This is a genomic window from Lachnospiraceae bacterium JLR.KK008 (genome assembly GCA_037015955.1).
In the GTDB taxonomy this organism is placed as follows: domain Bacteria; phylum Bacillota; class Clostridia; order Lachnospirales; family Lachnospiraceae; genus VSOB01.
Map to the genome: position 1 here is coordinate 2107305 of CP143548.1, position 115343 is coordinate 2222647.

At 48.3% G+C, this 115343-nt stretch carries 109 protein-coding genes, 3 tRNA genes and 1 pseudogene (2 of these 113 cut by a window edge); 21 read left to right on the forward strand and 92 right to left on the reverse strand.

Going from position 1 to position 115343, the window contains the following annotated elements; translation table 11 throughout:
- The 11 genes from V1224_10595 to V1224_10645 all read right to left on the reverse strand — a co-directional run.
- Window positions 1–580, reverse strand: the 5' portion of a protein-coding gene (locus tag V1224_10595; protein WWR14939.1) for an ABC transporter ATP-binding protein. It extends 179 nt beyond the left edge of the window; the window shows 580 of its 759 coding nt (coding positions 1–580); its start codon is at window positions 578–580; its stop codon lies off the left edge, out of view.
- A gap of 3 nt (window positions 581–583) precedes the next feature.
- Entirely contained in the window at window positions 584–1636 is a 1053-nt protein-coding gene (locus V1224_10600) for a branched-chain amino acid ABC transporter permease (protein WWR14940.1), read from the reverse strand.
- Window positions 1637–1645: 9 nt separating this feature from the next.
- Entirely contained in the window at window positions 1646–2530 is an 885-nt protein-coding gene (locus tag V1224_10605; GenBank protein WWR14941.1) for a branched-chain amino acid ABC transporter permease, read from the reverse strand.
- A gap of 189 nt (window positions 2531–2719) precedes the next feature.
- Window positions 2720–3946, reverse strand: coding sequence for an ABC transporter substrate-binding protein (locus tag V1224_10610; protein WWR14942.1), 1227 nt, complete (start codon window positions 3944–3946; stop codon window positions 2720–2722).
- Between the two features lie 111 nt (window positions 3947–4057).
- Window positions 4058–4723, reverse strand: coding sequence for a TrkA family potassium uptake protein (locus V1224_10615; protein ID WWR14943.1), 666 nt, complete (start codon window positions 4721–4723; stop codon window positions 4058–4060).
- An 81-nt stretch (window positions 4724–4804) separates the two neighbouring features.
- Window positions 4805–6148 carry a TrkH family potassium uptake protein gene (locus tag V1224_10620; protein ID WWR14944.1) on the reverse strand — a complete coding sequence of 448 codons (1344 nt, stop codon included), beginning with the start codon at window positions 6146–6148 and terminating at the stop codon, window positions 4805–4807.
- A 10-nt stretch (window positions 6149–6158) separates the two neighbouring features.
- Window positions 6159–6698 carry an N-acetylmuramoyl-L-alanine amidase gene (locus V1224_10625; protein ID WWR14945.1) on the reverse strand — a complete coding sequence of 180 codons (540 nt, stop codon included), beginning with the start codon at window positions 6696–6698 and terminating at the stop codon, window positions 6159–6161.
- Between the two features lie 129 nt (window positions 6699–6827).
- Entirely contained in the window at window positions 6828–7607 is a 780-nt protein-coding gene (locus V1224_10630; protein WWR14946.1) for a 4'-phosphopantetheinyl transferase superfamily protein, read from the reverse strand.
- Window positions 7607–9406, reverse strand: coding sequence for an aspartate--tRNA ligase (gene aspS, locus V1224_10635; protein WWR14947.1), 1800 nt, complete (start codon window positions 9404–9406; stop codon window positions 7607–7609). Before aspS ends, V1224_10630 begins: the two co-directional genes overlap by 1 nt.
- 20 nt (window positions 9407–9426) lie before the next feature.
- Window positions 9427–10701, reverse strand: coding sequence for a histidine--tRNA ligase (gene hisS, locus V1224_10640; GenBank protein ID WWR14948.1), 1275 nt, complete (start codon window positions 10699–10701; stop codon window positions 9427–9429).
- 158 nt (window positions 10702–10859) lie between these two features.
- The gene (locus tag V1224_10645) at window positions 10860–11228 is read right to left on the reverse strand and encodes a hypothetical protein (GenBank protein WWR14949.1); all 369 of its coding nucleotides are present in this window, start codon (window positions 11226–11228) and stop codon (window positions 10860–10862) included.
- A gap of 434 nt (window positions 11229–11662) precedes the next feature.
- Here V1224_10645 and V1224_10650 point away from each other — a divergent pair, with 434 nt between their 5' ends.
- Both V1224_10650 and coaBC read left to right on the forward strand, forming a co-directional pair.
- The gene (locus V1224_10650; protein ID WWR17465.1) at window positions 11663–12259 is read left to right on the forward strand and encodes an ECF transporter S component; all 597 of its coding nucleotides are present in this window, start codon (window positions 11663–11665) and stop codon (window positions 12257–12259) included.
- A gap of 42 nt (window positions 12260–12301) precedes the next feature.
- Window positions 12302–13495, forward strand: coding sequence for a bifunctional phosphopantothenoylcysteine decarboxylase/phosphopantothenate--cysteine ligase CoaBC (coaBC, locus tag V1224_10655; GenBank protein WWR14950.1), 1194 nt, complete (start codon window positions 12302–12304; stop codon window positions 13493–13495).
- Between the two features lie 124 nt (window positions 13496–13619).
- Here the strand turns inward: coaBC and V1224_10660 are convergent, their stop codons facing one another.
- The 9 genes from V1224_10660 to gap all read right to left on the reverse strand — a co-directional run bounded on the left by V1224_10660 (window position 13620) and on the right by gap (window position 24681).
- Window positions 13620–14888, reverse strand: a complete 1269-nt coding sequence (locus tag V1224_10660) for a DUF6070 family protein (protein WWR17466.1) — start codon at window positions 14886–14888, stop codon at window positions 13620–13622.
- Window positions 14889–15176: 288 nt separating this feature from the next.
- Entirely contained in the window at window positions 15177–16652 is a 1476-nt protein-coding gene (gene hemZ, locus V1224_10665) for a coproporphyrinogen dehydrogenase HemZ (protein ID WWR14951.1), read from the reverse strand.
- Between the two features lie 40 nt (window positions 16653–16692).
- Entirely contained in the window at window positions 16693–17325 is a 633-nt protein-coding gene (locus V1224_10670; GenBank protein WWR14952.1) for an MBL fold metallo-hydrolase, read from the reverse strand.
- 1 nt (window position 17326) lies between these two features.
- On the reverse strand, window positions 17327–19636 hold the full coding sequence (locus V1224_10675) for a bifunctional (p)ppGpp synthetase/guanosine-3',5'-bis(diphosphate) 3'-pyrophosphohydrolase (GenBank protein ID WWR14953.1): 2310 nt from the start codon (window positions 19634–19636) through the stop codon (window positions 17327–17329).
- A 36-nt stretch (window positions 19637–19672) separates the two neighbouring features.
- The gene (locus V1224_10680) at window positions 19673–20197 is read right to left on the reverse strand and encodes an adenine phosphoribosyltransferase (protein WWR14954.1); all 525 of its coding nucleotides are present in this window, start codon (window positions 20195–20197) and stop codon (window positions 19673–19675) included.
- A gap of 71 nt (window positions 20198–20268) precedes the next feature.
- On the reverse strand, window positions 20269–21183 hold the full coding sequence (locus V1224_10685; GenBank protein WWR14955.1) for a hypothetical protein: 915 nt from the start codon (window positions 21181–21183) through the stop codon (window positions 20269–20271).
- 276 nt (window positions 21184–21459) lie between these two features.
- Window positions 21460–22209, reverse strand: coding sequence for a triose-phosphate isomerase (gene tpiA / locus V1224_10690; GenBank protein ID WWR14956.1), 750 nt, complete (start codon window positions 22207–22209; stop codon window positions 21460–21462).
- 113 nt (window positions 22210–22322) lie between these two features.
- Window positions 22323–23546 carry a phosphoglycerate kinase gene (locus tag V1224_10695; GenBank protein ID WWR14957.1) on the reverse strand — a complete coding sequence of 408 codons (1224 nt, stop codon included), beginning with the start codon at window positions 23544–23546 and terminating at the stop codon, window positions 22323–22325.
- A gap of 106 nt (window positions 23547–23652) precedes the next feature.
- Complete coding sequence (gap, locus tag V1224_10700) at window positions 23653–24681, reverse strand: type I glyceraldehyde-3-phosphate dehydrogenase (protein WWR14958.1); 1029 nt, start codon at window positions 24679–24681, stop codon at window positions 23653–23655.
- 252 nt (window positions 24682–24933) lie between these two features.
- Between gap and V1224_10705 the strand changes: the two genes are divergently transcribed.
- On the forward strand, window positions 24934–25752 hold the full coding sequence (locus V1224_10705) for a histidinol-phosphatase HisJ family protein (protein WWR14959.1): 819 nt from the start codon (window positions 24934–24936) through the stop codon (window positions 25750–25752).
- A 116-nt stretch (window positions 25753–25868) separates the two neighbouring features.
- On the opposite strand, the gene V1224_10710 is transcribed toward V1224_10705, so the two are convergent.
- The 7 genes from V1224_10710 to nifS form a co-directional block, all read right to left on the reverse strand.
- Window positions 25869–28451, reverse strand: coding sequence for an FAD-dependent oxidoreductase (locus tag V1224_10710; protein ID WWR14960.1), 2583 nt, complete (start codon window positions 28449–28451; stop codon window positions 25869–25871).
- A gap of 79 nt (window positions 28452–28530) precedes the next feature.
- Entirely contained in the window at window positions 28531–29160 is a 630-nt protein-coding gene (locus tag V1224_10715; protein ID WWR14961.1) for a hypothetical protein, read from the reverse strand.
- 22 nt (window positions 29161–29182) lie between these two features.
- Window positions 29183–30010 carry a hypothetical protein gene (locus V1224_10720; GenBank protein WWR14962.1) on the reverse strand — a complete coding sequence of 276 codons (828 nt, stop codon included), beginning with the start codon at window positions 30008–30010 and terminating at the stop codon, window positions 29183–29185.
- On the reverse strand, window positions 29979–30560 hold the full coding sequence (locus V1224_10725) for an RNA polymerase sigma factor (protein ID WWR14963.1): 582 nt from the start codon (window positions 30558–30560) through the stop codon (window positions 29979–29981). Before V1224_10725 ends, V1224_10720 begins: the two co-directional genes overlap by 32 nt.
- A 103-nt stretch (window positions 30561–30663) precedes the next feature.
- Window positions 30664–31755: a tRNA 2-thiouridine(34) synthase MnmA gene (mnmA, locus tag V1224_10730; GenBank protein ID WWR14964.1), complete on the reverse strand. Its 1092-nt coding sequence runs from the start codon at window positions 31753–31755 to the stop codon at window positions 30664–30666.
- Between the two features lie 36 nt (window positions 31756–31791).
- Window positions 31792–32232 carry a Fe-S cluster assembly scaffold protein NifU gene (gene nifU / locus V1224_10735; GenBank protein ID WWR14965.1) on the reverse strand — a complete coding sequence of 147 codons (441 nt, stop codon included), beginning with the start codon at window positions 32230–32232 and terminating at the stop codon, window positions 31792–31794.
- 83 nt (window positions 32233–32315) lie between these two features.
- A complete protein-coding gene (gene nifS, locus V1224_10740; GenBank protein ID WWR14966.1) occupies window positions 32316–33497 on the reverse strand; it encodes a cysteine desulfurase NifS in 1182 nt (393 codons plus the stop codon).
- A 360-nt stretch (window positions 33498–33857) separates the two neighbouring features.
- On the opposite strand from nifS, the gene V1224_10745 reads away from it, so the two are divergent.
- Window positions 33858–35183, forward strand: coding sequence for a polysaccharide biosynthesis protein (locus V1224_10745; protein ID WWR14967.1), 1326 nt, complete (start codon window positions 33858–33860; stop codon window positions 35181–35183).
- A 119-nt stretch (window positions 35184–35302) separates the two neighbouring features.
- Entirely contained in the window at window positions 35303–36331 is a 1029-nt protein-coding gene (locus tag V1224_10750) for a 3-deoxy-7-phosphoheptulonate synthase (protein ID WWR14968.1), read from the forward strand.
- Between the two features lie 85 nt (window positions 36332–36416).
- Here V1224_10750 and V1224_10755 read toward each other — a convergent pair whose 3' ends face one another.
- The 17 genes from V1224_10755 to V1224_10835 form a co-directional block, all read right to left on the reverse strand.
- Entirely contained in the window at window positions 36417–37028 is a 612-nt protein-coding gene (locus V1224_10755) for a stage II sporulation protein M (GenBank protein ID WWR14969.1), read from the reverse strand.
- 28 nt (window positions 37029–37056) lie between these two features.
- The gene (locus V1224_10760) at window positions 37057–37593 is read right to left on the reverse strand and encodes an NUDIX hydrolase (GenBank protein ID WWR14970.1); all 537 of its coding nucleotides are present in this window, start codon (window positions 37591–37593) and stop codon (window positions 37057–37059) included.
- A gap of 33 nt (window positions 37594–37626) precedes the next feature.
- Entirely contained in the window at window positions 37627–38913 is a 1287-nt protein-coding gene (locus V1224_10765; GenBank protein ID WWR14971.1) for an aminotransferase class I/II-fold pyridoxal phosphate-dependent enzyme, read from the reverse strand.
- Window positions 38914–39288: 375 nt separating this feature from the next.
- Window positions 39289–40836, reverse strand: coding sequence for a ribonuclease Y (rny, locus tag V1224_10770; protein WWR14972.1), 1548 nt, complete (start codon window positions 40834–40836; stop codon window positions 39289–39291).
- 142 nt (window positions 40837–40978) lie between these two features.
- Window positions 40979–41602: a regulatory protein RecX gene (locus V1224_10775; GenBank protein ID WWR14973.1), complete on the reverse strand. Its 624-nt coding sequence runs from the start codon at window positions 41600–41602 to the stop codon at window positions 40979–40981.
- Entirely contained in the window at window positions 41599–42744 is a 1146-nt protein-coding gene (gene recA, locus V1224_10780; GenBank protein WWR14974.1) for a recombinase RecA, read from the reverse strand. Before recA ends, V1224_10775 begins: the two co-directional genes overlap by 4 nt.
- Before the next feature lie 169 nt (window positions 42745–42913).
- Complete coding sequence (locus V1224_10785; protein ID WWR14975.1) at window positions 42914–44317, reverse strand: proline-rich domain-containing protein; 1404 nt, start codon at window positions 44315–44317, stop codon at window positions 42914–42916.
- A gap of 18 nt (window positions 44318–44335) precedes the next feature.
- A complete protein-coding gene (locus V1224_10790; protein ID WWR14976.1) occupies window positions 44336–45595 on the reverse strand; it encodes a competence/damage-inducible protein A in 1260 nt (419 codons plus the stop codon).
- Entirely contained in the window at window positions 45596–46132 is a 537-nt protein-coding gene (gene pgsA / locus V1224_10795) for a CDP-diacylglycerol--glycerol-3-phosphate 3-phosphatidyltransferase (GenBank protein ID WWR17467.1), read from the reverse strand.
- Window positions 46116–47462 carry a 30S ribosomal protein S12 methylthiotransferase RimO gene (gene rimO / locus V1224_10800; GenBank protein ID WWR17468.1) on the reverse strand — a complete coding sequence of 449 codons (1347 nt, stop codon included), beginning with the start codon at window positions 47460–47462 and terminating at the stop codon, window positions 46116–46118. The genes pgsA and rimO overlap by 17 nt, the downstream gene beginning before the upstream one ends.
- A 4-nt stretch (window positions 47463–47466) precedes the next feature.
- Entirely contained in the window at window positions 47467–47700 is a 234-nt protein-coding gene (rpoZ, locus tag V1224_10805) for a DNA-directed RNA polymerase subunit omega (protein ID WWR14977.1), read from the reverse strand.
- Window positions 47700–48335, reverse strand: a complete 636-nt coding sequence (gene gmk, locus V1224_10810) for a guanylate kinase (GenBank protein WWR14978.1) — start codon at window positions 48333–48335, stop codon at window positions 47700–47702. Before gmk ends, rpoZ begins: the two co-directional genes overlap by 1 nt.
- Window positions 48332–48586: a DUF370 domain-containing protein gene (locus V1224_10815; GenBank protein ID WWR14979.1), complete on the reverse strand. Its 255-nt coding sequence runs from the start codon at window positions 48584–48586 to the stop codon at window positions 48332–48334. The genes gmk and V1224_10815 overlap by 4 nt, the downstream gene beginning before the upstream one ends.
- A 13-nt stretch (window positions 48587–48599) precedes the next feature.
- Window positions 48600–49478, reverse strand: coding sequence for a YicC/YloC family endoribonuclease (locus tag V1224_10820; GenBank protein ID WWR14980.1), 879 nt, complete (start codon window positions 49476–49478; stop codon window positions 48600–48602).
- A 108-nt stretch (window positions 49479–49586) separates the two neighbouring features.
- Complete coding sequence (locus V1224_10825) at window positions 49587–50936, reverse strand: MATE family efflux transporter (GenBank protein ID WWR14981.1); 1350 nt, start codon at window positions 50934–50936, stop codon at window positions 49587–49589.
- Entirely contained in the window at window positions 50908–51429 is a 522-nt protein-coding gene (locus tag V1224_10830; GenBank protein WWR14982.1) for a MarR family transcriptional regulator, read from the reverse strand. Before V1224_10830 ends, V1224_10825 begins: the two co-directional genes overlap by 29 nt.
- Before the next feature lie 640 nt (window positions 51430–52069).
- Window positions 52070–53275, reverse strand: a complete 1206-nt coding sequence (locus tag V1224_10835; protein WWR14983.1) for a hypothetical protein — start codon at window positions 53273–53275, stop codon at window positions 52070–52072.
- A gap of 346 nt (window positions 53276–53621) precedes the next feature.
- Here V1224_10835 and V1224_10840 point away from each other — a divergent pair, with 346 nt between their 5' ends.
- Both V1224_10840 and V1224_10845 read left to right on the forward strand, forming a co-directional pair.
- Complete coding sequence (locus V1224_10840) at window positions 53622–54326, forward strand: LytTR family DNA-binding domain-containing protein (GenBank protein WWR17469.1); 705 nt, start codon at window positions 53622–53624, stop codon at window positions 54324–54326.
- A gap of 284 nt (window positions 54327–54610) precedes the next feature.
- Entirely contained in the window at window positions 54611–55645 is a 1035-nt protein-coding gene (locus V1224_10845) for a GHKL domain-containing protein (protein WWR14984.1), read from the forward strand.
- A gap of 179 nt (window positions 55646–55824) precedes the next feature.
- Here the strand turns inward: V1224_10845 and V1224_10850 are convergent, their stop codons facing one another.
- Window positions 55825–56940 (reverse strand): hypothetical protein, encoded by a 1116-nt coding sequence (locus V1224_10850; protein WWR14985.1) that lies wholly within the window; start codon window positions 56938–56940, stop codon window positions 55825–55827.
- A gap of 313 nt (window positions 56941–57253) precedes the next feature.
- Window positions 57254–57889: a hypothetical protein gene (locus tag V1224_10855; GenBank protein ID WWR14986.1), complete on the reverse strand. Its 636-nt coding sequence runs from the start codon at window positions 57887–57889 to the stop codon at window positions 57254–57256.
- A 251-nt stretch (window positions 57890–58140) separates the two neighbouring features.
- On the opposite strand from V1224_10855, the gene V1224_10860 reads away from it, so the two are divergent.
- Window positions 58141–59340: a GDSL-type esterase/lipase family protein gene (locus V1224_10860; GenBank protein ID WWR14987.1), complete on the forward strand. Its 1200-nt coding sequence runs from the start codon at window positions 58141–58143 to the stop codon at window positions 59338–59340.
- A 133-nt stretch (window positions 59341–59473) separates the two neighbouring features.
- Here the strand turns inward: V1224_10860 and V1224_10865 are convergent, their stop codons facing one another.
- Window positions 59474–61462, reverse strand: coding sequence for a leucine-rich repeat domain-containing protein (locus tag V1224_10865; protein ID WWR14988.1), 1989 nt, complete (start codon window positions 61460–61462; stop codon window positions 59474–59476).
- A 300-nt stretch (window positions 61463–61762) separates the two neighbouring features.
- Here V1224_10865 and V1224_10870 point away from each other — a divergent pair, with 300 nt between their 5' ends.
- Together V1224_10870 and V1224_10875 are read left to right on the forward strand one after the other, a co-directional pair.
- A complete protein-coding gene (locus tag V1224_10870) occupies window positions 61763–61975 on the forward strand; it encodes a 4Fe-4S binding protein (protein ID WWR14989.1) in 213 nt (70 codons plus the stop codon).
- A complete protein-coding gene (locus V1224_10875; GenBank protein ID WWR14990.1) occupies window positions 61975–62568 on the forward strand; it encodes a 4Fe-4S binding protein in 594 nt (197 codons plus the stop codon). The genes V1224_10870 and V1224_10875 overlap by 1 nt, the downstream gene beginning before the upstream one ends.
- A gap of 21 nt (window positions 62569–62589) precedes the next feature.
- Here the strand turns inward: V1224_10875 and V1224_10880 are convergent, their stop codons facing one another.
- Both V1224_10880 and V1224_10885 read right to left on the reverse strand, forming a co-directional pair.
- The gene (locus V1224_10880) at window positions 62590–63114 is read right to left on the reverse strand and encodes a phosphatase PAP2 family protein (protein WWR14991.1); all 525 of its coding nucleotides are present in this window, start codon (window positions 63112–63114) and stop codon (window positions 62590–62592) included.
- A 295-nt stretch (window positions 63115–63409) separates the two neighbouring features.
- On the reverse strand, window positions 63410–63889 hold the full coding sequence (locus V1224_10885; GenBank protein ID WWR14992.1) for a dihydrofolate reductase family protein: 480 nt from the start codon (window positions 63887–63889) through the stop codon (window positions 63410–63412).
- A gap of 264 nt (window positions 63890–64153) precedes the next feature.
- Here V1224_10885 and V1224_10890 point away from each other — a divergent pair.
- Window positions 64154–64226 (forward strand) — tRNA-Val (locus tag V1224_10890).
- Between the two features lie 21 nt (window positions 64227–64247).
- Window positions 64248–64321 (forward strand) — tRNA-Met (locus tag V1224_10895).
- 190 nt (window positions 64322–64511) lie between these two features.
- Here V1224_10895 and V1224_10900 read toward each other — a convergent pair.
- The 9 genes from V1224_10900 to V1224_10940 all read right to left on the reverse strand — a co-directional run bounded on the left by V1224_10900 (window position 64512) and on the right by V1224_10940 (window position 71521).
- Window positions 64512–65042 carry an ATP-binding protein gene (locus V1224_10900; GenBank protein ID WWR14993.1) on the reverse strand — a complete coding sequence of 177 codons (531 nt, stop codon included), beginning with the start codon at window positions 65040–65042 and terminating at the stop codon, window positions 64512–64514.
- Window positions 65043–65056: 14 nt separating this feature from the next.
- Complete coding sequence (locus V1224_10905) at window positions 65057–65533, reverse strand: hypothetical protein (protein ID WWR14994.1); 477 nt, start codon at window positions 65531–65533, stop codon at window positions 65057–65059.
- 123 nt (window positions 65534–65656) lie between these two features.
- Complete coding sequence (locus V1224_10910) at window positions 65657–65914, reverse strand: ATP-binding protein (GenBank protein WWR14995.1); 258 nt, start codon at window positions 65912–65914, stop codon at window positions 65657–65659.
- Window positions 65915–66362: 448 nt separating this feature from the next.
- Window positions 66363–67397: a virulence RhuM family protein gene (locus V1224_10915; GenBank protein ID WWR14996.1), complete on the reverse strand. Its 1035-nt coding sequence runs from the start codon at window positions 67395–67397 to the stop codon at window positions 66363–66365.
- A 193-nt stretch (window positions 67398–67590) separates the two neighbouring features.
- Window positions 67591–68334 carry a DUF1998 domain-containing protein gene (locus tag V1224_10920; protein ID WWR14997.1) on the reverse strand — a complete coding sequence of 248 codons (744 nt, stop codon included), beginning with the start codon at window positions 68332–68334 and terminating at the stop codon, window positions 67591–67593.
- Window positions 68335–68525: 191 nt separating this feature from the next.
- Window positions 68526–69827 carry an RNA-binding domain-containing protein gene (locus tag V1224_10925; GenBank protein WWR14998.1) on the reverse strand — a complete coding sequence of 434 codons (1302 nt, stop codon included), beginning with the start codon at window positions 69825–69827 and terminating at the stop codon, window positions 68526–68528.
- Window positions 69828–70523: 696 nt separating this feature from the next.
- On the reverse strand, window positions 70524–71075 hold the full coding sequence (locus tag V1224_10930) for a hypothetical protein (GenBank protein ID WWR14999.1): 552 nt from the start codon (window positions 71073–71075) through the stop codon (window positions 70524–70526).
- Window positions 71062–71367 (reverse strand): zinc ribbon domain-containing protein, encoded by a 306-nt coding sequence (locus V1224_10935; GenBank protein ID WWR15000.1) that lies wholly within the window; start codon window positions 71365–71367, stop codon window positions 71062–71064. The genes V1224_10930 and V1224_10935 overlap by 14 nt, the downstream gene beginning before the upstream one ends.
- A 31-nt stretch (window positions 71368–71398) precedes the next feature.
- Window positions 71399–71521 carry a hypothetical protein gene (locus tag V1224_10940; protein ID WWR15001.1) on the reverse strand — a complete coding sequence of 41 codons (123 nt, stop codon included), beginning with the start codon at window positions 71519–71521 and terminating at the stop codon, window positions 71399–71401.
- 322 nt (window positions 71522–71843) lie between these two features.
- Here V1224_10940 and V1224_10945 point away from each other — a divergent pair.
- Window positions 71844–72231 (forward strand): annotated as a pseudogene (locus V1224_10945) (plasmid mobilization relaxosome protein MobC).
- A gap of 178 nt (window positions 72232–72409) precedes the next feature.
- On the opposite strand, the gene V1224_10950 reads toward V1224_10945, so the two are convergent.
- Window positions 72410–72964: a helix-turn-helix domain-containing protein gene (locus V1224_10950; GenBank protein WWR15002.1), complete on the reverse strand. Its 555-nt coding sequence runs from the start codon at window positions 72962–72964 to the stop codon at window positions 72410–72412.
- 181 nt (window positions 72965–73145) lie between these two features.
- Between V1224_10950 and V1224_10955 the strand changes: the two genes are divergently transcribed.
- The 4 genes from V1224_10955 (at window position 73146) to V1224_10970 (ending at window position 76227) form a co-directional block, all read left to right on the forward strand.
- On the forward strand, window positions 73146–73349 hold the full coding sequence (locus tag V1224_10955; GenBank protein WWR15003.1) for a PLDc N-terminal domain-containing protein: 204 nt from the start codon (window positions 73146–73148) through the stop codon (window positions 73347–73349).
- Window positions 73346–74263, forward strand: coding sequence for an ABC transporter ATP-binding protein (locus V1224_10960; protein WWR15004.1), 918 nt, complete (start codon window positions 73346–73348; stop codon window positions 74261–74263). The genes V1224_10955 and V1224_10960 overlap by 4 nt, the downstream gene beginning before the upstream one ends.
- Window positions 74260–75018 (forward strand): ABC transporter permease subunit, encoded by a 759-nt coding sequence (locus V1224_10965; protein WWR15005.1) that lies wholly within the window; start codon window positions 74260–74262, stop codon window positions 75016–75018. The genes V1224_10960 and V1224_10965 overlap by 4 nt, the downstream gene beginning before the upstream one ends.
- Before the next feature lie 216 nt (window positions 75019–75234).
- Window positions 75235–76227: a recombinase family protein gene (locus V1224_10970; protein WWR15006.1), complete on the forward strand. Its 993-nt coding sequence runs from the start codon at window positions 75235–75237 to the stop codon at window positions 76225–76227.
- A gap of 888 nt (window positions 76228–77115) precedes the next feature.
- Here V1224_10970 and V1224_10975 read toward each other — a convergent pair.
- Genes V1224_10975 through V1224_11015 form a run of 9 tightly spaced genes read right to left on the reverse strand, consistent with a single transcriptional unit; the run spans window position 77116 to window position 90473 of the window.
- Window positions 77116–77526, reverse strand: coding sequence for a hypothetical protein (locus tag V1224_10975; protein ID WWR15007.1), 411 nt, complete (start codon window positions 77524–77526; stop codon window positions 77116–77118).
- Window positions 77523–78671 carry an SPFH domain-containing protein gene (locus tag V1224_10980; protein ID WWR15008.1) on the reverse strand — a complete coding sequence of 383 codons (1149 nt, stop codon included), beginning with the start codon at window positions 78669–78671 and terminating at the stop codon, window positions 77523–77525. Before V1224_10980 ends, V1224_10975 begins: the two co-directional genes overlap by 4 nt.
- A gap of 43 nt (window positions 78672–78714) precedes the next feature.
- Window positions 78715–80490 carry an arginine--tRNA ligase gene (argS, locus tag V1224_10985; protein ID WWR15009.1) on the reverse strand — a complete coding sequence of 592 codons (1776 nt, stop codon included), beginning with the start codon at window positions 80488–80490 and terminating at the stop codon, window positions 78715–78717.
- Between the two features lie 18 nt (window positions 80491–80508).
- Window positions 80509–81156, reverse strand: a complete 648-nt coding sequence (locus V1224_10990) for an epoxyqueuosine reductase QueH (protein ID WWR15010.1) — start codon at window positions 81154–81156, stop codon at window positions 80509–80511.
- 46 nt (window positions 81157–81202) lie between these two features.
- On the reverse strand, window positions 81203–84400 hold the full coding sequence (gene carB, locus V1224_10995; GenBank protein WWR15011.1) for a carbamoyl-phosphate synthase large subunit: 3198 nt from the start codon (window positions 84398–84400) through the stop codon (window positions 81203–81205).
- Complete coding sequence (locus V1224_11000) at window positions 84393–85568, reverse strand: carbamoyl phosphate synthase small subunit (protein WWR15012.1); 1176 nt, start codon at window positions 85566–85568, stop codon at window positions 84393–84395. Before V1224_11000 ends, carB begins: the two co-directional genes overlap by 8 nt.
- Window positions 85569–85604: 36 nt before the next feature.
- Window positions 85605–89390: a phosphoribosylformylglycinamidine synthase gene (locus V1224_11005; protein WWR15013.1), complete on the reverse strand. Its 3786-nt coding sequence runs from the start codon at window positions 89388–89390 to the stop codon at window positions 85605–85607.
- A 16-nt stretch (window positions 89391–89406) separates the two neighbouring features.
- Window positions 89407–89991, reverse strand: a complete 585-nt coding sequence (locus V1224_11010) for a TetR/AcrR family transcriptional regulator (protein WWR15014.1) — start codon at window positions 89989–89991, stop codon at window positions 89407–89409.
- A 14-nt stretch (window positions 89992–90005) separates the two neighbouring features.
- Window positions 90006–90473 (reverse strand): hypothetical protein, encoded by a 468-nt coding sequence (locus V1224_11015; GenBank protein WWR15015.1) that lies wholly within the window; start codon window positions 90471–90473, stop codon window positions 90006–90008.
- 306 nt (window positions 90474–90779) lie between these two features.
- On the opposite strand from V1224_11015, the gene V1224_11020 reads away from it, so the two are divergent.
- Window positions 90780–92657 (forward strand): cyclic nucleotide-binding domain-containing protein, encoded by a 1878-nt coding sequence (locus tag V1224_11020; GenBank protein WWR15016.1) that lies wholly within the window; start codon window positions 90780–90782, stop codon window positions 92655–92657.
- A gap of 97 nt (window positions 92658–92754) precedes the next feature.
- Here the strand turns inward: V1224_11020 and V1224_11025 are convergent, their stop codons facing one another.
- The 7 genes from V1224_11025 to V1224_11055 form a co-directional block, all read right to left on the reverse strand.
- Window positions 92755–93078, reverse strand: a complete 324-nt coding sequence (locus V1224_11025) for a TfoX/Sxy family protein (GenBank protein ID WWR15017.1) — start codon at window positions 93076–93078, stop codon at window positions 92755–92757.
- 23 nt (window positions 93079–93101) lie between these two features.
- Window positions 93102–94007: a YafY family protein gene (locus tag V1224_11030; protein WWR17470.1), complete on the reverse strand. Its 906-nt coding sequence runs from the start codon at window positions 94005–94007 to the stop codon at window positions 93102–93104.
- 112 nt (window positions 94008–94119) lie between these two features.
- Window positions 94120–95457, reverse strand: coding sequence for an MATE family efflux transporter (locus V1224_11035; protein ID WWR15018.1), 1338 nt, complete (start codon window positions 95455–95457; stop codon window positions 94120–94122).
- A gap of 3 nt (window positions 95458–95460) precedes the next feature.
- Entirely contained in the window at window positions 95461–95919 is a 459-nt protein-coding gene (locus V1224_11040) for a MarR family transcriptional regulator (GenBank protein ID WWR15019.1), read from the reverse strand.
- A 105-nt stretch (window positions 95920–96024) separates the two neighbouring features.
- Window positions 96025–97041: a choloylglycine hydrolase gene (gene bsh, locus V1224_11045; GenBank protein ID WWR15020.1), complete on the reverse strand. Its 1017-nt coding sequence runs from the start codon at window positions 97039–97041 to the stop codon at window positions 96025–96027.
- Window positions 97042–97071: 30 nt separating this feature from the next.
- Entirely contained in the window at window positions 97072–97917 is an 846-nt protein-coding gene (locus tag V1224_11050; protein ID WWR15021.1) for a hypothetical protein, read from the reverse strand.
- Window positions 97918–98271: 354 nt separating this feature from the next.
- Window positions 98272–99051, reverse strand: a complete 780-nt coding sequence (locus tag V1224_11055) for a GNAT family N-acetyltransferase (GenBank protein WWR15022.1) — start codon at window positions 99049–99051, stop codon at window positions 98272–98274.
- 190 nt (window positions 99052–99241) lie between these two features.
- Between V1224_11055 and V1224_11060 the strand changes: the two genes are divergently transcribed.
- On the forward strand, window positions 99242–100687 hold the full coding sequence (locus tag V1224_11060) for an alanine/glycine:cation symporter family protein (protein WWR15023.1): 1446 nt from the start codon (window positions 99242–99244) through the stop codon (window positions 100685–100687).
- Window positions 100688–100749: 62 nt separating this feature from the next.
- On the forward strand, window positions 100750–101127 hold the full coding sequence (locus V1224_11065; protein WWR15024.1) for a BlaI/MecI/CopY family transcriptional regulator: 378 nt from the start codon (window positions 100750–100752) through the stop codon (window positions 101125–101127).
- Here V1224_11065 and V1224_11070 read toward each other — a convergent pair.
- The 10 genes from V1224_11070 to nrdR form a co-directional block, all read right to left on the reverse strand.
- Window positions 101112–102413 (reverse strand): DUF6070 family protein, encoded by a 1302-nt coding sequence (locus V1224_11070; GenBank protein WWR15025.1) that lies wholly within the window; start codon window positions 102411–102413, stop codon window positions 101112–101114. The two genes, V1224_11065 and V1224_11070, sit on opposite strands and share 16 nt — an antisense overlap.
- Before the next feature lie 153 nt (window positions 102414–102566).
- Entirely contained in the window at window positions 102567–103871 is a 1305-nt protein-coding gene (locus V1224_11075) for an SH3 domain-containing protein (protein ID WWR15026.1), read from the reverse strand.
- Window positions 103872–103912: 41 nt separating this feature from the next.
- Window positions 103913–103984, reverse strand: a tRNA-Arg gene (locus V1224_11080).
- 133 nt (window positions 103985–104117) lie between these two features.
- Entirely contained in the window at window positions 104118–105008 is an 891-nt protein-coding gene (locus V1224_11085; protein ID WWR15027.1) for a DUF5688 family protein, read from the reverse strand.
- Window positions 105009–105205: 197 nt separating this feature from the next.
- Window positions 105206–105763, reverse strand: a complete 558-nt coding sequence (efp, locus tag V1224_11090; GenBank protein WWR15028.1) for an elongation factor P — start codon at window positions 105761–105763, stop codon at window positions 105206–105208.
- 70 nt (window positions 105764–105833) lie between these two features.
- Window positions 105834–106274, reverse strand: a complete 441-nt coding sequence (aroQ, locus tag V1224_11095) for a type II 3-dehydroquinate dehydratase (protein ID WWR15029.1) — start codon at window positions 106272–106274, stop codon at window positions 105834–105836.
- On the reverse strand, window positions 106271–106780 hold the full coding sequence (locus V1224_11100) for a shikimate kinase (protein WWR15030.1): 510 nt from the start codon (window positions 106778–106780) through the stop codon (window positions 106271–106273). Before V1224_11100 ends, aroQ begins: the two co-directional genes overlap by 4 nt.
- Window positions 106773–107651: a shikimate dehydrogenase gene (gene aroE, locus V1224_11105; protein WWR15031.1), complete on the reverse strand. Its 879-nt coding sequence runs from the start codon at window positions 107649–107651 to the stop codon at window positions 106773–106775. Before aroE ends, V1224_11100 begins: the two co-directional genes overlap by 8 nt.
- Window positions 107648–108148, reverse strand: a complete 501-nt coding sequence (locus tag V1224_11110) for a YqeG family HAD IIIA-type phosphatase (protein WWR17471.1) — start codon at window positions 108146–108148, stop codon at window positions 107648–107650. The genes aroE and V1224_11110 overlap by 4 nt, the downstream gene beginning before the upstream one ends.
- 67 nt (window positions 108149–108215) lie before the next feature.
- Window positions 108216–108665 carry a transcriptional regulator NrdR gene (gene nrdR, locus V1224_11115; protein ID WWR15032.1) on the reverse strand — a complete coding sequence of 150 codons (450 nt, stop codon included), beginning with the start codon at window positions 108663–108665 and terminating at the stop codon, window positions 108216–108218.
- 131 nt (window positions 108666–108796) lie between these two features.
- Between nrdR and V1224_11120 the strand changes: the two genes are divergently transcribed.
- Window positions 108797–109054, forward strand: coding sequence for a YlmC/YmxH family sporulation protein (locus tag V1224_11120; protein WWR15033.1), 258 nt, complete (start codon window positions 108797–108799; stop codon window positions 109052–109054).
- On the opposite strand, the gene V1224_11125 is transcribed toward V1224_11120, so the two are convergent.
- From V1224_11125 to V1224_11155, 7 genes are all read right to left on the reverse strand, one after another.
- Window positions 109026–109643 (reverse strand): thymidine kinase, encoded by a 618-nt coding sequence (locus tag V1224_11125; protein ID WWR15034.1) that lies wholly within the window; start codon window positions 109641–109643, stop codon window positions 109026–109028. The two genes, V1224_11120 and V1224_11125, sit on opposite strands and share 29 nt — an antisense overlap.
- Before the next feature lie 35 nt (window positions 109644–109678).
- Entirely contained in the window at window positions 109679–110584 is a 906-nt protein-coding gene (locus V1224_11130; GenBank protein ID WWR15035.1) for a hypothetical protein, read from the reverse strand.
- A gap of 247 nt (window positions 110585–110831) precedes the next feature.
- Window positions 110832–111956: an acyltransferase gene (locus V1224_11135; protein ID WWR15036.1), complete on the reverse strand. Its 1125-nt coding sequence runs from the start codon at window positions 111954–111956 to the stop codon at window positions 110832–110834.
- A 102-nt stretch (window positions 111957–112058) separates the two neighbouring features.
- Window positions 112059–112838: an RNA polymerase sporulation sigma factor SigG gene (gene sigG / locus V1224_11140; GenBank protein ID WWR15037.1), complete on the reverse strand. Its 780-nt coding sequence runs from the start codon at window positions 112836–112838 to the stop codon at window positions 112059–112061.
- Between the two features lie 134 nt (window positions 112839–112972).
- Complete coding sequence (gene sigE, locus V1224_11145; GenBank protein ID WWR15038.1) at window positions 112973–113713, reverse strand: RNA polymerase sporulation sigma factor SigE; 741 nt, start codon at window positions 113711–113713, stop codon at window positions 112973–112975.
- Window positions 113714–113726: 13 nt separating this feature from the next.
- On the reverse strand, window positions 113727–114530 hold the full coding sequence (locus V1224_11150; GenBank protein WWR15039.1) for a sigma-E processing peptidase SpoIIGA: 804 nt from the start codon (window positions 114528–114530) through the stop codon (window positions 113727–113729).
- A 242-nt stretch (window positions 114531–114772) separates the two neighbouring features.
- Window positions 114773–115343, reverse strand: the final stretch of a protein-coding gene (locus tag V1224_11155) for an FtsW/RodA/SpoVE family cell cycle protein (protein ID WWR15040.1). Its footprint extends 758 nt past the window's final position; 571 of the gene's 1329 nt are visible here — the last part of the coding sequence; its start codon lies beyond the right edge, outside the window; it ends in the stop codon at window positions 114773–114775.

The window sequence follows — 115343 nt, forward strand, 5'->3', positions numbered from 1 at the left end:
TCGTCTCCATCAGTTCCTTTGTCTCATTGGGATTCATCCCGGCAGCCGGTTCATCGAGAAGGAGCAGCTTCGGGTTCGTGGCAAGCGCTCTGGCGATCTCCAGCTGTCTCTGCTTGCCGTAAGGGAGATTGGCGGCCAGAAGGTCCGCCTCACCGCCCAGATCGAAGACCTCCAGAAGCTCCATTGCCCGCTCATCCATTTCTTTCTCCACCCTGCGGTAAGACGGCATCCTCAAGATGCCCGCCAGAGAAGAATATTTATAATTGTTATGCAGCCCGGCCTTTACGTTGTCCAACACGGACATACCCTTAAACAGACGGATATTCTGAAAGGTCCTCGCTATGCCCTCTTTATTGATGTCGATCGTCCGTTTGCCCGTAATATCCGTCCCATCCAGCCGGATAATACCCTCGTTCGGTTTGTACACTCCGGTCAGCAGATTGAACACCGTCGTCTTTCCGGCGCCATTGGGCCCGATCAGTCCATACAGCTGTCCTTTCTCAATCCGGATCTCAAAATCATCGACGGCGCGAAGTCCGCCAAATGAAATACATAAATTCTGTACCTCTAATAATGCCATATCTTACTCCTCCGTCTTATGGAACAACCGTCTCAGGGAATACCGTTCCCGCAGCTCGATCGCCTTGGGGCTCCAGTTAAACAACATCATGACGATCAGCACAATCGCATAGATCAACATACGGTAATCACTGAGTCCCCGCAGCAGCTCCGGAAGCAGCGTGAGCACGATCGCGGAGATCACAGATCCTCTGATATTTCCGATACCGCCCAGCACGACAAAAACCAGGATCATGATCGATCTGTCATAACCAAAGTTTTTCGGCAGCGCTGTCAGCGTGGAGAGATTATGGGCATACAATACGCCTGCCACCCCTGCGATCGAGGCAGACAGTGTAAACGCCATCAATTTATATTTCGTGACATTGATTCCGATCGATTCCGCCGCAATCCGGTTGTCACGGATCGCCATGATCGCACGGCCGTCTCTCGAATGGATCAGATTCATGATGATAAAAAGCGTCAGCAGCACAAGCAGCACCCCGATCGTAAAATTGGAGTCCTGCGGCGTACCTGTAATTCCCTGGGGACCGTTGAGGATCGGCTTACTGCCCGGCTCCAGCCCCAGATCCATAATGTCTTTCATGGAAAAATGAAAACCGCTGCTGTCTCTGCCGATATAGAGCGCATTGACGATGTTTTTGATAATCTCTCCGAACGCCAGTGTCACGATAGCCAGATAATCGCCCCGCAGACGAAGCACCGGGATGCCGATCAGCAGACCGCAGGCCGCCGCACAGACGGCGCCAATGACAAATGCCAGCACAAACCGCAGCAGCGGCGGCATGACCTCTTTCACGCACATGGAAAAGAACGCGCTCGTAAAGGCGCCCACGCACATAAATCCCGCATGTCCGAGACTCAGTTCTCCCAGAATACCCACGACTAGATTCAGGGAGACCGCCAGCATCACATAAATACACAGCGGCACAAGCAGACCCTTCATCAGGCTGGAAATATGTCCGGTCACACCCAACAGCGTTACGACAAGATACGCGGCAATCACGATCCCGTATGTAATGATATTTTGTTTCATTATCTTATTTTTGTTATTCATCTTCCTGCCCTACACTTTCTCCTGAATTTCCTTACCAAGAATACCGGTAGGCTTTACAAGCAGCACGATGATCAGCACCGCAAATACGATCGCATCCGCCATCTGCGAAGAAATATATGCTTTTCCAAAGATCTCGATCACACCCAGTAAGATACCGCCGATCATAGCGCCCGGAATGGAACCAATGCCGCCGAATACGGCCGCCACAAAGGCTTTGATGCCCGGCATTGCCCCCGTATACGGAGTCAGGGAAGGGTACGTCGAACAGAGCAGTACGCCTGCCACTGCCGCCAGCGCGGAACCAATCGCAAATGTAAGCGCAATCGTTCCATTGACATTAATTCCCATAAGCTGCGCCGCTCCCTTATCTTCCGAGACTGCCAGCATCGCCTGTCCTGCCCTGGTCCGCCTGATAAACAGCGTCAGGCCCGTCATGATCACGATGCAGGCGGCGATCGTCACGATCGTCTCCCCCGAGATCGTCAGCGCGCCGTCGGCAAGCGTAAGCGTCGGTACGGTGACGACGGAAGTGAACGATTTCGTGTTGGCGCCAAAGAGCAGGAGTGCCACATTCTGCAGCAGATAGCTGACACCGATCGCTGTAATCAGTACCGCCAGCGGAGACGAAGCCTTGCGCAGCGGCTTGTAAGCGACCTTTTCAATCGTCATCCCGAGCACGGTACACGCCGCCATGGAAACGAGCACACCCAAAATCGGCGGCAGCCCCAACCCGCTCACGAGCAGAAACACGACATAGCTTCCAACCATAATCACGTCGCCATGGGCGAAATTCAACATTTTTGCAATTCCATATACCATGGTATAGCCCAGCGCTATGATAGCATAGACACTGCCAAGACTGATACCATTGATCAGATACGAAACAAAACTCATAAGTACACCTCTTCATTTTTAAGACTGATTGCATATATTTCCCGCAGCGCAATGCACTGCTAATGCTCATTATAGCATACCTGTTACGGCACAGGCAAGAACGCCCGGGAAAGTCCGCAGGAATCTTCGCTATGTAAAAAGGTACAGTGCGGTGAAACACTGTACCCCTCTGTACTTTTCTATAAACGATTACATGGCAGCGTATGCGCCGTCTGTGATCTTAACAGCCTTCGGCGCTTTGTTCGGTTCGCCGTCAGCGCCCCATGTCATGCCTACGCCTGTCAGACCATCAATCGTGATCTCTGTCATGGATACTTTCAGTGCCTCACAAATATCGGAAGCGCTCATGTCAGGCGTCGCGCCTGCTTTTTCAAGCGCTGCTTTCAGTGCATAAATGCCGTCATAGGCATCTGCTGCGAACTGGTTCGGAATGTCACCGTAAGCGTCCTGATATGCCGTTACGAAATTCTGTGTCAGTTCATCTTCCGCATCTGCCGCAAACGGTGTCAGAAGCATCACGCCCTCTGCAAGAGACGTATCAAAATCCTCTACTGCAAGAATACCGTCCAGACCGTCACAGCCAAAGAAGATCGGTGCATATCCCATCTTATCTGCCTGACCTAAAATGATAGAAGCCTCAGTATAATAAATAGGAAGGAATACAAGCTCAGCGCCGGCATCTTTTGCTTTCTGAAGCTGCACGGAAAAATCTGTGCTGCTGTCTGCGGTAAACGCCTCCGCGGATACGATCTCAAGACCCTGGTTGGGAGCTTCTGATGCAAATGTCTGATAAATACCGGAAGAATATACGTCGGAACTGTTGTAGATAACCGCTACCTTTGTCGCCAGCTTATTCTCGCCGATGTACTGCGCGGATGCGCTTCCCTGGTTCGGGTCGGAGAAACATACGCGGAATGCGTTGTCATACTGGATACTCTCCACCGCGGACCCTGAAGGTGTAAGCTGGAACAGATTATCCTCATGGGACTTCTCAACGACTGCGGTACAAGGTGTACTCGTTACCGTACCAAGCAGCATCTGCATATCCCAGTCTTTCAATGTGTTGTAAGCGTTGACTGCCTTCTCTGCGTCATGCTCATCATCCTGGAAATTGAACTCGATCATGGCGCCGTTCACGCCGCCTGCCGCATTGATCTCATCGACTGCCAGCTGAGCCGCATTTTTTACTGCCTGACCGTATACTGCTGCCGCACCAGTCACAGGGCCGATCCCACCGATCCGGAACGCTGCACCGTCAGATGCCCCTGCGCTCTCTCCTTCCGCTGCATTTTCTGTCGCCGTACTCTCCGGCGTCGTGTTGTCTGTTGTAGAATCAGAAGCTGCAGTCCCTCCGCAGCCTGCCAGGGTAGCTGCCACCATAGCTGATGCTACAACAATGCTGAACATTTTTTTCATAATCTCTTCTCCTCCATTCTGCATTGCGAATTATATGCACAAAAAGATTCAGTGGATCACCATTGAACCTTTTTACAGCTAAACGTATCATAAATACTTTTTTTACATTTGTCAACGTTTTTTTTCGTCCAAACGCTTAAGCACACGGAACACATCATCGTTATTGCCCATCACAATCAGATGATCACCGTCTGCAAACCGATAATCCGGATGGATCACAAAGTCCGTAAATTCTCCTTTTTTAATCCCTAAAATATTCACATGATATTTGGGTCGGATGTCCAGCTCCCGCACGGTTCTGCCGATCCATTCCGGCAGAGGAACCGTCTCGTAGATCGAGCATTCCCGGCTCAGCTCAATATAGTCAAACACGTGGCTCGCACTGCAGCGGTTGGCCAGCCGTTCCGCTATGTCACGGTCCGGGTAGATGACCTCGTCGGCGCCGTTTCGCAGCAGGAATTTCGACTGAATGTCCCTGACTGCCTTACTGATCACATATTTGGCGCCCATCTCTTTTAACTGACTCGTGATCTCCAGACTGCTCTGGAAATTCTCTCCGACACAGACAAAACAATAATCAAAATTGTCCACACCCAATGTCTTTAATACGTCCACTTTCGTACAGTCGCCGATCTTGGCGCTCGTCACGACCGAAAGCACTTCCTCCAGCGCCTCCTCCCGTTCGTCCACGACCATGATCTGATTGCCCAGCTCCGCCATCTTTCTGCACAGATGATAACCGAAATTTCCCATCCCGATAATTAAAACCGCTTTCATTTGTCCGCCCTTTCCATTGCTCATTACTTATTTGTCATATCCCTGTATCAATACAAACTGTCTGCCTTTTTGACACATCTCCTACCCTACCGTGATCTTCCCCAGCGGATACTGTACCGGTTCCGTCTTCTTTTTCTGCATGAACGACAGGGCAAATGTCATGCTGCCGATCCTGCCGCAGTACATGAGAAATGTGATGATACATTTGGAGACGGCGCTCAGATCCCGGGTAATGCCGGTCGTCATACCTACAGTTCCGATGGCAGAACAGATTTCAAACGCCACATTGTCCATTGAAAGTTCCGGCTGGATGCCGCAGATGATCACCCCTGCCGTCAACGCCATCAGCAGATTGATCACGAGAACCATACTGGATTTTTTGATGATCTCGTCCGGAATCCGCCGTCCGAAGATACTGCACCCGTTCTTGCTGCAAAGACTGTTCCATGTATACATAATCAACACCACAACCGTCGTCGTCTTGATACCGCCCGCTGTGGAACCGGGGCTGCCGCCGATAAACATCAGGATCATCGTCAGCAGTTTACTGCCGTTGGAGAGCGCCCCCGTATCGACCGTATTAAACCCGGCTGTCCTGGCTGTGGCAGAGCTGAACATAGCCGCCAGAGCCTGTCCCATTGGAGAGAGGTCCGCAAATAAGGTCCGCCGCTCAAAGAGCCAGAATAAAAAGGCGCTGCCAAATAATAACGTGGCGGTCGTCAGCAGTACGATCTTCGTATGAAGCATATATTTTTTTACATGCAAGCCATGTTCATATATGTCCTGCCAGACGATAAAGCCAATGCCGCCCACGACGATGAGCGCCATAATTACAAGATTCACGAGCGGGTCCTGCACATATTCCACGAGGGAAGAATAGGCCTCCTTCTCGCCCATCAGGTCAAATCCGCCGTTGCAAAATGCCGATACCGCATGGAAAACGCCATAGTAACAGCCTTTCCAAAACCCCATCTGCGGAATAAAGCGAATGCTGAGCAGCAACGCCCCGACCCCCTCGATCAGGAGCGTTCCTTTCACAATCAGCTTCGTCAGTCTGACAACCCCCGCAAGCTGCAGCGTATTGATGCTCTCCTGGAGCAGTTCCCGTTCCCGCAGGCTGATCTTTCTTCTGATATAAATCGAAAAGAACACGCCGATCGTCATAAACCCGAGACCACCGGTCTGGATCAGCCCCAGAATCACAAGTTGTCCAAAGAGTGTCCAGTTGCGAAACGTATCCGCCACGACCAGACCTGTCACACAGGTCGCGCTCGTCGCCGTAAACAGGGCGTCCAGCGGCTTTGCTGCTTCTCCCCTGGAAGAGATCGGCAGCATAAGCAGCAGCGTTCCGATTACAATGATGATAAAAAATCCCAGGGCAATCAACTGAATCTGCGACAGCCCGTTTCTATATTTCCGTTTCATGTCTCCGTTCCTATACGACCCCGATCGACTCCAGAATGCCGTAGGCTATCGCTTCCGCGATCGCCTCAAATTCCAGATCAAACAGAGCGTTATCTGCATCTGTATTAATAAAACCCACTTCCACAAGCACGGCCGGCATCTGCGTGCTGTTGAGCACGATCAGATTCGGTCGTTCCGTCACGCCGATATTGCGAAATCCCAGATAGGAGAGCTGCCGGTTGACATTGCGCGCGATCGTCGCCGCGATCCCATAATCCGAATATACAAGAGACTCCACACCCGAGTATGTGTTCGGATAAGGACTGGAATTTCGGTGAATCGAAATAAAATAATCGGCGCCCGCCAGATTCCCCTCCTGCGCTTTCCGGTAAGGGGTCTCATACACATCTTCCGTACGGGTATATATTACATTAATTCCCGCATTTTGTAAAATATTTCCCACTGCCAGCGTCAGCGCCAATGTATCGTCCTTTTCGTACCGGCCCTCGTAGACCGCCCCAAAGTCCGAACCGCCATGGCCGGCATCCAACACGATCGTATAATATGCCATAGATCGTTCCTCATATCTGCGTTGTTACCATATAATATGAAGCTGGCAACTCCTGCGTGACAATGAGCGGCGGCAAAATCAGACCGGTCACACGGAGGCTCCTGCTGCCGTCGTTTCACCTATCATATTTTATTGAAGGACAACAAGCAGCTCCTCTGTCACATCGGTCACTGCCTCCGGAAACAGCGCCGCCTTGCCGGAAGTCTCCGCTGCAACATCTTCTGTCTGTTCCACACAGACATTCATATAATATCCCTGCACCGGCAAATATTCCCGGCAGAGCGCCCGCTCCGCTCCGCTTTCCACCGCAGTCCCGTCCGCCGCCAGCGTAATCCGGCGCGGATCATACAAGAGACCGGTCCCCTTCAGCTTACCGTAACTCTCTTTCGCACACCAGCAGCGGTAAAACCATTCCGCGCTCTCCCTTACATGTTCCTGCGCCGCATAACGGTCGTATTCCGGCGGCGACAACACTCTGGCAGCCGTTTCCTCCCGCACCGGACGGCTCTGCTGCAGATCCATTCCCAGTTCCCTGTCCGCACAGGCCAGCGCGGCATAAGCGCCGGAATGGGAAAGGCTGAAATGAAACTGCGGGTAATCCAGGAAATATGGTTTCCCATACGCTCCATATCCATACCGGATCGCCAGCTTTCTCTCTTCCGGTCCTGGGAGAGGAACAGCATCCGGCGCATCATCCGACGGCCCTCTTGCCTGCCAGAGCCCCTGCTTTAAAAAGCTGCCGAGCGCATATTGCAGCAAAAGCCCGCAGCATAAGCTCCGGGCTTTGTCCTGGGACTTTTTACATCGCTTTGTCTTTTCCAGACGGACAGCGTCCAACAAACCGCAGCCCCGTGTAAACACTTCTTTTTCCTGAAAATGATCCGTACACGCGATCCAGATCCGAATCATCAGGACTCCTCTTGCGTCTCTTGGGTCACCGAAAGCTGCAGCTCTGCAAGCTGCGCCTCATCCACAACATCGGGCGCATTTGTCAACAGGCAAGACGCATCCTTGACTTTCGGGAACGCCATCACTTCCCGGATACTGTCTGCTTTTACGAGCAGCATCACGAGCCGGTCAAGGCCATAGGCAAGTCCTGCATGGGGAGGCACCCCATATTTGAAGGCATCGAGCAGAAACCCGAACCGATTGTAGGCGTCTTCCTTTGTAAATCCGAGTATCTCAAACATTTTTTCCTGAATATCATTCTGGTAGATACGCACACTGCCGCCGCCCAGTTCCACGCCGTTGAGCACGATGTCGTAGGCCTTCGCCCGCACCCGCCCCGGATCGCTCTCCAGGTACTGCAAGTCCTCATCCATCATCATCGTAAACGGATGATGCACAGCTACAAACCGCGCCTCCTCCTCACTCCACTCGAGAAGCGGAAATTCCGTGATCCACAGGAAATCGAAGCGATCGTGATCGATGATTCCCATCTGCTCGCCGACTTCCAGCCGCAGCGCGCCGAGTACACTGAACACGATCTTGTCCTGATCGGCTGCGAACAAAAGCAAATCGCCAGGTTTGCCATCCATCGCCGCTGCGAGCGCGTCAAGCTGCTCCTGCGTCATAAATTTGGCAAACGAAGACTTATAGCTGCCATCTTCCTGAATACTGAGGTAAGCAAGCCCTTTCGCACCATATCCTTTGGCAAAATCAACAAGAGCGTCAATCTTTTTGCGGGGCATGGCTGCCTGTCCTCTGGCATTGATGCCGCGAACGCTCCCACCCGCCTCGAGCGCGGATGTGAAGACACCGAAGCCACAACCGGCCACCGTCTCGGAGACATTGACAAGCTCCATCCCGAAACGGGTATCCGGCTTATCGCTACCGTACCGCTCCATCGCCTCTTTCCATGTCATCCGCGGGATCGGGACCTGCACGTCCAGACCGATCGCCTCTCTGCACACAAACTGTAATAATCTCTCATTGACATCAATTACATCGTCCACATCCACAAAAGACAGCTCCATATCAAGCTGCGTAAACTCCGGCTGCCTGTCCGCCCGCAGATCTTCATCGCGGAAGCATTTCGCAATCTGGAAATATCTGTCATAACCAGAGCACATCAAAAGCTGTTTGAATAACTGCGGCGACTGCGGCAGTCCGTAAAACGTCCCCGGATGCACACGGCTGGGCACGAGATAGTCTCTGGCCCCCTCCGGTGTGGACTTGCCGAGAATCGGCGTCTCGATCTCCAGAAACCCTTCCTCTGTCATAAACTTGCGGATATTGGCAGCGATCCTGCTCCTCAAAATAATGTTTCTCTGCAGGTCCGGACGGCGCAGATCAAGATACCGGTATTTCAGACGCAGCTCTTCCTTCGTCTTCGAATCCTCTTCAATCGGAAACGGCGGTGTCTGTGCTTCGGAGAGAACCCGGATCTCCTGTGCCCGGATCTCGATCTCCCCGGTCGCCAGATTTTCATTGACTGCGCCCGCTCTCCGCTCTGCCTTGCCCACGACAGCGATCACAAATTCGCTTCTGACCTTCTCCGCCTTCGCGAACGCCTCCGCGCCGCATTCCTTCTCTTCAAATATAATCTGCAAAATACCGGAACGGTCGCGCAGATCGACAAAAATGATGCCGCCTTTGTTTCTCTGCTTCTGGACCCATCCCATCACGGTCACAGTGTTTCCGATTTCCCCGGTCGTTACTTCCCCGCATCTGTGACTTCTGTGCAGTCCTTTCATTGCCTCTGCCATTGTCTCTGCCTCCTGCTTTTTTATCGTAAAGGATCTTTATAAAATTCCCGGAACTCCTCATAGCCTTCCGCCGTAAGCTGCTGCTTCTGGAACTTTTTATTTTTATTCATCCGCGCGACGAGCACCTGTCTGCCCTGTGCGCGCTCTTCCTGCGCCTGTGCGATCACCTGACAGAGCGTCTCGCCCTGCACGCCTTTCTCAATCAGAAACGCCGTCTTCGCCGGCTGGGAAGGTACCCGGAACCCGCTCTCCAGAAGGAGCAGGATAATCCGCTCAAACCCGATGGAAAACCCGCAGGCCGGGACGTCCTTACCCGTAAACCGCCCGACCATCCGGTCATACCGCCCGCCGCCGCCGCAGCTACCGCCAAATTCCGGCATGGCGATCTCAAAAATTGTCCCCGTATAATAGGACATCCCACGCACAAGCGTCGGGTCAAATACGATCTCGAAGGAAGAAGCCTTCGTCGCCTTCACGCTGGAGATAATCTCCTGCAGATTCGTCTTCACTTCCTCCTCCAGCGCTCCCGCTTTGATGAGAATGTCCGCCAGCTCTGTCAGCGACGCTTCGGCGTCATCTCCACCCTGGAGCCCGGCAAAGAGCGAGACATACCGGTCAACCGCCTCCTTCGCGTAACCGCTGTTTTCCAGTTCGGCCGCCACGCCTTCGAGGCCGATCTTATCCATCTTATCGAGAATGATAAAGACGGTGTCATAGTCTTCCTCTGAAAAACCGCTGTAAGCAGCCATCGCCTTCAGAATCCTTCTCTCATTGATTCTGATCTGGAAGTTTTTGAAACCGATTCTGTCCAGCGTCGTCGTCGTCGCCAGGATCAGCTCAATCTCCGCCAGATTCGACGGTTCCCCCAGAATGTCGATGTCACACTGCATAAACTGACGATAGCGCCCTCTCTGTGGCCTGTCCGCCCGCCATACATTTCCCATCTGCAGCGCCTTGAACGGAGACGGCAGTTCATTGGCATGGTTGGCATAAAAACGCACGAGCGGCACTGTCAGGTCATACCGCAGTCCGCCGTCCACGAGGTCACTCTCCGTCTGCGCCGCCTCCAGGTTCAGTTTCTCGCCTCTCTTTAAAATCTTAAAGATCAGTTTCTCATTCTCTCCGCCCTGCTTACTGCTCAGATTAGCAATATTTTCCACACAGGGAGTCTCTATGGAAGTAAACCCGAATTTCGCATACGTCTCCTTGATCACGCCGATCACATAATCCCTGATCTGCATCTCCTCGGGCATAATATCTTTCATACCGGTCACCGGCTTCTTACTCAGCGCCATAGGCGATTCTCCTTTGCTTTCCTCTTGTCTGTGATCAGATACCGCATCCGGACCATAAAAACCTTTTGGCCTCCGAACCCGGTATCATTCCATTCCTTTACCGATTCTACACTGTTTTCCTCTATTTTTCAAGCATCTTACACGCCGGTTTGGAAAAATCAGCGCTGCCCCGCATCCCGCTTTGACTGTCGCCCACACGCTCTTCTTTTCCGTATGAAACAGAGCAGCGCACCGACAAGCAGCCCTGTGACCAGCAATTTCAAATCATGGAACACGAAGTCGCGCAATCCCCATCCCTTATACCACTTATAATTGGGATCTGAGGGATCATCATACGCCATGTAGGGAATAAATACATGGTACATGGCGATCAGAAAATAACCGATCATCCAGGGAATGACCCATCCGTGCCTGAATGATTTCTTTTTTACTTTTTTCCAGAGTGCGATCACCCCCAGTAAACCGGAAAAGAAAAACATTCCCAAATAAAAGTAGCTCATCATGAGCGCATACGTTTCTATCTGCACAGGTACACTTCCTTCTTCTATAGTTACACATCCTCTGTGGCCGTTGAAAATGTCCGGTCACGGCAATTGCAAATCGGTAGCATCTGAAACAAACTATACGGGATGCGGATACCACTGTCAAGAAAAGCCAAAGGACTTCTTAAAATCGGCTAACTGTCAGACGAACAGATTGCATGGGAAACACCATATTTTTCCCGATCCGCACTAAAAAATATTGTACCAGCACATAACCCGTGGTAAAATAGGCACGTATTGTATCTTCGTACATAGAAAGCGCCTGCTCTCAAAGCCTGTGCCTTTCATGTAAATCAGGGAGAACGATAACAGGAGGAAAACTGAATATGAACAAGACAAACACGAAACTGCCCACTCAGGTGCTGAGCGGTGCGCGGCCCGCCGGGGAATCTGCCCTTACAAAGAAAGGGACTGCCTGGATGATCCGCGTTGCTCTGATGATGGCGATCATCATCCTTTTGGCGAACACGCCGCTCGGTATGATCCAGCTGCCTGTCATCAAAGCGACGACCGTCCACATTCCGGTTATCATCGGCGCCATTTTGCTCGGACCGGCTGCCGGAGCAATTCTCGGAGCGACCTTCGGCATCTGCTCAATGCTGAGCAACACCTACGCTCCCACACTGCTCTCTTTTGCATTTTCACCCTTTCTGAGTACGACCGGCCTCTCCGGAGCCGTCAAGGCGCTGTGGATCTCTGTCGGCTGCCGGATTCTCATCGGTGTAGTCTCCGGCTGGCTCTGGATTTTATTAAAGAAAATCAAATGCCCGAAGATCGCCGGCTATGCAGTCTGCGGCTTCATCGGCTCGATGACCAATACCGTCGCCGTCATGGGCAGCATTTATCTGCTGCTGGCACAGCAATATGCGACAGCGAAAGAGGTCGCAGTCTCCGCCACCTTTGATCTGATTATGGTAACAGTCACCGGTTCCGGCATTCCGGAAGCCATCTGTGCCACAATACTCGTCGCCGTGATCACAAAGGCACTGACAGCGGCCAGATTATTTCAATATTAATGTTATCGATATTATGAATTTCCATATTTAAGAGAGAATGTTATGTTAAAAAATAAAAAAATCCTTCTCGGTGTGACAGGCAGTATCGCCGCCTACAAGATCGCCTCGCTGGCCAGTATGCTCAAAAAGCAGGGCGCCGACATTACTGTCATTATGACCAGGAACGCAGTCAATTTCATCAATCCGATCACATTTGAGACACTGACCGGAAACAAATGTCTCGTCGACACGTTTGATCGTAATTTCGAGTTCAGTGTGGAGCATGTCGCCTTGGCCAAACAGACCGACGTCGTTTTAATCGCGCCCTGTTCTGCCAACGTGATTGGCAAGATCGCGAATGGTCTCGCCGATGATATGCTCACGACCACCTATCTCGCCTGCCAGTGTCCGAAAATTGTGGCTCCGGCCATGAACACGCGCATGTATCAAAATCAGATCGTGCAGGATAATCTGGAGAAATGCCGGCACTACGGGATGGAGGTTCTCACCCCGGCGACCGGCTATCTGGCCTGCGGTGACACCGGCGACGGCAAAATGCCGGAGCCGGAAGTTCTCTTTCATGCCATCGAACATGCCATCTCCCACGAGAAAGATATGGCGGGAATCAAGGTTCTCGTAACCGCCGGCCCGACAATGGAGGCGATCGACCCGGTCCGCTTTATCAGCAATCATTCTACCGGAAAGATGGGATATGCCATCGCCAGAGTCTGTATGCTGCGCGGGGCAGATGTGACACTGGTGTCAGGTCCGGTCGCGCTCCCGGCTCCGCCCTATGTGACGTGTATCCCTGTCCGCTCGGCCAGAGAGATGTTCGAGCAGGTGACAGCCCGCTGCAACGCTCAGCATATCATCATCAAAGCCGCTGCCGTAGCCGACTACCGGCCCGTCGTCACTGCCGATCACAAGATCAAGAAATCGGACACCGATCTTTCTCTCGGGCTCGAACGGACCGACGACATTTTACAGTATTTGGGAGAGCACAAAGGCGATGGCCAGTTTCTATGCGGCTTTTCCATGGAGACAGAACAGATGCTGGAAAATTCCAGAGCAAAGCTGAAAAAGAAACATCTGGATATGATTGTCGCCAATAATCTGAGAACGGTGGGCGCAGGCTTTGGCACTGACACCAACGTCGTGACGCTGATCACGAAAGATGCGGAAATACCGCTGCCGATCATGAGCAAAGAGGACGTGGCCGAAAAACTGGTCGATCAGATCATGGAGCTGCGGAAGTAAAACAAAATTTGCATTAATGTGCATAAAAAGAAAAACTTTGTCTTAACCATCCCCCGTCTGTGTCAATGCAGGCGGGGGATGCTGTTTCTCACATTGGACAGACGAAACGACAATCTGCATTTTCCTATTCTGCGATTCGTGGCACTTCCAGCTCCTTTGGTTCCACAATATTGGACAGATACCTGAAAGTGCCGTCCTCAAAAGGCTGTACTACAATCGTATTGGTAAAAGCGAGATCGGAATTATAGTCTGGCCATACGGCATCCACAATAAGCATAATCGTTCCATCGTCATTTTCCACATAGTCAACAACTTCCCCAAAAGGCGGATAGGCTTTTGCCAATATCATCTCATATTCATAGCTGTTGCTGTCCTCGTCATATCCACATTTCTCCCGCAATGTCTCTGCTGACACCGGAAAATATGTTGTCATAATCGTTTCGTATGTTTCTGCTGGTATCCTCCAGTCCTTCGCCCTGAAGTTTTCCCCTGTGTGAATCCGGTAAATATCCTCGAACATGCACGGCATTAAAATATCCTCCACGTTATCGCTGTCCCAGTCAGTCACCAGAAGATTATAATTTACATAACTTAACCCGTATATGTATTTTTCTGTCAATTCCCTGCACCGATCGGAAAGGGGCCGAATTCTCCAAAACTGACGCAGACTGGAATGCGGTATTGTATTTTCATAGGCATAAATAAAATATCCTTTCTCAGTCAGTTTTATTTCAGCGATGTTACTGACGGAAGTCTCCCTGATCTCCGGTACCGCGCCTTTCTGCCAGCCAATGCCCACATAGTATGCCCGCAATTCATTGTCCCGGTATAGAAAAGTAATCACGCCAAGCAGGCCGTCCCGGTTGACATTCATAACCGTCACCTCTGCACTGCGCTTTTCCATATATGCGGCATAGAAATCCTCGATCTCTTCATAATGTTCCATATTGGTATCTTCCGTCACACTGACATATCCTGCGCCTCCAAGCAGCGAGACGATCTCCCTGCGCCGCTCTTTTGTCAGCTCTTTGCCACTTGGAGCACAGGAAAGTCCCTCTGTCGTTTCTATCTCTCTGTACACGTCCCTTACCTGCTCTGCTGCTGTCAAAGCCATATGATTCAATGCTTCTTTTTCCTCCTCCGTTATCAGGCTCTGTTCCGGCTGTGACAGCACCCACAAATCTGCTGCTGTTTCGCTGTCTTCCCCATATGTTTCCGCTATATCACTGCCGTCTGTTTCCTCCTGACTGTCAAATGGCAGGGAACCAGGCCCGGCAGACAGTTCCGCTGGCGGTTCCCACACAGTCTCCAGATCCTCTTCTCTCTCTCCACCGCGCTGTGTCCACACAAAATTTCCCACCACCACAGCCAAAAGCAATATAAGGACAAGCATTCCCCCACTTTTTAAGAAACCTTTTCTATCATTCACGGCTTATTCCTCCATGGCTTCCTGAGTCCGGATACGGCAGATACAGACATGCAGTCTCATAAATTCCCGTTCCCTGTCTCCCGGACATCCGTCGCCGAATCTCTCTTGTCAGCAGCTTCTCAATTCTTACATTTGTAAGATTTAAGGAAATACTACACCATCAGAATCATCCGGTCAAGTAAATGATCATTTCCTGATCATTGCCATCGCTACCCGAACAAAAAGATGATAAAAAACAGTAGTTTTTTATCATCAAGCCTGTTTTTCATGCGTAAACAGTTGGCGTTTCCTCCCGATCATCTCATTGATCCGCTCGATATACTGGGCGACGTCTTTCACATTGTCACACCGCTCGATCCTCCCGTCCGCATAGACACGCTTACTGATCGAACCGGCCCCCAGCGCGGCGATCGTCTGCTTCTCCTCCATAATCAGTATGTTATACAATCCGAAACAGCCTTCCCGCGCATAGCCAACATTCTCAAAATTGCCGGACATGTTTTTCTGACGATACAGATAATATGGTTTCATATCCATGTCCCTGGCAGCGTCTACCGCGATCTTCATCATTGCATCCGTATTTTGGAGCATCTCCAGCCCATTCTCCTGAATCCACTGATTTAAGCGGGAAGCTCTTTTGACCGCCAGGGAATGAACGGTCAGACTGTCCGGACGCAGCGCCTTTACTGCTTCCGCCGTAGCCCGCACTTCCCGCTCACCTTCTCCCGGCAGACCAAGAATCAGATCCATATTGATATTGTCAAAGCCGCATTCCCTTGCCATTGCAAAAGCCTCTCCGACCTGTGCGACTGTATGCTGTCTGCCGATCAGTCGCAGCGTCTCCTGCTGCATCGTCTGAGGATTGATCGAAATACGGGTGACACCATATTTTTTTAATAACAATAGTTTTTCGACTGTAATACTGTCCGCGCGTCCTGCTTCCACCGTAAATTCTTTGACATGAGCGAATGGAAAGATAATCCTGATTTTATATAACAGACGCTCTAATTCCTGCGGACCGAGTGTTGTCGGTGTACCGCCGCCAACATAGACGCTGTCCAAAATCCGATCCTGAAACATAACAGCCGTCTGTTCCATTTCCTGTTCCAGCGCCGTCAGATAATCCGATACCCGCTCTTTCCAGACGCTGATCGGAAAGGATGTAAAGGAACAGTACAGGCAAGTCGTCGGACAAAAAGGAATCCCGATATACAGACTGTATCCTTCTTCACAGTGAAACGCAGAGAGCAGCCTTCGCTCACGCTTTGCTATGTCAATGCCCAGTCTGCCCTTTTCTTCGTTTAAATAATAGGTGTTTTTCATATAACGAAGGATCTCTGTCTCGGAGAGCCCCTTCTCCAGAAATCCCATTGCGATCTTCGTCGGCCGTATTCCCGTCAGCGTTCCCCATGGGAGTGTCTTTCCCGTATATTTTGATAACACTCGATATATCAACTGCTTGATGCTGTTTCTGACCTGGCTCTTATCGTCCACATTCTCCAGACCTGCCTCCTCTGCGATCAGAGGTACTTCTTCCGGAAATACAGAAAGGAGCAGTTCTATTTTCTCACTGCTCCTTATAAGCTGTATCACAGGCAGACCCGGATCGGAATTGACTTCCTTCTTTCCTTCCGTAAATACTTTTACCTCCGATTCCGGGTAAAATGCCTTCACCAGAGAATGAATGTCATACTCAAATCCTTCGATATTTAACAATACTGTAATCATTTTTCTTTCCTGCTTTTATTTCCTGCGTCCGACGCACCTGCTAGGCGCAAAACGGATTATATTTCTTTTCGTAACCGATCTCTGTCGCTTCCCCGTGCCCCGGATAGACCTTTGTCTCCTCCGGCAAAGCGAACAGCTTCTCTTTGACAGACCGTACCAGCTCTCCCATATCTCCCGTAGGCAGATCGGTCCTGCCCACCGAGTCTGCAAACAGCGTATCCCCGCTAACCAGAAACCCGCCGTCTGCAAAATAGTAACAGCAGCTTCCCTCCGTATGTCCCGGCGTGGCGATCAGCTTACACGTGATCCCGCAGATCGTGATCTCCTCCCCGTCCTTCACATACACATCTGCATCCACGCTGCACGCCCGGCCCGCACCTGCGGACACATTCAGACGTGCGTCATTGCAAAGTGCCCGTTCCTTTTCGCAGGCATATACTTTGGCCCCGCTCTTCTCCCGCAGCTCTTCCAGCCCCCAGATATGATCAAAATGTCCATGTGTGAGCAGGATACCGGCCACCGTAAACCCGCGTTCCTTCAAGGCCTCATAAATATAACCTCCTTTGTCCGCCGGGTCGATGAAAATCACATCACTCTTCCCTTCCTCATATACAAAATAGCAATTTGTCTGACAAACACCCATCATCAGACGCCCAATTCTTACATCCGCCATATCATCCTGTCGTCCTTTCAATGTCGATCACACTTTCGATTGTTCTGATCTTATCTATGATACGCTGCAACTCGTCCCTGCTGCCGATCTCAAAGCTGACGGACATCGTAGCCGTTCCCTGTTTGCTCGCTCTCGTATTCATAGAAAGAATATCAATGTTTTTTTCCGTCAACGCCTTGGATACGTCAGCCAGAAGGCCGTTTCTGTTGTTGGCATATATTCTGATCTCGGCAAGGTACTTTTCCCCTTCTGCAATCCGGTCCGGCGTCTGCCAGTCGGCATCAATCAGTCTCACCCGCTCAATTTCGGAGAGATTGATGACATTAATACAATCGGTGCGGTGAATGGAAACACCTCTGCCTCTCGTCACAAAACCCACGATCTCATCGCCCGGAACCGGTGAACAGCACTTGGAAAAGCGAACTGCCACATCGTCGATCCCTTTGACAACGATACCACTCGAAGACTTGGGCTTCATCTGCTTTGTCTGCCCGATCCCCGCAACTTTCGCCAGCACTTCCTCATCCGTCAACTGCTTCTTGTGCTCTTTGTCATAGAGCTCCTGCATCTTGTTGACGATCTGACCCTCCTTGAGACCGCCATGTCCGACTGCGGCGAGTACCGACTCCCAGTCACGGAACCCGTATTTCTGCATCACATATTCCGTATAGGGAGGACGCAGGATTAAGGCCGTGTCGATCGTTTTTGCCTTACAATAGCTGAGGATCATCTCTCTTCCTTTTATGATATTGTCTTCCTTGAGTTCATTCTTAAACCACTGGTTAATCTTGTTTTTCGCCTGTGTGCTCTTGACAATATTCAGCCAGTCCCGACTTGGCCCTTTGGAATTTTGAGACGTCAGAACCTCGACGCGGTCACCATTTTTGATCTCATAGTCAATCGTCACCAGTTTTCCGTTCACCCGGGCGCCGATCATTTTATTACCGACCGCACTGTGAATGGCATAGGCAAAATCGATGGGCGTGGAGCCGGCCGGCAGATTTTTCACATCTCCGGTAGGCGTAAAACAATAAACACTGTCCGAGAAAAGATCCAGATCGCTTTTCAGTAGCTTCATAAACTCCCGGTTATCGGACATATCCTTCTGCCACTCCAGAATCTGGCGCAGCCAGACGAGCTTCTCTTCTTCCTGCCTCTCCACCTTTTTACCGTCGGAGGCTTCCTTATATTTCCAGTGAGCGGCAATGCCATACTCTGCCGCCTTGTGCATCTCATAAGTGCGGATCTGAATCTCAAACGGCTGCCCGGAAGTACCGATCAGAGTCGTGTGCAGCGATTGATACATATTCGCCTTCGGCATGGCAATATAATCCTTAAACCGCCCCGGAATCGGCTTATACATGGCATGGATCACGCCAAGCGCAGCATAGCAATCTTTCATCGTATCGACGATAATGCGGACTGCGAACAGATCATAGATCTGATCCAGCGTCTTGTCCTGATTTTTCATTTTCTTATAAATACTGAAGAAATGTTTGACACGGCCATCAATCTTTGCTTTGATACCCGCATTGGAAATATGAGCGTTGACTTCATCTACGATAGACTGAATATATTTTTCACGTACACTCTTGCGAACTGCAATTTTTTCTACCAGATCATAATATATCTCCGGCTCCAGATATTTCAGGGACAGATCATCCAGCTCTATCTTGATTCTGGAAATGCCAAGGCGCTGCGCGATCGGCGCATAGATGTCCATCGTCTCTCTGGCGATACGCTGCTGTTTCTCCGGTGGCATATGCTTTAACGTACGCATATTGTGCAGTCTGTCCGCCAGCTTAATCATAATAACCCGAATATCTCTGGCCATTGCCAGAAACATCTTCCGCAGATTTTCCGCCTGCATCTCCACTCTGTCATTGTCCCCCGACTTGGATTCGGTACTGCCGGAGAGCTGCAGCTGCTGCAATTTTGTCACGCCGTCCACAAGCAGCGCCACGTCTGCGCCAAACTCCTCCGTGATTTCCTCTTCCGTCATGATCGTATCTTCCACCACGTCATGAAGCAGGCCGGCCACGATCGTCTCTTTGTCCAGCTCCAGACCGGCCAGTATGATAGCTACACAGAGAGGATGGATAATATAAGGCTCACCTGACTTGCGCACCTGATCTTTGTGTGCCTCATAGGCAGTTGTATACGCCTTCTCGATCATCGAAATATCATCGGAAGGATGATATTTTTTTACATGAGAAATAAGATCCTGATACAATACTTCAGGACTCTGAAACTCTGCGATTGATTCGATTCTCCCGTCATCGAATACGGTTTCCTTTTTCTCTTCTGTCATACCTATCACCAGCCTGCATACATTTTAGTTTGATCTTTATTTTCCCTCGTAAGTGATGGCAGCTTCCAGTCTGTAGTCGCATATCTTCTCTCTGCCTTTGAGTCCCGCCAGCTCCATCAATACGACGACACCCACTACTTGGCCGCCAAGAGATTCGATCAGACGGATCATCGCCTCCGTCGTCCCGCCTGTGGCGATGAGATCGTCCACGATCAGCACTTTCTGCCCTTTTTGGATCGAATCTTTGTGCATTTCGATCGTCGCCTTGCCGTACTCGAGATCATAGTCCATGGAAACGGTCTCACAGGGCAGCTTACCTTTCTTCCGAATAAGCACAAAAGGCTTTCTATTGTTATACGCAATCGGCATTCCAAAAATAAATCCTCTCGACTCCGGTCCCACGACCACATCGTACTCCAGATCTTTGATCATATCCTGCATTGTGTCAATGGCAAGATGCAGACCTTCCGCATCCTGCAGCACACTTGTCACGTCACGGAATATAATCCCTTCCTCCGGAAAATCCGGTATGCTTCTTACGTATTCTTCCAATTTTTTCATGACTGGCACTACCTTTCCCGGACTACTTTCGTCCGTATCACCGCATTTTAAAGTTATTATAGCAAAAGATTCTACCACTCTGCAACATTTTCTTCTTCGGAGTCCAACGGCATTTCCTCCGATTCCGGCATATAGATCGCAGAATAATCATAATGCCCTAAAAATTTCCCATAATAGTTCGCCATACTATAACTGTATTTTGCCAGAGCCGGAACCGTACCCGGCTGCTGCATCCCCGCCTGCCCGAGTGCGATCTGTCCGTCCACATCAGCGATATACGCATTTATATCAAAGGATTCATTGCCTTTCCGACCCTCCATAATCCCTTTCTCCACAAAATGGCGCAGCAGCTCCGGCGGCTGAAAGCCGATCGTCGTCTGCAGATCGGGATTGGCATCATAATAGTAATCCGGATCGAATACGGCTGAATAGTCTCTGCCATTGTATGTATAATCTGTCACCTGCGCTTTCGGCCGGTTCAGCAGATACGGATTTTTCAGACACTCCGTCAAGATCTCATAATAAGCGTCCTTTTCTCCCCTTCTCTCCAGATAATCTGCCGCGTAGGCTGCCAGCTCATAATAGTCGAGCAGATAGCCATTATCCAGGAACATCTCCAAATTCTGATAGGCATTGCTGACCATATTCATTGACAGTTCCTTCTTGTCCTGTTCTCCCTGTGGACTGAAATTCCAGTAAGACTGCTCCACCTCCGTCAGATACCTGGCAGACCACATGGAAGGGTCCGTAGTGCCCAGCAACTGCTGCATCTGTTCTGACGTCGTAAAGACGGTATTGCGGACGATCGTCTCTTCCTTCACACCCGACTGTTCCGGCTGCTCCATCTCTTCCGGCTGTTGTCTTTCCTCCGAAGCCTTCACTACCTCAGGCAGCTTCCTCTGCGGCTCCTCTGCAAAAGCGGTAACGGAAGCCTGCAAAGCGAGAACCGCCGCTGCCGTCACACAGATCACTTTTCTTTTATTCATCCTTTATCCTCCCCTGATCGTAAGTCAAACAAAACTACCGGTTACAAACATTTATCATTATTATATACTTTATGAGAAAAAGGTGCAACCTGCATACGGTCTCCGTCTTCCTCTCCCGGCAGCAAACTGCCAGGAACAGGATACCTGCCCTCAGCAGATAAGGCGACACAGGGTATCATACGCAGAACACAACAAAACTCACTCCAATCATTTTCTTACGATAAACTGAAGTGAGTTTTGCCATTTTACTCTAGGATTCCATATGACCTGTCATAATTATTGATAATTAACGATCTTTCCAAAATCTGCTTTCAGAGAAGCGCCGCCTACAAGACCGCCGTCGATGTCAGGCTGTGCAAACAGTTCAGCCGCATTGCCCCCATTGACAGAACCTCCGTACTGAATACGAACAGCATCTGCAGTAGCCGCATCATACATTTCAGCGATGCAGTCACGAACACCCTTGCAAACTTCCTGTGCCTGCTCTGTCGTCGCTGTCTTGCCTGTGCCGATCGCCCAGATCGGCTCATAAGCGATGACCATGGATTTCACCTGATCTGCCGTGATGCCAACGAGATCGGATTTGATCTGCAGTCTGATCCAGTCCATCGTAACGCCCGTCTCTCTCTGCTCCAATGTCTCACCGCAGCAAAGGATCGGTGTCAGACCTGCCTCGAAGGCTTTCTTTACCTTTTTATTCAGGAGAGCGTCATCTTCCTTGAAGTAATCGCGTCTCTCAGAATGTCCGATGATCACATATTTTACTCCTGCATCTACGAGCATGGCTGCGGAAATTTCGCCTGTATAAGCGCCTTTCTCCTCAAAATACATATTCTCTGCGCCGACTTCGACGTTCGTACCTTTCACTGCCTCTACGACCGGTACGATGTCGATCGCCGGAACACAGTATACGACATCTACGTCGTCAGATTTCACCAGATCTTTTAACTCGTCACACAATGCAACTGCCTGACTCGGTGTCATATTCATCTTCCAGTTGCCTGCTACGATCTTCTTTCTTGCCATGATTTTATTCTCCTTTTGCTTTCATAATTAGCATAAATGCTGCGCATTTACGCATATACTGCGCACACGCAGCAGTTAGTTCGCACGAAACCCGAAAATACCTCGTTAAGTACTTACTTATCGTCTGCTGCCACAACGCCCGGCAGTTCTTTGCCTTCCAAAAACTCCAGAGATGCACCGCCTCCTGTGGAGATATGGCTCATCTTATCTGCAAATCCAAGCTGGTTGACTGCCGCTGCGGAATCACCGCCACCGATGATTGTAGTCGCATCTGTCTCTGCGAGAGATTTTGCAACTGCGATCGTACCTGCAGCCAATGTCGGATTCTCGAATACGCCCATCGGTCCGTTCCATACGACTGTCTTCGCAGATTTTACTGCATCTGCATACAGCTGCGCCGTCTTCGTTCCGATGTCAAGTCCTTCCATATCTGCCGGAATTTCTTCCACAGGCACTACCTTAACCTCGATCGGGCCATCGATCGGATTCGGGAATGCGGCTGCGATTGTTGTATCAACCGGGAGAAGCAACTGTTTGCCGAGCTTCTCTGCCTTAGCCATCATCTCTTTGCAATAATCCAGTTTCTCATTGTCAACGAGAGAATTGCCAACTTCCAGCCCTTTTGCCTTGAGGAAGGTGAACGCCATGCCGCCGCCGATAATCAGCGTATCGCACTTCTCCAGTAAATTATTGATTACGTTCAATTTGTCGGCAACCTTTGCGCCGCCAAGAATCGCTACAAAAGGTCTGACCGGTGTTTCCACTGCGTTTCCAAGGAAATCGATCTCTTTCTGCATCAGGTATCCTACCGCATTCTCTCCGCCCTTCGCCGTAATGCACTTTGTCACACCTGCCACCGAAGCATGTGCCCTGTGAGAAGAACCAAACGCATCACATACATAGACGTCTGCCAGATCAGCCAGCTCTTTGGAGAAAGCCTCTCCGTTCTTTGTCTCCTCTGCGCCGCGGAAACGAGTATTCTGAAGCAGGACAACATCCCCTTCTTTCATCTCTTCCACTGCCTTCGTCGCAGCCTCACCGGTCACGTTATAATCAGCTACAAAATTCACTTCCTTGCCGAGTTTCTCAGACAATCTCTTTGCAACAGGCGCCAGAGACTCCCCTTCATTGGGGCCATTCTTTACTTTTCCAAGATGGGAGCAGAGAATGACTTTGCCGCCGTCCGCAAGCAGTTTATTGATAGTGGGAAGCGCTGCCACAATACGTGTCTCGTCTGTGATCTCGCCATTTTTTAACGGCACGTTAAAATCACATCTCACAAGTACGCGTTTTCCCTTTACACTGATGTCATCTACGGATTTTTTATTCAATCCCATGTTCTTTCCCTCCATATTTTAAAATGATAAGCATCAAAACAGGCCCGGTCCATATGGACCGGACCTGAAAGACAAAGACCAATACTGTCAATGAGCTGACAGACGATTAACCTAACTCAGCAAAGAATTTGATTGTACGAACCATCTGGCTTGTGTAGGAGTTCTCGTTGTCATACCATGAAACAACTTCTACCTGTGTCTTGCCATCGGGAAGAGGGCTGACCATTGTCTGTGTAGCGTCAAAGAGAGAACCAAATCTCATGCCGATAATATCGGAGGAAACGATCTCATCTGTGTTGTATCCAAAGGACTCGGAAGCCTGTGCCTTCATTGCTGCATTTACTTCGTCAACAGTAACCGCTTTGTTGACAACTGCAAACAACAGTGTGGAGGAACCTGTCGGAGTAGGAACACGCTGTGCAGCGCCGATCAGCTTGCCATTCAGCTCAGGAATAACAAGGCCGATAGCCTTAGCAGCACCTGTAGAGTTAGGAACGATATTGATAGCGCCTGCACGGCTTCTTCTCTTATCGCCTTTTCTCTGCGGTCCGTCAAGAATCATCTGATCACCTGTGTAAGCATGGATTGTGCACATAATACCGGACTCGATCGGAGCCAGATCATTCAATGCTTTTGCCATAGGAGCCAGGCAGTTTGTTGTGCAGGAAGCTGCGGAGATGATCTTGTCATCTTTTGTCAATGTCGTATGGTTTACATTGTAAACGATTGTCGGAAGGTCATTTCCAGCAGGAGCGGAAATAACAACTTTCTTAGCGCCGGCATTGATATGAGCCTGTGCTTTTGCTTTGGATGTATAGAAACCGGAGCACTCAAGAACAACGTCTACACCGATCTCACCCCAAGGGCAGTTATTAGCGTCTGGCTCTTTGTAAATCTTGATTGTTTTGCCTTTTACTGTGATTGTACCAGCTTCATCATCAGCTGTTACCTGATCCTCTTCTCCAACTGCAACATATCTGCCCTGAGAAGAATCATATTTCAACAAATGTGCTAACATGGAAGGTGTTGTTAAGTCATTGATCGCAACAACTTCGTATCCCTCTGCACCAAACATCTGTCTGAATGCAAGACGACCAATACGGCCAAAACCATTGATTGCTACTTTAACTGCCATTTTTTATTCCTCCTAAAATGAATTTTATATCATTTTGACCTCATCTTTACAATGATTGTCAAAACTTTGTCAGCATGTATATTTTACCTAATTTGTCCAAAAATATCAAGACGTAATTCAAAAAATTTTACCTATATCTTTCCTTTTTTTTGCAAAAATACGGTAAATTCGCTATACTGATATTGTTGGCACAGGCTGACAGACAAGCAGCCGATAAATTATGCAGGATTTCCGTCACACAGGAGGACCTTTATGATGATTACCGCAGATTACCATATGCACTCTTCTTTCTCAGGAGACAGCGACGCACCGATGGAACAGATGATCCGACAGGCGGTGTCGGCAGGGCTGCGCCGTATCTGTTTTACAGAGCACCAGGATTTTGACTACCCTCCCTGCCCGGATACACCGGCAGGTTTCTGGACGACCGACACGGATGCCTGCCGCCGGAAGTATCTGGAATTAAGAGACAGATACCGTGACCAGATCCGCGTGTTATTTGGCATTGAACTGGGCCTGCAGCCCCATCTGTCGGCACGAAATGCAGAATATGTCCGCTCTTATGATTTTGATTTCGTGATCGCATCTTCCCACATCTGTCACAGGCAGGACCCTTACTATGCCGGTTTCTTTGCCGGGCGAAGCGGGGAAGAGGCTTACCGGGAATACTTCGTATCAATACTGGAAAATATCGAGGCGTTCACAGACTACGATGTGTACGGCCATCTGGACTATGTCGTGCGCTATGGACCGGATCAGGATAACGGCTACACTTACGAAACGTATGCGGATCTTCTCGATGCGATTCTGGAACGGCTTGTGCAAAAGGGAAAGGGGCTGGAGATCAACACCGGCGGCCTGCGGGCCGGCCTGCGGCAGCCCAATCCATGCGCCGCGATCCTCAAACGCTACCGGGCGCTCGGCGGCAGTATCGTCACAGTCGGAAGCGATGCGCACAAGCCGGAGCAGATCGCCTGGGATTTTGACCGGGCAGCGCAGCTACTGCGGGACTGCGGTTTTTCTTACTATACGACATTCGAAAACAGAAACCCGACGTATCACAAACTGTAAATGGCAGTCAGAAGGCCTGCGGAGGGTTTCGTCCCGCCGCAGGCCCTCTGGCCGGCATGAATCCCGTCATATATGATCCCATATGATCTCTTATCTCTGACCGGCGCTGCAATCTGTCAGCAGGTAGCGCCGCCTTTCATATGTTTCTGCGCCGCAATGTTTTCTGCCTTTCTCGCCAGCAGATCATCGGCAAGCAGCTGCTCCTGTACCTGTTCAAAACCGATTCTCGCCACCGTATCGGCAAACCGCTCTCCTGTCATCCCCTGTTCCCGGAATAATAAGATCGCTTTCTCAACAACCGCCAACACTTCTTCCTGATCGGTAAAGACTTTGTCCAGATACCTGCCCTGGGCAACTTTCTTACCCCAGCGGCCGCCTATGTAGATCCGATACCCGTTCGTATGGTTTTCCAGCGCGCCAAATGGACATTTCCCTATGCAGCGGCCGCAGTGATTACACACATTGTCGTCAATCACGATTTTTCCATCCTGCACTTTGGCTACCTGGATCGGACAGTTTGCCTCTACCTGACATACTTTACAGCCGCGGCATTTCTCAAAATCAATCTGCGGAACCCGCTGACCGATAATACCGAGATCGTTCAGGTCCGGCTTGACACAGTTGTTCGGGCAGCCGCCCACGGCGATCTTGAATTTGTGCGGCAGCTTAACGTTCGCATAACCGTGAAAGAACCGTTCGTGGATTTCTTCGGAGAGGGCGAAAGTATCGATCAGACCATACTGACAAGTCGTGCCCTTGCAGGATACAACCGGCCGCACTTTGGAGCCCGTACCGCCCATTTCCAGCCCCTCCTGAAGCAGGTACTCCCGCAGCGGCTCGATATTCTCAAAGGGAACTCCCTGAATCTCCATTGTCAGACGGGAAGTCATCGTCACCTGCCCGCTGCCAAATCGCTCGGCAGCCTCCGCAATGGCTTTCGCCTCCTGCGCCGTAATCTTTCCGTTTCTCGTAATCACACGCCCATTGAACCTATCCGGCGTCCTTTTATCTTTCAAAAAGCCAAGCGCCTTGACTCTCGTCTCTTCCTCCCTGGAAACCTGCCCGTCCACATCCTTCACTTTTACATCGTTGAAGAAAGTCGCGCCCTCCAGTACAACCGTATTCGTATATCCGTAATAACGCAGACGATTCTGCAGGAAGTAACCTCTCTTGCCCTTTGCACACACAAGCAGCAGTTTTTCGTCCCTGCCAATGCCCGGCAGCTCACCGTTTACTTCTCCCAGATTAATATACTGCGCACCGCTAATCACAGGCACCGGAGCCACGTCGAGCACCCGATAGCCTTCCGCCCTGCCTGCCGCATATTCCTCCGGCGTCATGCTGACCATATCTCCGTTTAATTTATTCAGCAGCACATACACCGCCTGTACAAACGGATGGATCGCCGTCGAAAATGGAGGCGCATAGGCGAAGTCGGCATTCTCAAAGTCTTCCAGTCTCGCCCCCATATTGATGCCCATTACGGCGATGTCCACCATTTTATCTACCGCGCCCGGCCCAAACACCTGCATTCCGAGCAGCCTGTGACTCTCCCGGTCCGCAATCAGTTTGGTGGCAAAAAATGCCGCATCCGGATAATAGTGCGCTTTGTCATCCGTGACGGCAAGCACCGTCTCCACCTGATAGCCTGCTGCCCTGGCCTGCTCCTGTGTCAGTCCCGTACGACCACAGTTCAGTCCCGGCAGTTTGACAACGCCCGTGCCAAGCACGCCGGGATATTCTTTTTCTGTCCCCGTCAGAATCTGCGCCAGCGTTCTTCCTTCCATGTTGGCGGAAGAACCCATCGGTGACCACTGGCCCGCCCCGGTAATACGGTTTGTCACCTGCACACAGTCCCCGGCGGCATAGACATCGGGCAGACTGGTCCGCATTGACCGGTCCACCACAATCGTTCCCCGGTTCATCTCGATACCGCTGCCCTCCAAAAAGGCCGTATTCGGCCGGATACCCGCAGACATAATCACCAGACCGCAGTCCAGTTTTCCGGCAGTCGTCTTCACTGCCATCACCTGGCCCTCTCCCACGATCTCCTCTGCCTTCGTCCCTGTGATTACCCGGATGCCTTTTTTCAACAGATGCTTTTTCCCGTAAGCAGCCATCTCCGGATCGAGAATATTGGGCAGGATCTGCGGCGCGAAATCAATGACGGTCACGGAAACTCCCTGCTGCTGCAGATTCTCAGCCATCTCCAGTCCGATAAATCCCGCTCCGACTACAACTGCCTTCTTCACCTGATTCTCTTTCACATAGGCGCGGACGCCGATCGCATCCCCGGGAACCCGGATCGTAAACACACCTTGCAGTTCCATTCCCCGGACCGGAGGAACGGCAGGAGAGGCGCCCGTGGCAATCACCAGCTTGTCATAGGAAACGGGCTCCTCCGCCCCTGTTCTGACATCCCGCACCATCACGGTCTTCGCCTGTGCGTCCAGTCTCACCGCCTCTTTTTCCGTCCGCACTTCCACACCTGTCAGTGCGGCATATTTTTCGGGTGAATTCACGATCAGCTCTTCCGGTTCCGCGATCAGTCCTCCCACATAATAGGGCAGTCCACACCCCGCGTAAGAAATCTCCCGTCCTTTCGTGATCACGGTCACTTGTGCGCCCCTGTCGGCGCGCTTTAACTTTGCCGCCGTCTTCGTCCCGGCCGCTACCCCGCCAATGACCAATACTTTCATAAGAATCCTCCTTTGCACGTGATCCATAAAATGCTCAGGAAAAGTATACCATAAAAGGAACATTGACGAAATACCGTATTTACATAACCCTTGTTATTGTCACTTCTGACGAAAGAAACTCATCGCCCGAAATGTCACTGATTGCCTCCTTACCTTTCAGATGCAGCATATCGCCTTCCTGAATATCTGAAAAGCCCGCCTCCTTTTTCGTCACATTTCCACCAACGTCCGTGATCTCCTCTAATATATAACTGGTGCCATCTAAAAAGTAAACGTTGACCAGCAGTCCTTCCTGATTATGTACTTTCTCCAGTCCGCTTTCCTGGTCCGCCTCGATATAAAACTTATCAATAACCACTGTTTTATTACTCTTGTCCACAGTTATGACAATCCCATCCAGTTCGTCGCCGTCCAATTTCTTCTCTGACCCTTTGCCTTCTTGCTTGTCTGCTTCTGTCGGCGCAGCGCTCTCCGGCTCTGCCAGCCCTTCGGAATCACCGCCCGCCTGTGTCTCTCCTTCTCTTTCTTCCTGTGTCTCTGCTACCGGCTCTTCTTCCTCCTGTATCTCACTGCCCGGCTCCGTCCCTGACGCTGCAGACTCTGCCCCGTCAGAGGCGGCGGGCTGCTCCTGCCCGCCGCAACCTGCTGCCAATGCCATCAGAAGAACACACATGCCGACTACAACCACATATGTTATTTTACTTTTCATACTCCCGCTTTCCTCTCTCCTGTCAATTCTCAATGATCGTTCTCGCCATCTCCAGCATCTCTTCCCCGGTAATAGTCAGATCCGTGCCATACAGATTATAAATGATACCATCCTCGATCCACAACGTAGAGAAGCCTTTATTTTCCTCTACCTCCGAACTGCCGTACGCCAGATTGAAATTCGGATTTTCCATATTTTTCTCATCTTCCTCTGTCAGTTCATAATCCGGAGGGACAAATTTATTGGTGATCTGCCGGAAACCGGCCTCTACCTCTCCCACCTGCAATGTCTGATCATACTTATCCATTCCCTTTTCCTCCAGCGTATCGATCTCTTCCTGATACAGTCCGCGTACGAAAAGTGTGATCTCCTCTCCGTCTTTCTCATAACAAATCTGCAGGCCTTTCTGGCTCTCCTGTACCTCTCCGACCTCATTCATCAGCGCCTCATCCATAATGCTTATACTCTGAAACCGATAGCCGTTGTCAAAATTTTCCACTGCCTTCACATCATAACCGATTGTCTCTTCCGCTTCCGCCAGATCTGAAAACTCCGTATAATCCGGGATGGAAGAAGATCCTCCCATATAATATTTAAGTCCGCTTCCTGCGATACATACCGTCCCCACTGCAAGACATGCCGCAGCCACGCTGAGGATCACCTTTTTTACGTTGAAGTGTTTTCTCATAATTTCCTCCTTTACCGATTCCTTCTCAATCCGACGATCGATCTGTCGTTTCATCTGATCGGAGGCCTCCACAAATTGCACACTGGCACACAAAGCCTCTCTGATCTCCCTGTCTTTTGTTTCCCGTTCTCTATAAAAGATAGGTTCCAGGCTTTTTTTCATATTCTCTGTCTCCTTCCTCTAACTGCTGCAAACTTTCACCCAGCTTTTTTCTTGCTGCAAACAGTCTGGACTTTACCGTCCCTTCTGTCGTACTGAGTATCCTGGCAATCTCCCTGACGGGCATCTCGTTATAATAAAACAAAACAACGACCGCCCGATGCTTGAAACTGAGAGCCTGTACTGCAGTCCTGATCACCCGCTGCCTTTCCGACTGTAAGATCCGGTCCAGAGAAGTCACACCGTCCGTTGCATCTGCCCGTACGGCAATCTCATCGTCAGGAATTTCCCGTCTGCTTTTCTTTCCGTGTGCATATGCCGTGCGGTAGAGGATTTGAAAAAGCCATGGCTGGAAGCCCGTATTCTTTTTCAGACTGCCGATATGCAGATAACACTTTACAAACGTCTCCTGAACGACATCTTCAGCGTCATCTGCAGAGCCGCTGACCAGATATGCCATACGCAGAAGTATATTCTTATATTTTTCGTACAATATGTCAAAAGCCTGTCTGTCTCCGGCTTTCAAACGCTGTACCAGTTTTGATTCATCCATGTCCGGCGCTCCTTTATGTTTCTTATCGATACGTATCTGACTATAAGAGCGTTCTGTATGGGAAACGGTTCATTGATTTTGAGAAAAATTATGATTGGAGTCTTTATAAATGGCTGCCGATGATTGTGCCGCCCCCGGCAACGTACCGGTCTCTGTAAAATACAACGGCCTGTCCGGGTGTCACCGCCCTTACCGGCTCATCAAACATACACCGGAGCATATCATCTCCGATCTTTTCCACCGTACACATCGTCCCCCTATGGCCGTAGCGCACCTTGGTCAGAAAACGGTCCCCATCCTCAAACCGTTCCACTGCCATACAGTTCAGATCGTTACAATACAATTCCTGTGTAAACACGTCCTCCGCCTCCCCGATGACGACCTCATCTGTCTGCGGACGGATCTCCGTGACAAAGACCGGATGGCCCATCGACAACTGCAATCCTTTACGCTGTCCTACCGTATAGTGGGTAATCCCCTTATGCCGTCCGAGTATTTTTCCATCCGCCGTGACAAAATTACCCGGTCCGGGTACTGCCTTCCCCGCCTCCCGCTCGATCAATGCGGCATAGTCGTTATCCGGCACGAAACAGATTTCCTGGCTGTCCGGCTTATGAGCGACCGGCAGCCGGTATTCCCCGGCAATCTGCCGTATCTCCTCTTTTGTATAACCGCCCACCGGCATCAGCGTATGCGCCAGTTGGAACTGGGTCAGATTATAGAGGGCATATGTCTGATCTTTGACTGCAGTTTTTGACATACTCACACAATAACGCTTGTTTTCTAATTGTTCCACGCGCGCATAATGTCCGGTGGCAATAAAATCTGCCCCGATCTCCAGGCTGCGCCGCAGCATTGCTTCCCATTTCACATAACGATTGCAGGCAATACATGGGTTGGGCGTCCTTCCCCGCAAATATTCCGCCACAAAGTAATCGATCACCGCCGACTGAAACTCCTGCTTAAAATTCATCACATAATAGGGAATGTCAAGCGCCTGGGCTACCCGCCTCGCATCGTCCACGGCAGAAAGACCGCAGCAGCCTCCGTTTTCCGACTGCTGTTCCTGCGACTCATCCCGCCAGATCTGCATCGTCACACCGATCACTTCATATCCCTGAGTTTTTAAAAGGCATGCCGCGACGGAGGAATCCACTCCGCCTGACATGCCTACCACTACCTTTTTTCCATTCATACTGTGATCCTTTCAGAATCCGCATAACACCCGGATTCAATATTCTTCTTCCGTCTCCTCATCCTCATGAATATCGGACTTTGGCTTCTCCAATCCTTCGATCGTAATGCCGCTTTTCTGCGCATAATCCCAGAGCGCCGCATGGATGGCTTCCTCCGCAAGCAAAGAACAGTGCACCTTGACCGGCGGCAGCCCGTCAAGCGCCTCCATGACCGCCCTGTTCGTCACCTTCATCGCTTCCTCAATCTTTTTACCTTTTACAAGTTCCGTGGCCATGCTGGAAGTCGCCACAGCCGCTCCACAGCCAAATGTCTTAAACTTTACGTCTCTGATCACTTCATTCTCATCGATGTCCAGATAGATCCTCATAATATCGCCACATTTTGCATTGCCGACCGTACCGACACCACTGGCATCCTCGATCTCGCCTACATTTCGCGGATTCTGAAAATGATCCATCACTTTTTCACTGTACATATCAATTCCTCCGGTTAGTTTGATAACTGTTGATTCTATAACTATTGATATTATAACTATCGATATTATTTTGTCATTTCCCGTTATTTCTGATTCTTTATAAAATCCTCGTAGAGCGGTGACATCGACCGCAGCCGTTCCACAATCCGTTTCACCGCATCTGCCACGGTATCCAGCTCTTCCTCTGTCGTCTCCTCACTCAAAGTAAGCCGCAGAGAACCATGCGCGATCTCATGAGGCAGACCGATCGCAAGCAGAACATGCGAGGGGTCCAGAGAACCGGAAGTACAGGCAGAGCCGCTGGAAGCGCAGATCCCCTCCATATCAAGCATGATCAGCAGCGATTCCCCCTCCACAAAGCGAAAGCTGAAATTGACATTGTTCGGAAGACGCCTTACCCGGTCGCCGTTCAGCCTGCAATAGGGAATCTCCGACTCAATCTTCCGGATCAGATGATCGCGGAGTGCAATTTCCCTCTGTGTCTTTTCTTCCATGATTCGAAACGCCCGCGCTGCGGCCGCTCCCATGCCGACAATACCGGGGACATTCTCCGTGCCTGCTCTTCTGGCCCGCTCCTGCTGTCCGCCATGGACAAACGAGCGAATCTTCACACCCTTTCTGATATAGAGAAAGCCGACGCCCTTCGGCCCATTCAGTTTATGTCCGCTGGCACTGAGCATGTCGATGTGCAGTTCATCCACGTCGATCGGCAGCTGTCCGTATGCCTGTACCGCGTCCGTATGAAACAAAATGCCTCTCTCATGGGTGATCTCCCCGATCTCTCTGACGGGCTGGATTGTACCGATCTCATTGTTGGCAAACATCACGCTGATCAGTATCGTATCCGGACGGATCGCCGCCTTCAGTTCGTCCAGTTTCACGATACCGTTTTCATCCACATCAATGTAAGTAATCTCAAACCCTCTTCCTGCCAGATAATCACAGGTATGCAGAATCGCATGGTGTTCGATCGCGGAAGTAATGATATGTCTGCCCTTACCCTGATAGGCTTCTGCGGCCGTCTTCAGCGCCCAGTTATCCGCCTCCGAACCACCCGCCGTGAAATAAATCTCGTTTGTCTGTGCGCCCAGTGACCGGGCGATCGTCTCTCTCGCCTTCGTCACCGCTTCCTTACTTTTTGCGCCCAGAGAATAAATGCTGCTCGGATTGCCATACGCCTCGGTAAAAAAGGGAAGCATGGCATCCACAACTTCCTGTGCGGTCCTGGTCGTCGCCGCGTTGTCCAAATATATATAAGATCCCATCGTTGGTCACTCCTTTTCATTTCCTAGTAATTCACTACGAATTCAGTGATTCCACTATAACACCACCTGTCGGTTCTGTCAATAAAGGCTGCCGCCTTCAATGGCAGATAAATCTGACCTGTTTCCCTCAGGACAATAAAGCGCAAAGCCCCGATGATTGGGCAGACTTTACCCCTGTTCTTCCCGTATACTCTTTGGCACACGCCGATACCTGTCCGTAAATGATCATTCCCTTGGAAGTTCTCTGCCTGTGCTGGCAGGATAGCCCGAAAACTTTCTGTGATCACTGCTCTTTTGCTCATTTATGTGCCTGTCTCACACATATAATGAAGTAACAATCATTTGATTACAGGTGTTATTATGTTGAAAAAGAATTCCTTCCTGACCGGAACGCTTATCCTCACTCTGGCAGGATTTCTAAGCCGTCTCATCGGCTTTTTTTACAGGGCATTTCTTTCCCAGACATTCGGCGAAGAAGGGATGGGGATCTACCAGCTGCTCGCTCCGGTCATGGCGCTCTCTTTCTCCCTCACAGCGGCCGGCATCCAGACTGCCGTCTCCAAATTCACCGCCTCGGAGACAACCACCCACGATTACCGTGCTTCCCTGCGCGTTCTCCTGGCCGGCTTTCTGCTCTCCATGCCCCTGTCGTTCCTCTGCACATGGTTTATCTACCGGCAGGCAGACCTGATCGCTGTCCGTTTCCTGTTGGAACAGCGCTGCGCGCCGCTTCTGCGGGTCTTTGCGCTTTCGATCCCCTTTTGCTCACTCCACTCACTCATAAACGGCTATTTTTATGGAATCAAACGCGCCGGTATTCCTGCACTGACACAAATTCTGGAGCAGCTCGCCCGGGTAGGAAGTGTCTTCTGGATCTGTAACCGGCTACAGTCACAGAGCCAGAGTCCGGCTATCGTCTGCGCAGTCATCGGCCTGGCAGTCGGAGAATGTGTCTCCATGCTGATCTCTCTCTCCGCTGTCTATCTGCGCTTTTACCGGCTCAAACCGATAGCGGCAAGTCGCGTCCGTACAGGCACCATGGTCTGGAAAATTTTCATGCTTTCCACACCGCTTACCGCCAGCCGCATCGCAACCAATATTTTGATGAGCATCGAGGCCGTGTCCATCCCGAGCTGTCTCGTGCGCCATGGGTTTACCCAGACGCAGGCACTGTCGGTCTATGGCGTGCTCACCGGCATGGCACTCCCCCTCATCCTCTTCCCGACCGCACTCATTAACTCGGCCTGCGTCTTCTTACTGCCCGTGATCTCGGAAGCGGACGAGAGCGGCAATGTAAATGCCATCCGCAGCGCGGTGCGCAAGTCGGTTATCTGCTGCCTGCTCTTCGGCGTCTTCTGCACGGCCTCTTTTCTGCTGATCGGCGAATATGCCGGGCTTGTCCTCTTCAAAAGCAAAATGGCAGGGTCTTTTATTCTCACCTTAAGTTTTATCTGTCCCCTGCTCTATCTGTCCGGTGCACTCTCAAGCATTCTGCACGGGCTTGGGAAAACAGGTGTTACTTTTGTTTTTAACATGGCAGCTCTTGCCACCCGCCTCCTCTTTGTCTTCTGGCTGATTCCTGCCATCGGAATCCAGGGGTATCTCTATGGCCTGCTGTTAAGCCAGTTTCTGATCACAATTTTAAATATACTGGCGGTAAAATACTACATACAGAGGCATGTCTGAGCCAAATGTGAAGCAATACTGGAACTTTATGACTTGCCCTCCTTATTTTTTTATATTATAATGAGTCAGACATAATTTCCGAATCATAACAAGTGTACTTTATAGAGAAAGGAGACCTTATGGGATTCGAATTTGTAAAAAAGCTGCCTGTGCCTGACGAAATACGCGGACAATATCCGGTGCCTAACGAGCTGGCGGCTTTAAAAGAACAACGCGATGAAGAAATCAGAAAAGTGATTACCGGAGAGAGTGATAAATTTCTCCTTATAATAGGACCCTGCTCCGCAGACAATGAGGATGCCGTCTGCGATTATGTGACCAGACTTGCCAAAGTCAGTGAAAAGGTGAAAGACAGGCTTATTTTGATTCCGAGGATTTACACAAATAAACCCCGCACGACCGGCGAGGGGTATAAAGGCATTCTCCATCAGCCCGACCCCAACAAGAAGCCTGATTTTCTCGCCGGTTTGATCGCCATGCGCAAAATGCACATCCGTGTGATTGAAGAGTCGGGCCTGACGGCGGCAGACGAGATGCTGTACCCGGAAAACTGGCGCTATCTGTCGGACATTCTTTCCTATGTGGCGATCGGTGCCCGCTCTGTCGAAGATCAGCAGCATCGTCTCGTTGTCAGCGGCTTTGATGTGCCCGCAGGGATGAAAAATCCGACAAGCGGCGATTTTTCCATTATGCTCAACTCGGTATATGCCGCTCAGCACTCTCACTCTTTTATTTACCGCGGCTGGGAAGTAAACACGCCGGGCAACCCGCTCGCCCACACGGTACTGCGCGGCTCCGTCAACAAACATGGCCGGAGTCTTCCCAACTACCATTACGAGGACTTAAACAGTCTGCTGGAGCTGTACAACAGTATGGATCTGCTCAACCCTGCCTGCATCATTGATGCCAACCACAGCAATTCCAACAAGCAGTTTAAACAGCAGATCCGCATCGTCAAAGAAGTGATGCACAGCCGCAAATTAAACCACGATATTCACCGTCTCGTCAAAGGCGTCATGGTCGAGAGCTACCTCGTCGAAGGCACACAGAAGATCGGAGAGGGAATCTACGGAAAATCGATCACGGATCCCTGCCTCGGCTGGGAAGACACGGAACGTCTGATTTATGATATTGCGGAATATGAATGACAACAGCACAGACCACAGAGACCGGAAAGGTGCTGCCAGCTAACGGCTTTTCCGTTACATGGCAGCACCTTTTTCACCATTTCGTTCAAAATATCCGCAGTAATTCTCTCATCAGCGCCGGATTGACATAACTTTCCAGAATCGCTCCCGCAATAAGCATCCCATGAAGCAGCAAAAAGTGAAAAAGGATTCCCGGATTTTTCTGTTTCCCCTCCCGGCTTTCCGTGAAATCACGTACCGGATAGTACAGCCGGGTACACACTTGAAAGCACCAGTCTGCCAGAAGCAAAAAGGCAGGTATGTAGAGCAGGAAGTGCGGCATCATGCCTCCCGCCAGCAAAAGAAAGCCTTTGATGCCATATCTCATAATAGAAACCGCCGCTGCGACACCTCCGCACACACCTGTCCATAGTACGAACAGATATGTCGTCACGATACCGGCAAAAGTCGTGGAAAGAATTGCCGCCAGCCAGAGTGTCCCCAGCCTTTCACGCAGTACATATAGAAAAAACATTCCTTCATTCAGTTCCAGGCGCTCAAGCCGTTCCAGATTCATCCGGCTTAAAAACCCCGATTCTGATAAAAAAACACCTGTGTTTAAATATACAAGGGCAATCCCCGCCAGCAGCCCGGCAAAAAAGGGCAGCGCCCAGTTCGGCCGTTCTGCCCTCTTCCATCGTATTTTCGAAATTCTCACAGCATATCCATTTCTGTCTTTTTCACAATTATATGCCGTATTTCACTTTATATGCCATCAAAGCGGCAATCGTTTTCGAGTCTGAAATCTTCTGTTCAAAAATCATCGATTCCAACTCTTCCAGTCCGTATGCACCGACATTCAAAAATTCATCTTCATCCAAATGCTGGTGTGTCTTTACGAGGTTTCTTGCAAGATAAATATCAATCTTCTCATTGCAAAATGCAACCGTTGTATTGATCGAGATCAGAAGCTCCAGATCCCCGGAGACATATCCCGTCTCTTCTTCCAGCTCTCTCGCAGCCGCCTTGTCAGTCGACTCACCGGGGTTTAAGCCGCCCGCCGGAATTTCCAGCGTATACCGATCCAGCGCATTGCGGTATTGAGACACAATCAGAATCCTGCCATCCTCTGTTACCGGAACGACCGCTGCCGCTCCGTTATGACGGATAAAATCCCATTTTGCCTGCTTCCCGTTCGGGAGCTGCATCGTATCTACATAATATTCTATGATCGCACCTTTGTGAATCAGCGTCCGGTCGATCCTCTTTATTTCCTCGCTCATTTCCTCTCTCCCATACCGCTTTGCCAGTCTTTTTTATGCCTCCAGCAGTTTCTCTATGCTGGCCAGTTTCACACACAGTACGAACAGGTCTGTCGCCTCTGCCATCTCCGTCGCCGTCGGAAATGTAGGCGCAATACGAATGTTACTGTCGTGAGGGTCTTTTCCATAAGGGAAAGGCGCACCCGCTTTCGTCAGTGTCACACCCGCCTCTTTGCACTTCTGAACTATATTTTTCGCACAGCCGTCCATCGCCTCAAAAGAGATAAAATATCCTCCTTTGGGTTTTACCCAGCTTCCGATTTCAAGGCCGCCAAGCTCTCTCTCCAATACTTCCAGCACGGCCTCAAACTTCGGCCGTATAATCGCCGCATGTTTCTTCATATGCGCCTTCACGCCATCAAAATTTTTGAAAAATCTCGCATGCCGCAGCTGATTGATCTTGTCATAACAGATTGTGCGGATTGCCATCGACTTCTTGATCGCATCCAGATTCCTCTTCGAAGCAGCCATCGCCGCGATCCCTGCTCCTGCCATACTGATTTTGGAAGTGGAACCGAACAGATATACCATATCCGGATTGCCTGCTTTCTCACATTCCTCCAGAATGTCAAGAATCTGATCCTGGTCCTCATCATACAGATGATGTACCGCATAGGCGTTATCCCAATAAATACGGAAGTCTTCGGCTGCAGGCTTCAGCGCCGCAAACCTTCTCACCGTCTCGTCGGAATAGGAAATCCCCTGTGGATTGGAATACTTGGGCACACACCAGATTCCTTTTACTGCCGCGTCCTCCGATACATATTTTTCCACAAGATCCATATCCGGCCCTGTCGGAGTCATTGGAATATTGATCATCTCAATCCCGAAATGTTCCGTAATCGTGAAGTGCCTGTCATAGCCGGGAACCGGACAGAGGAATTTAACCCGCTCCAGCTTACACCACGGCGTACTTCCCATTACCCCATGTGTAAAGGAACGACAGATCGCATCATACATAACAGAAAGGCTTCCGTTGCCGAGTACAATGACATTGGCCGGGTCTTTGACTCCCATCACATCAGCCATCAATCCTTTGGCCTCCATAATACCGTCCAGTTCCCCATAATTCCTGCAATCTGTACCGTCTTCCGCCCGCATATCACAGTCTACATCCAATGCGCTCATCAATCCCATGCCCATATCGAGCTGACCTGTCTCCGGCTTCCCTCTGGACATATCCAGATTCAGCCCTTTGCCCTGCGCCTCTTTGTACGCAGCGTCTAATTCTGCCTTGCATGCAAGTAATTCTTCTCTGCTTAACTCTCTGTATGGTTTCATATTTCCGCACCGTCCTTCAGTATCTTGTTTTCTGATCTACTTTGCTTAATTGGATAATTGTATACAATCAAACATCGCACCTTTGCTATTCTACTACAAGATACCAAAATACACAAGAGGAAATTTCCAGTATTATGAATCAATATCCTCACTTGCCGCCACTGCGGATACAACAGATGAGACTGCCGCCACTACAACAACGGCAATGATAATGACCAACATACCACCCATTAAAACTAACATGAATAAGCCTCCTTCTATTTCCTTCTCTCATGGGCTCTCACCCTCTGAGAATGCAAGCTATTAATTATTATAACATAAAATATAAAAAAAGGAAACGCATAAACGTTTCCTTTTCCCATAAGCAAAACTATTCTACTTTGCATAATCGATTACGCGCGATTCGCGGATGACATTGACTTTGATTTGTCCCGGATATTCCAGTTCTGCCTCTATCTGTTTGGAAATATCACGGGCTAAAAGTACCATGTCAGAATCCGAAATCTGATCTGGAACTACCATGACACGAACCTCTCTGCCTGCCTGAATAGCAAAAGATTTGTCGACACCTTTGAAATTGTTTGTGATTTCTTCTAACTGTTTCAACCTGCTTGTATATGTTTCCACCGTTTCCCGTCTGGCACCCGGACGCGCCGCGGAAATCGTGTCCGCCGCCTGAATAAGGCAAGCGATCAAAGACTGCGCCTCTACGTCACCATGATGGGATTCCACACTGTTGATGACGACAGGGCCTTCTTTATATTTCCTGCAAAGCTCAACACCTAACTGTATATGGGAGCCTTCCATCTCATGATCGACTGCTTTTCCAATGTCATGCAACAATCCTGCACGCTTGGCCAGCCGGACATCCAATCCCATTTCTGCTGCCAGCAATCCGGATAACTGGGCAACCTCGATAGAATGCTTGAGCGCATTCTGACCATAACTCGTTCTGAACTTCATTTTACCAAGTAATCTCACAAGTTCCGGATGAATGCCGTGTACGCCAACTTCCAGCGTAGCAGCCTCGCCCTCTTCCTTGATCATCACTTCCACTTCTTTTTGCGCTTTCTCCACCATTTCTTCGATCCTTGCCGGATGGATACGTCCGTCTACGATCAGTTTTTCAAGAGCAATGCGCGCAACTTCCCTGCGGATCGGATCAAAACCGGATAATATCACGGCTTCCGGTGTGTCGTCAATGATCAGATCCACTCCGGTCATTGTTTCGAGAGTGCGGATATTCCTGCCCTCCCGGCCGATGATCCTTCCCTTCATCTCATCATTGGGAAGTTGTACTACGGAGATCGTCGTCTCGGACACATGGTCAGCGGCACATTTCTGAATGGCAGTCACTACATATTCCTTCGCCTTCTTGTCCGCCTCTTCCTTAGCCCGGCTTTCCATCTCCTTGATCATCATGGCTGTTTCATGTTTTACTTCATCTTCCACAGTTTTCAACAAATAATCTTTTGCCTGTTCGGAGGTTAATCTGGAGATTCGTTCAAGTTCCTGTACTCTTTGCTCATTGAGCTTGGAAATTTCTACTTTCATCTTCCCAAGTTCTTCTTCCCTCGCTGTCAACACTGCTTCTTTCTTTTCGATAGAATCTGCTTTTTTATCGATGTTCTCTTCTTTCTGCTGGACTCTTCTTTCAGAGCGCTGTACTTCAGCACGGCGTTCCTTGATCTCCTTATCAAGTTCATTCTTTGTACGAATGGACTCTTCCTTAATCTCAAGTAAGCCTTCCCTCTTCTTAGCCTCCGCAGTTTTTAACGCTTCATCGATGATCTCTCTTGCCTTTTCCTCAGCATTACCGATCTTAGTCTCTACTACCTTCTTGCGATAGGAAGTAGCTACTCCGGCAGACACCGGTACCGCAATAAGAAGCGTAACAACTACTGCTACTATTACACTAAGCATGTACAGGAGCACCTCCTTATTTATTTTTCATTGTACAAATATCTGATATAGGGTATACTGCTTACCGTATACCCTAATTTTCAAAAATTACAACATATTAATTTTAAACGCAATTACCCATTATGTCAAGTAAAACTGTCTGTTAATCCATTTCCTCCATCACACGTCTGGCAGTGTCCATGGAAAACCCTTTGCGGTACAGGTATCCATACATGCGCTGTCTCTCTTTTTCGCTGGCATGTTCAGACGAATAGTGCTTCTTTTCCAGCAGTCTGCGTATCATTGCTTCCTCGTCCGAAACAAATCCATCGCCGGCCAGTTCTTCCACCGCAGAGCGGATCACCTCTCTGCACACACCTTTCTGAAGCAGCTTCTGTTCGATCTCTTTCAGACTGTGGCTGCCCATACGACAGGAAATGTAATCATAGGCATATCTGGCATCATCCACATAGTGATATGATTTTACATAGTCGACTGCCTCCTGCGCCATCTCCTGACTGTATCCTCCGAGCAACAGTTTGTCCATAAGCTGCCGCTGTGTATATTGCCGGCCTTTTAAAAGATTCATTGCACGCAGTCTGGCACGTTTCGGAAGCACCTCGGTTTGAAGTTCCTGCCATACGTCCTCCGTCAACTCGCCGCCCTCTCTGATCTGATATTTGCGCAACTCGCCCTTGTATAAGATAAAAGCGGCTGTACCGTCCACATATACCCTGCTTCTTGTTTTTGAGATCGGTTCGACCTCTGTCACTGTCATCTCCGTCATTTGCTCTCTGCCTTAGCTGCAGTCGTTTTCCTGTCTGCGGCCGTCTTTTTGCCGGCGCTCTCCTTTTTCCCTGCGTCAGCGGCATCCGCATCCGCATTCTTTTCAGGCATATCGCTCTGAGCTCCGTCCGCTTCACTGCCTGCACCATTTCCAAGCCCGTAGTTCACTCTGACTTTGTTTTCCACTTCTTCACAGAGCTGTGGGTTATCTTTCAGATATTGTTTGGCATTTTCACGGCCCTGGCCGATTTTACCGCCCTCATAGGCGTACCACGCGCCGCTCTTACTGATCACATTGCAGGCGGCTGCCAGATCGAGAATATCCCCCTCCCGGGAAATGCCCTGACCGAACATAATGTCAAACTCCGCCTCCTTGAAGGGCGGCGCAATTTTGTTCTTGACGACTTTCACTCTCGTGCGGTTTCCAATCATCTCACCACTCTGTTTTAATGTCTCGATCCTTCTCACATCGAGACGCACAGAGGAATAAAACTTCAGTGCGCGCCCACCTGTCGTCGTCTCGGGATTGCCAAACATCACACCAACTTTTTCCCGAAGCTGGTTGATAAAAATAACGGTACAGTTCGACTTACTGATCACTGCAGTCAGTTTTCGAAGGGCCTGTGACATCAGCCTGGCCTGTAATCCCACATGGCTGTCACCCATGTCGCCGTCGATCTCTGCCTTTGGTACAAGTGCTGCAACAGAGTCCACGACAATGATGTCGATCGCCCCCGAACGCACCATAGTCTCCGTGATCTCCAGTGCCTGCTCTCCGTTATCCGGCTGAGAGATATAGAGATTATCAATATCAACGCCGATATTTTTCGCATAGACAGGATCAAGCGCATGTTCGGCATCGATAAATCCTGCGATACCGCCTCGTTTCTGCACTTCCGCGACCATATGTAACGTTACCGTAGTCTTGCCGCTGGACTCCGGTCCATATATTTCCACGATCCTGCCTTTGGGAATCCCGCCAAGTCCCAGCGCAATATCCAGACTCAGAGAACCTGTCGGTATCGTCTCCACATTCATCTGTACTTTCGGGTCGCCCAGCTTCATCACCGCGCCTTTTCCAAACTGTTTCTCAATCTGACCCAATGCGGCATCCAATGCTTTTAATTTATCATCTTTTTCCATATAAACTCTCCTTACGCGCTCTCGAATAGAACATTCGTTCTGTTAATAGGATAAAACATCTGTTCGATTTTGTCAATTCTTTTTTCAGGAAACGGAAATCATATAACTGCCGGGCCAGATGGCCGCTGACTGCCACAGCCCGGCAAAAGATAAGTGTGTCAATAGATTTTCAGAATTTCTTCAGATATTTGTCATAATCCTTATAAGTGACTGTCACCCAGCCGCTGGAAACGCTGTCACTGTAATTCATACCGACTTCCATACCAAGCGGCGTATAATAGGCGATCACGGCATCTCTGTCCCGAAGGACCTGTGCCAGCTCTTCATCAGACAACGCATCCAGATAATCAATACTGCCGTTCTGCTCGTCGTTTCTCTCACGGAACTCCCTGGCAAACGCTTCGTCAATCTCAAGCAGGCTTCCATTGTCCAGCACAACGCCATTTTTCACATCGATGTTGATCGGATACAGATCGACATGGTATTCATCATCCAGAACCACATATTCATCAATAACAATGCTGATCATATCTTCGTCGTTATAAGTCACATAGGTCGTCGTATATACGGCATAGCTCTCTCCGTACTCCGCGTAATAAGAATATTTGGGGAAGTCCTCCGCATAGTAGAGTGCAACCGTCTCAATGGCTTCGTTCAACTGATCGATATTGGGAATGCTGTTCCCCTTCAGTTCAATATAATTGATTACGACATCTATATCATTGTCAGGATCTTCGTTCGTATAGGATTTCGTGACGAAAGAATAGTCCACGTCTTCATTGATGGCGTTGCAAGGCCCATAATAATAAGTATCTGTCGGAGACGGCACATAATCGTCCCCGCCGTAAGCATCCTCTCCGTCATAAGAAAAATACGGGTCCTGAATGCCGCTGCCTTCTTCCTCAAAATCATACTCGTCGACATACGGATTCGAACTGTCCATCGACGCATACTTCATGATAAAATAGCCGTAAAAGAAACTGAATATAATATAACCGAGCAGAAAGAGTACGGCGACCACAACTCCGATCGTCACCCACACTTTGTTATCTTTTTTCGGCTTCATATAAGGATTATACGGACTATAGTTCTGCTGCCCGTAATAAGAATTCTGCTGGTTCTGATATGAACCCTGCTGACCATAATACTGGTCCTGCTGATTCTGATACGGCCCCTGCTGACCATAATACTGGTTCTGCTGATTCTGGTACGGTCCCTGCTGGTTCTGATATGATCCGTACTGATTCTGTTGATTCTGATACGGTCCGTACGGGTCCTGCTGATTCTGATATGATCCGTATGGGTCTTGTTGATTCTGATATGGTCCGTATGGGTCCTGTTGATTCTGATATGATCCATATGGGTCCTGCTGACTCTGCCCTGATCCGTACATATTCGTCTGATAACCGCTTCCCGGTTGATAATTCTGCTCCGGCATTTCCTGCGGATAGTTCTGCGAGGAATAGACACCCTGCTCATCACGCTGGCCTGAACATTCCGGACAGACCCCATTCTCCATCAAAGCACCGCATTTCGGACAGAAATTATAGTTTTCCCTCGTTTGATCATTCATACTTGTTCCCCCATTTGTTTAACGGAATGTAACCTCGCTGTAATGTTCCAAAATGCTCTGTCTCATCAACGTTAGCGCAGCCGTCACACTGTTTTCACGGATCTTGCTCCGACTGCCGGAAAAATGGTATTCTTTTATTTTCATCTTCCCACAGACACTGCAGGCAATGTACACAAGTCCCACCGGTTTCTGTGCAGTACCGCCGTCAGGACCGGCAATGCCCGTGATCGCGACTGCCACATCCGCTTTGGAAGAAACGGCTGCTCCCTTCGCCATCTGTTTGGCCACATTCTCACTGACCGCACCGTATTTGTCAAGAGACGGTTTCTTGACGCCGAGCAGTTTATGCTTCGCCTTATTGGAATACGTCACCTGACCGGATTTAAATACTTCGGAAACCCCCGGTACATTGATCAGTCTTGCGGACAGCAGTCCGCCCGTACAGGACTCTGCCGTCGTCACCGTCAGACGGTTGGCCAGAAGCAGATCAACGACCGCCTCCTCCAGCGTCACGTCTTTATCCGTCGTATACACATTCATGCCAAAACGGTTTTTCAGTTCTTTGACGACCGGTTTGACGAGCTTCCTGGCCTCTTTCTCTTCCTCCGCCTTCGCTGTGATCCTAAGATGCACTTCCCCGGTCTTTGCATAGGGCGCAATCGTCGGATTCCCCTGCTGTGCAATCAAATCGGCGATCATTGTCTCCGCCTTGCTCTCTCCGATACCGCACAGTTTCACTGTCTGAGAATAAATAACGCCCGCAGCAGCTCCTGCCAGATAAGGACCAACGGCAGATTCAAACATCGGGATCAGTTCCCCCGGCGGTCCCGGCAGAAGAATGATCCGCTTTCCGTTCTCTTCCATAATAATACCCGGCGCCGTACCGTTGTCATTGTCAATGACAGTCGCTCCCTCCGGAACCATGGCCTGCTTCCAGTTGTTTTCTGTCAGCTCCAGCCCACGCCTCGTAAAATATTGTGCAATCCGCTCTTTGGAATGATCATCCATGTACAACGATCTGCCCAGAACTTTCGCCGCCGTCTCTTTTGTCAGGTCATCCTGCGTCGGTCCCAGTCCTCCTGACGCAATAACGATGTCACTGCGTCCAAACGCAGTCTGCAGCGCCTGCATCAGTCTCTCCTCGTTGTCTCCGACAACAGTCTGATAAAAACAGGAAAAGCCAAGAGCCGCGCACTGCTCCGCGAGATAGGCTGCATTGGTATTGACAATGTTTCCGAGCAGGATCTCCGTCCCCACCGAAACCAGTTCTACGGTCATTTATTTATCCTCCATAAATACGCTTCTGTTCTTTATCATATAATCGACCAGCGACACGATCGTCAGTATCACGGCAATCCATGTGACGATTGCCGACACAACCGTCAGTGCCTCGATATGAATGATCAGCAGACAGATCATAATCATCTGGAATGTCGTCTTATATTTGCCCCAATAACTGGCTGCAATGACAATGCCATTGTCCGCGGCGATCTGCCGCAGGCCACTGACGATAAACTCCCGGCTGATGATGACGATAACGATCCAGGCTGCCAGTCTGTCCTGCGCCGACAGACAGATCAGAGCCGCACTCACGAGAAGTTTGTCGGCAAGCGGGTCCATCAGCTTGCCAAAATTCGTGACAAGATTGTATTTTCTGGCAATCTTACCGTCCAGCAGATCGGTCAGGCTGGCAACGACAAAGATGCCAAGCGCGATCCACCTGTCTGCGCTTCCAAACAGCTCCATCAGCATAAATACCACAAAAAAGGGAATCAGAATTACGCGCAGCATCGTCAGCTTATTCGGTAAATTCATCATATATCTCTCCTATCAGATCATATTCGTTGGAATCCGTAATCACAGCTCTGACGAAATCTCCGCTCATCAGTTCTCTGTCCGTCTGCAGAAAGAGCAGACCGTCGACATTCGGTGCATCCTGATACGTTCTGGCAATATAGACGCCATCCTCCGGCAGCCTACCTTCGATAAATGCGTCCAGGATGGTCCTCTGCCGTGCCATGCCTTCCGTCTTCTCAAAAGCGATCGCCTGCTGAAGCAACATCAGTTCATCCCGGCGCCGGCGCTTGACTTCCTCCGGTATCTGGTCCTCCATCGATGCTGCCGGCGTCCCTTCCTCCGCAGAATACGGGAATACGCCGAGTCTGTCAAATTCCATCTCGTTTACAAATCTGTACAGTTCTTCATAGTCCTCCTGGCTCTCTCCCGGAAACCCGGTAATCAGCGTTGTCCGCAGACAAATATCCGGTATCATCTCCCGCAGTTTCTTGATCTGTCGCCGCAGTTCCTCCTGCGTCGTACGCCTGCCCATTCTCTTTAAGACCGGGTCGCTGGCATGCTGGATCGGAATATCGAGATAATGGCAGATCTTTGCCTCGTCCCGGATTGTCTGGATCAGTTCATCGGTAATTTCCTCCGGATAACAGTATAAAATGCGGACCCACCGCAGACCGTCAATCTCACACAGCCTGTGCAGAAGTTCCGGCAGACTTTTTCTGCCATACCGGTCAACGCCATAGAGCGTCGTCTCCTGAGCCACGAGAATCAGTTCCTTCACGCCGTCTGCCGCCAGCGATTTTGCTTCCTCCACCAGCTCCTCCATCGGAACGCTCCGGTAATTCCCCCGCACCCTCGGTATGATACAGTAAGTGCAGCGCTTATCACAGCCCTCCGCAATCTTCAGATAGGCGTAATGTCCGCCTGTCGTGACGATCCTGCTGCCCTGCCGGGCCTTTAACGCCGCATTAATATCTGCAAACCGGCTGCATCGTTTTCCGGCCAGCGCCTCGTCGATGGCATCTGCGATCTGATCGACAGCCATCGTCCCAAGGATGGCGTCCACTTCCGGAATCTCTTCCCGAATCTCCTCCCGGTACCGCTGGGCAAGACAGCCGGTCACGATCAGCGCCTGTATCTTCCCCGCTTTTTTCCACTCTGCCATTTCCAGAATATTCTGAATGCTCTCCTCTTTTGCATCGTTGATAAAACAGCATGTGTTGACGACGACAATATCCGCCTGCTGCTCATCATCGGTAAAGGCATACCCCCGCGCCGCGAGAATACCAAGCATGACTTCCGAATCCACCAGATTTTTATCACAGCCGAGAGATACCAGTAATACATTCATCGTTTCATTCTTCTTCATTCTGTATTTTGATTCTGGACTGATCCAGCTCCTCGATCGCAACGGAAAGCGGTTTCTTGCCGTCCGAATCCACATAGGCGTCCTCGCCGCCAATCAGCTGACGGGCACGTTTGGAAGTTGCCATAACAATAGAATATCTGCTGTTGACGACGGGTGCTTCCCCCTCCTCAACCTCACTGTTTACTACTCTCATTAAATCGGAATAGGATGGATGTAACATTATTTTTCTCCTTTCACCAGTTCCTGTAACTGCATTCTTATATTTTCGATAAATTCCTGATTTCTGACCGGCGCGCTGTGCGCCCCCTCAATCAGCCCGTGCATCTCTCTCACACACGTATCCAGATCGTCATTGACGACAAGATAATCATACTTCTCAATGCCTTCCGCCTCCTCGCAGGCACGGGAAAGTCTGGAACTTACGACTTCTTCCGTCTCTGTCCCCCTGCCGATCAGTCTTCGTTTCAGCTCCTTGATGCTCGGCGGCGTGACAAACAACAGCAGCGCCGACGGGAACCGCTCCTTTACTTTGAGCGCCCCCTGTATCTCGATCTCCAGAATCACGTCCTTGCCGCGTGCAAGCTGCATTTCCACATACTCCCGCGGCGTCCCGTAATAATTCCCACAGTACGACGCATATTCAATCAGTTCTCCTCCGGCGATCTTATGCTCAAACGTTTCCCGGGAGACAAAAAAGTATTCTTTCCCGTCCTCTTCTCCCGGTCTGGGGCTGCGCGTCGTCATTGAGACAGACAAGGCATACGCATCATATGTCCTCACAAGCTCCTTCATCAGCGTACCTTTGCCGGCGCCGGAAAATCCGGATACCACTACCAAAATTCCCCTTCGCTTCATTTGTTTACCCCTTCTTCTGTCTGTACTCTGCTCACGATCGTCTCCGGCAACAGCGCCGAAAGCACGACCTGATTATTCTCCATCACAAGAACTGCTTTCGTTTTTCTTCCCTGCGTGGCGTCGATGGCGGTACCGCTTTCCTTCGCTTTCTGAACAAGACGTTTCACCGGCGCAGAATCCGGCGTGACGATCGCCATGACCTTCTCCGTATTCACCATATTGCCAAATCCGATGTGAATTAAATGATTCAAGCTCTTCTCCGCCTTATTCGATATTCTGTATCTGTTCCCGCACCTTTTCGATCTCCGTTTTCAGATCAATCGCATGATTGGAGATCTCGATATCCGTTGTCTTCGAGAGGATCGTATTCGCCTCACGATTCATCTCCTGTGCAATGAAGTCGAGCTTGCGTCCCACGCTTCCGCCCGCAGTAAGCGCCTCCCTCGTCTGTGCAATGTGACTTCTGAGCCTTACCAGTTCCTCATCCACACATACCTTATCCGCAAATATCGTCACTTCCGTGAGCAGCCGCGTCTCATCCACCTTTGTGTCTTCCAGCAGCTCCTGCACTTTTTCCTTCAGTTTTTCCTTATATTCCGCGATAATATGCGGAGAACGGGCGGCAATAACATCAACGCCCGCCGTCATATTGTCCAGTTTGTCCAGCAGATCTTTTTTCAGATTTTCCCCTTCTGTGACCCTCGTGCGGACAAAGCCATCCGCCGCACCGCGCACTGCCTGTTCCAGGCCTTTCCAAAGCTGTTCTTCGTCTACGGCCTGCTCCTCCATGCCAAACACTTCCGGATACCTTGACAGCGTGGAGACGCGAACATCGTCTTCCAGTGCAAACTCCTCCGCCATCTGCCGCAGATACCGCACATATTCCCCGGCAATCGCCCTGTTATATTTCACGCATACATTGCTCTCGGTAAAATCTTCATAAGTAATAAACACGTCCACTTTACCCCGGCCGATATAATCCTTGAGCAGCCCCCGGACAGCGGACTCAAAAAGCCCGAGCTTTTTCGGCATCTTAATATTCACGTCCAGATACCTGTGATTGACTGCTTTCATCTCCACCGTAAACTTACGTTCTCCTTCGGAAAACTCACATCTTCCAAAGCCTGTCATACTTTTGATCATCGCGTACTCTACCTTCTTTATCTGAGTTATCTGAAAATCAGATCCGGAATCCCTGATCTGGACATTAATTCTAATTATAGAACAAGAATATGCTTCAGTCAATAAAATCTACGGACGCTTTTTGATATACTTGCGGTATGTATACAGGAATAATACAAGCGCAAGCGCCACAGACAGATAATCGGTCACCGGCTGGGCAAGCGCAAGTGTCCGCGCCGTATGCAGTACACCGTGAAAGATCAGCAGAATCGGAAGATACAGCAGCCCCTGTCTGCTCACCGAAAGGATCAGCGCCGGAACCGCCGCTCCTGTGGACTGAATGGCATTGATCAGCACAAACAAAAGGCCCATAACCGGACCAGACAGAATATAAATCCGGGAAAAGGACATCCCATACACGAAAGCATCCTCATTGTCCAGAAAGGCCGTCACAAGCGGCCCTGCCCCGGCATAACAGATCACTGTCATCACCATGCTCAGCCCAAAGGCAAGGCAGAGAGAAAACTTCAGCACATCCATATAACGTTTCCCGTCGCCGGCGCCAAAGCAATAGCCGAGCAGCGGCTGGATGCCTGTTCCCAGCCCGATCAGCAGCATGACAACGATCATATTGACCTTCATCGCAACACCCAGGCCCGCCACCGCCATATCTCCGTAGCCGGCCATCATATTATTGACAACGATATTGGAAGTGCTCATCAGGATGCTGTTCAGGGAAGCGGGAATCCCGATCGCCAGCACGCCCGCCGCGATACCGCTGCGGATACGGTAATCCTTCAGCCGTATGGACAGCATGGACTTCCCGGAAGTCAGATGAACGAAATAAAATACTGCAGAGACTATATTACTGAGCGTCGTGGCAATGGCGGCGCCTGCCACGTTCCAGCCAAATCCAAGGATCAGAACCGGGTCAAGCACAATGTTCAACAGATTGCCAAATACCATGCCGGCCATCGCTGTCCTGGCATTTCCTTCCGCACGGATGATATTGCTGAAACTGTTGCTGATGATCAGAAACGGAATACCGCCTGCCACGATATTCAGATACTGTGAAGCATAGCCGATCGTCTCCTCACTGGCGCCGATCATTCGGCAGACCGGCAGCACAAAAATCCATATGAGTACCATTGACACAACGCCGATCGTCAGTCCGGTCCAAAAACAGAAGGAAGAAGTGTTTTTCGCCTTCTGACCGTTTCCCTCGCCGATCATCCGTGAGATCAGCGAAGTCCCGCCGATGCCAAACAGCATACCGACCGCCATAAAAAACAGAAATGCCGGCGTAGCTACGGAAACTGCCGCCACCATGTAGGCGTCTTTCGTCTGGCCGATAAAAAATGTATCCGCCAGATTATATAAAAGTACCATGATCATGCTGATAATAGACGGTACCACATTGCTGATAACCGCTTTGGGTACCGGTGCGTTCTTAAAAATTTCCATTGTCTTGTCTTTCATCTTCTTTCTCCTCTCCTGTCGGAAGTGAGTGTTCCGGGCTGCCGCTCTCCGTCTGCTTCAGATTCTGTTCCGCCTGTTTCAGATTATGGTAGACTCTCTGCAGCAGGCCGCATAAAACTTCCTGCTCCGTCTCCGTAATCCCCTGGATCATGATCTTCTGCACAAGAGACTTCTTCGCATCAATCTCCTGCATGATCTCCCGGCCCTTCCCGGTCAGAAAGATCTGGCCCGCACGACTGCCCGGTCGTTTCTCCTCTCTCACGACCAACTCTTTTTTCTCTAAAATTTTCACTACATGCAGGACACTCGTATGTTTTACATCAAAAAATGCGGCAATGCCGGCCAGCGTGCATCGTTTCCCGTCTCCATAGTACAGATATTCCAGAATGTCAAGCTGTGTCCCTGTCAGACCGTGGACTTTTAAATTGCGGTTTTTCCCTCGTTCCAACTGGTTATGGATTCGTTTGATACAGATGCAGATGTCTTCTTTCATCAATTCCTCTCCTTACCTTCGCGCCCTAATATGTAGCAAGCTACATATTAACGTATTTTTTAAAATAATGCAAGCGCTGATTTTCCACATGCCCTGACACTGTAACCATATTCTGTTTCTGTTTTTGCATATACGGATCGTCCCCAAACCGCCTCAGAGAAGTATTGTCAAGTGTGTTTGTAAATTTTCCAAAAATAAACAAAATTCAATGCATGATGATAAATTTAACAAAAATCCCCACAGCTTACTGTGAGGATTTCAAATTATACCTGCTAATTTGCGAAATAGCTGTAGCATGAACCAAAAATTGTAGCAAAGGTACTTATAGACATTGCTGCCCCCAAAAGCACTCTTTGAAAAGAGCATAAATCTCAGCGTACAGCTTCAAAATTCCCTGATTCCATACTATAAACATGATCACAAAGGATATTTATATCTTCTGAATTATGACTGGTAATTAAAATTATTTTTCCACATGTATTATGATTTCGGATCAAGTCCTACTTTATCCATAATACCTTCTAAATAAGGTCTGTTATTCTTATCCTGCATTTGTCATGGCAAGCGAATTGTATAATTTGCCCCATTATTGAGCATACAGGCCTCTTTAAGTCTGTTTTCAAATAATTACAAAATTTTCTCAAGGTATAATCTCCTTCGCTGTCTGTGCATCTATAATGACCTGAATATCCTGCTCATGCTGTTCACTTTTTTCGATCCCCTTCACGATCCAGACAGGCTTTACATCATATACGCCTGTTCCTGAAGATAAATCAACATAATAGCATAATTCTGCTTCTGTCATTTCATATGTTGAGCTTCCGAGTATTTGGTTATACTTATGAGCAACCGTTTCAGCAATCACATCCATAGGAGCTAAAGAGACTGCCATTCCTTCATCAGAAATTTCAAATACTTTTTCAATGTTCAAATACTCTATTCCATCTTTTGATATAAATGCCTGTACCGGAGCATTTACATCTGCTACATCTGAAAATATCTCACAATACACATGATAAAGCGGCAGTTCTCTGTATATCTGATTGACACAAAAATAATAGCCTTCATCTGAGACGGACCACCCGCTTTTATAGTTTGCCCGGTCAATATTTCCGTCCATATCTTCGTGATATTCCTGTGACTGCATACAATTGTAATCTAACGCATATCCCGTATAAACATGCTCAAATTTAATATTCACTTCTGTTAATGCGTTATCAATTATCTGAAAAGCCTCCTCACGCGTCATAAATGACAACTGCTCTTCTGTAGAATACAAACCTGCATTATATCGATCATCTGCCGGATCAAGTACAAAAGAGCTGAGTATATATGGCATCAGATCTCTTTGCATATATGACATCTGACTGGAAAGCGGACCATAAGATAATGTTATTTCCTCTGGAGTGACATAAGTTGCCGTATCTACTTTTTCCCCATATTCGTTTTTTTCTTCATAACTGTATACTTCGTAATCATCATTACCGCTGAATAATGATTGAAATGCCCACTCCTCATTTACTTTCAACATTCTTGCTTTCGCGGTAATTGGAAATTTTTCTCCTAAATCAGCACCAACAATAACATCCATCTTAAAATCAACATTTTCTATGGTATTCTCGTAACTTGCTGGAAAAGTAATTTTCTCATCAGGTATATCGTTTTCTACATAAGATTCTTCTGTTTCAGAACCCACTTCATTTTGAACATCTGCTATTTTACTTCCAGAATCCTGTCCCTGCCCTGAATTTCCACACCCAAATATAGACATAGAAAAAATAACAATCAATATCAAACATAGTTGCCTTTTCATCCGACTTTCTCCTTTTAATTTTGTTTTTACCATATTAAATTCCTCCATTCTGTATTAGGTAGTGAACTTTTGTGTAGCTGTTCTGTGAAATCAATGGCACTTCTCATTATCTTTATTCCGGTCATGATTACAACCCCATTGGCACCAAACGACATTTTTTTCATTCATTTGGTCATTCCAGTAATTTTTTTCATTATTTTTGGTCGATTACAAAACGGGAACCTCGGATTGCAATCGACCATTTTCTTATTCTTATTTTTCAATTTATCCCAAAATCCACAAAAAAATGTCTTTTCATACAAGCCTTTTGTATTTTTCTGGCCTTTATTGTATAGTACAAAGAGTAAATGAGGTAAATGACACGAAAAGAGGAATGAGAATGCGAATACTCATCTGTGACGATGATGCGCTGATAATTGAACAGCTTCAGAAATATATAAAAAATTTTTTTGAAAACATCGGTGTGAAATGTCCTGAATTAATTTGCTTTTCTGATGGGGAATCTCTCTTGGCAGATGAAGGTGAAAAGGACATTCTGTTTCTTGACGTAGAAATGCCCGGGATGAATGGTATCTATGTGGGAAAGGAGTTAAAAAAGAAGAATGAAAATATTATTATTTTTATTGTGACTTCTTATTCCGAATATCTTGATGAGGCAATGCGGTTCCATGTATTCCGCTACCTTTCCAAGCCTTTGACGAAACAACGTTTTTTTCGTAATATGAAAGATGCGGTTGACCTGTATAACACCATGACAGTAAAAATCCCGGTTGAAACAAAACACGGCGTGCATACACTGCTTGCATCCTCCGTCATAGCAGTAGAGGCACAGGGCAGAAAGGTAACGGTACATACCACTCTGTGTGATTTTGAATCCACCCACAATATGCAGTACTGGCTGGAACTTCTCCCTAAAAACAATTTCTTCCAGACACACCGCAGTTTCATTATCAATTTTGAACATGTCACAGATTTTGACCGTAATCTTGTTCATTTATCAGAAAATCAATCTGCTTATCTGACAAAAAGAAAATACAGCTCATTCAAAGAAGCCTATCTCCTTTATTTAGAAAGTACAAGGTAAAGCAAATGGTAAATACAATCTGTTATTTTTTCGGTTTTCTTGTAGAAGCAATGATACTCTGGCAGTACTCCTGCAATTTATTTCCCGCCAGACACACCAGGCCGAGAAGGCTTGCCGTGCTATGCGGTTTATATTTTATGCTGTTTTGCGTATCACTGTCTGAAGCTATATGGATCAATCTCGTATTATATTTTTTACTGAATTTCATTTTCTTAGTGACTCAATGTTCTCTGAATCGGTACGCGGCAGTATTTCATTCTTCCATACTGACGGCTGTTATGACAATGAGTGAATTAATTGTTTATGCCATTACCAAACGGTTTGCCCCTCACTTCCTTGATAATGGCAGGGAATTTTATCATCTTTTATTTTTTTCGGTCTTTAGTAAGCTCATATTCTTTGCTGTTGCTTATATACTGATGCACCTGATGCAAAACCCGAAGAAGGATACAGGGCAGTATGATCAGTCTGTTTTTCTATTTGTTTTCATTCCCTTAACCTCAATTTTTATTATGTTTACTTACATAAGTATTGGCGAATCCGTTTCCCTCCCAGCGTCACTTGACTGGATGGTTGCTGTGGGCGCTGTTTTTTTGCTGGCAGCAAATCTGCTTATGTTTGAAATCAACCAGTATCATCAGAAAAAAAACAGGGAATTTACAGAAATACAGTTATTGCTCCAAAAAGAGTCAGATTTGGCTGGATATTATAAGATGCTGAATGTACAGAATGAAAACCAGCGTATTTTAATCCATGACATAAAAAAGCACCTGCAGTCCATTGATATGCTGAATGAACAAAAAGAGTATGCTAAGATAAGAGCCTATATCCGGCAATTGGTACTCTCACCAGACCTGAAGGAATTTTCCAGACTATGCGACCATGAAATGCTGAATTCCATTCTATGCCGCTATATGCAGCAATGCACTGACAGCCACATAACTTTTCATGCTGACATTCGAAGTGGAACGACAGATTTTATTGCTGACAACGACCTTACCTCATTGTTCTGCAATCTGCTCGACAATGCTGTGAAAGCGGCTGAATACATTCCAGAATCATTTATTGAAATTAGTACAAGCAAAAAAGCAAAAAATCCATTTACAGTTTTGACGGTCATAAATTCCTGCCGGACAGATCCTTTCATAACGAAAAACGGTAGTCCGACTATAAATATACCCCGAAGCCATAAGCATGGTTTCGGACTTAAAAGCATCCGCAAAATTGTCACCAAGTACAATGGGAATATGCAGATATACTACAATTCTGATACGCTGACGTTCCATGCAATCATTATTTTAAAACAACAGGGATTATGAAAAACCATAATCCCTGTCTCTGCCTGTCAATACCCTATTTTGATGTAAAACTATTAAATGATCCTGGTTATGTCAAACTTACTGGTGAAAATCCATATATCCAGTCCAGCCATTCATTTGAAACACATATATCCAAAACAGCGATTAACTTCCCCGCGAATGTTCCTGCTGATTTGCAGTTATCTTATTTCCTCTCCTGTGATTGCGTTAAACCGAATTGAATACCTGCTGTCTTCAACCGATTGTCCATCTACTTCAAAATCAACACACCATACCGGAATCAGTTCCATCTCTGTCAAAGAGTCTTCCCTCAGAAGCGGAAAATACTCCATCCAGATATTCTTTGCCCTGAACTCGCTTGTTAAAATCACATCACCAAATCTTTTCACGATTGCTTCTTTGATGCCGTCCTCACCTATGATAATCGCTTCCTTCTGATGTTCCTCATAAGGCTCAAACATTCCCATCATGGTTATCATTTCGATCCCATTATTTGATAGCAACGCCGTTACAGTAGCCGGATAAGCCAGAAATCTCTCACTCGTTTGCCTCAGATTTGGCTCATTTCGGTATACGGGAATCCCATTTACATTCATTCGAAAACTGATTCGGTACACTTCCATGCCTTCGTCAAACGTATCACTTCCATATCCCTTTGCCGACAGAAACTGATAGTCGCCATCTTCCAATATTGCCTTTTTCACACTCTCAAAATCCGCCTGATCCATAGCAACCACATCGAAAGCTTCCAGTTCTCCACCCACGTCAAGCATCCCTATAAAGCTCTGCAGCCTTGCAACAGCATCTTCCCGGGACATAAAAGAAAGATCCCTGTCATCTGCCAGTCCCATCTCCCCTGCATAGGAACAATAGGTGTCCAAATGGTTTGCCATATCGTTTCTTTGATATGTCAGGGAGCCACCCGTGGATTTATCGCTTCCATCATCAGCAACAAGGTTTCCTTCTGCATTTCCTATTGCTTCCTGCACTTTATCATAGTCAAAGCTTTTTAACTGCGTTGCATACTCATAAAGGTTATTTTCCGGCACTTTCAATTCTGCACTGATGAACAGATTTTCATCCAGTTTTTCATCTACGAAAGCTGTTGTATCCTGCTCATCTTCGACATCAATATTTGTCTCATCCTGTGCTTCAACCATCTGAGTGTCTGCTGCTGTACTACCATGGTCAATGTCTGGGACTTCTCCCTGAGATGTGCTGGCACAACCGCCTAATAATGTCAGAAGAATAAGCATACTCATTGAAGCTATCATCGTTTTTTTCATCTTTTTCATCTATCGGTCTCCCCTTCCTTTCAATGCAATCAATGAAATGAATCTTGTTGCTGTTTTGTGAAATCAATGACATATCCCATTATCCATGTTTCAGTCATGAGTTCAACCCTTCTTGCACCAAACGACACTTTTTACCTTTATATGGTCATTTGAGCAATATTTTCACTAATTTCTTCAAGATGTAGGGAAGCTGTAATCCCGCAGCCAGCACAATACCGATTGAAATAAACATTACGTATGTATATACCCTCAGTGGACAAGGCGGACGATTGAGGCGTACTGGATATACGCTGATTGAGGACAACGCAGAAAATTACTCAAACATAGCTTTCTGGATATTTTTCTGCCAATATGAGCTGTCAAAGTAATTCCCGCTTTTAGGCAGGTTCCTGAACATATTCATGATCATGTCATAAGTCATAGATGACGTGTCTATAAACAGTTCCTTTCCGTCCTTTGATTTAATCGCTGTACCGTTTGTTCCCACATAGGCAGTTGTATTGTCATTAAGGTGCTGTATCGTTCCTGTCATTTCCGCAAACTTTTTCAGCCACGACTCTCCCGTTTCCTTGCACATTTCCTTAAATTTCTTGGCATCCTCCCCCGTCATATAAGGGTGCTTCCCATCCCTGACATACCATGAAAAACCTGTTGCTTTGTCCGTATATTTCGGGTCTGTTGCCGCCCATTCTTCCAAGGTCTTATCGCCATACCACACTGTCAGGCCGCTGTCATTTGATACAGCGTTTTCCTCCTGCCCCATTATTGGATTTGTTGATTTAAGTGCATCATATATAACCTGCACATTGGCATTCTGCCTTGCACCTCCAGGAATGGATTCCTCTGCCACCTGTTTCTGTTGGTAGCACTGTCCGGCACTTCTCCTGTTGTACTTATTCGTTGATACATTGTTCTGATAATAATTCTGTCCTATTCCATTGACGCTCATTATTGCAATCCTCCATTTTCATCAATAGCTATATGGAACACCTTTCCTCTCTCTGTTAATTTAGAAATAGTTTCCACTTGGTTTATCGTCAATCTGAACAGATTTTTCACAGATTTGGCACGAACTGCCCCATTTAGGGAATGAACAAGTCCTGAAAGCATTTATCACAGTGTAAAAATTAATTCTTTTTAATAAATTTGCATATTTCTCCGAAATGATGTACGATAATAATTCAAAGAGGAGGTGTTATCATGAAAAAATGTAAGGTACTCTGTCTTTTCCTGTGTATCGTTGCGCTGTGCAGTCCTTCCCATGTAGCTGCCACAGAAGGCTTCTCCTGGGATATGCTCTCCGAACAGGAGCCTGTAAAAGAGGAGCATGATCAAAATGATAAAGACAACGAAAAAACAGAGCAGGACAATACCCCCGCCAACGATGAGATAACATGGATCATTGGAACAGGCGGCAACGAGGCAGACATAGATGACGAGACCGGCCGGAACAGTGATTCCGATGAAGAGAAACCTGATATAGGAGAATCTGACAGCGAAGCGCCGGACGATAAAGAAAAAACGGACAAGCAAGGCACAGATTCAGACAACGAAGACGACGAATCAGAGGAAATAGAAACAGGCGAAGAGGCAGATGACGACAGGACAAAGTATCCGTCCGGCAATATCTACTCCGAAGAAGAGACCGGTGAGATGATCTCGGAAAAATACCGGGAACTGCGAAAAGCCTACGAGATCGAAGATAAATTCCGTAAAACAAAGGAGATCGACCGCATCGATTCTTTTATTCTTAATTTTTGCGGAGATCCGCTGAAGGGCAAAAAGATCGCCTTCCTTGGCGACAGTATCACTGCCGGAAATGGCGGCACGCTCACTCCTGATGGCAGCGGTATGAATTATACGGACTTTATTTCCAAATATACTTCCGCGCAGATTATCAACCTCGGCATCGGCGGGACTCCTTTTGACGGTAATGACAACGACGACGCTATCGTTTACCGATACGGCGATATTCCCGACGATACCGACATCATCGTCCTGTTTGGCGGCATCAATGACTTGTTTGCCGGTTCCGACCATTTCGGTTCATTGGACGACCCGCAGGCCGGCACTTACTGCGGCGATATTTACAAAACGTTCCGACAGATCAGCAAACAATATGCGGACGCCGACGTCTACGTGGTAATCACCTATCCGAATAAGATGGAAGATTACAAAGAATATACCGGTGAAAACTGGCAGAAATATGCCAATGTGCAGATCGAACTGGCCGATGAGTTTGGTTTTCATGTCATCGATCTCTACAAAGAGGGATTTTTGGACAGCAGCGATGCCAAAGTCCGCAACGCCTTTTTCAAAGACGACATCCACCCTGACGACCTTGGCAGCGAAGTACTTGGAAGACATATTTTAGTGCATCTGATCAGAAATTATTTATAATTGGCAGGGAGTATTGATTTCCCGCTGCTCACCAAACCAAAAAGGACCTCCCATAAGTCAGATACAGACTTATGGGAGGTCCTTTTCCTTATTGATACAGAAAATTCTTTCGGATTTCCTGTCTTTTCGTATCTTATTGGACGATCTCTACCTTTTCGTCAGCGCCATCCCACTCTCCAACAGGATTTTCACTGATATTCAAGTATGTCAGATACTCTGCCTGTGTCAACGGCGATAAATCCGTAATATAATTGTCTTTCACACTCAGCCGTGTCAGCTTTTTCAGATTTCTCGTAAACTCCAAATCTGTCAGTTCATTGCTGTCGAGATAAAGCTCTTCCAGATTCGGGAACTTTGCCAGGAAATCGAGATGATCGACGAGAGCCACCTCGTCATACCACGCATTGAGAATCCCACCATAATCTTCCACATAAAAGTTTTTATTGAGATCTGCCGATCTCAGACTGAGTACACGCAGCGTTGAATTCTCTCCGATACGGTCAAAGTTAATTTCACATGTACTATCGTCCAGATAAAGCTCTTCTAACGACGGATGGTTGAATACCGAAGAAATATCTCCATAAACCTCAACGCCGTAATTGTAGCCGCTCCACCCGCTGCCATCAAGGTTGCCGTTGAGATCAGCATATTTCAGATTCTTCATCCCGTCCAGAAAATTCAGATTCGTAATATAGAGTCCATGAGACTGCCAGACAGCATACATCGTCAACCGCTCCACTCCTGTCAATGTGGAAAGTGCGTCCATGCCGTCGATATTGCAGTTATGTATGGTCAGTTCTCTGATATTACTGTGTCCCCGCAGGGAACCGACCGACATAAAGCCGCACAGCTCCACTTTCTCCAGTTTTGTCAGACTCGACAGGTCAGGGTCCGCATCGGATGTCATCTTGTCGACCGATAATTCCGTCAGTCCGGTCATCTGGCCGATCGGTCCATAGTCTTTGATCTCATAATTATCTGCAAGATGCAGGCTCTGCAGACCGGGCAGCTCCGCCAAAGGTTCCAGACTGATGACCGCACTGTCCTCCATCGAAAAAGCACGCAGATTCGGCAGTCCTTTTAAAAATCCCACATCCCGGATCAGATCAGAACTCAGTGACAAAGACTCCAGATTTGTCATTACGGCAATCGCCGAATAATCCGTCACCCTGACAATCTCCTCCCCGACGGAGATTGAATCGGAACGCACCGTATCTTCCAGAGAGAGCTCTTTCAATTTTTTCAGTGAAACCAACAGCTTTAAATTCGTATCCGGCATATCTACAACCGACAGCCGCTCCAGATTGACAAAGGAATGGATTCCTTCCATGGAATCAATATTGCTCAGCCGCAGCTCTGTGATCTGCTCCGGATCAACCATCTCCGCGATCTGGGAAAGCGGTGTTCCGTTGACAATAATTCCCTTTAACTGGTCAAAACCGCTCAAATCCATGTCGCTTGGCAGGCCATAGCTGGCGTCAAGCAGCACCAGTCCGGTAAAATTCGCGGTGTCACTGACATTCCACTCCAGATTCGGGAATGAGGCCACCCGGATATCCGGCGCCTCTCCATAGGGATCGTCAAAACTGTACCACACTTTGTCGCCTTCATGAGATACCTGTACCTTCAGATATTTCACCCGGGCAAGCTCCTGAGCCGTGACCCCGGTACTCTTTCCGAACATTTCTTCAATCATAGCCTGATAAAGCTCACAGTTCGGCGTCGCGGCCACATAAGTCTCTTCCTCCAGCGGATCATCGTCATAGCTGTAAGGTGTTGTTGTCTCATCGTATACACTCGTATTGGGGCGGAATCGGAGAGCGCTGCTCAATATAAAAAGCAACAGCAGCAGCGACACAGCCATCGTACAGATTCCAACTACCACCCTCAGGTTCCCTCTGTCTTTCTGCGTCGGGTCCTGATACACTCTGATCGGTCTGCCCTGATTGGGAGGACTGGCCGGAAAGCCCTGATAGATATTATAATTGGTAATGTTCTGTGTTCTCTCGTCGTCAAGCAGGAACTGATTCCCACAGTATTCGCAGGTCATCAGTCTGGTCTGCACACTTGGCGGACTGAGCCTTGCGCCGCAGGAAGGACAGGTAATCTCAACTATTTTCATTGTCATCCTCTCATCTTCAGCATATTATTTTTAATTATAGCCCAGCCGCCAGGCAACATCAATAGTCTTTCCTGCCTGTAATGCAAAATTTTTCCGAGCGCTTTGCGTCTTCTGTCACTCTCCCCACTCACGGCGCTTCCCCCTCTTGAAACCCTTCGAACCGGATATTGATTGCATTCTGTTCGGAAAGCAGTTATATTGGTATCAGTGACAGAAATAATAATTATGATTTCCGAAAAGGAGTAAAAAATGCCCAGGTCGCAGACTTCAAACCGAAATAGAGAGGAGAACAGATCGTTTATGGAAAAATCAACAAGAGCAGCTAAGAAAAGAGCCATTGTCAATGTCCGGGAATGTGTCGCCTGCGGATGCTGCATGAAAGTCTGCCCGCGAAACGCCATTTCCATCCCCAAAGGCATTCACGCCGAGATTGACAAAAGCCTGTGCGTCGGGTGCGGAAAATGCGCAAAGGAATGCCCCGCAAGCATCATTACATTGGAGGTGACAGAATAATGAAACAACAGAAAAAATGGTATGATTACCTCTGGGTTCTCTCTCTCACTTACCTGATCCTGGGATTTTTTAATATCCTCTTTGCCTGGCTCGGGCTTCTCTGCTTCTTCATACCGCTGCTGATTGCAGTTATAAAGGGCAATAAAGCCTACTGCAACAGATTTTGCGGCAGAGGCCAGCTATTCTCACTCGCCGGAGGCAGATTTGGGCTCTCCCGCAAAAAAGACATTCCCCGCTGGATGAAGTCAGGCTATTTCCGCTATGGATTTTTGCTCTTCTTCTTTACCATGTTTTTTCTCATGCTGTGGAACACTTGTCTGGTATTTGCCGGGGCTAAGAGCTTAAATACGATCGTAACTCTTTTATGGACCTTTAAGCTCCCCTGGCACTGGGCTTACCATGGCACCCTGTTCTCAGACGGCGTCGCACAGTTTGCCTTCGGATTTTACAGTGTGATGCTCACCTCAACCGTACTTGGCTTTGTGACGATGATCCTGTTCAAACCGCGCTCCTGGTGTGTCTACTGCCCTATGGGAACGATGACACAGTTGATCTGCAAGGCCAGACATGCGGCCACAGACAAGCAAAAGTAACCTCCTGAACTGAATTTACATTTATTTCCTGGAAAATACGGACGCATTCAGTATCCGGCCGGCGAGATACCCGGAAATGACTCCGATCACAATCCCGCCCAGAATATCTGTCGGATAGTGTACATACAGATACAGTCTGGAAAACGCAATCAATACCGCCAGTACAAACGCAAATCGGAACAATCGTTTCTCTCCGGCGAAATACAGCGCCGAGACGGAAGCAAACGAGGCGGCAGTATGCCCGGAGGGAAATGAAAAATCAACCGGCCTTGCGATCAAAAGCTCAACAGCGGCGTTTACATCGCAGGGCCTTGTTCTGGCAAACAGATGTTTTAATACACCGTTACAGAGTACAAAATCGATGCACAGTGCGGCTGCCATCAGCATCCCGCTTCTCCTCATTCCGGGAATCATCAGCAAAATAACCGTCAGCAGAATCCAGATCATTCCCGCATTTCCCAGCTTCGTGATAAGAGGAATGATCTCGTCGCCAAGCGGTGTCCTTATTCCCTGAAGGAAATCCAAAAACCGTATTTCTATCTCCATAATCTTCTCCTTCTACATTCTCTTCGAGGGCTGCGCACCCTGCATGTTTATTAATACTACAAAAGCCAGCCCACAACCGGACTGGCCTGCCTTTCTATGTCACGCTCCATATTTACTGAAATAGTCCTTTTAAAGTATCAGCCGCCTTGGACACACCCTGTGTATCTGTATGATGGCTTCATTGTATCACACATTTATAAAAATTCAAGCGATCATCTCTCATAGATCTGTCATTGAAAAAACATTTATTTTTGGTAAATCAGCTCAACAATCTCTCCAATGTTTTTGCAGCTCTCTAATTTAAGATTGATTTTCGGAAACTCCGGGGAAAAAGCGGAATTCCATTTCCAAGGACAGTTGGCATAACATAAATGTAATATCTGTCAATTAAATTCTCCTGCATAAAACAGCGAATTATTTCTCCCCCACCTAAGAGCCAAATGTTTCCCGAATGTTTTTCAGAGATGAAATCTAACACTTGTTTCCCCGGCGGTATAGACGTAAATTGGACATTCGGATCATAATGAAGTTGTTGACGTGTACATACATAACAGGGCATTCCTTCGTATGGCCATTTATCAGGGGAAAGATCCTTTTTTATTTGGCGGTAGGTTTTCCCTCCAAGTATGATTGCCTGCAGGGAATCATAAAATTCCTTATATCCAAGATCGGGGGATGGACTCGGGGTTTCATCCAAAAAACTTATATTCCCATCTTTTTCAGCAATATAACCGTCTAAAGACATCGCAATATATAGAATTAATCTGTTTTTCACGGTAGTTCTCCTGCCTGACAGTAACAGCACTTTCCCTATTTACATTTATCCACAATTTCAATGAAAAATAAAATTGTAAAAACTTTCTTATATCAGAATGCACTTTAATTTTTATATCATAGTCTCAAATTTTAGTTTTGTCAAATACACTTTCCTTTAGTCGGCAATAGTATGTTATCGTAAGAAAGATAAAAAAACACTTGACAAGTTATGGGAATAATAGTATATTAGTAAAGCGGGTTGCACATAACAGCCCGTATGAATGGGATCTTAGCTCAGCTGGGAGAGCATCTGCCTTACAAGCAGAGGGTCATAGGTTCGAGCCCTATAGGTCCCACTCATTTCTATCATATCATATGGCGAGATAGCTCAGCTGGCTAGAGCATGCGGTTCATACCCGCAGTGTCGAGGGTTCAAGTCCCCCTCTCGCTACTCACAAGAGTCTTGAAAGTACAGTGTTTATGCTGTTTTCGAGACTTTTATTTTTTTAAGATAATCAAACAGCAGTACGATATTGCTTCCTCAATCTGCCGTTCCGCTTCCTCTGCGCTTTTATTATTGAAATATTAATAATTCTTTGTGATCTCACTTAACGTAGGCATATCTCCGCCTCCATCTTTACCTAAGTATTTTCGATGTGAAACTGGTTCATTTCACGCTCATATTTTAATGGCATAATTTTAACCGTTCCTTTATTTATTCTCATAGTATCGCAAGTTTTTTGTCTTCCCTTTTTTATCAGCACGCCCTCGTCAGTTAGCTCTCGCAAAAGCAGGATTGCCGTAGATTGGGACACACCAAGTTCCGTTTCTACATCACTGCGAACAATAAAACCTTTACTGCGACACAGTTCCAAAACAGTATTGATTCGTGCTTCCTTTTTTGTCGCACTGGTACCTCCACCCGTTCTAAGGATATTTTGAGCTTTTTGTTCTTCTACATGGAAGTTGGTATTGGGAAGCGTAATCTTAAAAGCATTACTTGTTGTTTCGATCACAGGTTTCACAACATAATTATCGTAACATTCCTTAATCCTAAGAATCCCTGTACCATATGCTTCAATCAGTCTCAGACGATAGAAAATATTCGCTAAATGCTGATTGCGCAGCGCGGACACTCCCAGCATCACGTCATCCAATACAATACCTTTCACCAAACCACCAATGGTTACGAATTCAATCCGGTCTTCAAAATTCTGATAAGCGTAGCCCCGCTAAAAGAATAGTCCCGATGGACGATTGCATTCAGTAGTGCCTCACGGATTGTCTCCGCGGGATAATCTCTCATGTCTAACCGGTCCAGTCCTGAGAATTCTGCACGGGTACGATTGTAACGATCAATATAATTGAAAGCTTCCTCCATCTGATTTAAAAGGGATCCCGACAATTCCTGTCGATCCCTGAATACAGATTTCTTACTCCCCTCAAAGACAGCCAGTTTGATCATATGTGTACACTGTTCAGACAGCAAAAATGCCAGATTTGTGTACATACCATCTTCGCCAGTCAGGTAAAGCGAACGCATCTGAGTTCTTCCAGCCCCTACCTTCCGTTTACTAAAGAAATCGACAGCTTTATTAAAAGTAAGATGCTGATCGAGAGAGCGAGCCGCCTCATAGCTGTCACCACTTGTATCCTTGATCATATTCAGGATAGCGGTATCTGTTGCCGGAACTGTCGATGCTCCCTGACGAACATAAACACCCTCCGGGCGAATTCCTTTTCCTTGCAGATAATACGGTCTTGCCGTACCGCGCTGGACAATTACTCATACAATTGCCTTTTCGTCCATTACATCATTGCGGCATTCCACAAACATAGTAATATCTGGCCACACAGCATCCCTAACTGCATTGGTTACATGTAACATAGTATCATCAACATCATCGACACCGCAAGCTGTTCCATCGTCGTTCACTCCGATACAAAGTGTACCGCCATCACAGTTTGCAAAGGCAACAATCGTATTTTTAATATCTTCCACATATTCTCGCTTGAATTCAGTTGTCTTGTTTTCTACGAACATAAAATATCCTCCAACCAATTCAAATTATATTATAATCTAATAATTATTATAATCATTTTTCTTTTTTATAAGTAGAATCTGTTTATTTATGAGAAAGTAAATCAATTTTCTTTATGATATTACACACATTTAGTTGACACTTTATGCCAAAATATTTATAACACTCAAAAAAATCAAGGACATAAATCAGAATGGCAAAAATATATCATAAAAGCACTTTATCCGACGCCATATACGAAAAACAAAGTGCTTATTCCCCTAAAAATCTACTCTCTTTTACCCCGGCAGACTATCCTCCACACAAATCGCCCCATACACCGCGTATGTCAAGTTAATGTCACAAACTATTTTTACTTTTTTAAAGCGAAAATCCCAGAAACCCGCATAACTTCGTAGGGCGTATGGTTCGCTAATGTTAAGTTGGGATGAAATTGACAGTGAATTAATGTCAAGTTGCTTTCGAGTTTTCTTTCCCACTTTCACCAATCCCAAATAATAACTTATCAAAATCGCTTTGATACAGTCCATCCTGAATAACTCTATATTTTTCAAACTCACTCTCAGCAAAGCTTTTAGCAATTTCAGCTGATACTTTACCCTTATCCCTCAATATTTCTTCCTCATTAAACTCCAAAAATACATCCAGTCTTTTCGCCCAATCTTCCATAGTCATAGGAATCTGTCGTCTTGCCTGTCTTTCCGCATAATCCAAATACATAGTGACAAACTGATTTAGCTCCTGCATTTCCACTTTTGTCAAATAATTCTTTGCAATACTGACATCCGATTTAACGATCTTACCCATTGGAGCATTTTTCCAAGTAATCAACCCCATATGTTCTTTTCTATGGTCTGCACGCTCTACGATCACCTCTGCAGCCGTATGATGATGAATTGCATAATGCAACTTATTCTGAACCATAGCAAAGAAATCCTCAGATGTAGCCGCTGTAGGAGAATAATCCACTGCCGTTGCATAGATATCGGTTATCTTTTGATAAAATTTTCTCTCACTTGCACGAATTTCCCTGATCTCATCAAGTAAATGCTCAAAATATTCCTCATCAAATATCTGCCCATTTTCAAGCCGTCTTTTATCCAACACATAACCCTGAATCGCAAAGGTCTTTAATACCTTTGTTGCCCACTGCCTGAACTGGGTTGCCCGAATGGAATTAATTCGATAGCCCACTGAGATAATCGCGTCAAGATTATAAAATTTCATCCTATATTTTTTGCCATCAGAAGCAGTTGCCGAGGATTCCTCGGTAACTGCTTCTGCCTCTAACTCTCCGCTGGCAAAAATATTTTTCAAATGTAAACCAATATTGTCCGTTGAGCAATCAAAAAGCCTCGCCATACTCTTTTGTGTCAACCATACATCTTCATCATGAACTCTGACCTCAATGCCGTCCTCCCCATTCTGTTTGGTAAACACAAGAAAATCCATAGTACTATTTCTGATCTGTATCTTTTTGACCATAAAATCACCCAATCTTATTCCGACAATCTATTATTACAATCTACTCTCTTAATCCACATCCTGCGGACATCCCATTCATACATACCCTTTAGGAACTGACAGGTATCCGGTAAGGTATAAATGTTTCTAACAACAATTCTCAATAATCTTCTGTACTGCATAAGGCCGTGCACATGCTGATTTCGATAATGTTTCAGACATTTATAACAGGAACTGCCGCAATCACAGCTTTGCAGAAGTATTTAACTTCATCTAATAGCCATTCTATTTCTTCTGATACACTGTCCGCATATCCCGCGCCACTAGAAAGGCTGTCATATAAATAAATATCCACAAAAAATCCCTTCGCATTCTCCCTTAACCGATATCCTGTAACCAGCTCCATAAACTCAATATTCAAGGCTTTACTCGCTGCCAGACGAATGGCTTCTGCCAACGATAGCGCTGCCCGGTTAAGCCATGGATTATCATTTCGCCTAGTATCAATCCGTGTACTGTCCAGAGCAAATTCCATCACCAACATGTCCGTTATAAAATCATAACCCAGATTTACATTCTCCACATTTACATGCCGACATCCATTTCGGGCAAATTTTGAATGATATGGCCGCTTTATCAATTTTTCAAAATATAAATATATCAATAACTGTCCAAATATATAATTCATTTTTTCTGTGGGCTTCTTTACTGCACTTATATCTACAGTCTCAACTGTCCTTGATTTACTTATTTCAAATTTTCTATCAGAAGGAAAATATATCTGCACAAACTCCCCATTTTTATACGATTGATACATTTCTTTACCATCAATATCTTTTGATAAACTATTACTTATTTTTAGTTTTTCTGAAGAAATGCCAAAATCAAATTGTCTCCATGTTGAACCTGCAAATCCCCACTCATGAATCCCTATTTGACTGCTAATTGCATTAAGCAATGTTGTTTTTCCACATCCATTAATTCCGTAAGTATTAAGTGTTTCATCTCATCTCTAGACAATTTTATTTTAATATTCTTCAAGTGCCTCACTAGCAAAATATCTATCTCTGTTAAAAATATATGTTCCATACTGACCTCTTTCTTTGATTCCAAGCTTCATTATCTTATTTACACATAATAAGCCAAAAACTATAAGGTTTCTTCTTCAATTACCCATTGTCCATTTTTCTTAGAACCTATTCTTTTTATAATGCCTTTTTCTCTTAAAACACGAATATGCTTCGTAATCGTTGTCACTCCAACCCCTATTTGTCCGCTAAGTTCATGCACTGTAATATTACTGTTCTCTTTCATCCAACTTAATATTTTCTTATCGCATTCATTCAATACAACCCCCTTCTTCTTTTGTAAATCGCTTCCCATTACTCTATCTTTGTTTAGCGGAATTGTTACCGTAATAAAATTTTCCGTAATATCAAACACTTCTTTCCCATATCGAGATATGATCAAAGGAACTCCATGCCCAGTCTGTTCTATATAATCCAGCTGCACCATAATCTGCTGAAGTTCAAGATTCACAGGCTTACTTTTTCCCTCATAAAATTCCTCCAATGTAAGTCCCTCTGGTAATCCTCCCACTGATATGACCTCAATGCGATCTTCAAACATATACACAGCCGGCGGCGTCTGTCTCGACCAGCGATTGTGCAGACAAGCGTTTAACCATGCCTCTCTAAAACATGGGAAATCAAACAGTCTGCTCTCCTTTCTAAGACTGCTTCCTACATCCACTATCGTATCATTTAACGCCTCCATATAGTCTAACACCTGCTTCACAGCTACAAGCATGCATTTATAACCATATTCATTCCGTTTAATCAGATTTGTCTTATCTGTCCCATGAAATACCGCAACTTTAATTGAATAACTGTTAATGTCTGCCAGAATAGCCGCCATTAAGTTGTAAGTTCCGTCACGTGTTAAAAGATTTAGATTTTGCTCAAACGTATTCTCCCGAAGCGTAAGATTATTTCCGGCGTATAACGTCTTTAGTTGCTCAAAACTCAACTCTTGATTATTTGCTTCAATATTTACTATAGAATCTGATACACTAAGCATCAGATTGCGTAATTGCTGTGGCGATATTTCCCTGTCCTCATCCGCCGATCTCATATAATACTTTCCATAGGCTGAATAAGGTTTTTCATCTCCTTCTACAGTAACTTTAATTACATTTTTATCATCACATAATTCCATAATAATAGTCGGAATAATCTGCGGTTTAATCGCATTCGCAATTCCCTGAGATATTTCTCGCAATGTACGATCACCAATTTGCTGGCCTAAGATCTTACCATCATTTCTAACTCCAAAATACAATGTACCTTTTCCATTTTTATTCAACATAGAAGCCAATGAAATAATGCCTTCTTTCAATTCTCCAGTCGTTTTTTTAAACTCAATCAGCTCAGTTTCCATACCGAAATTCACAATATCACCTCCATATTTAGTATATCCTTTTTTGTTATTTTAATCAACACTTAATAGACACTTTATTCGCCACCTATATAATGAATAAAGTGTCTATTAACCTCAAAAACTCCCCATTTTTACCCCGATAGACTATCCTCCATACAAAGCTCCCCATACCCCAACTCTTGTCTGGAATACCAGTAATATACCATAATTTATTATTGATTCATTCTCACTGATATATTTAGCAATTCTTTTCACTTCTGCATCTGTAAAAACAGACAAATAAACGCATTGAGAAATATAAAGAAAAAGAGGGCACGCAGAAAATGACCACGCATATCCGCATGGTCATTCCCGGCACTTTATATTAGATATTTATATTTAAGCTGTCTACTTGACAAGGGGGGCTGGAATCGGCTTGTAATGTGTTTATTTTGGGTCTGTATGATGATAATATGGCAGCAGGTAGTTTTGAACCTACCGAACTAATAGGGGGGGGTGATGTTTCCATTCAAAAATAAAATCCCATATATACGGATATACCCCTATATAAAAATATACCCTTCTAAACCCTCTTATACCTCTAAAAATCTAACGTACACATTAGAATTTCAGCCACAATACTACTACACAATAAAATAATCTGTTCTCGGTATAATTAATGAAAATTATCTTTTGCCTTAAACAAGAAAATTATCCTTTGTCTGTCTTCTATTCCTTTTTATTCGGTATCTGATTATCCAATTTTTCATATAATGACATAAATTCAGAAACGGCTTCAGCCTTATTAGAACTATATCCGTTATAATTTCCAGATGGATTAACAGCTAGCTCTGTCAGCGTATTATATGTATTATATGCATCATATAAGTCTGAAACAGTATCATAGCATTTTTCGAGTCCCTCAGGCACAGTTTGCAAATCTTTTATTATCTGCTTAACCGTTTTTTGATTTTCCTCTATACTTTTTCTTGTCTCTGAAGTATCTTCATCTAAATACCGATTAAAAAGGGCGTCATTAAAGTCATCATAAAAAACTCCTTTTCCATTATCTTTTCTGGTGAATCGATCTGTTTCACTATCTTCTTCCTCATAAATGGAATTCCCCCATACCCTTAAAGTCAGGTTACATAGTGATTCAGCATCTCTACCTCCGGCAACCATACAAATCTGAGCAAAAGTCAAATTATCTATATAGGTATTATAAGCTTCAACACGCTCTCGTTCTGATTTTTTATCAGAATAAATTTTATAACCCCCCACAACCAACGACACACAAAACAAGTATGATAGCTGCCATTACAATCATATTTTTTGTCTTCTTTGTTACTTTTACACCAGCAACTTCCACTTGTTGTAATGCCGCAACTTTTTCTTTCTCCTCTTCAACCGGACAACCACAATGTGGACATTCTGTAGCACCACTGGGAACTTCTCTACCACAATCGACGCATATTCCCATTGGGGGTTGATCCTCTACAAACACTTTCCCACAATGCACACATTTTTTAGCTTTTCTTGAGGTTTCCATCCCACATTCAGGACACTTAACCAAATTACTCTTTGGAACATTTTCTACTTCTTCCTTACCCTCTATTTAAAGAACCACAAGCGCATTCCCAGACAATGGTTTCGTTGCCATCGTCTAAGCCACTCTTACATACTGGACATTTAAGTAAAATATGCTCAAAATCTTCTTTTTTCTTCATCAATATCTTCCCTTAACAAGAGCATACAAAAACACGACAATTTAATGGGCTGTCAACCTTACACAAAACGCCGCTTCCGGTAAAAATCGGAGCGGTGTTTTTGTATATCTTCTGGACACCGTGACCAGAAGAGACCCGCCCATTTCCCCCGCTTCGTCCACGGCTGATGTGTTGAAAATTAGCAATCTCAAAGCCTTGCCCCGCAAGGGTTTCCAGCTCCGGTTTCATAGGGGCTGGTATAGTATCATTCCCCAGGCCCGATTTATCGAAATACTGTCAACATCTGAATTTATGGGAGGTATCTGTGAACGGTCAAAATTCAATGTCTTGCAGCCCTGAAAACCAGTCAACACTGGTCGCCGGGAAAAAGCGTATTCGGAGTACGTCTGTCTGTGTCTGGCTGTCCCCGGATGAACAAGCAAAAATCCGGGAACGTATGGCAGACGTGGGTATTCGCAACCTTTCAGCATATATGAGAAAAATGGCTCTCAAAGTCTATGTGCTCCATGTTGATCTTGCTCCAGTCAAAGAGATCGTTTCCCTGCAAAGGCGGTGTGCAAATAATCTCAATCCAATCGCCGTCAGGGTGAATACTTGTGGCGGAGTTTACCCCCCCCGAAGAAATCAAGACCCTGCAAAAGGTCTATACGGATTTATGGTGGCCTCTTTCTGTACTGCTGGAGAAACTTTCGGAGGTGGTGACGCTGTAAGGACATAAGGCCCAAGAGCGTCAGCGACGGAGCCGCAGACAAGAGGACTTCTGGTCACAGTGGTCAGAAGCTCTGGCGGGTTTAATGCCACCCCAGAAACTGCACCAAAACCGGGGACGGCACTTTTTTGGTGCTCTTTGCGGCAGTCTCTATAATAATGGTATTTTATAGCAGTATTTTACTTCGTATTGTGCTGCTCTGGAGAAATAATCACTCCGATTGTCCGCAATTTCCGACCAGGAGCAGGCTTATTATTTTGGAGCGGGGTCAAAGTTTTGGAAATGGCGGCAGCAGTATTTTCCAGTTCTTCATCTGTGAGATAAACATAGGACAGCGAAAAGCCTGATTTGTCATTTTTAATATCAATACCTGGAGCATCACAATAAGTCTGGAATTGTTTCGCAAAGGTCAAAATGTACTGCAAAAACATCTGCATATACATTTTTCCGGAGTTCTCACCAATCATCGTATTGGTGTCGTTCAGATCAAAGGTCGCAGCATACGTCTTTTCAACGGTTCCTCTAACCTGTGTTTCACTTACCACTTTGAGAACTCCATCTTCGGTCATACGCTTTAAGTTTCGATATAGTGTGGTTTGAGGAATATCCATACACTTTTCAGCAAGTAGTTTTGCAGTTGTCTCCCCGCTTTTCAGTATCTCGATCAGCAACCGGCACTTGATTGGATTTGAAACACATTCCATAATTTTAAGATTCAGGTGTTGCTTATCCATGAAGAACACGCTCCTTTCCCTGGAAATATTACCATGATGAAAATAAAAAGTCAATCACCTGCTCAAAGCCCTTGATTTTATATTCCCATTATGGTAATATAACCGGCAAGGAAATATAAAGGAGGTTCCTTTTGGATATGCAAGTATCCACAATCAAATCATTTATGGGAGGTATTTACAAATGAACGCTTTATTGGAAATACTGCCGCTGCTCATTCCAGTTTTAGTGCTGGATGCTGTTCTTGCTGTGGTTGCGGCGCTTCATGTGTTGCGGCATCCGCATTATCGGTTTGGCAGCAAGGTGTTTTGGCTGGTCGTGGTTGTTGTGTTCCTACTCATGGGCCCGATCACTTACTTTGTTATTGGGAGGGGCGAGGAACAATGAATGCACTGACAATGCAGGGCTTGTCAAAAGCTTTCGGCGGACAGAAGATCATTGACAATTTGAATATGGCCGTACCGGAGGGAAGTGTTTTCGGTTTCATCGGCCAAAACGGAGCCGGAAAAACAACGACCATGAAAATGGTACTCGGTTTGCTGCGGCCCGATCAGGGTGAGATTACTGTCTGTAATGAGACTGTTCACTTTGGGCAGACGAAAACAAATCAGTATATCGGCTATTTGCCGGATGTCCCGGAGTTTTACGATTACATGACCCCGATCAGATACCTTGCGTTATGTGGAGAGATCATTGGACTGTCAAAGGCGGAAACATATCAAAGGGGTGAGGAACTTCTTTCTCTGGTGGGACTGGGAAACGTCAAAAAGACGATTGGCGGCTTTTCGCGTGGTATGAAACAGCGGCTTGGAATCGCACAGGCTTTACTCACCCGGCCCAAGCTGTTGATTTGTGACGAGCCGACCAGCGCCCTTGACCCAGTGGGCAGAAAAGAAATTCTGGATATTCTTCGCAAAATCAGTGGCACAACAACGGTCTTGTTTTCCACACACATTTTGTCTGATGTGGAGCGAATCTGCGACCATGCAGCCCTGCTCAACCAGGGAAAGATCGTTGTCGGGGGAACGCTTTCGGAAATAAAAGCCCTTCATGGTCACGAAAGTCTACTTCTGGAATTTTCTGGGGATGATGCCTTGCATACCTTCAAAAGTCAGGAGGCAATACAGCCCTTGCTGAACACGGCGGAAGAAAAAGGGAAAGAAATCATATTACACAGTCAGGAGATGGAAAAAGTTCAGCATACGGTATTCCGCATTTTGGCGGAGACGGCACTTTGCCCCATCAAAATTGAGATTATGGAGCCGTCTCTTGAGAGCCTGTTTTTGGAGGTGATACAATGAACGGCTATGTTGCCTTTTTGAAGAAGGAACTAACTGAGAACATGAAAAACTACCGCTTTCTTATCCTGTTCGCTGTCTTTCTGATTTTTGGGCTGACCAGTCCTTTCCTTGCCAAGTTTATGCCGGAGATCCTCTCTGCGGTGGCGGCGGATATGCAGATGGGGTCGGCCCCTGTTGCTTTGGATGCGTGGGAGCAGTTTTATAAGAACATCTCCGGCGTTGGGTTCAGCGCGTTTATTATCCTGTTTGGCAGTTGTATGTCTGGTGAATATTCCAAGGGGACTTTGGTACTGCTGGTAACAAAGGGCCTGCCCCGCTCGGCGGTTATCTTCGCAAAATATACTGTGGCGGCAATTCTTATGACCGTCTGCTACTGGACCGGATTCCTTGCGACCTACTCCTACACAGCTTATTTATGGCCGGGTACAATGCTTTCCAATGTCTTTACTGCCGCGTTTTATCTGTGGCTGATCGGTTTCCTGTACCTGAGTATTCTGCTCCTTGGCTGTGTTGTTTTCAAGCAGACTTTCACCAGTATCCTTTTTACCGGCGGTATCGTGGCGATCATATCCCTGCTGGGGATTGTCGAACCGCTGGCTAAATTCAATCCGTTCCTTTTGACCTCAAAGAACGTGGAGCTGATCTCCGGCATAACTTCTGTATCGGAATTTTTAATGCCAACCGTCATTTCTATTGCTATTACAATCATAGACCTTTGGATTGCAACGATACTTTTTGATGGGAAACAGCTTTGATCAAAAAAGTAAAATTGATTTGAAAAAAACCTGATAAAAACAAAAACCGTTGTTCGGCGATTGGTATCTACACGCCCGAACAAAATACAAGCAGTCCTGCGGCGGTTTTGAAATAACAAATTTCAGACCGCCGCTTTCTTTTGAAAAAACGGAAAACGGAGGGTGTGTTAAAGTTGCCCATTTTTAAGGACACAGCGGTATCCGGGAGGTATCGTCATGTTCTTTTCTCGTAGTCTGTTGTCAAAAAAAGCCCGCCTGATGTTTGAGATGTACGCCGAGCCGTCCACGTCGTTCGGGGATATTGCCCGGTACTTTGCTGAAAACAATATCCTGATTTACGGCAAGGAATTGAAACGGGGATTTATCTCTCAGTTGCTCCGCAACCCGATTTACGCCCAGGCCGACCTGAAGCTGTACGAATTTTTCAAGGGTCAGGGTGCGGTGGTGGTCAACGACGCGGCGGACTTCGCCGGGACAAACGGCTGCTATCTCTACCAGGGCCGGGACGTGCAGGAGCGAAAAAACAAGGACCTGCGCGGACAGATCCTTGTGCTGGCCCCCAGCGAGGGCATTGTCCCCGCTGATACTTGGTTACGTTGCAGAAAGAAGCTGCTGGCAAATATCACGTTCCAGGGAGGACGCAAGGCCCGGAATACCTGGCTGGCCGGAAAAATCAAATGTGGGCGCTGCAGGTATGCCCTTATGAGCGTGAGCAACCCGGCAGGGACGCAGTATCTTCGGTGCTCCAAGAGGGCGGACAACAAAAGCTGTGAGGACTGCGGGACGCTTCGGACGGCGGAGTTTGAGCAATTTGTCTATGGGGAGATGGTGAAGAAGCTCTCCGAATTTCAAACCCTGACCGCCAAGACCGAGACAGTCAACCCCAGGCTGACCGCTCTAAATGTGGAGCTTGCCCAGGTGGAGGCCGAAATCGAAAAACTGCTGAACACCCTGACCGGGGCCAATGCGGTTCTGCTGTCCTATGCCAACGGGAAAATCGAGGAGCTGGACGCAAACCGCCAACGGTTGATAAAGGAAATCGCGGCGCTGAACGCGGAAACAATCTCCCCACAGAAAATTGAGTTTCTGTCTGCCCATCTGGAGAACTGGAACACGATTGACTTTGAGGACCGACGGCAGGTGACGGACATCATTCTCTCCCAGGTCCAGGCCGCCAGCGACCGCGTTTCGTTTGAGCGGAAAATCTGAAAATCTTTCTCTCTGCGCTTTATACTATGGCCTGTGTGCCCTTGTTAAGCGTTGCTATATTATGTAATTGTGTTTTTGTTGTCTTAAATGTTTTCCCACAAGAATTGCATTTCCATACCATTACATCATTTTCGCCTGGTACGCCGTTACATTTACTGCACTTTATCATTCAAATATTCCTCTTTTACATCTTCAGTATTATATGGTAAATGTCATCTTTTATCTTCTTTTCTTTCAAATTACAAGTCCGATAGATGAGTCAAATATTTGCCATCAATCGCATCATTTGAACAGACTTAAATGTTGAAATCGCAAATACTCGAAAGGTATCTATTATACTTTCTTTGAATGCTACCTGAAATGCATGATACAAACCAGTTATTTGAAAATCACCGATACACAACTTTGTACTTTGATTTATATTTTTTGATTTTAAGTCACTTGCAATTTCAGGGTGTCATTTGCAAAGAAAAATAACTTTATTTCCGGATAATTTTCCACTAAGTTGTTCTAATGAACTACCAATAAAATATTTTCAAGGCAACCACACGCTCACAAATTGACTTTATTAATTTTAATTATATATAATTCAACACAAAGCGAAACTATATTTTCACATCCGACGCTCCTTATACATAAGCACCCTATCTCAATCACTTAATCACCAATCCCAATCCTACACATATGGCTTCACTTCTACTCTCAACGGCGCATTATATACCTTCTTTGGAACCTTATTCTTATACTTGTCTGCCATGACTGCTGATCCAATCATTTCGTACCATTAACCACAAACGCAGCGGAGATTATCATAGTCTCCGCTGCATTTGTGATAAACAAAATCCATGCCCTTATTGGCAAGGTGTCTTCTCCCCGACGTCCGGTATCTCAGCTTTCACGCACTCCGGCTTTCTCCCGTGCTGCAATCCCCTTTCTGACATGAAAGAGACAGATCTGGGCAATGACAGATAAGGCAAAGATCACGATGTCCATCGCCAGATAACCGTTATAACTGCCGCTTCCTTTTATGGAACTGATCCATGTGACGATACAGATCGCGATATAGGAGAGCGCCGGCGGCAGGAACAGCGACTGGTTCACGATCGCAGTGCTTCCGTCCTGATCGCCTGCCGTACAGCAGTGGAGCAAAAAAAGATTGGCCAGAATGATTACCGTGCTGAAGTAAAAGCACCAGAACGCAAAATCTTTCTCATTCCATACAAGGACCATGACAGCTGAAAATGCCATAAATAGAATGCCATAGATGGCCGCAATATGTTTTTTGATCACCAGATTCATTTTGTCTGCTCCTCCCGATATAATCTCTTGCCACATTCCGGACAGAACTTCACGATTCCGTTCAATTTCGTACCACATTTCGGACAGTTCTGCCATATCTTTGTACCACATTCGAAGCAAAACTTCGCCCCCTGCGGGATCATCGTCCCACAGGAAAGACATTTGACCGTATCCGCGCCCATCCCCGGCCCTGTTAGTGCGGCGCCTGGAATGGCAGAATTACCGGCGATATTGCTCATCGCGCTGCCCATTGCGCTGCCTACCATACCACCTACATTGACGCCAAGGCCCATACCGATACCAGCGCCCACAATGCCTGCTCCGGCGCCTTCATTCTGCGCCGCCTTATCAAGCACGTCAAAAGTCCTCTTTTCCTGATAGCTGTACCCGAGAATATCCATCTCGGCTCTGGCTCCTCTTGCGAGCAGCTCCTTTTCCTTGGCCGACGCAAGCGCCGTGCGAATCTTCACATACCCAGGATCGTTATCCGGTACGGTTATGGAATTGACAAAGAAATGGGCGATTCTCATGCCATATTCTTCATACATCGGTGACACCTGCAGCCTGATCTGATCAGAGATCTGGTTCAGGCGGCTGTGAACATCGAGAAAGCTCACTTTCTGCGCTGTCATCAGATCGGCAATCAGGCTTTTCACCTTCGTCATCAGCATCCCCCGGAACAATTCAATCACTCTGGCTTTCGACATGTCTCTCGTCGTGCCGACCAGCTTTTTCAACAGCATACTGCTGTCCGTGACACGCAGTGTAAACTGGCCGTTCGCCCGTACCGGCAGAATAATGTGATAAACAGGGTCCTGAATCGGTAACGGCTGTGACGTCCCCCATAAGACATTCAGAACATCTGCTTTGTTGATAAAATAGATTTCACAGTGAAACGGCGTCCTCCCGCCTGTGGGAATGCTGATCACCCGCCGCAGAAGCGGAATATTGTTCGTCTCCAGCGTATACCGTCCCGGCCCGAACCGGTCCAGAGCCTGCCCGTTCTTAAACAGCACAGCCTCCTGAGACTCATGTACGATAAGCTGGCTCGCCGTGTTAAAGTCCTCCTCCGGGTGTTTCCAGACGAGAACGTCTCCCGGCCCCTCATACTTAATGATTTTTGCTATACTCAATCCGATTGCCATGATCGATTACCCCCTGTTCTCCCACAAAATAAATCTGTCCTGCCTACATCCGTTCCGGCGCGCAGAAGCCGAGCAGGTCAATACATGTCTCCAGCACATCTCTCGTCAACAGCAGTAAGGCGATCCATCCCGCTTTCTTTTCCCCGTCCTCCTCCGTCAATATCTTTGTCTCATGATAAAAGTGGTTAAAGGCATTCGCCAGGCTGTAAATAAACGCACAGATCTTATGCGGCGCAAGCTCATTGTAAGCCGCTTCCATCATAGCCCCAAAGCCAGTCAGCTCCATCATCAGCGCTTTCTCGGACGCACCGGCCGCCTCCCGCAGCAAGGCTTCCTGCAAGTTTCCCCCCTGTTCCTCATACTTGCGCAGAATCGACTTGATGCGGGCGATCGTATACAAAATATAAGGGCCCGTATCCCCCTCGGAAGAACTGAATTTTTCAATGTCAAAAATATAATCTTTGGACGCCTGATTGGACAGATCCCCATATTTGACCGCGGCAAGCGCCACCTGTCTGGCCGTCCGCTCTGCCTCCTCGTGCTCAATGGCGCGCATCGATTCACTTTCACGGATCCTCCGGTACATCTCTTCATCGATGTCGTGAAGCAGATGTTCCAGACGCATGACACCGCCTTCCCTTGTCTTAAAAGGCTTGCCATCTTTCCCATTCATCGTGCCAAAGCCAAGAAACTGCAGCCGCGTCTGTGGTGTCACAAGTCCGGTTTTTCTCGCACACCGGAACACCTGTTCGAAATAGAGTTCCTGCCGTTTGTCCACAACATAAATGATCGCGCCGGGACCGATTTGTTCCATCCGTTCCATGATCGTAGCAAGGTCTGTCGTATTATAGAGGGAAGCGCCGTCCGACTTCAAAATCATGCAGGGCGGAATCTCTTTTGTATCTGTCTCCTCCCTGACATCCACGACGAGCGCCCCTTCACTCTCATGGGCATAGCCCTTTTCCTTCATGGATGCGACCATGCCGGGAATGCGGTCATGGACATCGGACTCTCCTTTCCAGAGATCAAAGGTCACGTTTAGTTTTTCATAGTTTTTCTTCAGATCTGCGACCGACACTTCGATAATCTTCTGCCAGAGCGCCCGGTATCCTCTGACACCGCTCTGCAGTTTATAAGTGGCTTCCATTGCCTTTTCCTTATAGGCGGCATCTTCCTTGGATCTGGCGCTGGCCGTGGGATAGATCTCCTCCAGCTCCGAGATTGTAAACGGCGCCTCCGGCGGATATTCTCCGGTATAAGATTCGTCGAAATAAACCGCTTCCGGCCTCCGCTCTTTCAGTTCGGTAATAATCAGGCCCATCTGCAGGCCCCAGTCTCCCAGATGAATATCCCCGATCACCTCATGTCCCATATATCTGGCGATCCGTTTCACGCTCTCGCCGATAATGGCGGAGCGCAGATGGCCGACATGGAGCGGCTTCGCGACATTGGGCCCGCCATAGTCAATAACGATTGTTTCCTTTTTGGCGGACTCTTCCAGCCCGAACTTCGGCGCCATGCGCATTCCCTGCATATACTCTTTGAGAAACCGCTCCGTAATCTTCAGATTGAGAAATCCCGGCGCCACCGCATCCGCCATGGCAAATACACTGCTGTCCGACAGTCGCCCGGCTACATCCTGTGCGATCAAAAGCGGCGCTTTCTTATACTGCTTCGCCCCCGCCATAGCTCCATTGCACTGGTACTCACATAAGTCCGGCCGGTTGGAGACTGTCACCTTTCCCAGCGACTCGTCGTAGCCAGCGGCGGCAAACGCCGCCCTTACTTCTTTTGAAATCAAATCAAGAATCTTTTCCATAATTTATACTATTCCTTTTTATTCATCCCCGTGCAGGCGTCTGTCTCTCTCCTCTCTGGAAAAGACACAGCCGCAGTAGTCCTGCCGGTACAGATCATATTTCCGGGACAGTTCGATTGACTGTTTATATCCCTCTTTTTTCTTAAAATCACACGGCAGAAATACCGTCCCGCAAGCCTGAGCCGTCTGCTGTCCGATCTCGTTGAGTGTCTGCGCATTTTTCAGCGGACTGATCGTCAGCGTCGTTGTCATATAGTCAAATCCCTGCGCTGCCGCCTGTTTTGCCGTCTCACCAAGCCGAAGTGCAAAGCACCGCCGACATCTCTCCTGCCCTTCCGGACATTGCTCCAGCCCCTTCACAGCCTGTAAAAACCGCTGCGGATCATAGCAGCCTTCCTGCACACGAATCGGAAATCCCACTTCCTCCTCATTCAGCGCGGCAATCAGTCGTTTCTGCTCTTTTGCCCGCTTCCGGTATTCTTCCTCATCGGTAATGTTGGGATTATAGTAAAATACCGTGATCCTGAAAAATTCCCGCAGGTACACGAGCACATAACTGCTGCATGGTGCACAGCAGCTATGGAGAAAGAGTCGTTTGCCTTTCGTCTCTTTCTGTGACAGTATCTGTTCCAGTTCTCTCTGATAGTTACGCCTCTTATGTTCCATTCCCTGCCGCCTGTTCCGCTTCCTGTCCTGCCTGCTGTGAAATCTTCTATAGCGCCGCGATGTCGATCAGTGTCAGATTGCCCGCCCGGACATTTTCAAGGCTGGTCACAAGCGCCCTCGCCGTATCAAGGCTCGTGAGACAGTTGACACCGGTCTCAATGGCCGTCCGGCGGATGAGGAAGCCGTCTCTTGACTTGTCTCTGCCCTGTGTCGGCGTATCGATAACCAGATCGATCTTATGCCCCAGGATCAAATCCATCACAGTCGGCGACTCCTGCTGGATCTTGTTGACTTTGCGCGCTCTCACACCCGCCTCTTTCAACGCCTCCGCCGTGCTTCTCGTGGCATAGATCGTATAACCCAGCTTCTCAAACCGGCGTCCGATCTCGATTGCCTCCCCTTTATCCGCATCCTTCACCGTGATGATCATCTGCCTGAATTTTGGCAGGTCCACGCCCGAGCCGAGAAAGGCCTTGTATAAAGCCTCATGGAACGTACCGGCTATGCCCAGACATTCGCCGGTCGACTTCATCTCCGGTCCCAGGCTGATCTCCGCGCCGCGGATCTTCTCAAAGGAAAATACCGGCATCTTCACCGCATAATAATCCGCCTCTTTCTGCAGCCCCGGCTCATAGCCAAGCTCCCGGATTGTCTTGCCAAGTATCACTTCCGTGGCCAGATCGACGATCGGAATGCCGGTCACTTTGCTGATATACGGTACCGTTCTCGACGAGCGGGGGTTGACTTCGATCACATATACGTCATCGCCGATGGCAATGAACTGAATATTGATCAGTCCCCTGACATGCAGCGCTTTCGCAAGCCGCCTCGTATATTCCGCTATCTTCTCTTTCACGTTCCGGTCGATCGTATGCGCAGGATAGACGGAGATACTGTCACCGGAATGAACACCTGTGCGCTCGATATGCTCCATAATGCCCGGAATCAGAATATCCGTGCCGTCGCACACCGCGTCTACCTCGATTTCCTTGCCCTGCAGATACTTATCGACAAGGATCGGATGATCCTGCGCGATACGATTGATGATCTCCATAAATTCCTCGATCTCCTGATCGTTGATGGCGATCTGCATCCCCTGTCCGCCGAGCACATAAGACGGCCGCACGAGTACCGGATAGCCGAGACGGTTTGCCACCGCCTTCGCCTCCTGCGCCGTATATACCGTACCGCCTGCTGCCCGCGGGATCTGTGTCTGCTCCAGAATGCGGTCGAACAGTTCTCTGTCCTCCGCGGCGTCCACATCCTCCGCCTTCGTTCCGAGAATGGGCACGCCCATCTTCATCAGGCTCTCCGTCAGTTTGATCGCCGTCTGTCCGCCGAACTGTACGACTGCGCCATCCGGCTGTTCCAGCCGGACGATATTTTCCACATCCTCCGGCGTCAGCGGTTCGAAATACAGTTTATCGGCAATATCAAAATCGGTACTCACGGTCTCCGGATTGTTATTGATAATAATCGTCTCATATCCCGCTTTTGAGAACGCCCAGGTCGCATGAACCGAACAGTAATCAAACTCGATGCCTTGTCCGATGCGGATCGGACCGGAGCCAAGGACAAGTACCTTCTTCCGTTCTGTCGTCCTCACCGCCTCGTTTTCGCTGCCAAAGCAGGAATAATAATAGGGTGTGCTGGCTGCAAACTCCGCCGCGCACGTATCGACCATCTTGAAGGCAGCCGTAATGCCATTGTCATAACGCATCTGCTTAATGTCCGTTTCCGGTATTCCCGTCAGACGGGAGATGACGCAGTCCGGAAACTCGATCCGTTTTGCCTCCCGCAGCAGTTCCTTTGTCAGCGGTCCTTTTTTCAACACCGCCTCCATCTCGACCAGAATCGCCAGTTTATCGATAAACCATACGTCGATCATTGTGATCTCATGGATGGTTTCATAATCAATCCCCCTGCGGATTGCCTCCGCGATCACATAGATCCGCTGATCGTCCACAATCTTCATCCGCTCTTTCAGCTCCTCCACGGAGAGCGCGCTGAAATCATAACTGAGAAGACAGTCCACATGCTGCTCCAGCGAACGGATGGCCTTCATCAAAGCCCCCTCGAAATTCTGGCAGATACTCATGACCTCTCCGGTCGCTTTCATCTGCGTTGTCAGCGTGCGCTTTGCCGTCAGGAACTTGTCAAACGGAAGCCGCGGCAGCTTGACGACGCAGTAATCAAGCGCCGGCTCGAAGCAGGCACATGTCTTGCCGGTAATCGAGTTTGTGATCTCATCGAGCGTATAGCCAAGGGCAATCTTCGCCGCCACTTTGGCAATCGGATAGCCGGTCGCCTTGCTGGCCAATGCGGAAGAGCGGCTCACCCGGGGATTGACCTCAATCACACAGTATTCGAAGCTCGTCGGATGCAGCGCAAACTGCACGTTGCAGCCGCCGGTGATCTCCAGCGCACTGATAATATTGAGCGCCGAGCTGCGCAGCATCTGATATTCCTTATCGCCCAGCGTCTGTGAGGGCGCCACGACGATACTGTCGCCTGTGTGTACGCCTACCGGGTCAATATTTTCCATATTACATACGGTAATGCAGTTGCCCGCACCATCGCGCATTACTTCGTATTCGATCTCTTTCCAGCCGGCAATGCACCGTTCCACAAGCACCTGTCCCACTCTGGAAAGGCGCAGCCCATTGGCCAGTATTTCTTCCAGCTGCATCTGATTGTAAGCGATCCCGCCGCCGCTGCCGCCAAGCGTATAGGCAGGGCGCAGTACGACCGGATAGCCGATCTGCTTTACGAAATCGATCCCGTCCTCAATCGTTTCCACCACTTTGGAAGCCGCGCACGGTTCCCCGATCGCTTCCATCGTATCTTTAAATTCCTGACGGTCTTCCGCCTTTTTGATCGTCGCCGCCGTCGTACCCAGAAGCGCCACATGATGCGCTTTTAAAAATCCGGATTCCTCCAGCTCCATACCGAGATTGAGCCCTGCCTGTCCGCCAAGCGTGGGCAGAATGCTGTCCGGCTTTTCCTTCTCGATCAGCTGCTCCAGTACTTTCACCGTCAGTGGTTCGATATAAACCCTGTCCGCAATATCCCTGTCCGTCATGATCGTCGCCGGATTGGAATTGACGAGCACCACTTCCACCCCTTCTTCTTTCAGGGAACGGCACGCCTGCGTACCGGCATAGTCAAACTCCGCCGCCTGTCCGATCACGATCGGACCGGAACCAATGACGAGCACTTTTTTCACATTCGGATTTTTAGGCATTCTTTCCCACCTCCATCATCTCGATAAAACGGTCAAACAGATACCCGGAATCCTGCGGTCCCGGACAGGCCTCCGGATGATACTGGACCGTAAAAATATTTTTCCCTACATAGGAGAGACCTTCACAGGTGCCGTCGTTGGCATTGACAAACGCAGGGACGGCGACTGTCGGGTCCAGTTTATCCACATCGACCACATAGCCGTGGTTTTGCGACGAGATATAGACCCTTCCAGTGTTCAGATCTCTCACCGGGTGATTGCCGCCCCGGTGTCCATATTTCAGTTTATAAGTGTCTCCGCCGGTCGCCAACGCCATCAGCTGATGCCCAAGGCAGATGGCAAAAATCGGCACATCGGATTCATATAAGCTTCTGATTTCCCGAATAATTTCCGTGCATTCCTTCGGATCTCCCGGCCCGTTGGAGAGCATGATCCCGTCCGGGCAGTCCGCCAAAATCTCCTGCGCACTTGTAAACGCCGGATATACGGTCACATCAATTCCCCGCTTAGCCAGAGAATCAGCGATATTATATTTCATGCCAAGATCCAGCAGGGCCACCTTTTTCCCTTTTCCGCTCAACGCTTTCACGAGCGTGGGTTTCTTTTCCTTCTCTCCCGTATAGACTGCACTGCCGGAGATCGGTCCGTTCTCCTCCAGAGATACGGACCCCCTGACCATATATTTCTCTTTACAAGTCACTGTTTCCACGACTTTCCCGGTCGTGTACGCTTTTAATTTTGGAATGATCTCCTCCAGATGACAGGCCTCATTGGTCGTAATCATGCCGTTCATCGTTCCCTTTTCCCGCAGCAGCTTTGTCAGCGCCCGGGTGTCGATCCCGGCAATGCCGGGCACACCATTCTCCTCCAAAAACTGCGGAAGCGTCTTATCACTGCGGAAATTACTGGGAATTCTGGAGAGCTCGCGGACGATAAAGCCGTCCGGCCAGGGACGCACCGATTCCATATCCTCACTGCATACACCATAGTTGCCGATGAGAGGATATGTCATACAGACAGCCTGCCCGGCATAGGAGGGATCGGTCAACACCTCGAGATAACCCGCCATCGATGTATTAAAAACGATCTCACTGATCATCTCTTTGTCCGCTCCGATATGTGTGCCCTCAAACACCGTACCGTCCTCCAAAATCAAAAACGCCTTCATAGATACCTCCTGTTTTGTTCTCTAAGTAATTGCCTGCTATTGAAAATATCTCACGCCGGATTCAAAGATGCGCATATCCTGCTCGCCGTAGATGTTCATCGCCACTGCCGTTCCTTTTCTCTCGCAGTGGGCCATCTTACCGAAGCATCTCCCGTCCGGAGACGTGATGCCTTCGATGGCGGCATAGGAACCGTTCACATTCCACTCCTCATCCATGCTCACATTGCCCGCAATATCCGCATACTGTGTGGCCACCTGTCCGTTCTCAAACAGTCTGTCGACCCACTGTTTTGGCGCCACAAACCTTCCCTCTCCATGAGAAGCCGGCACAACATAAGTCTTGCCAGGCTCTGTCTCTGCCAGCCAGGGAGATTTGTTGGAGACAACTTTCGTGTATACCATCCTGGAAATGTGACGGTTGATCGTATTATAGGTCAGTGTCGGCGCATCCTCATTCTGGCCGACGATCTCCCCGTGCGGCACAAGCCCGAGCTTGATCATCGCCTGGAACCCGTTGCAGATGCCGAGCGCCAGTCCGTCTCTCTCCTGAAGCAGTTTTGTCACCGCTTCTTTTAATTTTTCATTGCGAAATGCCGTGGCAAAAAACTTCGCGCTGCCATCCGGTTCGTCGCCTGCAGAAAATCCGCCGGGGAACATGATAATCTGTGCCTGACGAATCGCCGACTCAAAGACATCGACCGACTCCCGGATGTCTTTTGCTGAGAGATTGCGGAAGACTTTCGTCACCACATGCGCTCCCGCCTTTTCAAACGCCGCCGCACTGTCGTATTCGCAGTTCGTGCCCGGGAATACCGGGATCAGAACCGTCGGTTTTGCCACCTTATTTTTACATATATAAATATGATCTGCCTGATAGCAGTCTTTTTCCACCGGATCACTGCCTTTTTCCGCTTTGGTCGGGAATACCTTTTCCAGTGTGCCCTTCCATGCCTGCAGTCCCTCTTCCACCGGAAGCCGCATATCGCCACAGACAAACACAGGCTCCTGTGTCACCTGTCCCACGATCGCATAGTCGATGTCCCGCTCCTCCAGATCGGCGGTCACATCTCCGGTCATTTCGGCTACGATACCGCCAAGACCGTTGCGGAACAGCTCTTTCACACCGAATGCGTTGTCAAACGTCACTCCGAGTTGATTGCCAAATGCCATTTTGCTGACAGCCGCTGCCACACCGTAGGCATCCAGCGCATACGCCGATACGATCTTTCCCGCTCTGATCAGCTCTGCCAGACTGCCATAGAGATCCATCACGCTCTCATAGATCGGCAGGTCATACTCATCTCTCTCGATCGGGAACAGAATCAGCCGGTTCCCGGCCTCTTTCAGCTCCGGCGTGATCAGATCATGATAATCGGCAATGTCTACCGCAAAGGAAACAAGTGTCGGTGGCACGTCGATGTCATTGAATGTGCCGGACATACTGTCCTTGCCGCCGATCGACGGAAGTTCAAACCCGATCTGCGCGTCGTATGCTCCCAGAAGCGCTGCAAACGGCTCGCTCCACCGACTGGCCTCCTCGGTCATCCGCCGGAAATACTCCTGGAAGGTAAAGCGGATTTTCCGGTAATCACCGCCCGCAGCCACGATCCTAGCCATCGATTCCATGACCGCATAGACAGCCCCGTGATAGGGACTCCAGGACGACAGATACGGATCAAATCCATAGCTCATCATCGTCACGGTATTTGTCTTTCCGTGAAGGACCGGAAGTTTGGCCGCCATAGACTGTGTCGGCGTCAACTGGTATTTACCGCCATAAGGCATATAGACACTGCCCGCACCGATCGAAGCGTCAAACATTTCCACGAGTCCTTTTTGAGAACATACGTTCAGATCAGACAGCGTCGCAAGCCATGCCTTCTTAATATCTTTCTCCTTTAACGCCTCTTCCACCGCCGGAATCGCGAATTTTTTCAGATAATTGTCTTCCTTGGACGGAACATTGACAAAGACATTCGTCTCCTGATGCGCGCCGTTCGTATCGAGAAATGCTCTGGAGAGATTGACGATCTCTTTTCCGCGCCAGCGAAGCACCAGTCTCGGCTCTTTTGTCACTGTCGCCACTTCCACAGCCTCCAGGTTTTCTTCCGCCGCATAATCCAGAAACTTTTCCACATCGCCCGGATCGACGACCACGGCCATCCGCTCCTGAGACTCCGAGATGGAGAGCTCCGTACCGTCCAGACCGGCATATTTTTTCGGCACCTTGTCCAGATCGACAATCAGACCGTCGGCCAGCTCGCCGATCGCGACAGACACACCGCCCGCCCCAAAATCATTGCATTTTCTGATCAGACGGCTCACTTCTTCCCTGCGGAACAATCTCTGTATTTTGCGCTCCGTGGGGGCATTGCCCTTCTGCACTTCCGCACCGCATGTCTCGATCGAACTCTCCGTGTGTACCTTGGAGGAACCTGTCGCGCCGCCGCAGCCGTCTCTGCCGGTCCTGCCGCCGAGCAGGATAATCCGGTCTCCCGGATCGGAACTTTCCCGGATCACATTTTTCCTCGGAGCGGCGCCCATCACTGCACCGATCTCCATCCGCTTGGCTACATACGACGGATGATAGATCTCCCGCACATAGCCGGTCGCCAGACCGATCTGATTACCGTAGGAGGAATACCCCTGCGCTGCGCCCCGCACCAGCTTTTTCTGCGGCAGTTTGCCCTTGATCGTCTGTTCTACAGGGACAGTCGGATCCGCCGCCCCTGTAACGCGCATCGCCTGATACACATAAGAGCGTCCCGATAACGGGTCGCGGATCGCCCCGCCCAGACAGGTGGCCGCCCCGCCAAAAGGCTCGATCTCCGTCGGATGATTGTGTGTCTCGTTTTTAAAACTGACAAGCCATTCCTGCGCCTCGCCGTCAATCTCCACCGGCACAACGATCGAGCAGGCATTGATCTCGTCCGATTCCTCCAGATCCTGCAGCTTGCCATCTTTTTTCAGCTTTTTCATGGCCATCAGAGCCATATCCATCAGGCAGATATATTTGTCTTTTTTCCCTTTGACGATCTCCTCCCTCGTGTCCAGATAAGACTGCCACGTCGTCTCCAGCGGAGATCTGTAATATCCATCCTCGAACGTAACATTTTTTAATTCCGTGGAGAATGTCGTATGCCGGCAGTGATCCGACCAATACGTGTCAAGCACACGGATCTCGGTTAGCGTCGGCTCCCGGTGTTCTTTCTTAAAATAATTCTGGATATGCAGAAAATCCTGGAAAGTCATCGCCAGCCCCAGGGAAGCATACAGATCACGAAGCGGCGTCTCCCCCATCTGGCAAAAACCGTCCATGACCGGTATGTCTTCCGGTTCCTCGTAGACGATCTCCAGTGTATCCGGTTTTGTCAGATCCGTCTCCCTGGAATCTACCGGATTGATGCAGTAGGCTTTGATTTTATCCAGTTCCCGGTCCGTGATATTCCCCTCCAGCACATAAGTGACGGCAGTGCGGATAATCGGCTCTTCGCTTTCATTGAGGAAACGGATGCACTGCACAGCCGAGTCCGCTCTCTGGTCAAACTGACCCGGAAGAAATTCCACGCAAAATACACGGGCCCCTGCCTCCACAGGCAGTGTTTCTTCATATAAAAGATCTACCGGAGGCTCGGAGAAAACGCTCCGGCATGCCAGCTGATACGTCTCATCGCTGATATTTTGCACATCATAGCGGATGAACACCCGCACTTTTTCCACATGATCGATCCCCAGATAGTTTGTGATCTCCTCCTGCAGCTCTTTCGCTTTTACCGCAAACGCCTCTTTTTTCTCCACATAAATTCGTCGCACACTTTCCATCAACGCATCCTCCATCCTATTCTTCGATTACCAGTCCCTGCATGATATACAGCAACTCATCATCCACCGCTTTTTCCGAAATGCCGACGGTCTGCGCCGTCACTTTCAGACCTTCGAGCACATACATGATATTGCGCGCACAGCCAAGCGGGTCCTCACAGTAGAATTCTCCGCTCTCCACACCTGCAATGATCAGCTCCTCAATCACTGTCACCGCCTCGTCAAACCGCGCATGCAGCGCATTGTCCTTCCTGGCCACTTTATTGGCAAAGAAAAATTCATAGGCCGCCATTGTCAGACTGTTCTTTTTCCGCAAGAGCTCCCGTTTCTGTTCTTTCAGAAAAAGCGCCAGCATATCGGAGGCATCCGCCTCTTCTCCCACATGATCGGAAAACAGTTCTTCTGTCTCCTGACGCTCCGTTTTCAGCACTTCCTCAAATATATCTTTCGTACTGTTGAAATACAGATACAGACCACCCCGGCTGATTCCGCACGCCTCAACAACATCTTTCATCGTCACATCTTTGTAGCCTTTTTCCATAAATATCTTCCTGGCTGTCTCCAGAATGAACTGTTTTTTCTGAACCGATTTTTCTCCCATATATGTATCCCTCTCTAGCTTTCCTTCCCATGCTTGTCCCAGAATGCAAGAAGTTCTTCCATTTTCAACAACAAGTCCAAATAGATACCATTTCTCACTCCTTCGGACCAAAGCGCCGCTTTCGTCCTGCCCTTCAATATATATTTGGAAAGAATACCCCACAGATCTCCCATCTCCCGGATTGTGGCGCGGCCGATCAGCCTCCGTTCATCCTGAACGGTGCGAATCCGGTTGCGGGAATAGACATACACATAATTGCGGTCGATCAGACTGCTGGCCTGTGCCGTCTTTACAAAACGCATCAAAGTCTCGTCATACACCGGAAAGGTGATCGAATGTCTGCTCAGTTCTTCCTCACTGTAGATCGTCGTCGTCTCGCTTCCCCGGTTTGACTTCAGCCAGGGAATAAAACCTGTCAGGCTCTCTACATCCGGCTTATAATATTCCACAAGTTCTTCCACACTTAATCTTTCGCTTCCCATTGACAATCCTTCCCTTTTACTTTATGACATACTTGTCTTTTATTCTATCATATTTTTGAATTATGTACAGCTTCCTGGAGGAAAAATTTTCAGAGGATCCCTCTGTCATAAACAGACGCCTTTGTTTATTCCTGTCAGTTTGTACAATTTTGCAAATTTTCGTTGTGCAATATGACAAATTCCGCTATACTATAAAATACATGATTTGAAAACCCCGTCTGTGAGATCGTATTCACTTCTGCGTCCTGCCTGCCGATCACCACAGCGAGATAACTATTTTATGACACACATGTCACAGGAGGATTTATGGCGATTATCACATTTCAAAAAGGACAGCTCATTTGCCGGGCCGGCGAACCGTTAAAAGAACTCTATGTAGTCGGAGAGGGAACGGTGCAGGTTGCCTTTCCCGGCGGCAAACTGACGCTTTCAAAGGGGGATGTCATCGGCATTCACGATATTAAGACAGGGATTCATTCCTGCACATACACTGCCGCAGAAGATTCATCACTCCTACCTTACGCCTTCACCGGTCTGCCACAGTTACTGGCTCTGTTCCAGAGCAAACCCAATGTCATGCACCTGTTCTTCACTTCCAGCGCGCGTTTTTCCAGCGCTCTGCTCAATCATTATGCAAAGCAGAGCAAAGAGAATGCGGATGCCAGCGACATCAGCGAAGAACCGAAGGTCATTGATGAAGACGACAGAAAGATCCAGTCGGAAACTGACGAACTGGAAAGGGAAGCGATGCAAAAACAGCCGCAGCCGCCCGCTCCCGATATTGCCATCCCGGACATGGCTGACAGTGAAGACATTCCGCCACAGCTGGCAAATGCTCTCTCCGAGATCCTCAGCTATGGAAACTGCGAGGAGGAATTGGCGCAGCGTTTCCAGAAGGATATTGCAACCTACAAGGCAATGCCGGATAAGGACAGTACACAGGATGTCGACAGAGCGATGCGAAATACACTCACAGCTGATTTCTATAAAGTATATAAGAGTGTCTTTGAGGCAAGTCTCGAGCGGGAAGATATGCCTGCTTCCGTCAGACTGTTTTTAACATTCGGCTTTGTGGACGCCTCCCTGGCGGGCGCGGCAAACAGTGTGTGGCTGCTCTCCGTCGCAGACTCCTATCAGGGTGCGCCCGAACGGGGCATCTATACGTTATATGAATGGCTCCTTGCTGTCTACCAGGGCAGGAAAGAACCTTCCCGCAACGAATTTGATCTTGACTACCCGGCCTACCTGCGGGAACAGAAAAATTCCGGCAACATTACCGCGCAGCAGGAAAAAGAACTTCTCGATTCCAATATCGATAAAGTCCGGTTCGAACTGGACAATGTATTTCCGATCGCAAATAAGATGACATTCGGAAGGATCTCTACGTTCTGCCCGATCCTGTCCTCCCACAATCTGCTAAAGCCTCTGCCCGACACGATCGTAACGCCCGGCAGAATCGACCGGACCATGCGCTCCATCCTGGACGTCGATTTTTCCGCCTTCTACAGAGAGACCGGCTACGCAGACGAGAAACGGGGCATTATGAGAGAATATCTGGATGTGGAAATCCTCCCCGATATTATCCTCATGCCCAATGCGGGAATCAGAGGTGCGATGTGGCAGGAAATCGAGGGCAAACGCCGGACAACGCCTGCCCGGATGATGATCTCCGTCATTGCCCTGGAAAATATTTCCAAGCTGCTGACTCATATGACCGGAGAATTCCGCTGGGAAATGTGCAAGCGAATCCAGGGAGCCCACTGGAACAATATCGCGGAGCCCTCTCTTACGAGCGAGTACACCGACTATGCCCAGTTCTACAGGCGAAACCATGATCTGTCCCCGGAAGCAAAGGAAAAAATAAAATTAAGCCTGCAAAAGGCCAAAAACAGTATCAAAGAAATGTTCGTCATGGATTACATGATGTGGATCGCTTTCGAGGGCAAAGGAGCACCCCGCCTGAACAAGCTGGCGCGGGCCATTCTCTTCACCTACTGCCCCTTCGCCGTGTCTGCCAGAAACACCCTCAGGCAGCATCCACTTTACAAAGATCTGATCGAACGCTACCAGTTGACCCTCAATCAGAAGCAGCACCACCTTGATATGCTGTGCACGAAAATAGAGAAAACGGGCGCTGACATCCCGGAAGAGATTCAGAGACAGAGAGAATTTTTAAAGAGCTGATGAAAAGCCTTTACACACCCGAACCCCTATAAAAACAAAGAATCCTGCATTTTGCGGGATTCTCTGTTTTTGGCAGGCTGCTGCCAGCCCTGGCGTCTTATTTCTTTTTCGGTTTTCTCGGCTTTCTCTCCGGCAGCTCCCCATACATCTCAGACACCATCTTCTGAAGCAGTTCCCGGTCCTCCAGTATCGTCACCGGCAACATCTCTTTGGCTCCCTGATAAGGCGGCTCCGGCACACTGTCCGGCATATACTGTCTGCCCGCCTTCGTGTCCTTTACGAGAAAACCATTTTCATAGATCCCTCCGAAAATGCGCTCCCGATAGTAAAACACATAACCGCCCATCATCGGTATATAGCGAATTTCTTCCAGCCCTGAGAGCTGATCCGTAATATACTGTGCCAACTCTTTATCTGCCATAATCTCTTCCTCCCTCGCTCATATCATTGATAATTCTGCCACATTTTCTCCAGACTGCTTCTGATCTCTCCGCGCAGCTCCTCCGGTTCGAGAACGATTGCCCGTTCCCGAAATCCCATAATCCATGTCAGCAGATATTCCCTGTCCGTGTAATCCGCTTCAAACAGGAGTTTCCCATCTGCCTGTTCTTTCACGCACTCCCTGCCAAACGTTTCGATCAGCTTCCACTTACAGCCGGCTTCAAACAGTATCTTCACATGGATGCCGCCCGGAAAGACCCGCTCGTTACTCAGATCAGGCAGGACGGTCGGTCTCTTTTCAAATTTCTGCCCGGAAAGGTGCAGCTCTTCCATGCGGTTCAATTTAAACAGTCGATAATCCCCGCGGCTCTTACACCATCCCCACACATACCAGTCCCCCCAGCGAAAGATCATATAATAAGGTTCTATCTCCCGCGCTGATTCTCCTTTTTGTGAATAATAGACAAACCTCACCTCCGCCGCATCTTTGACCGCGCGTTGGAGCAGTGCGATCTTCGGCGCAAGAGAATCTTTATACCAGGATGAGAGATCAATCAGCATGGAAGCGTGTACCGCCATGAGATCTGATGAGCCCGCCAGCAGCTTTTCCATCAACTGTCCATAACGATTGGTTCCGTTCACACTGTCCAGACTGCGCAGTCCCGCCAGAATATCCTGCATCTCCTCATTGGTCAGCAAGGCACGGTCTATTCTGAAGTTTTCCATGATCGAAATGCCGCCGTTAGTCCCCTGCCTTGTCACAACCGGAATCCCTGCCCTGCACAAGTCTTCAATATCGCGGTTAATCGTCCGTCTGGAGACTTCAAACCGCTCTGCCAGGTAAGGAGCCGTCACCTGATCCTTTTGTAATAGTATCGATAAGATACCGATCAGTCTGTCGATCTTCATGATCTCCCTCCATGTCACAACTGTTCCTGTCATAAGTGATCGCAGGATACGCCAACCCGCTCCCCTCATTGTCCAGAATACCATGAAAAACACGACATTATTCTGTCATGTTTCAGGCATAATGATATTTCTTTCTCTTTCTGACAAGAAAGAAAATCGTCACAAGCAGACTGACTGCCTCCGCGACCGCCGTCGCACCCCAGATTCCGTCCACGCCCCAGACAACGGGCAGCCATAAGATGCTCACCGTCTTACATAAAAATGTGCGCACAACAGCAAGAATAGCCGATACCTTCCCGTCATTCAGCGCTGTGAAAAAAGCGGAGGCAAACGTATTCAGGCCGTTAGTCAGAAATTCAAAGGCAAAAATATGAAATGCATATACGGTCAGTTCCAAAAGCTCTACATCATAACTCACAAATATGACCGCCATCGGGCGGGCGAGTAACCTGGCCGTCAAAAACATCACAATTCCGGCTGCGCTCATAAGCAGAATACTTTTGCTAAACAGATTGCCCAGCTCTCTGTCATTTCCCGCCCCATATTGAAAACTGACGGCAGGCGCAAAGCCCATCACATACCCGAAATTTACCGCCGCAAAGATAAATCCGACATACATCAAAATACCATAGGCGGCAACTCCATTTTCCCCCAGAAGACGCATCAACTGATAATTATATAACAGACCGATCAGGGAACTGGCTAAATTACTCACCATCTCCGAAGAGCCATTGGTACACATCTTCCACAGTATCGCCGGATAGCACTTCGTCTTAGCCGTCAGACGCAGCAGACTGTCATTGGGCAGAGCAAAATATACGACCGGTATCACCGCACCCGCCACCTGACTGAGCGCCGTGGCAAAGGCCGCCCCATACAGCCCCCACTCAAAGACTATAATGAATAACGCATCCATCACAATATTCGTTACGCCCGAGATCACAGTGACGCCAAGGCCAAGCGTCGGTTTCTCCGCTGCAGCGAAAAAACTCTGAAACGTCACTTGCAGCATAAAAAACGGCAGCGCCAGAAAGGTCACTCTTCCATATAATAAACTGTTGTCCAATAAGCTCCCTGTCGCGCCAAGCGCGGCTGCCAGAGGACCGAGAACCAATAGCCCGACCGCCGCCAGAACAACACTGCCAATCATCACCGTATAGATGATCAGTGAGAAATAACGGTTTGCTTCCTCCGTCTTTTTTTCTCCGAGTGTCTTACCGATAATCGCCGTTCCGCCCGTCCCGGCCATAAAACCGAAAGCGCTTAAGACCATTGTCACCGGAGCGATCAGATTGATCGCTGCAAACGGTGTCTTTCCCACAAAATTAGATACAAATAATCCATCCACAACACTGTATATGGAAGTGAAGATCATCATCATGATCGAAGGCATCACAAAGCGAAGCAGCTTTCCATATGTAAAATGTTCCGATAAACGAATTCTTGCCATACATCATGTCTCCTCTTTTCTGTTTTCTCTGTTCTTAAAAGTATCTTTCAGGTTGTCCGTATACTGTTCCAGCCAGGAAAGAAAGCCAGGCGGACAGCACGGCATCAACTGATGCATGACTTCTTCCTCCGCCTCATAGACAGGACGCAGTACATGCCGAACATAGGCCTGACCTTTCTCCGTCAGCTGTATCAGCAGTTCCCGTCTCTGTCCCGAGATCGCCTGCAGTGTGACATAGCCCTCCGACTGACATTCTTTGATCAGCGTATTGATCGTCGTCTTTGGAAAAAGCCACTTCTCACAGATCTGCTTCTGAGAATGAGGTTTTCCGTCATCCAGTATATACAGCAGCCATAACAGATTACTTTTCACTCCCCGTTTCTTAGCCAGCCCCACATAAGCTCCGTCGATCGCACAGACACATTTGGTGATCGTTCTGATTCCTTCTCTCATATCATCCATACTCATACCCTCCGGGCCAAATAAAAATACGAATTCGTATTTTAAATATAGTACGAATTCGTATTTCAGTCAATCTTATTGTTACACTTTCTTTCTCTTTCGGTTCTAAGATATGGCACCTGTTCTGTCCTGCGCACTGCCTCCGGTTCCGTTCTGCATGTAGATCTGTTCCCGGTCGATCAGGGGATAGCGGCGCAGCGTTTTCCCTTCCAGGTCTTCCCTGTACATGTCTATCGCCGTAATCTGCCGGTTTCCATATGTCGTATAATAATAAATTCCTCTCGTCGCATTGCAGCAGGAAGTATAAATCGTCGTCTCATAAGCTCCCTCTTCCAGCTCACAGCAGCCCCTCTGCTGCTCTACCGCGCCAAGGATATGAAAGAACTGTCCCACACTCTCGCCCTCGGAATCCCCCGATACCGCGTTCATACGCACAAACGCCGCCCGCACAAACCTTGACTGCGAGGACAGGTCGCCAGGAAGGCCAAGTGCACCCATACCACGACTGCAGGCCGTCAGGTTCAGTCCCTTCGCAAAACGATTCTCAGGCGGTTTTGCGGACAGATTCATATAATTATTCAACTGCGACAACTGTTCGGGAAAGGTCGGATTGTTTGCCAGAACGCCAACCGGATTGTCATAGATGCGCAGCCCCTCCGCCACAGACTCAAGCGTGACCGCTTCCTCCTGATCTGCGATCATCCAGTGAAGCTGCGCGCTCGGAAGCCTGTCCGCAAAGGGCAGGGCGGTGAGACGGAGTGTTTCCAGTTTTTTCCTGCATTCTTTCACGGTAGCACAACTGCCGAGCAGCCACGGAATCAGTTCGAAAACCGCAATATTGTCCCTGCCCGGCGCCGGGGACTGATAACAGGCATTGCCGACAAAATTAAGTCCCGCCATGGCGAGCCCTTTCTCATTGACGGCGTCATAGTAGAGCGGATATTCCTCTTCGATATGCGCCATGCCGATGATCGCATAATGGCTGTCCATATTGCCTGCCTCACGAAAAGAAAAGGGATAATTGCGGGGCGTAAACGTAACCTCCTCCCCGTAAGAGAAATCATTGTCCAGTGTCCTGCCAAAATAGAAATCTTTTGTCCGATAGATCGCCGCTGTACACATCTTCTGTCCCTCCGCTCTCTGAATCAACTGTTATTTACTCCATTTACTTCTTCTGGCTGTCAGATAAACCTTTACCGTGTCATACTCTCTGCCATAGGCATTGATCTGACCGGAGATCGTCGCCCCGGGTTTTAACTCATAATCGGCATCCGTCAGATAATCGGTACCGCAGTAGACGACTTTGCCATCCTTAAAGAAAACTGCCGTCGCTTCCGTAAACTCCGCCGGCTTATCCCCCATATTGACGGCTGTCACCGTCACTTTATCTCCAATATCGGCAGTCTGATAGACGATCCCCTGCAGCACCGGAAGATACCTGTCCTCTTCCTTAACCTGAAACGTAGTGTCAAAACTGACGACTCCGGAGACATCATTAAAAAAACTTCTCACGAATACCGTGCTGCCGGAAGGAATATCCTCCTCAGATGTCTTTGCCGCTCCGATCACCACACCTGCCGCATTTTTTGCCGCGTCATTGACTGTCAGACGAATCGTATAAGGGGACAGGTTGGTCACTTCGAATATATGATAAGTGGCAAACATATTTTCATACAGATAGTCGTTGACAAAAAGTGAAGTCGTCACACAGTCCGGCGAGTAAGTGATATTGGACACACTTGAACCCGGAACGAGCGAGCCATCCGCTCCTGTCATTTTTCCATCGGGTGTGACCGCATTCGGATGTATGTAACCCTCGGCATCAAAATAGTACATCTTATCCCCGATCACTTCCCATTTCCCTGCCGGTCTGCTCCCGTCATCATACTGATACCAGACACGTCCGTCCGGCTCCTGCTTCCACTCTGCAGCAGATACCGGGACAGAAAAAAGCATCGACAATGTGGCAGCGATTGCCAGTAAACGAATTTTCCTCATCTGAAATACCTCCTTTAATCTTCTTAGCTGTATTCTACCACAAAAGAGCGGCAATTTCGACAGCCATCCCCGGATTTTAAGAAATTCTATCTGCTTTTCACGCAGTTTCCGCCCCGGGATCATATCAGAAAGATCATCTCTAAATGCCCCTGACAGACTGTCCGTGCGATACCGCTTATATTCTCTAGCATTTCCCGATATGCAGCGCTGTATTCCCTCAAAACATGGATGATATGGACACGGTCAAACAACTGCAGAAATCGTTGTTCCGCACGAATCCCGCAGAGATATTGCCAGACCGCATCCGCACCCTGCAGACGGCTGCAGTCTGCAGACAGCGGATAGCTCCCGTACTTACTTCGTCAGTAGCTGTTCAATATATGACGTACTTTTGGCAGTCATCTCGACCCAGCCCGGACGGAACCCGCTGCGCACGGCATTTTTCACAGACTTCACATTAGACCATGCCGCGCAGTAGAAGGGAACATACCCCCGTTCAAACGTTTCTCTGGCAAGTCTGTTCGTAAGCGCAGCTGCGATTCCCTGTCTTCTGTATGCGGGCAGAACGTCCACACCGATCTGCCACATCGTCTCACAGTCAGCCGAGCATCCGGCCAATCCGATCAGTGTTCCTTTCTCAAAGGCGCCCACCGCCAGCCTGTCCAGGTGTCTGCGGTCAGCACACAGCGCATTTTTCCACTCCGGCACATACCACCGGGCAAATGACTCCGGTTCCAGCACACGCAGCTCATACCTACAGTCACAGCGGCAGCGGAAGATCTCGTTCGCATCCGGAAGAAAATAATCCGACAGAAAACAGACTCGCGCGTCGGCTTTCTCCAGTATTTTATTCAGCACGTACAGGCCCGGCGTCTCGAAACAGTTTTCAATGCCGGGAACGCGGTCTATAAACCGTCTGATCTCTGGCAGCAGGTCTGCCCGTCCGCAGGCTACGACATTTGAACCATAAGACACCAGACTACAGACATGCGGCAATTCCAGATAGCGCTTCGCTCTGTCTGTAGCCACCGATTCACAGACATGATTTTTGTCTGTCAAAAAGTCTTCCGCCTGACAGTTACAGTCACAGGCTGACTGGCGGAGAGCAGTTGCCAATATCATATCGTTATCCATAAAAATCCCTCCTATTCTCGCGACGCATCATAACGATCCGTTCCTTATCATTATTCCGATTATAGCACATGCCCGGTAATTTTTTGCAGCCCAGAACTTCATTATCTGTTTTACAAACAAGGTGGTGAACGGTATAATCAAGTTAGACACTGCTACGACCTAACATGTCAATTCTAAGGAGAATTTAACTATGACTGTTTTCAACGCGATCGGCCAGGCTTTCATCAACCTCTTTCACGCTGTCTATACGATATTGTGGGGCGACCTCATTACAATCCCCCTGCCCGGCGGAAGCTCCCTCGGGCTTCCTCTGCTGGTACTGATCCTGATCCCTTCCGGTATCTACTTCACCGTACGGACCCGTTTTCTTCCCTTCCGGCTCTTTCCCGAAATGCTGCGGATCACCGCAGAGAAAAGAAAAGTATCCCAAAAAGGCGCCATCTCAGGTGTGCAGGCGCTGATTGTATCGACCGCAACGAGAGTCGGTATGGGCAATCTGGTTGGCGTTGTGGCCGCCATCTCCGCAGGCGGCGCAGGCGCAGTCTTCTGGATGTGGATCATTGCCCTGCTCGGCTCCTCGACAGCCTTTGCCGAAGGGACGCTGGCACAGCTCTATAAGGAAAAAGACCCCCTCTACGGAGGATTCCGCGGCGGCCCGGCCTACTATATCCATCATACCTTTCTCAGGAAAGGCAATAACCGCAGGCATTCCGTGATCGCAGTCCTGTTTGCGCTCTCCGGTCTGATCTGCTGGTGCGGCATCAGTCAGGTTATCGGCAACTCTGTCTCCTCCGCTTTTGAAAATGCTTTCCGGATTCCGCCCCTCTATACGACAGTCGTCCTTGTCGTCATCGCCGCTGTCATTGTCCTGCGCAAAAATGCCACCGTGAAAGTACTCGATGTGATTGTGCCCGTTATGGCCGTCTGCTATTTTGTGATGACCATCTTTATCATTGTTAAAAATATCGGACAACTCCCTGCCGTCTTCCAGACGATCTTTCTGGAGGCATTCGGGCTGCGTCAGGCAGTGGCAGGCGGATTCGGCGCCGTCATCATGAACGGCGCAAAGCGCGGTCTCTTTTCCAATGAAGCCGGCTCCGGCTCCGCTCCCTGTGCAGCGGCTGCCGCCGACATCAGCCATCCGGCAAAAGAAGGACTGCTGCAGGCGTTCGGTGTGTTTATTGACACCATCGTTATCTGTAGCTGCTCGGCCATGATCATGTTGCTGACTCCCACTGAATTGACTATGGGAACGGAAGGTATGGACCTGCTGCAGACTTCCATGCAGTACCATCTCGGGTATCCGGGGGTAATTTTTATTGCCGCCATCCTCTGGCTGTTCAGCTTTTCCACTTTTATTGGTATTTTATTTTATGCAAGTTCCAATGTCGCCTACCTCTTTGGGGACAACTGGCTGTCCCAGACACTGTATAAGATCCTTGCTCTGATCATGCTCTTTATCGGTGGGCTTGCCGCCTATACCTTTGTCTGGGACCTGGGCGACATCGGCGTCGGTCTGATGACAGTCTTTAATATGATCGCCCTTATTCCTCTGGCGCCAAAAGCACTGAATTCTCTGCGGGACTACGAACAGCAGAAAAAGCAGGAGCAGGCAGAAAGCGCCTCTCCCGATTGACAGTTTTCCAAACAGCGTTTACAATATTTTTATTACATTTGTAGGATTATGGAGGGATCGATATGCGAAGTCTGCCTCAGATCTCCGAAGCGGAATTCGAAGTGATGAAGATCGTATGGAAACACGCCCCGATCAGCACCAACGAGATCACGGAAAAATTATTACAGACTACGTCCTGGAGTCCCAAGACGATACAGACCCTGATCAAGCGCCTTGTAACCAAAGGCGCTCTCACTTATGAGAAACAGAGCCGGGTATTTGTCTATACCCCGCTTGTGAAAGAGCAGGAATATATCGGGGCGGAAAGCAGTTCATTCCTGAACCGCTTCTATGACGGTGACATCACTGCCATGGTGTCATCCTATCTGGAAAATGATAAACTCTCCCCGGAGGAGATCCGCAGTCTGCGCGCGCTCCTGTCTCACTACCGCTCCCCGTAGACCGCCTTCCACTGCGCTTGTGTCAGACGGGGTGTATGCCATCTTGTCTCACCTCCCTCTTCTGAGGGAAGGACCCGGTTGGACACATACTGTACGCTCCCGTTTTCACCGGGACGGACTGTCACTTCATGGGTATGCGCTCTGGACAGCCCCGCCTTTGGATATACCGCATGGACAGTCAACGTGATCGTACTGTCGCCGTTCTCCCTGTATGCCGTCACCTCGGGATAGGGGTGCGAAGACTCCGCCTCATAAAATCCTCTTGGCCGATATTCATAAACCCGCTCCTGCGGAATGTAAACAGTTTTCTCCCGCAGGGTTTCGCTGTCTATACGCAGATAAGATTGGAGGACAAATTCAAAAGACTCCTGCGGGATGTCGTATACCGCACCTTCATTCAGATCATCCGCCGTCCTGTAGGGAACCGGCCTCCCGTTCACCCGTGGGTAAAATTTATCATACAGATCATAAAAATTCAATTCACCGAAATCATCCTCACTCCAGTCCGTGAGAAACATATTGTTATGTTCATAGCCGACAGGAAAGATATATTCTTCGTTCATTTTTCTGCATTTCCCATCCAGCGGCCATATCCGCAGAGCCGTATATTCCTCCGCACCGCTCAGCATCAGCACATAAGTCTGTTCCGAAAACCACTTTCCGCAAAACATCAGATACCCTTCCGGTGTGTACTTCCAGTCTTCGGCCTGGTAACTGATCGAATCCGTTCTCTGCATAAAGCCGTTTCGGTATTCGTAGCGGCTTCTGACGATCTCCATCTGTCCGCTTTCCACATTCAGATCATACACTGCAGTTTCGCCGCGCCCGCCGACCCGAATCACAGTCAGCGACACATCCTCCCCGGCCTCTGCCGCCTCGCAAAATCGCATTGCCTGCTGCGCACCTGTCATATCGACCTGATTTCTGCTGTCCACTGCCACATAGCCGTGTTCCCCATACCAGCTGACAATGCTGTGGATTACCTGCGGATCGCTGAGTCTGCCTTCCTCCGCCGCCCGTAAATAAATGTCCTCGCAGATCTGTGCCATCTCCGATTCCAGAAGTTCCCGTTCCGTCATCTGTGATTCCGCGGGCGACGCTGCCGACTCTACCTTTGGAGACTCTGACTCCGTCATCTGCGGCGGCGCCTGCAAGGCATCCCGTGAAACGCTGCCACATCCCAAAAGGCAGCATAAGATCGCCATTTGCATTAGAAGCAGGCTCCTTTTTCCAAACAGAACAATCTTTTTCCCGTCCATCTCCACTCTCTCTTCTCCTCTTTTCAACCTTCTATCCTCTCCAATCAAATTATTACATATGTAAGATTTGAAAGTCAAGACAAATATCGGAAAGCCGAAGGAATTTTTATATGACAGAACATAATAAAAAAAGCATCGTTGACACTCTGTCTCCAGACTGTCAATGATGCCTTTTGTCTGCTATTCTACGAACTCTGTCTTCACATAGCCGGTCTCACCGTTATATTTCACTTTACACCAGCCATCGGCCTGCTGCATGACGAGCTCCAGCTTATCGCCCTGATAAATGACCCCGAGCCGTTCGCCGTTCTCATTGGCGGAAGCACGCACATTGACCGTTGTCTTTGCCGTCACTTTACCGTCCTTGCCTACCAGCCCTGTACTCGTACTGCTGCTCTGTTCCGGCTGCGATGCCCCCTGCTCCTGCTGTGACGCCTCCTGCTGCTCTGCTGCCGGCGTATCCGGATCATCGACCACATTTACAATATCTACAAGGTACTCTGACTTGATAAAGGCCTCTTTGCCTTCAAACGTTACCTTGCTCCAGCCATTTCCCTTCTTCTCCAGCAGCGGCAGCTTCGTCCCTTTCTCTGCCTTGCCGATCTTATCTGCGGTCTCACTGTCAGAACTTCTCACATTGACGGTATCCGTCGTCTCCACTTCCGTCACCTTAGCCTTTGGTTCCTCAGGCGTTTCCGCCTCCTGTGGTTCCTCCTCTGCCGAAGCTACCTGTGGCTGTGCCTCATCGGCCTGCGCAGCAAGCGCCATTGCCTCCGCTACTTCTTCCTTGATCTGATCCGGAAAACCGTTCATAAATTCTGAGAGCGCACTGTCTGCCCCTACTGTCTCGTTATATTTGGCCTGCACCGTATTGCACAGATTGGTCACATCATCCTGTGCAGAGAGCTGTGTATAATACGAAAACGTATTATCATCCACATCCCCTTCATAAATATAATATTCACCGGATTCATTTTTAAATAAGACAAACGTTGTCAGCGCCGGCACAGGCGTCTCAAAATCATAGAACTTTACTTCATTATACACATACGCCAGATAAGCGCCGTCTGTCAGTCCCTTTTTCGTATAGCAGATCAGATTGTCATACTTTTCAATATATTCGCTCTTTTTCTCGATACGCAGCCGATCCTGTTCACTGATATAGTTCATCATCCCTTCAATCGTCGTCACATCGCCGTCCGCCAGGGCTGCGTAATATCTGTTCATAAATTCGTTGACCGCCGCTACCGCATTTTCCTCAAGCGGCACCGAATAGTCAAGAGACTCCTGCTCACTTTCGGCCGTCTCCTGCCCGATCTCATCCTCATTCTTTCCTCTGGAAAACACGGCCACACCTGCCAGGAGGGCAATGACGATGACCGCTGCAACCGGAATGGCGATCTTTTTATTCTGAGCGATCCATTGTACTCCTTCTTCGAGAAGCAGAACAATCTTTTCTTTCCAGCTTCCTGAATTTTGCTCCATAGTTTTTTCAATCCTTATTGTTTAGTCAAAGCGATGTAAAATGCACCCGACAGGAATCGAACCTGCATTAAAGGCGTCGGAGGCCTTCGTTCTATCCGTTAGACTACGGGTGCATACAACTAAGTTATTACAAAATTATTACATCGCTTTGACTATAATAACATAACTTATCGTAATTGTCCAGTCTCTATCTTTTTATATTTGATAATAATTTTTTCCAGCTTTTTTACTGTTTCCTGTCAGATGTTACAAGATCGTCAGTTTTTCTCTCTCCCTGTCATAATAATAGACAGAATCGGAGAGTATTTCCTCCGGCCTCACCTGTGTCCGGTTCATATTACAGACAAGTCTTCTGAGCTCTTCCGGGGACTCAATCCCTTCGGGCAGTAAGATCACTTCATGGACCGAACTCGGCAAAAGATAAAAATTAGTTTTCATCTGCTCCGAGAACTGCTGCAGCACGTCCGGAAAACAGATGGCTGCCGCGCCAAACAGTTTTCTCTCATTCGTCAGTACATACATCTGTGACTGCTGCTCCTCTCTATGTACCACAGTCTGTGTTCCAGCCATCGATTCCATAATCTGATCCACCGATTCGATCCGGGGCGCAGACATACGCCTTGTGTTCTCTTTCGCGAGCGCAAATAACTGCTCCTCACTGATCCCCCACAAATTCATATTTACAAAACGGACCAGTATTGTGGCGCTGCCCAGCATATCGTGCAAAATCCTGTAATAACATACAAGCGCCAGATCGAGAAAGCGCACATGCGGTACTGAGGACAGCAGCTCTTTGTTCGTCTCATAATTGATCAGCTTACAGGCAACTCTCTCCCTGACTTGTGAGAAGTCTGTAAAAAACCGCAGATCGACCCTGCCTTCGATTTTACTCTCCCCGTAAATGCGGATCACTTCCTGTATGATCTCACAAAACGGTTTTCCCTCTTTATATTGTTCATACATCGGCTGCAGGTAAATAGTCGGAGAGAGGTTCGAGTTCTCATTTCCGATCGTCAGTCCCGGATAAATCATTCCATTGTTCTTGCGTATCTTGTGTATCTCTACCTGATACGATTCTCCATAGTATTCGGCGATCCCTTTCCGGATCTTCTCTGAAAATGCTTCAAATGTTATCATTAATTTTCCTTTCTCATTTTTCTTTTCCTCCGCATGAGTCAGTACAATCGGGCAGGTTTACCCTCACCTGCTCCCGCGCGGGCGTCTGTCAGCTTCTGCTGACATTTTTCTTCGGATGCCTGTGTACATAAAAAAAGAGACAATAGAATTCATATCTATTGTCTCATAAGCGCTTCTGATCAATGCAAATCCTTCCGTTACACTCTTGACAGATATTCACCTGTCCGTGTGTCGATCTTGATCACATCACCGATTTCTACGAACAGAGGAACCAGTACATTTGCTCCTGTCTCCACAGTCGCCGGCTTCGTAGCACCCGTTGCCGTGTCTCCCTTGAATCCAGGCTCCGTCTCTGTGATTGCGAGCTCCACGAACAAAGGAGGCTCAATGGCAAACACATTGCCATTATGAGAGCAGACTTTTACCATCTCATTCTCTTTCACAAATTTCAGCGTATCACCGATCGTCTCCTGATTGAGCGCAATCTGATCATAGGATTCGACATCCATGAAATGAAACAGATCCCCGTCCGAATATAAATACTGCATGTCTTTTCTGTCGATACGTGCCTGCGGACATTTCTCCGTAGGTCTGAATGTTTTCTCGACAACGCCGCCGTTGATGATATTTTTCAGTTTCGTTCTCACGAAAGCAGCACCCTTTCCGGGTTTCACATGCTGAAATTCAATGATCTGGTAAATGTTATTATCTAGCTCAATGGTAATGCCATTTCTGAAATCACCTGCAGAAATCATAGTCTATTCCTCCTAATGTCCTCACGTTATAATTCCAATATAGTTTATACTATATTCTGTTCTTTTTCAACTACTTTTTCCCAATTAATCCGCAAATTGTATCGATCGCCATCAGATACCCTTCCAGTCCGTGCCCGTAGATCTGATCATCACAGGCAGGTCTGGTCACTGACACCTTGCGAAAATCTTCCCGCTTTGTAATGTCAGAAATATGGATTTCTATCTTTGGCATGGACACGCTGGCCAGTGCGTCATGAATGGCATAACTGTAATGGGTGTAGGCACCTGGGTTGATGACAATGCCCTCTGTGCCGTCGCCGTAGGCATCCTGTATCCGGTCAATGATCGCTCCCTCATGATTGCTCTGGAACACCTCGATCTGACAGCCTCTCTCCTCACCCTTCTCTGCGATCATATGCAGCAGGGCATCATAGTTCTGTGTGCCGTAGACTTCTTTCTCTCTGATGCCAAGAAAATTAATATTTGGTCCGTTGATCACTAAAAGTTTCATCTTATCTTCTCCTCTATCTCTGCCAGAATCTCCTCAAAGTCTTTTCCGTCTGTGCTGACCGTCACATCTGCCACCGCCTCATAGGCAGACGCCCGCGCTGCCATCAGCTCCCTGATCCGCGCGCACGCGTCGCCGCCCTGCAAAAGCGGTCTCTTCGTGTCGTCCTTCAGCCTCTCATACACCGTTTCCGGACTGACCTTCAGATAGACTACTCTGCCCAGTTTTTTCAAGAGCGCTGCATTCCCCGGCTGTACCGGAAGTCCGCCGCCGGTGGCAATGATCTTATCGCTCTCCGTCTCCGCCAGCTTTATGACCGTCTGCCTCTCCAGTTCCCGGAAATATGCCTCTCCTTCCTCTGCAAAGATCTGTGAAATCTCCTTCCCCTGCTCCCGTTCGATCACTTTATCCGTATCCAGAAAAGAGTGGCGCATGTAATAGGACAGCCTGATACCGATCGTCGTTTTGCCGCAACCCATAAATCCGATTAAAACGATATTGTCATTCATAGATTCCCATTTCTTTCTTCATCATTATCAGTATTTTCTCTGCTTCCGCTTCCTCTACCGTGACCTGATTCCAGAGCTCATAGGCAAGAATCCCCTGATAGACAAGCATCTTCAGCCCATTGAAGGCACGCCCTCCCTGCTCCTGTACAAGGCGCATAAACTTTGTCCGGGAAGGTTTGTAGACAAGGTCATAACCGGTATGTATTTTCTGGTAAAAGGCCGGCTCCCCGATCACTGCCTCTTCCGTATGCGGATGCAGCCCCACGCTCGTAGCCTGTACCGCCAGATAGCCGCCGCCGGGTATCTTTCCATATTCTGCCAGAGGCAATGCCTCGATGCAGTCCCGGCCAAATGCAGTATTCACCTCCCGGGCGATCTCCCGGGCTTTTTCCACGGTCCGGTTTAACAGATATACCTTCCGCACGCCGGTGTGCGCACAGAGAAACGCCACCGCTCTCGCCGCACCTCCGGCGCCGAGCACGATCACTGTCTCCTCCGACAGGTTGATGCCGTCCGATTCCATAGCGCGCTTCAGTCCTGTCATATCCGTATTATAACCTTTGAAGCCTTCCCCCTGACAGACAAGCGTATTGACTGCCCCGATCCTGCCTGCCAGTTCGTCGACCTCCTGCAGGTAAGGAAGTACTTCGCTCTTATAGGGAACCGTCACATTCAGCCCCTGCAGATGCAGCGCCTGTGCTCCCTTTACTGCCACTTCCAGCTCTCCCTCATCTACCGGAAAAGGCACATAGACGAGATTATGTCCCAGATCGCGGGCCAGTGTATTGTGGATCAGCGGCGAGAGCGTATGCGCCACCGGATTTCCGATCAGTCCGCAAGTCCTCGTACTGCCATTGATATTCCCCATCATTTCGCCCTCTCTCTTTTGTAAAAATATAAAACAATCTTTTCAAAAAAACGCTTGATCACAATCTGAATCTCTTCCTTCGGATGAATCGGCGCCACCAGATAAGTCGTCATTCCCACCTTTTTGGCACCCCAAACGTCGGTAAAAAGCTGATCCCCCACAAAAAGCGTATTTCCCGGAATCGTCCCCATCTGCTTCATCGCCCTGCGATAGCTCGCCTCAAAAGGCTTGTTGGCTCTGTGAATGTAGGCCGCACTGACCGCATCACAAAACATCTTTACCCGGGGCTCTTTATTGTTGGAGAGCATCATCACCTGATAGCCGATCGCTGTCAGTCTTGCCATCAGGGCTTTGCTGCGCTGATCGGCGGGCGCGCCGTGAGGCACAAGGGTATTGTCAATGTCAAAAATCACGCCCCGGTGTCCTTTCTCATAGAGCGCCTCATAGTCAATCTCATATGCACTGTCCACATATTCGTCCGGATAAAATCTTTGCAGCATAAAACGTCCTCTCTCAAAAAAGACTTCCCTGTGGAAGTCTTTTTGTTCCATAATTAATATTCATCTATTATTCCAACACCTTTTTCAACTCATCCATGAAGGTATTGATGTCTTTAAATTCTCTGTACACGGAGGCAAACCTCACATAAGCTACCGCCTCCAGATTCTTCAGCTTATTCATCACGAGTTCCCCGACGACCTGGCTGGGCACTTCTTTGTCTTCCATGCTGAAGATCTCTGTCTCCACTTCATCCACAAGCTGGGTAATCTGTCCGGCGCTGATCGGCCTCTTATAGCAGGCGCGCAGTACTCCGGCCTCTATTTTGGTGCGGTCATAAGTCTCTCTGTTATCATCTTTTTTAATAATGATGACCGGTATTGTCTCTACCTTTTCATATGTCGTAAACCGCTTGTCACACTCATCGCATACCCGGCGTCTGCGAATGGAATTGTTGTCATCCGCAGGCCTGGAGTCGATGACTCTCGTATTCTCATGACCGCAAAACGGACATTTCATCTTCGCTCCTCCTGTCTGAAACACTGCCACACACTACATTTCCATTATACAGAAAACGCCGACACTGTGTCAATGGATATACAGGCCGGTCATGCACACCCCGCTCTTTTTTTCATACGATAACATTAAGTATGGAAAAGGCAGGCAGCCGCATGTTATTCTCCTGTTTTCAGAAAAAAGAAGTGATCAATATCAGAAATTGTCAGAAGATTGGCAATGTCGTGGACATCGAATTCGACGAATGTACCGGTCAGATCCATAAGATCGTCATCTCAGAGGGGTTTCATTTCTGTCGCTTTTTTGAAGGCAGTTCCGACATCGTCATCTGCTACAAAGATATTAAACAGATCGGCCCTGACATCATTCTTGTTGATCTGTGCTGCTCGTGAACTGCATCCTCTTTTTCCGCCAGTCAGGCCCCAGATTGCCTTCTTTATAGTGCTTTCGGCAAAGAGCGACGTACTTATCGTCACCGCCCAGGCATACCTGTTCGCCTTCCCGGATAATCTGTCCGTCATGACTGAATCTGGTCGTGCATGCCGCTCCCTGCCCACACCAGCATACGGTCTTCATCTCCTCGATTACATCGGCCCAGGCCAGGAGCCAGATGGAGCCTTCAAAAGGCTCCCTGCGAAAATCAGTGCGCAGACCATAACAGATGACCGGAATGTCACACTCATCCACAACATCCACAAAGAAAGCGATCTCACTCTTCTTGCAAAACTGCGCCTCATCTACGATAATACAGTCATACTTCCTGATCTCCTCTTTCGGATAGTGCACAAAATCTTCCACAAAGCGGCACTTCTTCTCAAGACCCATACGGCTTCTGATGATGCCCTCACCGTCTCTCGTGTCCAGTCTCGGTTTTAACAACAGCGCGGACTTGCCCCGCTCATAGTAATTGTAATCTACCATCAACGCATTTGCCGTCTTGGAACTGCCCATTGCGCCATGCCGGAAATATAACTTTGCCATCTGATTCCCTCTTCTCTCCGATTTCAGACGGATGATCAACCGTCATAGTTTTTCTTGCAGACGGGAATATTGCTTCCCGTATTCCAGTTCATGCCCAGCGCCCGGTATGCGCTGTCAGATACCAGATAGGTGATATAGCTCGATGTGCCGTCGTCACAATATACGTCCACGATATACCATTCTCCATTTATCATCACCACATTCCACATATAATCCTTCAGCGCAGAGCTGTTATTGGCAGAGATGATATACGAGCCGACCCCCATCGCGTCGCAGAGTGCTTTCATCGCCCGGGCATAGCCTTTGGCATTTGCCTCATGATAGATCAGCGCACCCCACGCATCGTCTGCATGATTTTTGTTGCCTTTGGGAGCCAGCACACACGTCTGCACAAGGAAATCATGTGCCGCCCGCACTTTTTTGACATCGCTCATCGACGCCACATTGTTCTGGATCAGAAAGCTGGAGACAGCCGTCTGCACCTGCTGGATTTCCGTCGCGTTCAGGTCCGGTCCATATACGCTTCCCACCGAAAAGCTTCCCCTGTTGTCGCTGGCTGCCGCCCCGGAATTTGCTATATCATTGGGGATTGCCGTTCCATCCTCCTTGGTAATCTTCTGAATCGACGTGGAGGACTCTGTCAACAATTTATCGAGATCAATCTTCTGTCCGGCATTCAATGCCGCAAGAAGTTCCTTTACCGCAGGCCGGTCATCATCGAAAAAAGTATAGTTATAGGTGCCGTTCTCCTGCCTGGTCACGAGCACTTCCCCATAAATATTAGAGTGAATCACACCGCCCGATGTGGCGTCCGCCGGAACCTGTATGGAATCAGAACCGGAACCGCCCGCCGCCACAGCCGTCGCAGGCGCCGTCAGAAACAGTCCCGCACAGAAGATTACCATTCCTTTTTTCATAACATTTTTTTGATACGGTCTCATATTACCGATACCTCCTTTTGTTTTTATTACTTTGTATTGCAAGTTCTCTCCCACGACAGGCGCATGAACGATCAAACTGTGAACGATCATTTATCTTTTTCTGATGCGGGCAGAGAGCCGGAAAGATTTTCGTATTGCTCCGTGCTTCGGATATGGTATTTTCTGATTGTCTTGCTTCCGCCGATGAAATATTTTATAATAGCAAGTCGCAAGCTCAAAAATCTTTCCGGCTCTCTGCCCTGTCATATCAGAAACGCGATACTTGTTCACTCTTTGTTCGTCCATGCGTCTGTCGTGTTCTCTCCGGCTTTTCTTTGCCGATCAGAAAATAGAGATAATGGTTATAGAGAAAAACAATTCCTGCCTCGACAACTGTGATAAACACCGCCATCGTCAAAAACAAGACCCACTCTTTCGCCCTTGTCACATACTGGTTGAGCCAGTAAGAAAAGCGAATGGAGTCCATCATCACTTTAAACTCCATATGGGTCGCCATGATGACAAGAGAATTGGTCCCGAAAAACAGGAGCAGCCTCGAACAGTACATATGTTTGCATATGAGGATGACGCCAAAGGAACCGATGCAGGCGCAGAGCGTGTACAGTAAAAAATTATCAAACACCATAAAGTTCAGATCGACATCCCCATTGAGAAAACATAAAAATCCGTTCAATATCAGGAGCGCCGCACCCGCTGCAAAGCCGAACACTGACCGCTCCTGCCGGCGCTGAAAAAAACGCGCGGACTCATACCCGATCAGCAGAAACGTACAGGACAATACACTTCTCACCGCCATATGCAGAAGCGAACCCACCGTCATCAGGCCCAAATTATGCTCCCAGCCTTCCCAGCTGAGAATCGGCGAAAAATAAAAGATCAGCAGACCGGTAACTGCAAACGAAGCCGCCGTCTTTCTCTCGCTTGTCCTCTTTCGTACCCACAGAAATAAAATCTCCCCGAAAAATAAGGTCGGCAGAAACCAGAGCACCGACACGCCACGCAGGGTCACACTGTAAATGAAAAACTTCCACAGATCCGGGAATTCCAACAATTCGGGCTGAAAGATACAGGTACATATGTTAATGACCATATAGATCAGACTGAACGTGGCATACGGAAGCAGCAGCCCCTTCGCTTTTCGGTATATGATATGTCCCATCTCTTTCCGCTCTTCCTGCGTAATCCGGAGCAGAATGCCGGAGATAATAAAAAACAGCGGCATATGGAACGAAGCGATCACATGATAAGTCGGCGAAAAATAAGGCTTATAGTCAATGGTCTGCACCGAACCAATCAGATGTCCTGCCACCATCAGCACGATGCCGGCTCCTTTTGCCATGTCCAGATAAGTGATGCGTTTTTTCAGATTCATGGATACTCCCCTGCAACTGTTACTTATGAATTGAGTATACTACAAAAACAGGGGCCTGTCATTCCCCTGTTTCTTACAAATCTGTCTTTCTTTATTCTGCTTCTATCCTGCCAGATAATTGCGCATGATCTTTAAGGCATTTTTCTCCAGGCGGGAAACCTGGGCCTGGGAGATGCCGATGATCTGCGCCACTTCCATCTGTGTCTTGCCTTCAAAAAAACGGAGAGTGATAATCTCGTTTTCACGCTCGTTCAGCCGCTTCATCGCTTCCCGCAAAGACAGATGCTCCACCCATGTCTCCTCTTTGTTTTTCTTGTCGCTGACCTGATCCATCACATACAGGGTATCGCCGCCGTCCGTGTAGACAGGTTCGTAGAGACTCATGGGGTTTTGTATGGCATCGAGCGCATAGACGATGTCTTCTTTCGGGATGCCGATCTCCTCCGCGATCTCCATGATCGTCGGTTCCTTGAGATTTTTCTTCATCAGGTTTTCCTTGGCATAAATAGCTTTGTAAGCGGTATCTTTCAGGGACCGGCTGACCCTGATACTGTTATTGTCACGGAGGAATCGTCGGATCTCGCCGATAATCATTGGCACCGCATAGGTGGAGAATTTTACATCGAGCTCTGTGTTAAAATTGTCGATCGCCTTCATCAGTCCGATGCAGCCGATCTGAAACAGATCGTCGGGATTTTCATTGCTTCCGGAAAACCGCTTGATGACGCTTAATACGAGACGCAGATTTCCTTCCGTATACTCGTTTCTGGCTTCCATGTCGCCTTCTTTGATCCGCTTGAATAGCTTTGTCTTCTGTTCGTTGGAAAGAGAGGGGAGCTTCGCCGTATTGACTCCGCAGATTTCTACCTTATTAAGCGCCATAACAAGATTCCTCCTAGATGTTTGTCTACTAAAATGATTCTCACTATGGCGCTTAACTATGCGTGCTTTTATGAAATTTTAAAAAGAACTTTTCGCCCAATATTGTGTCGTTTCGACCCGGCCTGACGACTCTGCTACGCCTCCTTTGCCATCTCTCGTTTCAGCCTTTTGATGATCTTTTTTTCCAGTCTGGAGATATAAGACTGTGAGATCCCCAGCAGCGATGCCACTTCCTTTTGTGTCATTTCTTCCCCGTCCGGTGTTGTCAGGCCAAAGCGCAGACTGATAATTGTGCGCTCTCGTTCCGAGAGCTTGTTCACCGCTTTAAACAACAGCTTTCGCTCCACTTCATTCTCAATATCCCGGTAAATGACATCCTCGTCCGTCCCCAGAATGTCCGACAGGAGAAGCTCATTGCCATCCCAGTCCACATTCAGCGGTTCATCGATTGATACCTCGACCTTAGCTTTATTATTTTTGCGCAGATACATGAGGATTTCGTTCTCAATGCACCGGGAGGCGTAAGTTGCCAGTTTGATATTTTTCCCGGGGTTGAAGGTGTTGATCGACTTGATCAGGCCGATCGTTCCGATTGAGATCAGATCTTCCACTCCCACCCCCGTATTGTCAAACTTCTTTGCTATGTATACGACAAGACGCAGATTGTGTTCGATCAGCGTTGCCTTGGCCTCCTGTTCCCCGTCTGTCCCCAGGTCACTGATGACCTCTTCCTCCTCCATTGCCTCAAGAGGCGGCGGAAGTACTTCCGAACCTCCGATATAGTGTATATCGCCCTGTTTGCGTGCGAGGATGTTAATGTCCCTCCTGATCATGCGAAACTGTATTTTACCCGGTATTGCCACCTTGAAAATCATATACTTGCCTCCTCTATTTTGTTAATGCGGGATGTAATATCATCTGATACGCCGCCTCTGCTGACAGTTTTCCGTCAAACAATCCCACTACCGGCTTCTCTATCTTTATTTTTTCATGTTCCCCGAAAATGATCATCTCTGTGATTTCATAGCCCTCCAGTATTCCGTGCGCTTTCCCGATACTGTGATAGGGAATGGCTCTGAAAACAGCCGGTCTGTCGTCCGCAAAGATCCGTTCCATCGTCTCCCTTTCCACAATCGATACGGGCTTACTGCCAATCGGCTCATACAGACTGTTGCCCGTATCGAGCAGCGCCTGAAGCATCTCCTCCCTGTCCCGCCATCTGACTTTGACAGGCAGCAGGCAGCCGCCTTTGCGTCTCTGCCATTGTCCGTATAAGTAGCTGACGACCGCATAACTGACCATACAAGCCATACACATCCCGATCAGACTGATTCCGTGTTTCCTGAAAAACGGAAACTGCACCGTCAAAAATTCCAGAAAGCCGCCAAGCAGAAACGCAAACCCGTACAGACAGATTGCGGCTCTGCATACCATATGAAAATTCATTTCCGGAAAACTGATCTTAACCATGCCTATACTGATCATTCCATATCCTGCCAGCAGTTTCATCCACACGGGGATCAGCGGAATCACTGTGATGGCACATGCCAGTCCTGCCCCCAACGCCCCGCCTAAAAATATCCTGAAATGCGTGGCAGTACACTTCAGAATCTTTCTGATGAGAAATAATAACAGGGTATCCATGAAGAAATTCAACAGGAAGAACGTATCAATATATAATTGATATTTCACTTATCACCTCCTGTACCTCTCAATGAATCCATTATAAAAATTTCGTCCTGAAATTTTTGTCAAAACCATGCCTGCAACAGGGAATAGTTATTGACAGGAATTTACAAAAAATTCCACAGACATAGTCTCTGATCATAAAAGAATCGCGCATTCAGATATGTTATTATATAAGAATTTCCGATGTGATAACAAAAAGCCTGCGGCATTATGCCGCAGGCTTCCGATAAAAGCACTGCTTCCAATTACACCTCAACATCAGTTCGGAGCTTAAGCAGAGAGAACCTGGCGTCGATATGTTTCGGATATATATTTTTGTATTTATATATGCTGAGTATCATACCTGTCAGACTGTAGCAGACCAGGATGCCGCTCCCTCCGGCCGAGAAAAACGGCAGAAATGTCTGCGAAACAGGGAGCAGTCCGGCATTTTCCAGAAGATTAAGAGAAATATTGGTCAGAAAAACGATACTGCAGCCACAGCCCATGATCATACCAAGCTGGTTCTTCTGCCGCATCGAGATAGAGAACATGCCAGCTGTCAGTACGGCCAGCAGGCAGCAGACTGCGGCCACCGCCAGCAGTCCACAGCCCGAAGCCAGAGAGACGATAATATACTCCCTGTTAAAATTCGGCAGACAGCCGGCAAAATCCACGCCGCTTCCCCCGAGCAGACGGCTGCCTGCCAGAATTTCCCGCAGCTGTGATGTAAGATAATTGGCGTCCCCGCTATTCGAAAAGAAAGCGCGCAGCCTTGCAATCTGATAGATCTCCAGCCACCCGAACACATATGCGGCGCTCAGCCAGGAAGCAGGA

Bases quoted from the DNA above. Each gene is read 5' to 3' on its own strand.
- V1224_10600 (WWR14940.1), bottom strand. From the start codon at position 1,636: ATGAATAACAAAAATAAGATAATGAAACAAAATATCATTACATACGGG.
- V1224_10605 (WWR14941.1), bottom strand. From the start codon at position 2,530: ATGAGTTTTGTTTCGTATCTGATCAATGGTATCAGTCTTGGCAGTGTC.
- V1224_10610 (WWR14942.1), bottom strand. From the start codon at position 3,946: ATGAAAAAAATGTTCAGCATTGTTGTAGCATCAGCTATGGTGGCAGCT.
- V1224_10615 (WWR14943.1), bottom strand. From the start codon at position 4,723: ATGAAAGCGGTTTTAATTATCGGGATGGGAAATTTCGGTTATCATCTG.
- V1224_10620 (WWR14944.1), bottom strand. From the start codon at position 6,148: ATGAAACGGAAATATAGAAACGGGCTGTCGCAGATTCAGTTGATTGCC.
- V1224_10625 (WWR14945.1), bottom strand. From the start codon at position 6,698: ATGGCATATTATACGATCGTGTTGGATGCCGGCCATGGCGGTTCGGAC.
- V1224_10630 (WWR14946.1), bottom strand. From the start codon at position 7,607: ATGATTCGGATCTGGATCGCGTGTACGGATCATTTTCAGGAAAAAGAA.
- aspS (WWR14947.1), bottom strand. From the start codon at position 9,406: ATGGCAGAGGCAATGAAAGGACTGCACAGAAGTCACAGATGCGGGGAA.
- hisS (WWR14948.1), bottom strand. From the start codon at position 10,701: ATGGCGCTGAGTAAGAAGCCGGTGACCGGTATGAAAGATATTATGCCC.
- V1224_10650 (WWR17465.1), top strand. From the start codon at position 11,663: ATGATCCGCGTTGCTCTGATGATGGCGATCATCATCCTTTTGGCGAAC.
- coaBC (WWR14950.1), top strand. From the start codon at position 12,302: ATGTTAAAAAATAAAAAAATCCTTCTCGGTGTGACAGGCAGTATCGCC.
- V1224_10660 (WWR17466.1), bottom strand. From the start codon at position 14,888: ATGCTTGTCCTTATATTGCTTTTGGCTGTGGTGGTGGGAAATTTTGTG.
- hemZ (WWR14951.1), bottom strand. From the start codon at position 16,652: ATGATTACAGTATTGTTAAATATCGAAGGATTTGAGTATGACATTCAT.
- V1224_10670 (WWR14952.1), bottom strand. From the start codon at position 17,325: ATGGCGGATGTAAGAATTGGGCGTCTGATGATGGGTGTTTGTCAGACA.
- V1224_10675 (WWR14953.1), bottom strand. From the start codon at position 19,636: ATGACAGAAGAGAAAAAGGAAACCGTATTCGATGACGGGAGAATCGAA.
- V1224_10680 (WWR14954.1), bottom strand. From the start codon at position 20,197: ATGAAAAAATTGGAAGAATACGTAAGAAGCATACCGGATTTTCCGGAG.
- V1224_10685 (WWR14955.1), bottom strand. From the start codon at position 21,183: ATGAATAAAAGAAAAGTGATCTGTGTGACGGCAGCGGCGGTTCTCGCT.
- tpiA (WWR14956.1), bottom strand. From the start codon at position 22,209: ATGGCAAGAAAGAAGATCGTAGCAGGCAACTGGAAGATGAATATGACA.
- V1224_10695 (WWR14957.1), bottom strand. From the start codon at position 23,546: ATGGGATTGAATAAAAAATCCGTAGATGACATCAGTGTAAAGGGAAAA.
- gap (WWR14958.1), bottom strand. From the start codon at position 24,681: ATGGCAGTTAAAGTAGCAATCAATGGTTTTGGCCGTATTGGTCGTCTT.
- V1224_10705 (WWR14959.1), top strand. From the start codon at position 24,934: ATGATGATTACCGCAGATTACCATATGCACTCTTCTTTCTCAGGAGAC.
- V1224_10710 (WWR14960.1), bottom strand. From the start codon at position 28,451: ATGAAAGTATTGGTCATTGGCGGGGTAGCGGCCGGGACGAAGACGGCG.
- V1224_10715 (WWR14961.1), bottom strand. From the start codon at position 29,160: ATGAAAAGTAAAATAACATATGTGGTTGTAGTCGGCATGTGTGTTCTT.
- V1224_10720 (WWR14962.1), bottom strand. From the start codon at position 30,010: ATGAAAAAAAGCCTGGAACCTATCTTTTATAGAGAACGGGAAACAAAA.
- V1224_10725 (WWR14963.1), bottom strand. From the start codon at position 30,560: ATGGATGAATCAAAACTGGTACAGCGTTTGAAAGCCGGAGACAGACAG.
- mnmA (WWR14964.1), bottom strand. From the start codon at position 31,755: ATGAATGGAAAAAAGGTAGTGGTAGGCATGTCAGGCGGAGTGGATTCC.
- nifU (WWR14965.1), bottom strand. From the start codon at position 32,232: ATGTACAGTGAAAAAGTGATGGATCATTTTCAGAATCCGCGAAATGTA.
- nifS (WWR14966.1), bottom strand. From the start codon at position 33,497: ATGGGATCTTATATATATTTGGACAACGCGGCGACGACCAGGACCGCA.
- V1224_10745 (WWR14967.1), top strand. From the start codon at position 33,858: ATGTTGAAAAAGAATTCCTTCCTGACCGGAACGCTTATCCTCACTCTG.
- V1224_10750 (WWR14968.1), top strand. From the start codon at position 35,303: ATGGGATTCGAATTTGTAAAAAAGCTGCCTGTGCCTGACGAAATACGC.
- V1224_10760 (WWR14970.1), bottom strand. From the start codon at position 37,593: ATGAGCGAGGAAATAAAGAGGATCGACCGGACGCTGATTCACAAAGGT.
- V1224_10765 (WWR14971.1), bottom strand. From the start codon at position 38,913: ATGAAACCATACAGAGAGTTAAGCAGAGAAGAATTACTTGCATGCAAG.
- rny (WWR14972.1), bottom strand. From the start codon at position 40,836: ATGCTTAGTGTAATAGTAGCAGTAGTTGTTACGCTTCTTATTGCGGTA.
- V1224_10775 (WWR14973.1), bottom strand. From the start codon at position 41,602: ATGACGGAGATGACAGTGACAGAGGTCGAACCGATCTCAAAAACAAGA.
- recA (WWR14974.1), bottom strand. From the start codon at position 42,744: ATGGAAAAAGATGATAAATTAAAAGCATTGGATGCCGCATTGGGTCAG.
- V1224_10785 (WWR14975.1), bottom strand. From the start codon at position 44,317: ATGAATGATCAAACGAGGGAAAACTATAATTTCTGTCCGAAATGCGGT.
- V1224_10790 (WWR14976.1), bottom strand. From the start codon at position 45,595: ATGACCGTAGAACTGGTTTCGGTGGGGACGGAGATCCTGCTCGGAAAC.
- pgsA (WWR17467.1), bottom strand. From the start codon at position 46,132: ATGAATTTACCGAATAAGCTGACGATGCTGCGCGTAATTCTGATTCCC.
- rimO (WWR17468.1), bottom strand. From the start codon at position 47,462: ATGAATGTATTACTGGTATCTCTCGGCTGTGATAAAAATCTGGTGGAT.
- rpoZ (WWR14977.1), bottom strand. From the start codon at position 47,700: ATGTTACATCCATCCTATTCCGATTTAATGAGAGTAGTAAACAGTGAG.
- gmk (WWR14978.1), bottom strand. From the start codon at position 48,335: ATGAAGCGAAGGGGAATTTTGGTAGTGGTATCCGGATTTTCCGGCGCC.
- V1224_10820 (WWR14980.1), bottom strand. From the start codon at position 49,478: ATGATCAAAAGTATGACAGGCTTTGGAAGATGTGAGTTTTCCGAAGGA.
- V1224_10825 (WWR14981.1), bottom strand. From the start codon at position 50,936: ATGAAAGACAAGACAATGGAAATTTTTAAGAACGCACCGGTACCCAAA.
- V1224_10830 (WWR14982.1), bottom strand. From the start codon at position 51,429: ATGAAAGAAGACATCTGCATCTGTATCAAACGAATCCATAACCAGTTG.
- V1224_10835 (WWR14983.1), bottom strand. From the start codon at position 53,275: ATGGTAAAAACAAAATTAAAAGGAGAAAGTCGGATGAAAAGGCAACTA.
- V1224_10840 (WWR17469.1), top strand. From the start codon at position 53,622: ATGCGAATACTCATCTGTGACGATGATGCGCTGATAATTGAACAGCTT.
- V1224_10845 (WWR14984.1), top strand. From the start codon at position 54,611: ATGAGTGAATTAATTGTTTATGCCATTACCAAACGGTTTGCCCCTCAC.
- V1224_10850 (WWR14985.1), bottom strand. From the start codon at position 56,940: ATGAAAAAGATGAAAAAAACGATGATAGCTTCAATGAGTATGCTTATT.
- V1224_10855 (WWR14986.1), bottom strand. From the start codon at position 57,889: ATGAGCGTCAATGGAATAGGACAGAATTATTATCAGAACAATGTATCA.
- V1224_10860 (WWR14987.1), top strand. From the start codon at position 58,141: ATGAAAAAATGTAAGGTACTCTGTCTTTTCCTGTGTATCGTTGCGCTG.
- V1224_10865 (WWR14988.1), bottom strand. From the start codon at position 61,462: ATGAAAATAGTTGAGATTACCTGTCCTTCCTGCGGCGCAAGGCTCAGT.
- V1224_10870 (WWR14989.1), top strand. From the start codon at position 61,763: ATGGAAAAATCAACAAGAGCAGCTAAGAAAAGAGCCATTGTCAATGTC.
- V1224_10875 (WWR14990.1), top strand. From the start codon at position 61,975: ATGAAACAACAGAAAAAATGGTATGATTACCTCTGGGTTCTCTCTCTC.
- V1224_10880 (WWR14991.1), bottom strand. From the start codon at position 63,114: ATGGAGATAGAAATACGGTTTTTGGATTTCCTTCAGGGAATAAGGACA.
- V1224_10905 (WWR14994.1), bottom strand. From the start codon at position 65,533: ATGATCAAGGATACAAGTGGTGACAGCTATGAGGCGGCTCGCTCTCTC.
- V1224_10910 (WWR14995.1), bottom strand. From the start codon at position 65,914: ATGTTCGTAGAAAACAAGACAACTGAATTCAAGCGAGAATATGTGGAA.
- V1224_10915 (WWR14996.1), bottom strand. From the start codon at position 67,397: ATGGTCAAAAAGATACAGATCAGAAATAGTACTATGGATTTTCTTGTG.
- V1224_10940 (WWR15001.1), bottom strand. From the start codon at position 71,521: ATGAAGAAAAAAGAAGATTTTGAGCATATTTTACTTAAATGTCCAGTA.
- V1224_10950 (WWR15002.1), bottom strand. From the start codon at position 72,964: ATGGATAAGCAACACCTGAATCTTAAAATTATGGAATGTGTTTCAAAT.
- V1224_10955 (WWR15003.1), top strand. From the start codon at position 73,146: ATGAACGCTTTATTGGAAATACTGCCGCTGCTCATTCCAGTTTTAGTG.
- V1224_10960 (WWR15004.1), top strand. From the start codon at position 73,346: ATGAATGCACTGACAATGCAGGGCTTGTCAAAAGCTTTCGGCGGACAG.
- V1224_10965 (WWR15005.1), top strand. From the start codon at position 74,260: ATGAACGGCTATGTTGCCTTTTTGAAGAAGGAACTAACTGAGAACATG.
- V1224_10970 (WWR15006.1), top strand. From the start codon at position 75,235: ATGTTCTTTTCTCGTAGTCTGTTGTCAAAAAAAGCCCGCCTGATGTTT.
- V1224_10975 (WWR15007.1), bottom strand. From the start codon at position 77,526: ATGAATCTGGTGATCAAAAAACATATTGCGGCCATCTATGGCATTCTA.
- V1224_10980 (WWR15008.1), bottom strand. From the start codon at position 78,671: ATGGCAATCGGATTGAGTATAGCAAAAATCATTAAGTATGAGGGGCCG.
- argS (WWR15009.1), bottom strand. From the start codon at position 80,490: ATGGAAAAGATTCTTGATTTGATTTCAAAAGAAGTAAGGGCGGCGTTT.
- V1224_10990 (WWR15010.1), bottom strand. From the start codon at position 81,156: ATGGAACATAAGAGGCGTAACTATCAGAGAGAACTGGAACAGATACTG.
- carB (WWR15011.1), bottom strand. From the start codon at position 84,400: ATGCCTAAAAATCCGAATGTGAAAAAAGTGCTCGTCATTGGTTCCGGT.
- V1224_11000 (WWR15012.1), bottom strand. From the start codon at position 85,568: ATGAAGGCGTTTTTGATTTTGGAGGACGGTACGGTGTTTGAGGGCACA.
- V1224_11005 (WWR15013.1), bottom strand. From the start codon at position 89,390: ATGGAAAGTGTGCGACGAATTTATGTGGAGAAAAAAGAGGCGTTTGCG.
- V1224_11010 (WWR15014.1), bottom strand. From the start codon at position 89,991: ATGGGAGAAAAATCGGTTCAGAAAAAACAGTTCATTCTGGAGACAGCC.
- V1224_11015 (WWR15015.1), bottom strand. From the start codon at position 90,473: ATGGGAAGCGAAAGATTAAGTGTGGAAGAACTTGTGGAATATTATAAG.
- V1224_11020 (WWR15016.1), top strand. From the start codon at position 90,780: ATGGCGATTATCACATTTCAAAAAGGACAGCTCATTTGCCGGGCCGGC.
- V1224_11025 (WWR15017.1), bottom strand. From the start codon at position 93,078: ATGGCAGATAAAGAGTTGGCACAGTATATTACGGATCAGCTCTCAGGG.
- V1224_11030 (WWR17470.1), bottom strand. From the start codon at position 94,007: ATGAAGATCGACAGACTGATCGGTATCTTATCGATACTATTACAAAAG.
- V1224_11035 (WWR15018.1), bottom strand. From the start codon at position 95,457: ATGGCAAGAATTCGTTTATCGGAACATTTTACATATGGAAAGCTGCTT.
- V1224_11040 (WWR15019.1), bottom strand. From the start codon at position 95,919: ATGGATGATATGAGAGAAGGAATCAGAACGATCACCAAATGTGTCTGT.
- bsh (WWR15020.1), bottom strand. From the start codon at position 97,041: ATGTGTACAGCGGCGATCTATCGGACAAAAGATTTCTATTTTGGCAGG.
- V1224_11050 (WWR15021.1), bottom strand. From the start codon at position 97,917: ATGAGGAAAATTCGTTTACTGGCAATCGCTGCCACATTGTCGATGCTT.
- V1224_11055 (WWR15022.1), bottom strand. From the start codon at position 99,051: ATGGATAACGATATGATATTGGCAACTGCTCTCCGCCAGTCAGCCTGT.
- V1224_11060 (WWR15023.1), top strand. From the start codon at position 99,242: ATGACTGTTTTCAACGCGATCGGCCAGGCTTTCATCAACCTCTTTCAC.
- V1224_11065 (WWR15024.1), top strand. From the start codon at position 100,750: ATGCGAAGTCTGCCTCAGATCTCCGAAGCGGAATTCGAAGTGATGAAG.
- V1224_11075 (WWR15026.1), bottom strand. From the start codon at position 103,871: ATGGAGCAAAATTCAGGAAGCTGGAAAGAAAAGATTGTTCTGCTTCTC.
- V1224_11085 (WWR15027.1), bottom strand. From the start codon at position 105,008: ATGATAACATTTGAAGCATTTTCAGAGAAGATCCGGAAAGGGATCGCC.
- efp (WWR15028.1), bottom strand. From the start codon at position 105,763: ATGATTTCTGCAGGTGATTTCAGAAATGGCATTACCATTGAGCTAGAT.
- aroQ (WWR15029.1), bottom strand. From the start codon at position 106,274: ATGAAACTTTTAGTGATCAACGGACCAAATATTAATTTTCTTGGCATC.
- V1224_11100 (WWR15030.1), bottom strand. From the start codon at position 106,780: ATGAATGACAATATCGTTTTAATCGGATTTATGGGTTGCGGCAAAACG.
- aroE (WWR15031.1), bottom strand. From the start codon at position 107,651: ATGATGGGGAATATCAATGGCAGTACGAGGACTTGCGGACTGATCGGA.
- V1224_11110 (WWR17471.1), bottom strand. From the start codon at position 108,148: ATGCTGCAAAGATTTTATCCGGACGAATATGTGGACAGTGCATATGAG.
- nrdR (WWR15032.1), bottom strand. From the start codon at position 108,665: ATGAAATGTCCGTTTTGCGGTCATGAGAATACGAGAGTCATCGACTCC.
- V1224_11120 (WWR15033.1), top strand. From the start codon at position 108,797: ATGGAAAAGGCAGGCAGCCGCATGTTATTCTCCTGTTTTCAGAAAAAA.
- V1224_11125 (WWR15034.1), bottom strand. From the start codon at position 109,643: ATGGCAAAGTTATATTTCCGGCATGGCGCAATGGGCAGTTCCAAGACG.
- V1224_11130 (WWR15035.1), bottom strand. From the start codon at position 110,584: ATGAGACCGTATCAAAAAAATGTTATGAAAAAAGGAATGGTAATCTTC.
- V1224_11135 (WWR15036.1), bottom strand. From the start codon at position 111,956: ATGAATCTGAAAAAACGCATCACTTATCTGGACATGGCAAAAGGAGCC.
- sigG (WWR15037.1), bottom strand. From the start codon at position 112,838: ATGGCGCTTAATAAGGTAGAAATCTGCGGAGTCAATACGGCGAAGCTC.
- sigE (WWR15038.1), bottom strand. From the start codon at position 113,713: ATGATTTTCAAGGTGGCAATACCGGGTAAAATACAGTTTCGCATGATC.